The 82521-nt window shown below is 68.6% G+C and carries 51 protein-coding genes, 1 tRNA gene and 3 pseudogenes; 31 read left to right on the forward strand and 24 right to left on the reverse strand.

What is annotated here, in order from left to right:
• Nucleotides 1–592 precede the first annotated feature (592 nt).
• On the reverse strand, nucleotides 593–1339 hold the full coding sequence (locus tag ACLML9_RS01030) for an RluA family pseudouridine synthase (protein WP_411943671.1): 747 nt from the start codon (nucleotides 1337–1339) through the stop codon (nucleotides 593–595).
• 276 nt (nucleotides 1340–1615) lie between these two features.
• On the opposite strand from ACLML9_RS01030, the gene ACLML9_RS01035 reads away from it, so the two are divergent.
• From ACLML9_RS01035 to narI, 5 genes are all read left to right on the forward strand, one after another.
• On the forward strand, nucleotides 1616–2854 hold the full coding sequence (locus ACLML9_RS01035; protein ID WP_411943672.1) for an MFS transporter: 1239 nt from the start codon (nucleotides 1616–1618) through the stop codon (nucleotides 2852–2854).
• Between the two features lie 133 nt (nucleotides 2855–2987).
• A complete protein-coding gene (locus ACLML9_RS01040) occupies nucleotides 2988–6677 on the forward strand; it encodes a nitrate reductase subunit alpha (protein ID WP_411943673.1) in 3690 nt (1229 codons plus the stop codon).
• A complete protein-coding gene (narH, locus tag ACLML9_RS01045) occupies nucleotides 6677–8353 on the forward strand; it encodes a nitrate reductase subunit beta (RefSeq protein WP_411943674.1) in 1677 nt (558 codons plus the stop codon). Before ACLML9_RS01040 ends, narH begins: the two co-directional genes overlap by 1 nt.
• Nucleotides 8353–9042, forward strand: a complete 690-nt coding sequence (narJ, locus tag ACLML9_RS01050; protein WP_411943675.1) for a nitrate reductase molybdenum cofactor assembly chaperone — start codon at nucleotides 8353–8355, stop codon at nucleotides 9040–9042. Before narH ends, narJ begins: the two co-directional genes overlap by 1 nt.
• On the forward strand, nucleotides 9039–9803 hold the full coding sequence (narI, locus tag ACLML9_RS01055; RefSeq protein WP_411943676.1) for a respiratory nitrate reductase subunit gamma: 765 nt from the start codon (nucleotides 9039–9041) through the stop codon (nucleotides 9801–9803). Before narJ ends, narI begins: the two co-directional genes overlap by 4 nt.
• Before the next feature lie 282 nt (nucleotides 9804–10085).
• On the opposite strand, the gene ACLML9_RS01060 is transcribed toward narI, so the two are convergent.
• The gene (locus ACLML9_RS01060) at nucleotides 10086–11237 is read right to left on the reverse strand and encodes a helix-turn-helix domain-containing protein (protein ID WP_411943677.1); all 1152 of its coding nucleotides are present in this window, start codon (nucleotides 11235–11237) and stop codon (nucleotides 10086–10088) included.
• Nucleotides 11238–11419: 182 nt separating this feature from the next.
• On the opposite strand from ACLML9_RS01060, the gene ACLML9_RS01065 reads away from it, so the two are divergent.
• The 3 genes from ACLML9_RS01065 (at nucleotide 11420) to ACLML9_RS01075 (ending at nucleotide 14349) form a co-directional block, all read left to right on the forward strand.
• The gene (locus tag ACLML9_RS01065) at nucleotides 11420–11731 is read left to right on the forward strand and encodes a hypothetical protein (RefSeq protein WP_411943678.1); all 312 of its coding nucleotides are present in this window, start codon (nucleotides 11420–11422) and stop codon (nucleotides 11729–11731) included.
• A gap of 137 nt (nucleotides 11732–11868) precedes the next feature.
• On the forward strand, nucleotides 11869–13005 hold the full coding sequence (locus ACLML9_RS01070) for a Fic family protein (protein ID WP_411943679.1): 1137 nt from the start codon (nucleotides 11869–11871) through the stop codon (nucleotides 13003–13005).
• Nucleotides 13006–13182: 177 nt separating this feature from the next.
• Nucleotides 13183–14349, forward strand: a complete 1167-nt coding sequence (locus ACLML9_RS01075; protein ID WP_411943680.1) for a thiolase family protein — start codon at nucleotides 13183–13185, stop codon at nucleotides 14347–14349.
• 124 nt (nucleotides 14350–14473) lie between these two features.
• Here ACLML9_RS01075 and ACLML9_RS01080 read toward each other — a convergent pair whose 3' ends face one another.
• A complete protein-coding gene (locus ACLML9_RS01080; protein ID WP_411943681.1) occupies nucleotides 14474–15016 on the reverse strand; it encodes a C40 family peptidase in 543 nt (180 codons plus the stop codon).
• A 248-nt stretch (nucleotides 15017–15264) separates the two neighbouring features.
• Nucleotides 15265–15846, reverse strand: a complete 582-nt coding sequence (locus tag ACLML9_RS01085) for a helix-turn-helix domain-containing protein (RefSeq protein ID WP_411943682.1) — start codon at nucleotides 15844–15846, stop codon at nucleotides 15265–15267.
• 90 nt (nucleotides 15847–15936) lie between these two features.
• Between ACLML9_RS01085 and ACLML9_RS01090 the strand changes: the two genes are divergently transcribed.
• The 6 genes and pseudogenes from ACLML9_RS01090 (at nucleotide 15937) to ACLML9_RS01115 (ending at nucleotide 22559) form a co-directional block, all read left to right on the forward strand.
• Nucleotides 15937–16566, forward strand: coding sequence for a class I SAM-dependent methyltransferase (locus tag ACLML9_RS01090; protein WP_411943683.1), 630 nt, complete (start codon nucleotides 15937–15939; stop codon nucleotides 16564–16566).
• A gap of 185 nt (nucleotides 16567–16751) precedes the next feature.
• Nucleotides 16752–18812, forward strand: a pseudogene (locus ACLML9_RS01095) (CocE/NonD family hydrolase); the annotation flags it as partial.
• 554 nt (nucleotides 18813–19366) lie between these two features.
• On the forward strand, nucleotides 19367–20377 hold the full coding sequence (locus tag ACLML9_RS01100; protein WP_411943684.1) for an adenylate/guanylate cyclase domain-containing protein: 1011 nt from the start codon (nucleotides 19367–19369) through the stop codon (nucleotides 20375–20377).
• Between the two features lie 28 nt (nucleotides 20378–20405).
• Nucleotides 20406–20495, forward strand: a pseudogene (locus ACLML9_RS01105) (DUF1330 domain-containing protein); the annotation flags it as partial.
• Between the two features lie 149 nt (nucleotides 20496–20644).
• On the forward strand, nucleotides 20645–21538 hold the full coding sequence (locus ACLML9_RS01110; protein WP_411943685.1) for an aldose 1-epimerase family protein: 894 nt from the start codon (nucleotides 20645–20647) through the stop codon (nucleotides 21536–21538).
• Between the two features lie 157 nt (nucleotides 21539–21695).
• The gene (locus ACLML9_RS01115) at nucleotides 21696–22559 is read left to right on the forward strand and encodes an NmrA family NAD(P)-binding protein (protein ID WP_411943686.1); all 864 of its coding nucleotides are present in this window, start codon (nucleotides 21696–21698) and stop codon (nucleotides 22557–22559) included.
• A 280-nt stretch (nucleotides 22560–22839) separates the two neighbouring features.
• Here ACLML9_RS01115 and ACLML9_RS01120 read toward each other — a convergent pair whose 3' ends face one another.
• Nucleotides 22840–23040 carry an L-histidine N(alpha)-methyltransferase gene (locus ACLML9_RS01120; protein WP_411943687.1) on the reverse strand — a complete coding sequence of 67 codons (201 nt, stop codon included), beginning with the start codon at nucleotides 23038–23040 and terminating at the stop codon, nucleotides 22840–22842.
• A 373-nt stretch (nucleotides 23041–23413) separates the two neighbouring features.
• On the opposite strand from ACLML9_RS01120, the gene ACLML9_RS01125 reads away from it, so the two are divergent.
• Complete coding sequence (locus ACLML9_RS01125) at nucleotides 23414–23719, forward strand: hypothetical protein (protein ID WP_411943688.1); 306 nt, start codon at nucleotides 23414–23416, stop codon at nucleotides 23717–23719.
• Between the two features lie 466 nt (nucleotides 23720–24185).
• Here ACLML9_RS01125 and ACLML9_RS01130 read toward each other — a convergent pair.
• The 4 genes and pseudogenes from ACLML9_RS01130 to ACLML9_RS01145 all read right to left on the reverse strand — a co-directional run.
• Nucleotides 24186–24656, reverse strand: a pseudogene (locus ACLML9_RS01130) (ATP-binding cassette domain-containing protein); the annotation flags it as partial.
• Nucleotides 24657–24946: 290 nt separating this feature from the next.
• On the reverse strand, nucleotides 24947–25591 hold the full coding sequence (locus ACLML9_RS01135; RefSeq protein ID WP_411943689.1) for a hypothetical protein: 645 nt from the start codon (nucleotides 25589–25591) through the stop codon (nucleotides 24947–24949).
• 73 nt (nucleotides 25592–25664) lie between these two features.
• Nucleotides 25665–26879 carry a cytochrome P450 gene (locus ACLML9_RS01140; RefSeq protein ID WP_411943690.1) on the reverse strand — a complete coding sequence of 405 codons (1215 nt, stop codon included), beginning with the start codon at nucleotides 26877–26879 and terminating at the stop codon, nucleotides 25665–25667.
• Between the two features lie 104 nt (nucleotides 26880–26983).
• On the reverse strand, nucleotides 26984–27217 hold the full coding sequence (locus tag ACLML9_RS01145; RefSeq protein ID WP_411943691.1) for a ferredoxin: 234 nt from the start codon (nucleotides 27215–27217) through the stop codon (nucleotides 26984–26986).
• Nucleotides 27218–27432: 215 nt separating this feature from the next.
• Between ACLML9_RS01145 and ACLML9_RS01150 the strand changes: the two genes are divergently transcribed.
• Complete coding sequence (locus ACLML9_RS01150) at nucleotides 27433–30588, forward strand: BTAD domain-containing putative transcriptional regulator (protein ID WP_411943692.1); 3156 nt, start codon at nucleotides 27433–27435, stop codon at nucleotides 30586–30588.
• Here the strand turns inward: ACLML9_RS01150 and ACLML9_RS01155 are convergent.
• The 3 genes from ACLML9_RS01155 to ACLML9_RS01165 all read right to left on the reverse strand — a co-directional run bounded on the left by ACLML9_RS01155 (nucleotide 30572) and on the right by ACLML9_RS01165 (nucleotide 33353).
• Nucleotides 30572–31333, reverse strand: coding sequence for an ABC transporter permease (locus tag ACLML9_RS01155; protein WP_411943693.1), 762 nt, complete (start codon nucleotides 31331–31333; stop codon nucleotides 30572–30574). The two genes, ACLML9_RS01150 and ACLML9_RS01155, sit on opposite strands and share 17 nt — an antisense overlap.
• Nucleotides 31330–32274, reverse strand: coding sequence for an ATP-binding cassette domain-containing protein (locus tag ACLML9_RS01160; protein ID WP_411943694.1), 945 nt, complete (start codon nucleotides 32272–32274; stop codon nucleotides 31330–31332). The genes ACLML9_RS01155 and ACLML9_RS01160 overlap by 4 nt, the downstream gene beginning before the upstream one ends.
• Nucleotides 32275–32609: 335 nt before the next feature.
• Nucleotides 32610–33353 carry a DsbA family protein gene (locus tag ACLML9_RS01165; RefSeq protein WP_411943695.1) on the reverse strand — a complete coding sequence of 248 codons (744 nt, stop codon included), beginning with the start codon at nucleotides 33351–33353 and terminating at the stop codon, nucleotides 32610–32612.
• Nucleotides 33354–33493: 140 nt separating this feature from the next.
• Here ACLML9_RS01165 and ACLML9_RS01170 point away from each other — a divergent pair, with 140 nt between their 5' ends.
• Nucleotides 33494–34267 carry an SDR family oxidoreductase gene (locus ACLML9_RS01170; protein ID WP_411943696.1) on the forward strand — a complete coding sequence of 258 codons (774 nt, stop codon included), beginning with the start codon at nucleotides 33494–33496 and terminating at the stop codon, nucleotides 34265–34267.
• 263 nt (nucleotides 34268–34530) lie between these two features.
• Entirely contained in the window at nucleotides 34531–35106 is a 576-nt protein-coding gene (locus ACLML9_RS01175; protein ID WP_411943697.1) for a dihydrofolate reductase family protein, read from the forward strand.
• Here ACLML9_RS01175 and ACLML9_RS01180 read toward each other — a convergent pair.
• Nucleotides 35088–35423 carry a helix-turn-helix domain-containing protein gene (locus ACLML9_RS01180; protein WP_411943698.1) on the reverse strand — a complete coding sequence of 112 codons (336 nt, stop codon included), beginning with the start codon at nucleotides 35421–35423 and terminating at the stop codon, nucleotides 35088–35090. The two genes, ACLML9_RS01175 and ACLML9_RS01180, sit on opposite strands and share 19 nt — an antisense overlap.
• Nucleotides 35424–35434: 11 nt before the next feature.
• On the opposite strand from ACLML9_RS01180, the gene ACLML9_RS01185 reads away from it, so the two are divergent.
• Together ACLML9_RS01185 and ACLML9_RS01190 are read left to right on the forward strand one after the other, a co-directional pair.
• Nucleotides 35435–36211: a hypothetical protein gene (locus tag ACLML9_RS01185; protein ID WP_411943699.1), complete on the forward strand. Its 777-nt coding sequence runs from the start codon at nucleotides 35435–35437 to the stop codon at nucleotides 36209–36211.
• A 172-nt stretch (nucleotides 36212–36383) separates the two neighbouring features.
• Nucleotides 36384–37544 (forward strand): helix-turn-helix domain-containing protein, encoded by a 1161-nt coding sequence (locus tag ACLML9_RS01190; protein WP_411943700.1) that lies wholly within the window; start codon nucleotides 36384–36386, stop codon nucleotides 37542–37544.
• Between the two features lie 2028 nt (nucleotides 37545–39572).
• On the opposite strand, the gene ACLML9_RS01195 is transcribed toward ACLML9_RS01190, so the two are convergent.
• The 5 genes from ACLML9_RS01195 to ACLML9_RS01215 form a co-directional block, all read right to left on the reverse strand.
• Nucleotides 39573–40649: a ComEC/Rec2 family competence protein gene (locus tag ACLML9_RS01195; RefSeq protein ID WP_411943701.1), complete on the reverse strand. Its 1077-nt coding sequence runs from the start codon at nucleotides 40647–40649 to the stop codon at nucleotides 39573–39575.
• Nucleotides 40650–40651: 2 nt separating this feature from the next.
• A complete protein-coding gene (locus ACLML9_RS01200) occupies nucleotides 40652–41359 on the reverse strand; it encodes a hypothetical protein (protein WP_411943702.1) in 708 nt (235 codons plus the stop codon).
• 2 nt (nucleotides 41360–41361) lie between these two features.
• Nucleotides 41362–43569 carry an ATP-binding protein gene (locus tag ACLML9_RS01205; RefSeq protein ID WP_411943703.1) on the reverse strand — a complete coding sequence of 736 codons (2208 nt, stop codon included), beginning with the start codon at nucleotides 43567–43569 and terminating at the stop codon, nucleotides 41362–41364.
• 787 nt (nucleotides 43570–44356) lie between these two features.
• Nucleotides 44357–44429, reverse strand: a tRNA-Arg gene (locus ACLML9_RS01210).
• 78 nt (nucleotides 44430–44507) lie between these two features.
• A complete protein-coding gene (locus ACLML9_RS01215) occupies nucleotides 44508–45968 on the reverse strand; it encodes a flavin-containing monooxygenase (protein ID WP_411943704.1) in 1461 nt (486 codons plus the stop codon).
• A 574-nt stretch (nucleotides 45969–46542) separates the two neighbouring features.
• Between ACLML9_RS01215 and ACLML9_RS01220 the strand changes: the two genes are divergently transcribed.
• On the forward strand, nucleotides 46543–48180 hold the full coding sequence (locus ACLML9_RS01220) for a long-chain fatty acid--CoA ligase (RefSeq protein ID WP_411943705.1): 1638 nt from the start codon (nucleotides 46543–46545) through the stop codon (nucleotides 48178–48180).
• A 70-nt stretch (nucleotides 48181–48250) separates the two neighbouring features.
• Here the strand turns inward: ACLML9_RS01220 and ACLML9_RS01225 are convergent, their stop codons facing one another.
• Complete coding sequence (locus tag ACLML9_RS01225) at nucleotides 48251–48643, reverse strand: SCO5389 family protein (protein WP_039828431.1); 393 nt, start codon at nucleotides 48641–48643, stop codon at nucleotides 48251–48253.
• A gap of 515 nt (nucleotides 48644–49158) precedes the next feature.
• On the opposite strand from ACLML9_RS01225, the gene ACLML9_RS01230 reads away from it, so the two are divergent.
• The 5 genes from ACLML9_RS01230 to ACLML9_RS01250 all read left to right on the forward strand — a co-directional run bounded on the left by ACLML9_RS01230 (nucleotide 49159) and on the right by ACLML9_RS01250 (nucleotide 72632).
• A complete protein-coding gene (locus ACLML9_RS01230; RefSeq protein WP_411943706.1) occupies nucleotides 49159–49989 on the forward strand; it encodes a M23 family metallopeptidase in 831 nt (276 codons plus the stop codon).
• Nucleotides 49971–51047: a LuxR C-terminal-related transcriptional regulator gene (locus tag ACLML9_RS01235; RefSeq protein ID WP_411943707.1), complete on the forward strand. Its 1077-nt coding sequence runs from the start codon at nucleotides 49971–49973 to the stop codon at nucleotides 51045–51047. Before ACLML9_RS01230 ends, ACLML9_RS01235 begins: the two co-directional genes overlap by 19 nt.
• A gap of 254 nt (nucleotides 51048–51301) precedes the next feature.
• Nucleotides 51302–61591: an amino acid adenylation domain-containing protein gene (locus ACLML9_RS01240; RefSeq protein ID WP_411943708.1), complete on the forward strand. Its 10290-nt coding sequence runs from the start codon at nucleotides 51302–51304 to the stop codon at nucleotides 61589–61591.
• Between the two features lie 336 nt (nucleotides 61592–61927).
• Nucleotides 61928–71314: an AMP-binding protein gene (locus tag ACLML9_RS01245; protein WP_411943709.1), complete on the forward strand. Its 9387-nt coding sequence runs from the start codon at nucleotides 61928–61930 to the stop codon at nucleotides 71312–71314.
• A 328-nt stretch (nucleotides 71315–71642) separates the two neighbouring features.
• Complete coding sequence (locus ACLML9_RS01250; protein WP_030522711.1) at nucleotides 71643–72632, forward strand: alpha/beta hydrolase; 990 nt, start codon at nucleotides 71643–71645, stop codon at nucleotides 72630–72632.
• A 71-nt stretch (nucleotides 72633–72703) separates the two neighbouring features.
• Here ACLML9_RS01250 and ACLML9_RS01255 read toward each other — a convergent pair whose 3' ends face one another.
• Nucleotides 72704–73513 (reverse strand): enoyl-CoA hydratase-related protein, encoded by an 810-nt coding sequence (locus tag ACLML9_RS01255; RefSeq protein ID WP_411943710.1) that lies wholly within the window; start codon nucleotides 73511–73513, stop codon nucleotides 72704–72706.
• Nucleotides 73514–73647: 134 nt separating this feature from the next.
• Between ACLML9_RS01255 and ACLML9_RS01260 the strand changes: the two genes are divergently transcribed.
• Both ACLML9_RS01260 and ACLML9_RS01265 read left to right on the forward strand, forming a co-directional pair.
• Nucleotides 73648–74883 carry a TetR/AcrR family transcriptional regulator gene (locus ACLML9_RS01260; RefSeq protein ID WP_411943711.1) on the forward strand — a complete coding sequence of 412 codons (1236 nt, stop codon included), beginning with the start codon at nucleotides 73648–73650 and terminating at the stop codon, nucleotides 74881–74883.
• A 159-nt stretch (nucleotides 74884–75042) separates the two neighbouring features.
• Nucleotides 75043–75369: a hypothetical protein gene (locus ACLML9_RS01265; protein WP_411943712.1), complete on the forward strand. Its 327-nt coding sequence runs from the start codon at nucleotides 75043–75045 to the stop codon at nucleotides 75367–75369.
• A gap of 91 nt (nucleotides 75370–75460) precedes the next feature.
• On the opposite strand, the gene ACLML9_RS01270 is transcribed toward ACLML9_RS01265, so the two are convergent.
• Nucleotides 75461–76978: an aldehyde dehydrogenase family protein gene (locus ACLML9_RS01270; RefSeq protein ID WP_411943713.1), complete on the reverse strand. Its 1518-nt coding sequence runs from the start codon at nucleotides 76976–76978 to the stop codon at nucleotides 75461–75463.
• Nucleotides 76979–77244: 266 nt separating this feature from the next.
• Between ACLML9_RS01270 and ACLML9_RS01275 the strand changes: the two genes are divergently transcribed.
• Genes ACLML9_RS01275 through ACLML9_RS01285 form a run of 3 tightly spaced genes read left to right on the forward strand, consistent with a single transcriptional unit; the run spans nucleotide 77245 to nucleotide 80044 of the window.
• The gene (locus ACLML9_RS01275) at nucleotides 77245–78369 is read left to right on the forward strand and encodes an ATP-binding cassette domain-containing protein (protein WP_411943714.1); all 1125 of its coding nucleotides are present in this window, start codon (nucleotides 77245–77247) and stop codon (nucleotides 78367–78369) included.
• Nucleotides 78366–79175, forward strand: a complete 810-nt coding sequence (locus ACLML9_RS01280) for an ABC transporter permease (RefSeq protein WP_265802601.1) — start codon at nucleotides 78366–78368, stop codon at nucleotides 79173–79175. The genes ACLML9_RS01275 and ACLML9_RS01280 overlap by 4 nt, the downstream gene beginning before the upstream one ends.
• Nucleotides 79172–80044: an ABC transporter permease gene (locus ACLML9_RS01285; protein WP_411943715.1), complete on the forward strand. Its 873-nt coding sequence runs from the start codon at nucleotides 79172–79174 to the stop codon at nucleotides 80042–80044. The genes ACLML9_RS01280 and ACLML9_RS01285 overlap by 4 nt, the downstream gene beginning before the upstream one ends.
• A 10-nt stretch (nucleotides 80045–80054) precedes the next feature.
• On the opposite strand, the gene ACLML9_RS01290 is transcribed toward ACLML9_RS01285, so the two are convergent.
• From ACLML9_RS01290 to ACLML9_RS01300, 3 genes are all read right to left on the reverse strand, one after another.
• Nucleotides 80055–81257: a lycopene cyclase family protein gene (locus ACLML9_RS01290; RefSeq protein ID WP_411943716.1), complete on the reverse strand. Its 1203-nt coding sequence runs from the start codon at nucleotides 81255–81257 to the stop codon at nucleotides 80055–80057.
• A 9-nt stretch (nucleotides 81258–81266) separates the two neighbouring features.
• Nucleotides 81267–82130 carry a hypothetical protein gene (locus tag ACLML9_RS01295; RefSeq protein ID WP_411943717.1) on the reverse strand — a complete coding sequence of 288 codons (864 nt, stop codon included), beginning with the start codon at nucleotides 82128–82130 and terminating at the stop codon, nucleotides 81267–81269.
• A 195-nt stretch (nucleotides 82131–82325) separates the two neighbouring features.
• Nucleotides 82326–82521: DUF4442 domain-containing protein (locus ACLML9_RS01300; RefSeq protein WP_411943718.1), on the reverse strand; the 196-nt coding region annotated here is incomplete at its 5' end.

An 82521-nucleotide genomic window follows, 5' to 3' on the forward strand; every position in this document is an offset into this window, starting at 1 on the left:
CTTCGGCTCATGCGCTTTCGAGGCCGAAACGGCGAGACGGGCCTCAACCCTTTGAGGTGTCTCGTAAGACTCGACACCGCGTGGGGTCCCGGTTTCGACACCGCTGGGTGCCCCGGTCCGGCGCTGGGTTCGTCGACCGTGGGGTCCCGTCCGGTGCTGGGTCCTTCGACCAGCTTAGGGGAGTTGGCCAGTGCAAATGGTGCGGGTATGAGGGAGGACACCACGGGGTGGGGTGCTGCGGGATGTGGCCGGGACCGCTGCGAGTCGGGCACGGCCGGGAACGCCACGGTTCCGCCGAAGCAGGGCCGGAAAGGAAAAGTCCGCTCGCGAATCCGGGACCGGTGCAATTCAGGTGGACGGGAACACCTCGGGTGTCCGCCGCGGCAGCGCCGGAAAGGAAAAGTCCGCCCGCGAACCGGGCAGCGATCGCAGCCGGGTGTCGGGGACCACGGCCGAAACCCGGTCCGGGCGATCCGGCAACGGTGCTCGGTTCGTCAGGTGTGAGCACGGCGCCGAAAAACTCTTCGGCCTCGGCCGGCGACATGTCGAGGCGTGCCCGATGGCCCGGCGTCGGCCGCACACTATTCGGGGTTCACCGAGGCCCGGGCAGGGCGGGCGGCGGGCCGGGGAGTGGTGACCAGAAGTCGGCGCCGGGTGGGGCCTCCAGCTCCAGTCTGCCGTCGGGGCGCCAGTCGGCGGCCAGGCCGAGGCGCCAGGAGTGCAGATGGGCGCGCGGGATCGTGCCGGAGCGGTCGAACAGGGGATCGCCCAGGATGTGGTGGCCGATCCAGGCCAGGTGTACGCGTAGCTGGTGGCGGCGGCCGGTGATCGGACGCAGCGCTACGACGGTGTGTTCGGGGTGCCGGGCGAGGACGGTGAACTCGGTGGTCGAGGGGTAGTTCTTGGTGTTCAGCAGATCCGTGTCGGCGACGGACCAGCGGTCGCCGACGCGCCGGATCGTTTCGCGCGGGGCGGCGACCCGGACGCGGTTCTTGCGGCCCACGCCGAGCGGAAGATCGATGATCCCGGTGCCGGGGAGTTCGGCGGCACCGGCGTCGACGATCGCCAGGTAGACCTTTTCGGCGGTCTGCTTGTTGAACTGGCGGGTCAGTGGGCCGTGGGCGGACAATTCCCGGGCGAACAGGATGAGACCCGAGGTCACCTTGTCGATCCGGTGGACCGGGTACAGCTTCTCGCCGCGCGCCTCGGCGGCATCCACGATATCGATATCGTGGCGTTCTCCGGTGACCGATATCCCGGCCGGTTTGTTCAGGGCCAGGACCGCCTCGTCCTCGAGGAGCAGGCTGCGGGCGCGCAGCTCGGGCCAGTCGATATCCACCGGTCGAGCGTAGGAGCCGGATGCGGGCGGTGGTCGGGCAGGTTCCGGCGGGCCGGTGATATCAACGAAACTCCGGGAATCTCAGGTGAGCCGGGAGTCGGGCCCGTAGCGGGCACAATGGCGACAGTACGGCCGTGAGTCAGTGATATCGCGATAACGGCGGTTCGGGAGGGCCCGGCCTTCCCGGCCGCGTTCGATGACCGAATCGCCCGTCGAGCGGTTGGACCAGGTGTCCACCGGGCGCGAGAGCTAGCCGGACCGATCTCCCCAGGAGTGATGGTGGCCTCTTCGACCCCGCTGAATCCCGGCCGAGCGATGGCCGGCGACCGTACCGTGACCGGCGGGCGCAACCTGATGCTGATCCTGGCCACGGTGGGTTTCGCGCTCAATTTCTGGGCGTGGGCACTGCTGAGCCCGCTGGCGCCGCGGTTCCGCGACGACCTCGGGCTGGATTCCTTCCAGGAGTCGCTGGTGGTGGCCGTTCCGGTGATCGTGGGTTCGCTGGGCCGGATCCCGATCGGTGCGCTGGCCGACCGCTACGGCGGGCGCCTGATGTTCCCGGTGGTTTCGCTGATCACGGTGCTACCCGTGCTGTTCCTGGGCCTGGTCGGGCATTCCGCGTTGGCAGCCCTGCTGATCGGCGGTTTCTTCCTCGGTATCGGCGGCACGGTGTTCGCGGTCGGGGTGCCGTTCGTGAGCGCCTGGTTCCCGCCCGAGAAGCAGGGGCTGGCGATCGGTGTGTACGGGATGGGTATGGGCGGGACCGTGATCAGCGCTCTGACCACGGTCCGTCTGGTGGACGCGGGCAATACCGCCACACCGTTCCTGCTGTGCGCGCTCGCGCTGGTGATCTACGCGAGCGTCGCCTGGTATCTGCTGCGTGACGCACCCGGCCACACCCCGCCCACCGAATCCGTCACCGCCCGGCTGAACCAGACCGTGCGACTGCCCGCTACCTGGTCGGCTGCGGTGCTCTACGCCGTCTCCTTCGGCGGCTTCGTGGCCTTCTCCGTCTACCTGCCCTCTTATCTGCGCACCGCCTACGACCTGTCCCAGACCGACGCGGCCAACCGTATGGCCGGGTTCGTGCTGCTCGCGGTGGTCATGCGGCCGGTCGGCGGTTGGCTGGCGGATCGGTTCGACGCGCCGACGGTCCTCGCCGCCACGCTGTGTGCCGTCGTGATCGCCGCCTCGGTGCAGGCCACGACCCCGGGCCTGGCGCCGATCGGCACCCTCGCATTCCTGGTGCTCGCCGCCGCGCTCGGCGCCGGTAGCGGCGCCACCTTCGCGCTGGTCGCCCTGATCGCGCCCCCGGGCAAGGTCGGGGCGGTCACCGGTTTCGTGGGGGCCGCCGGTGGGCTGGGCGGCTTCGTGCCGCCGCTGGTGATGGGCGCCGTCTACGAGGCGACCGCCGACTACGGCCCGGGTCTGCTGGCACTGGCGGTGGTGGCCCTGGTCGCGTTGCTGTTCACGCTGATCGTGGTGCGCCACCAAGTGGAGCGGAATCACACATGAGTGGCGGTACCTCCGCCTTCCCTGTGGTCTCCGCCGACGTCTGTACCCGTTGCGAAGGAGTTTCCATGAGGCGGTACCTCCGCCGATGCTTCGCCTTCCACGGACCGTATGTACACACTTCCAGGGAGGTTTCATGACGCACCGCGGCTCGGGGCGAGCGGGGCTCGACGACGAACTGACCGATGCGCTGGTGGGTGCCCGGCGGTTCTTCACCCGTGCGCAGATCTCCCCGGACCGGCGTTCGATGTTCGAGGCGGGCGGACGGCAGGCGGACGAGTTCTATCGGGACCGCTGGAGTCACGACAAGGTGGTGCGTTCCACGCACGGCGTGAACTGCACCGGGTCGTGTTCCTGGAAGATCTATGTCAAGGACGGGATCATCACCTGGGAGACCCAGCAGACCGACTATCCGTCGGTGGGCCCCGACAAACCCGAATACGAGCCGCGCGGTTGTCCGCGTGGGGCCGCGTTCTCCTGGTACACGTACTCGCCGACCCGGGTGCGCTACCCGTATGTGCGGGCTGTGCTGCTGGAGATGTATCGCGCCGCGAAGGCCGCCACCGGAGATCCGGTGACCGCCTGGGAAACGATTGTCGAGGACCCGGATTCGGCGCGACGGTACAAATCCGCGCGCGGCAAAGGCGGGCTGGTGCGGGCCACGTGGGACGAGGCGACCGAGATGATCGCCGCCGCGCACGTGTACACCATCGCCCGGTACGGCCCGGACCGGATCGCGGGGTTCTCGCCGATTCCGGCCATGTCCATGGTGTCGCACGCCTCCGGGTCTCGATTCGTCTCGCTGGTGGGCGGGACGATGCTGTCCTTCTACGACTGGTACGCGGATCTGCCGGTGGCCTCGCCGCAGGTGTTCGGCGACCAGACCGATGTCCCGGAATCGGGGGACTGGTGGGACGCGGGCTATCTGATCATGTGGGGGTCGAATCTGCCGGTGACCCGGACGCCGGACGCGCACTGGATGGCCGAGGCCCGCTATCGCGGGCAGAAGGTGGTCGCGGTGTCCCCGGACTACGCCGACAATGTGAAGTTCGCCGACGAATGGCTGGCCCCGCATCCCGGTACCGACGGCGCGCTGGCCATGGCGATGGGGCAGGTGGTGCTGCGCGAGTTCTTCGTGGAACGCGAGGTGCCGTATTTCACGAGCTATGTGCGCCAGTTCACCGATCTGCCGTTTCTGGTCCGGCTGGAGGAGACCGACGGCGGCTACGCCCCGGGCAAGTTCCTGACCGCCGCCGACCTCGACGAGCACGCCGGGGTGGAGAATGCCGCGTTCAAAACGGTGGTGCTCGACGCGGACGGCCGCCCGGTGGTCCCGAACGGTTCGATCGGTCACCGCTACGGCGAAGCCGGGGTGGGGAACTGGAATCTCGATCTCGAGGGTGTGGTGCCCCGGCTGACACTGTTCGGCGAGACGGCGGTACCCGTGCTGCTGCCCCGGTTCGACACCGCGGCCGGTGACGACACGACGATCCGGCGGGGCGTACCGGTGCGGCGGGTGAACGGCCATCTGGTCACCACGGTGTTCGACCTGATGCTGGCCCAGTACGGGGTGTACCGGGACGGCCTGCCCGGGGCCTGGCCCGCCGACTACGACGATTTCTCCCACCCCTACACCCCGGCCTGGCAGGAAACGATCACCGGTGTCCCGGCCGCGGCGGTCCTGCGGATCGCGCGTGAGTTCGCGGCCAATGCCGAGGAGAGCCACGGCCGCTCGATGATCATCATGGGCGCCGGGACCAACCACTGGTTCCACTCCGACACGATCTACCGCGCATTCCTCACCCTGACCACCCTCACCGGATGCCAGGGCGTGAACGGCGGTGGCTGGGCGCACTATGTGGGTCAGGAGAAATGCCGGCCGGTCACCGGATGGACCCAGCTGGCCTCGGCCCTCGACTGGTCGCGACCGCCCCGGCAGATGATCCAGACCGCCTTCTGGTACCTGCATTCCGACCAGTTCCGTTACGACTGGTTCGGTGCCGACAAACTGTCGGTCAGCCCGGGCGCCGGACGGCTGGCGGGGATGAGCACCGCCGATGTGATCGCGCAATCCGCGCGGCTGGGCTGGATGCCGTCGTATCCGACCTTCGACCGCAACCCACTGGAACTGGCCGATTCCGCCGCGGCCGAGGGCGGCTCGGTGGCGGGATACGTGGTCTCCGAACTGCGTTCGGGACGGATGCGTTTCGCCTGCGAGGACCCCGACGTCCCGGAGAACTTTCCGCGAATACTGAGTGTGTGGCGGGCCAACCCGCTCGGTTCCTCGGCCAAGGGCAACGAGTACTTTCTCGAACATCTGCTGGGCACCGAATCGTCGTTGCGCGCCAAACCCACTCCGGCCGGCGCGCGACCGCGTGATGTGGTGTGGCGGCCGGACGCGCCGCGCGGCAAACTCGACCTGCTGCTGACCCTGGATTTCCGGATGACCAGCACCACCCTGTTCTCCGATATCGTGCTGCCCGCCGCGACCTGGTACGAGAAGCACGATCTCAACACCACCGATATGCATCCGTTCGTGCACTCGTTCAATCCCGCCATCGCACCGCCCTGGCAGACCCGCACCGATTGGGACGCCTTCCGGGCGATCGCCGAGAAGTTCAGCGAACTCGCCGGTCCGCGGCTCGGGGTCCGCAAGGATGTGGTGGCGGTGCCGCTGTTGCACGACACCCCGGACGAACTGGCCACCCCGCACGGCCGGGTCGCGGACTGGAAAACCGGCGATGTGGAACCGGTCCCCGGGGTCACCCTGCCGAAACTGGTGGTGGTCGAGCGTGATTACGGCGCGATCGCGGCGAAAATGAACGCGCTGGGACCGCTGGCCGAGAAACTCGGCGGCACCACCAAAGGGGTCACCTTCGATTTCGGGCCGGAGGTCGAGTATCTGCGGCACAAGAACGGCGTGATCCGCGGCGGACCGGCCGACGGGCGGCCGTCGTTGCAGCGCGATATCCAGGCGTGCGAGGCGATCCTGGCGCTGTCGGGTACCACCAACGGCCGCCTGGCCACCGCGGGTTTCCGCACTCTCGAACAGCGCACCGGAATGCGGCTGGCCGATCTGGCCGCCGAGCACGAGGGCAAACAGATCACCTTCGCCGATACCCAGGCCGCTCCGGTGCCGGTGATCACCTCACCGGAATGGTCGGGGTCGGAAACCGGGGGTCGCCGGTATTCGCCGTTCACCATCAATATCGAACGCCGCAAACCCTGGCATACACTCACCGGCCGCCAGCATTTCTATCTCGATCACGACTGGATGACCGAACTCGGTGAGGGACTGCCGGTATACCGGCCGCCGCTGAATATGGCCGCGCTGTTCGGCGAACCCGTGCTCGGTTCGACGGGGGAGTTGGGTGTCACCGTCCGCTATCTCACCCCGCACAGCAAATGGTCCATCCATTCCGAATACCAGGACAACATGTTCATGCTGAGCCTTTCGCGCGGCGGGCCCACCATCTGGATGGCGCCCGCGGACGCGGCGACCATCGGGGTGGCAGACAACGAATGGGTCGAGGCGGTCAACCGCAACGGTGTGGTGGTGGCCCGGGCGGTGGTCTCACACCGCATGCCCGCCGGGACCGTGTACATGTACCACGCGCAGGACCGGCTCATCGATGTGCCGATCAGCGAGACCTCCGGGCATCGCGGCGGTGTCGACAATTCGCTGACCCGGCTGCTGATCAAACCCAGCCATCTCATCGGCGGCTACGCCCAGCTCAGTTTCGCGTTCAACTATCTCGGACCCACCGGTAATCAACGCGACGAGGTGACCGTGATCCGTCGTCGCAGCCAGGAGGTGAGCTATTAATGCGGGTGATGGCGCAGATGGCGATGGTGATGAACCTCGACAAATGTATCGGCTGCCATACCTGTTCGGTCACCTGCAAACAGGCGTGGACGAACCGGTCGGGCGTGGAATACGTGTGGTTCAACAATGTGGAGACCCGACCGGGACAGGGTTATCCGCGCACCTACGAGGATCAGGATCGGTGGCGCGGCGGCTGGGAGCTGAACTACCGGGGCAGGCTACAACTCAAAGGCGGCGGCCGGCTACACAAATTGTTCACCATCTTCAGCAATCCCATCCTGCCCGCCCTGAGCGATTACTACGAACCCTGGACCTACGACTACGAGAATCTGACCACCGCGCCGGCCCAGCGGCACACTCCGGTCGCCCGGCCGAAATCGCTGATCACCGGACGGGATACGAAAATCGAATGGTCGGCGAACTGGGATGACGATCTCGGCGGCGCACCGGAATACGGCCACCGCGATCCGCTGCTGCGCAAACTTTCCGAACAGGTGCGTTTCGAATTCGAGCAGACCTTCATGTTCTATCTGCCGCGGATCTGCGAACACTGCCTGAATCCGTCCTGTGCCGCCTCGTGTCCCTCGGGCGCGATCTACAAACGCAGCGAGGACGGCATTGTCCTGGTGGACCAGGACCGGTGCCGGGGCTGGCGGATGTGCGTATCGGGCTGCCCGTACAAGAAGGTCTATTTCAACCACCGCACCGGGAAGGCCGAGAAGTGCACCTTCTGCTTCCCGCGGGTGGAGGTCGGATTGCCGACCGTCTGCGCCGAGACCTGCGTGGGCCGGCTGCGCTATATCGGGCTGGTTCTCTACGACGCCGACAAAGTGCTGGAGGCCGCGGCCACCCCGGACGAACACGGCCTTTACGAAGCGCAACGGGAGGTGTTCCTCGACCCCGCCGACCCCGAGGTGCGGCGCGAGGCCGAACGCGCGGGTATTCCGTGGGACTGGGTGGAGGCCGCCGACCGGTCGCCGATCTATGCGCTGATCAACACCTACAAGGTCGCGCTGCCCCTGCATCCGGAATACCGCACCATGCCCATGGTGTGGTACATTCCGCCGCTGTCGCCGGTGGTCGATATCGTGCGCGATACCGGCCACGACGCCGAGGATCACGGCAATCTCTTCGCCGCGATCGAGGCATTGCGAATTCCGGTGGACTATCTCGCGCAGTTGTTCACCGCGGGCGATCCCGGACCGGTGACCGCGATCCTGCGTCGGCTGGCCGCCATGCGCAGCTATATGCGCGATATCAATCTGGGCCGGGAACCACAGGAGCGTATCGCCGAGGCGGTCGGTATGTCGGGTGAACAAATCTACGATATGTTTCGCCTGCTGGCCCTGGCCAAATATGACGAGCGCTATGTGATCCCGCCCGCGCACACCGAATCGGCGCACGGGCTGGAAGAACTCGCCACCGAATGCAGCCTCGATTACGAGGGCGGTCCGGGAATGACCGATTCCGGCCCCTTCGGCGAGAATTCGGGCGGAGTCTCGCCCATCGCCGTGGAGAACTTCCGGATGCTGCGCAACCGGCAGACCGCGGACGCCGCGACCGGTGTCGGCGGCCGCGGCCGGGTGAATCTGCTCAACTGGGACGGCAAAGCCCCCGACGGCCTCTTCCCGCCGAACGGCGACGAGCCGGAATCCGACGAGCCGGGGGTGCGGTGATGAAAACGGCGAAGACGCTGGATCCGGTTACCCGGGCCGCCGCCTGGCAGGTGCAGTCGCTGCTGCTCGGCTATCCGGACGACTCCCTGCGCCGCAGGCTCGACCTGCTGAGCACCGTGACGGCGACCCTGCCCCCGCCGGTCGGCGCCCCGCTCACCCGCTTCCTCGGCCATGTCCGGACCCGTTCGGTTTTCGAACTCGCCGCCGACTATGTGGCGACCTTCGACCACCGCAAGCGGTTCAGCCCCTACCTCACCTACTTCGCCTACGGCGACACCCGCAAACGCGGCGTCGCTCTGTTGCGCTTCAAGCAGGCCTATCGCGAGGCCGGGCTGAAACTCTCCGAGGAGGAACTGCCCGACCACCTCTCCGTGGTGCTGGAATTCGCCGCGGCCGATAACGACGAGACCGGGTTGCGGCTGCTCACCGAATATCGAGCCGGTCTCGAGGTGATGCGCCGGGGCCTGCGGGACGCCGGTTCGCCCTGGGCCGACGTCCTCGAATCGATCACCGCCACCCTCCCCGCTCTCGCCGGTTCCGAACAGGACGCCGTCGCCCGGCTCATCGCCGCGGGCCCACCGGAGGAAGCCGTCGGTCTGGCGCCCTTCGCCCCGCCGCAGTACCTCCCCGATCCGGTTGTGCCACCGGCGCCCAGGAGCGCCTCCGGCGTCACCGAGGTGTGCCGATGAACCACACGCTCCTCGCTGCCCCCGGCGAAAACCTCACCGCGTTCGACATCCTGCTGTGGGTCGCCCTGCCCTACGCCTCCATCGCGATCTTCCTGGCGGGTCACTACTGGCGCTACCGCTACGACAAATTCGGCTGGACCACCCGTTCCTCCCAGCTGTACGAGAATCGACTACTGCGCCTGGGCAGTCCACTGTTCCACTACGGAATCCTGCTGGTGATCGTGGGCCATATCGTCGGCCTGCTGGTTCCCGAGGGTTGGACCGAGGCCGTCGGCGTCAGTGATTCGGTGTACCACATGGCCTCCGCCAGTCTCGGGATCGTGGCCGGTCTCGCCACCCTCGCCGGTGCGGCCATCCTGATATACCGCCGCCGCACCACCGGACCCGTCTTCTCCGTGACCACCCGCAATGACAAGGTCATGTACGTACTGCTGCTCGGCACGCTGCTGCTGGGCTTCGGCACCACGCTGGTCAACAATGCGAACAACCACCCGCACGACTACCGGGAGACGGTCTCCCCCTGGTTCCGCTCCATCCTCTCCTTCCGCCCTGATACCGACTTGATCCTGGCCGCACCCCTCGGTTTCCGGCTCCACGTGATCGCCGCCTGGTTACTGTTCGCATTCTGGCCGTTCACCCGGCTGGTCCATGTGTTCTCGATGCCGATCGGGTACCTGACCAGGCCCTACATCGTCTATCGCAGCCGGGACCGGGAGCTGGGGTCGCGGCCGGAGCGCCGGGGGTGGGAACGGATTCAGTAGGGCGTTCCGAGCCACCATGCCTGCGCCGGTTCGCGGCGGCGATCCCACCTTGGCGGATCGCGTCGACGAAATCCTTGCCGATGAGGCCACGGAATGACCGATTCCACATCACGCCGGCACAGTCGAAGAAACCGGGTGCTTCGCGGCGTCAGGGGACCAGTGCAATAGCCCAGAGTTGGTACGGGCGCCCGGATGGACCCGGTCGGTGTTGCGGCCGGGCTCGGCGCGAGCAGACATGATTCCTTCGGAATGACCGCGGCCGAGCTGGTCAATAGTCGTCCGTTACGCCCGATAGATATCGTGGAACGCTTCACGTACAACGGTCGCGTCCGGCGCGTTCCGGTCCGCGATCTCCGAGACGACTTCGTACACACGCCAGTAGTTCGACGGCACCAGGCGTCGGGATTCCACGGCCGCCAATGCGACGTGTGCCGCTTCGTCGGGCTTGTCGGCGGCGATCAGTGCGAGGCCGAGGTCCAGGTTCGCTGAAGCGATGCGGCGTGGTCTGGTGGTCGGGGCAGATGTGAGGTCGGCGAGAACATGCCGGGCGTACGGCTCTGCCGCCGGATCACCGAGCCACGCGAGCGTGGTGGCCACGTAAGCGTCCGACTTGGCCGGGTCGTACCGGAAATGATGTTCCGGCCTGTCGGGCGTGCTCAGTCCGGATACCAGCCGGGCGACCTTGCGTAGCGCAATGTAGGTGCCGCCACGGTCCCCGATCCGGGCCAGTGCGCGACCCTCCTGAGCCGTGGCTTGAATGAATGCGGAACTGTCCACCGGCGCCATGGATTGAGCGGCGCGGGACAGTTCGGCCGCCTCGGCGAACCTACCGTCCGTCAGTTGGTTCCAAGCGCGGGTCTCCAGACACCACGCGGCAATTTCCCGGTGTCCCGCTTCGTCTGCCAACTTCCACGCCAGGTGTCCCCGGGCAGCCGCGGCGGAGACTTCGCCGAGGTCGATATGACATGTGCTGGCCAGCAGAGACAACCAACCGACCGTGACCAGCAATCGGCGGTGCTGCGCCAGGGTTTTCCTGCTGTCCATAAGCCTTCCCGCGAAGCCGAGATGCCGACGGATACGGCAGAGAAGTTCGGCGGGTGGGGTTGTCGGGTAGGCCGCCGCCAGATCGTCCACGGCCAGTTCCAGATGTTCCAGGGTGTCGTCCCCGATATCCGATGCGGCGGCCCGCCGAACCCATTCCGCCGCTGCCTTTTCTCCATCAGCCGGTTCCACGAACAGCGCCGATCCGAACCCCACCGCGTCGGAATAGGCGGTGATGTGTTCGGGTCTGACTTGGCGCTGCCCGGTCTCCAGCATCCCCAGGAGCGCCTTGCTGTAGTGCGTACGCGCGGCCAGGGCGGCCAGGCTCAGCCCGGCGGCTGTACGTGCGGCACGCAGCTGTTCACCAGTGATGTTCTCCCCATCAGGGTGCATGAAATCCACGGTAGCTGGGCAGAGACCTCCGTTGTAGACGGTTGTGGACGGCAAGGTGCTTACGAATCGAAAAGGCTGCGCATAACGTCTTTTTCGGCCCCGCCGCCAGGTCGATCGCCGAAGGTTGCAAGGTCCCCGGCGGCGGGTGCATTCCACGTTTACACAAGGTCAGGGGAACCGTCATGCGGCGACATATAACGCCGATCGCGTTCGGATGGGTAGATGACGATGCGAGTGCTGCACCCGGATGGGACCGTGCGCAGGTCGAGCGACTCGCGCGGCGGCTCGGCTACTGCATCGTCTGGCCGGACGTCCAGTCGGCGCTGCCGGTGGCCGAACAAGCACGTAACACCGGTGCGGATGTGGTGATACTGCCTGCCCCGGTTCACCTCGATCCGTTGGAGCTGAATCGGGTCATGGACGTTGCCGACGTGGAGACGGTCCTGCCCCGGTTGTCCTTCGCGCGGTGGTCGCCGGTAAGGACGGGCCGGTGACCGGGCTCGGGTGGATGGTGGCGGTAGGTCTTCCGGTGGTGGTACTCGTATGGGCGGTGTATTGGCCAACTGACCGGGGATGAGCCAAGGGACGGAGTCACGTGTGCCTTTTCTCGGAGCCTATATCGGGCGCGCATATGTTGTTCCCGACCCCGGCACTGTCCGGCGCTGACGAGCGGCTGCTGTCCGAGATCGACCGGATGCGCGCCGAACTCCGGGATCATCTGCCGGAAGTCCCGGCGAAGCGGTTGGATCGATTGCGTGAATTCCTCACTGCCGACGCTGTGGCGGCATCGAATGCAATCGAGGGTTTCAAAGTAGCCACCATCGACGTCGAGGACCTGCTCGCCGGGGAACATGACGTCGATATCTCCGAGGAGAACCGCGCCGAGACGCTCGCCTATGAGCAGATGATGACCTACATCCAGACCCTGCACGATGTAGAGGATTTCGCCTACAGCAAGGGGATGCTCAACGCGCTGCACTGGATGCTGCAGGGGCATCGGCATTCTCCGCGTAAGCCGGCGGGGCAGTGGCGGCGGGGCCCGGTCTATGTGACCGATGCCCGCGACCCGAGCATCGCCGCGTACACCGCGCCGGAGGCCGATGCGGTGCCCGCGCTCATGGCGGAGTTGGTGGAGTGGCTCGAGACCGCGGACGGCACCCATCCGCTCGTTCGCGCCGCGATGGCCCACCTGCATCTGGTGTCCATACATCCCTGGGCCGACGGGAACGGCCGGATGTCGCGCTCGCTACAGACGCTGATGATCGCGCGGGAAGGGGTGCTCGCTCCGGAGTTCTCTTCGATCGAGGCATGGCTCGGGCGACCGGGCAACACGTGGGAGTACTACCAGGTGCTGGGACGCCGGGGTAGCGAGTACCTTCCCGACCAGGATGTGTCGGAGTGGATCCGGTTCAATCTGATCGCCTATCACCAGCAGGCGCAGACTGTGCATGCGCGTTTCGTCCGGTCCGGACGGGTATGGGAACGCTTGCTGGAGTTCGCCGCCGCCGAGTCGCTCGACGAGCGGCTCGTCACCGCGTTGCACGACGTCGCGATGGCAGGCCGAGTGCGCCGGAGCCGCTACGAACAGAGCGAGAGTTTGAGTGTTCAGCAGGCCCAGCGGGACCTGCGTGAACTGGTGCGCCGGCAGATCCTGGAACCGGTGGGACGGACTCGCGCCCGGTTCTATGTCGCCGGTGCTCGGTTCCCCGAGAAGGTTTCCGAGGTGGCGCATACGCCGACGACACTGCGGAACCCCTACCGCATGTAGTCGTTTCCTGCCGACCGCCGGCCCGTGGGTCCGAGCGCGAATTCGGGCGGCGGCGCGGAGCGGTGATCGGCTGTCGGGTGTGGGGCACCACTCTGGTCCAACCATGCGAATGCGTGTTAACTTAAATTCGAACGGTCATTCACTTGACCGGCCGGAACGAGCAATTCAGGAGGGACTATGCAGTCCGCCGTCATCGTTGATGTGGTTCGCACGCCGTCCGGGAAGGGTAAGGCCGGTGGCGGGTTGTCCGGGGTGCACCCGGCGACCCTGCTGGCCGGGGTGCTGAGCGAACTGCTGCAGCGCAACGACCTGGATCCGGCGCTGGTCGACGATGTGATCGGCGGCTGCGTGACCCAGAGCGGGGAGCAGGCCTTCAATATCTCCCGGACCGCTGTGCTGGCCGCCGGATTCCCCGAATCGGTACCGGCCACCACGGTGGACCGGCAGTGCGGGTCCAGTCAGCAGGCCGCGCATTTCGCCGCGCAGGGCGTGATCGCGGGTGCCTACGATATCGCCGTCGCCTGTGGTGTGGAGTCGATGAGCCGGGTGCCCATGTTCTCCAACGCGCAGGGCCGGGACGCCAATCGCGGCCCCATCGCGCACCGGTACCCGGAGGGCCTGGTGCAGCAGGGTGTGGCCGCCGAGATCCTGGCGGCGCGCTGGAAGTTCGACCGGGCCACCCTCGACGAATTCGCGGCCCGGTCGCATCGGCTGGCGGCCGAGACCGCCGCGGCCGGCGGGTTCGACCGGGAACTGGTCGCCGCCGGGGAGCTGACCGCGGACGAGACCATCCGGGCCGGGTCCACCCCCGAGAAGCTCGCGGGCCTGAAGCCGGCGTTCGCCGACGAGCAGTACACGCAGCGGTTCCCGGAGATCAACTGGTCCATCACCCCGGGCAACTCCTCGCCGCTCACCGACGGGGCGTCGGCCGCGCTCATCATGAGCGAGCAGGCGGCCACGAAGCTCGGGCTGCGGCCGCGGGCGCGTTTCCATTCCTTCGCGGTGGTGGGTGACGATCCGCTGCTCATGCTGACCGCGCCCGTGCCGGCCTCGAAGAAGGTGCTGGAGCGGGCTGGGCTGACGATCGACGATATCGACGCCTACGAGGTCAACGAGGCTTTCGCGCCGGTGCCGCTGGTCTGGCAGCACGAACTGAACGCCGACCCGGAGAAGCTGAACCCGCGCGGTGGGGCCATCGCGCTGGGGCACCCGCTGGGCGCATCGGGAGTGCGGATCCTGGCCACCATGGTCAACCATCTCGAGCAGACCGGCGGGCGGTACGCGCTGCAGACCATGTGCGAGGCGGGCGGTCTGGCGAACGCCACCATCATCGAACGTCTCTGATCACCGAATACGCCCTCTCGGGACTTCCCCGCCCCGAGGGGGCGTATTCCGTGGGGTGCGCCGTGGGCCCGAGGCTGTGGTTCGGGTTTGCCACCGGTCGATGGGGACCACGGTGCGGCTCGGGTCAGAAGCGGCGTGCTCCGACCACGGGCGAATACGACATCGGCGATATCTCCACGGTGGAGGTCGCGGCGTGGATCACCTGACCGTCTCCGGCGTACAGCGCCGAATGGCCACCACCGCTGTAGGAGATCACATCGCCGACCCGTAGCTGGTCGAGCGGTACCGGTGTACCGGCGGAGAGCTGGGACCAGCTGGTGCGCGGTACCTGCACTCCGGCCTGCTGGTACGCCCACTGCACCAGTCCTGAACAGTCGAAAACGTTGGGTCCGGTACCGCCGGATACATACGGTGCCCCGAGCTTGCTGCGCGCCGCCGCCACCGCGATATCGCCGACTGCCGGGGTGGGCGCCACCTGCGGGGTGAGTGCGCCGATACCGGGGATTTCGGCCGGCAGGGGTATCTGATCGGGAATTTCGAAGGTGCCGAAGCCGGGCAGGGTGACCGGCTGGGCCTGGGCGGGTGCTGTTGTTCCGAGGATGGCGCCGGCCGCGGCGGCGAATAGGGCCAATGCGGCACAGCGCTGACGTATCGGTACAGAATCCATAATTGCGGTCCTCCGTGCTCAGGTCGAGAGCCGGTGGGAGCGCCACGGTTTTCATCGCCGAATGCGCGAGGACAACATCACCGACTGCTCGAACAGCGTTGGAAATACACCACAGCTATATGTCGGTCCTGCAAACCCGAGGAGTCATATTTCGCGTCATCGCGCGCCGATCGGTAAACGACACGGGCAATACGGATCACGAAGAAATAACTATCTACATTTCCGCAGCGTAGCGGCCTTGTCCGAATTCACTCCGGGCGATATCTGGCCTTGATGTGGAACCGTTCGCCCTGCGGTCCGTAGATGCTCAGGTACTCCACCGGATGCTCGTCGGCGTTGCCGAACCAGTGCGGCAGATGGGTGTCGAATTCGGCCACTTCACCCGGGGTCAGGATCATGTCGCGGTCGCCGAGGATGAGCCGGAGTTTGCCGTTGAGCACGTAGAGCCAGTGGTAGCCCTCGTGGGTGTGCATTTCGGGTTCGGCGGCGGCGCGGCCGGACAGGATCTGCTTGTAGGCCTGCAGGCCGCCCGGCCGACGGGTCAGCGGGATGAAGGTCTGACCGTGCCGGGTCACCGGGCGGGTGTGGACCCGGGGGTCGCCGGTCTCCGGCGCGTCGACCAGTTCGTCCAGCGGCACCTGGTGGGCCTTGGCCAGCGGGAGCAGCAGTTCGAGGCTGGGTTTCCGCTGGCCGGATTCCAGGCGCGACAGGGTGCTCACCGGGATGCCGGTGACCTCGGACAGCGCCGCCAGCGTCGTACCGTTGCGGCGGCGCAGTTCGCGCAGCCGCGGGCCGATCGCATCAATGACCTCGTCGAACTCCCGATCCATACCTCTATTGCAGAACTGGCAAATAAATTTGTCAAGCCAGCTGTTTGCCCGGATGCTGGGGAACACACCGCACGAGACCAGGAGTAACGGATGGACCAGCAGTTCTGGGACGATATGTACGGCGAGAGCGCACAGCGGTTCAGCGGTTTGCCCAACGATGCGCTGGTCACGGAAGTGACCGGTATGGCACCCGGCCAGGCCCTCGATCTCGGCTGCGGTGAGGGGGCGGACGCCTACTGGCTGGCCGAACACGGCTGGCAGGTCACGGCGGTGGATATCTCGCAGGTCGCGCTGGACCGCGCGGCGGCCGGGCATCCGGAGATCTCGTGGCAGCGCGCCGATATCACCGCCACGCCGATGCCGGCCCGCTCCTTCGATCTGGTGTCGGCCCACTATTTCCCGATCGTGCACGAAACCGATCACGCCACCGTGCGCGCGCTGCTCGAGGTCGTGGCCCCCGGGGGAACCCTGCTGTTCGTCGCGCACGATCCCACCGAATTCCCGCCGCGCGACGAGCATTCGCACGAGGGCGGGCATGCGCACGCGGGGGACGGACCTTCGCCTCGATTCGACCCCTACGACTTCTATCAGCCGTCCGAGATCGTCGAACTCCTCGGCGACGGCTGGACCGTGGAGGTCGACGAGCGGCGCGACCGCAACCGGCCCGCCGCCGGACATCAGGTCAAGGACCTCGTTGTGCGGGCGCGGCGGGTGAACTGACACCGCGGCGCGGGCCGGCCGCCCGGATACCTGCCCACCTCGGGTTCCGGTGATCGGCCGGGTCCGCGCGTCGCAACCCCGTTCCATCAGAGCTGATTGCTATCGTCGGCTCCACCTGTGTGCGGAAACTATTGTCCGCGCCGACTGTGCGCGGAAGCCGGAACCACGAGGTGGAGGGTTTGTTCATGCGGCTGTACCGGGTTCACGGGCTCGCGGCCGCCGCGGCCGCCACCGTGGTAGTCGTCGTGACCGTGATCCTGGTGGTGGCAGCACAATCCACGCGCCACCCGGTGCACCGGGACACCTCCCCGGCGGTATCGCCCGCCGAACTCGCCCAGCAGTGGACCGACCTGCACGACGGTCCGCAGCCGTATCCCGAAACACAGATCGACAAAGACGTACTGATCACCATGAGCGACGGTGTGGTGCTGAAAGCCGATGTGTACCGGCCCGCGGCGGCCGGCGGTGCGGTGGAGACCCGCCCGCTGCCGACGATCGTCACCATGACGCCGTACTCGAAAATGATGTCGAGCATGATCGATTCGGCGATGGGCGATCCCGAAGTGCGCCGGTGGACCATGGACCTGGTGCGCCGGATCAACCTGACCGGCACCCCGATCAGCGGTTTCGAGGATCTGCTGCACGCACTGGACGGCGGCACCGTGGCGACCGTGCTCGGGCTCGACAGCCAACTCGTCCGCGCCGGTTACACGGTCGTCTCTGTGGATGTGCGCGGTACCGGGCAGTCGCAGGGGCTGTGGGACACCCTCGGTGAGCGCGAACAGCTCGACACCCGCGAGGTGATCGAATGGTCGGCGCGGCAGCCGTGGTCCAACGGGCGGGTCGCCATGAGCGGCGGTTCCTATGCCGGGATCAACCAGTTGCGTGCCGCGGAGAACGCCCCGGAACCGCTCCAGGCCATCTTCCCGGTCGAACCGGGTAGCGATCTCATGCGCGATGTGGTGGCACCGGGTGGTGGTGTGGGTGTGACCTTCCTGCCGCTGTGGCTCAACCAGGTGAACCAGGCGAAGCTCATGCCCGATGTGAAGGCCATGCTCAACGGCACCTTCGACTGGCAGTGGCTCAGCGACCGCATGGCCGATCCGGCGACGAACTACGATCTGCTCGCCCAGGCGCTGCTCACCCCGTCCCTGCGGGACATGCCGCCGGCCCTGGCCGACGCATTGGACGAGAACAGCGCCTTCCGCCAAGGGATCATGGGCCATCCGGAGAAGATCACCGTGCCGACCTTCGTCTACGGCGGCTGGCACGATATCTTCGCCAACAGCGCGACCACGCTCTACAACGACATCCCCCTGCCGCCGGGCCGCAAACAGCTCATCGTCGGCGACACCTACCACGCCAACCCCGGTGCCGGGACCGGACGGCCCGGGGCCCCGCCGCGCCTGGACGTGCTGCAACGCGCGTGGTTCGACCATTGGCTCAAGGACATCGACAACGGCATCACCGACTACGGTCCGGTGATCGTCTGGGAGCAGGGCGGGGACTGGGTCGTGCTCGACCGGTTCCCGCAGCCGGGTATGACGCACCGGCGGGTGTATCTGTCGGGGGCGGCGAGCGGAACGACCGGCGACTCTCTCCACGACGGCTCGCTCACCGGCCGGCCGGGCGCCCCCGAACGGCTCACCGTGTCCCCGGGCCTGACCAATTTCTGCTCGCGGGACATGGCGCAGGGTTCGGCGGGAATCGGCGCGGCACTGGATATGTGCGCCAAGGATTCCCGGATCGCCGAACGTAACGCGCTCACCTTCACCAGCGAGCCGATCGCCGAACGCACGATTCTGTCCGGCCCGATCAATGTGCACCTCAACACCGTGCACGACACCGCGGACGGCTACTGGAACGTGACGGTCAACGATGTGGCGCCCGACGGTACCTCGACCGTATTGAGCACCGGCCAGCTCACCGCGTCGCTGCGGGCGATCGACGAGTCCCGCAGTACCCGCTCGGCCAACGGTGATCTCACCGCGCCGCACAATCCGCTCACCCTCGACAGTGTGCAGAAAGTGGTGCCGGGGGAGCCGGTGACGCTCGATATCGCGGTCATCCCTATTCAGGCGGTACTGGCGCCCGGGCACCGGCTGCGGCTCGACGTGTTCGCCGGCAATTCGCCCAAGGCACTGGCGTTCCGGCCCATGCTGAACAACAGCGAGCTCGCACCGCAGCATCTGGAACTGGATCCGGCCGCGCCGAGTTTCGTCAACCTGCCCACCGACCGGCCGCTGTTCGTCCCGCCCGCCGAACCGGCCCAGGCCGCGCCGCGCTCGGTACCGGCTCCGACTTCACAGCCGGTACCGGCGCCGCAGCCCGCGCAGGCCCCTAATCCGCCCGTGGCACCGGCGACCGCGGCCACGGAGCCGAGCGCCCCGCAGCCCGTGCCGCAACCCGGCGCGCCGACCACGCAGCCTGCCCGGCCGACCCCGCGGCAGGCCGAGGCCCCCGCGCCCCAAGCGGTCCCGGCACCCCCGGTCCCGGCCGCGCCGCCGGTCCCCGTGACCCCTTCCACCGAGGTGCCGGTACCCACGCCCGACCCCACCGCACGCCCTGCCGAGGTCGCGCCCCGGGCGGCTCCCGCCGCGGTCCCGCACACCACGCAGCCGGTGGTACCGCACCCGGACTCGGTCCGGTCCGGCACGCCGGGACCGGCGCCTGCCCCCGCCCGGCCGTAACCCTGGTTCGGGCCGCCGTTATGCGGACCGCGACCCGAACATGACGCAGATCACCGGGCGATGCACCCGGACCGGCCGGTGGGCGGCCGCGGCGTCGTAAGGTTTCGCCCATGGTGTCGCAGGAGAGGGCCGAATTGGTGCGGTCGGCGGCCGAGGCGAGCCTGCTCGCCGGTCGCCGGCGCTACAACCGCAACGAGGTGGCCGAAAGAGCCGAGGTGACGCCGGAGCTCGCCCGGCGGCTGTGGGTCTCGCTCGGTTTCCCGGCCGGCGAGGACGACAGCGCGCGCGATTACACCGACGCCGATATCGCCGCGATCCAGCGGTTCCGGGAGGTGGGCACGCTGGCCGGAGCCGACACCCGGCAGCAGGCCGCGACGGCCCGCACCATCGGGCAGACCATGGCGCGGCTGGCCGAATGGCAGGTGGATCTGGTCCTGGCCGAGATCGATCGACGCGTCGCCGCGGCCGGAGCGGACGGGGATCGCGAACAGATCACCCGGACCGCCACCGCGGAAACGGTGGAACTGCTGGAGAGCCTGCTGTCCTATGCCTGGCGGCGCCACCTCGACGCGGCACTCTCGCGGAATCTGGAGGATACCGGTTCGCCCGCCGATTCGACCCGGGTGCTGGCCGTCGGGTTCGCGGATATGGTCGGCTACACCCGGCTGACCCGGCATCTGCATCCCGACGAACTGTCCACGCTGCTGGAGGCGTTCGAATCCACCACCAACGACGCCATCGCCGAGAACGGCGGCTGGGTCATCAAGAACGTCGGCGACGAAGTGATGTTCGCGGCCGAATCGCCGCTGGCCGCGGCCCGGATCGCGCTGGCCCTCCAGGAATCCACCATGACGGTGGGCACCACGCCGGAGCTGCGGATCGCGCTGGCCTACGGGCCGGTGCTGCAGCGTTTCGGTGACCTGTACGGCTCGGTGGTGAACATCGCCGCCCGGCTCACCGGTGTCGCGCGGCCGGGCACGATCCTGGTGGACGACGGGGCCGCGGCGGAATTGGACAACGAGCCCGAGTTGAGCATCAAGCAGCTGCGCAGTGTGCGCGTGCGAGGGTTCAACCGGCTGCGCCCGCACCTGCTCCGCCGTAACGGCCGGGCCGCATCCTGACCGACTCACGCGGGAAAAGGAGACCAGGATGGCCAAGGGCTACGTCATCGTGACCGAGCTGATCAAGGACCCGGCGGGGATGGCCGAATACGGGAAGGCGGCCGGTAAGGTGATGGCCGCCGGTGTGAACGGGCTGTAACCGCCCCGGGGGCTCGCGTGCGGCCGGGCGCGCGACCCGAGCCGCGCGTTCGGAGTCGCGGCCGGGCCGGGTATCCAGGCTGGCGAGGTGACCATCTCCGAGCGCAGACACCGACCGGCCGCTCGATCGTGCTGGAGCTCTCCGGCGTGCGCGCCGAGATCGGCACGGTGGCCGCCGTCCTGCGTGGGCTGACCGTCGGCGGTGTCGCGGTCACCGAATCGGTTCCGGCCGGGACGACGCCGCCGATGGGCGCCGGAATCGTCCTGGCGCCCTGGCCCAACCGGGTCCGCGACGGTATCTGGATTCTCGACGGACTACCCCAGCAACTCGATATCACCGAACCGGCGCGTTCGAACGCGATCCACGGGTTGCTGCGCAACACCGGCTATGAGGTGCGAGAACTGTCCGCCGCCGTCGTGACCCTGGGCGCGCTGATACCGCCCCAGCACGGCTGGCCGTTCCTGCTGGACACCTGGGTGCGCTACGAACTGCGCTCCGACGGGCTCGCCGTGACCCATGGCGTGGTGAACCACGGAGATCGGCCGGCGCCGTACGCCGTGGGCGCGCACCCGTACCTCCGGGTGGGTGAGACGCCGGTCGAGGACCTGGTGCTGACGGTTTCCGCCGCAACCTATTTCGAGGTCGACGCCCGCATGAATCCGGTGGCCGAACACCCGGTCGAGGGCACCCGCTACGACCTACGGGCCGGTGTGCCGCTGTCACAGCTGGACCTGGACACCCCGTTCGGCGGGGTGACACCCGCGGCGGCGGCCCGGCTCACCGCCCCCGACGGCGCGACGGTCGAACTCGTGCAGGACACCGGCTGGGAGTATCTGCAGGTTTTCACCCCGCGGGAGTTTCCGCGGCCGCGGGGTCGGGGACTCGCGGTCGCGCTGGAACCGATGACCGCCCCGCCGAACGCGCTGAACTCGGGTGACGGATTGCGTCACCTCGCACCCGGTGAACAGTGGGAGGGCGGATGGCGTATCCGGTACACGCCCGGGCCGGACCGGGATCGTTGAAGCGCGCGGTGCGTGCGGTCGGCGCCGGGGGCGCCGCATCCGCGCCGGCTGCCATGAGATCCCGAGCGGGATATCCGGTTACGCTGAAGCGCATGGCAGCTCGTGATCTTCGTATCGACGCGGGTGCCCGCGCCGCGGGCGTCGGGCGGGGAATGTGATGAGCTCGGCGATCGTGGTGACGGGCGCTACGGGTCCGGTCGGGCGGCAGGTCGTCGCGGGGCTGCGGGCCGGTGGAGCCGGAGTTCGCGCGGTCACCCGGCAACCGGACGCGTCGCCCGCCGCCGCGGGAGTCGAATTCGTCTCGGCGCGAACCCCCTTCGCCGACCTGCTGGACGGTGCGCGGGCCGCCCTGATCAATGTCAACGCGCTGGGTGCCGGTGAACCCACGGGCGACCCCGGGGCCCGGCTCGAGGAACTGATCGCCGCGGCCCGCGGGCGCGGGGTCGGCCATCTGGTGCTGTTGTCGTCCGCGTCCGCCGCGGATCCCGAGAGCCCGATCGGGGCCGGATACCGGCCGCTCGAGGATCGGCTCGGGCGGTTCGACGGCGCGGTCACGATTCTGCGGTCCGTGCTGTTCATGTCGAACACCGCGCATTGGTGGTCGGCGGGGATCCGGCAGGCCCAGGCCGTGTCCGCGCCGTATGCCGATGTGGCCGTCGCGCCCATCGACGAGCGTGATGTCGCGGCGGTGGTCACCGGCGCCCTGCTGAGCGGACCCGCCGCGGCCGCCGGAGAGTATCTCCTGACCGGTCCTGCGCTGCTCACCCCGCGCGAAATGGTCGCGACGATCGCCGATGTGCTGGGCATCGATATCGCGTTCGAGGACCTACCCCCGGAGACGGTGCGCGGCCGGCTGGTGGGCGCCGGGCTTCCGGCTCGGGCTGTGGACGGGCTGCTCCGGTCCTTCGAATACGCCCGGCTGGCACCGGTCGCGCCATCGCCCGCGGTGCAGCGGTTCACCGGGCGGCCGGCCGGCACCTATGCCCAGTGGGTCGCCGACCACCCCGCCTTGTTCCGCTGACCTGCCCGGACACGAGGACACTCAGCCGCGCGGGGCGATCTCGGTCACCGCCGCGCGCAATCGCTCCGAGCGCGGCGAATGCGCGGTCGCACCGCTGGGTACCGTCGTCGGCGCCGCCTACGGCTGGCGGGCGACCTTCGCCGCGATAGCCGCCGTCTGCTTCGCCGGCCTGCTTTTGGTGGCGCGCTGGGTCGCCGATGTGCCCGGCGCGCGGTCGCTGGTCCCGACCGAGCTGCGGAGGCATCTATCCGGTCGCCGCGGCGGTGACGGCGCGGTGGGCTCACCGGTCGGCCAGTACCAGCGCGAATCGTCCGGCGGGGTCGGTCCAGGCGTGACGCATGCGGAAACCTGCGGTGGCCAGTTCGGCGCGGAAGCCGGGCAGCCGGAACTGCGCCGAGATCTCGGTGCGCAACTGCTCTCCGGCGGCGAAATCGACCACGAGATCCGGCGCGCGCGGCCACGAGATCGTCGCCGCGTACACGCTGGCGTTCTTCGAGCGGTTCCTGTCCGGCGGCGACGCCGCGCTGCTGGATGGTCCGGCCCCGTGGCGTGAGGTCCGCATCGAACGCCGATGACCCATCGGCCGTGCCCGCCGGCGGTCGTGCGCCGCCGGATGACGTGGGCATCGGTACCCACGGTCGGGCTGTCCTCGATTTCCGCTTCGGCTACGGTGAATACGCGGAGACCAGGCCTCGCGGACCGTAGAATTCCCAGGGTGCGCAGGGCTTTCGAGGCGTGCACGGGAATCGGCGATGCGGCACCGCAGTTCACGGCCTAGACTCGTACCCAGAACTTCTCGTGGTTAAACCAGCCTTCCGGCTGGACCGGGCCCGCGGGCAGGTAGGAGAGCGTCAGTGGACCTCGAAGAAGCGCGCCGCTTCGCGGCGAGAGTGTGGGGCAGCGCGGATCTGACACGTACAGAGCGCTTGGCGGCCGTCAAAGCGGACGCGCATGCCCGCGGTAAGGAGCCGTTCGATCTGGCCCGGCTCGAAGCGCTGTGCGATACGAGTCATGAAGGTCGCATGGACCCGATGTCATGGCGGCAGCGCCGATTCGAACTGGTCTATTACAGTCATCCCGAGATGATGTGCATCGAGGATCTGGCCGCCTACGTCACGATGACCCAGGGTTTCAGTCCGGCGATCCGCCCGGCCGATTAGGTCCGGCCGCCGCCGGCGAACATTCACCCGCCACCCGGTCGGAGACCGCCCAGAAGTCGGCATAGCGACCGCCCCGGCGCAGCAGCTCCTCATGGGTTCCCTCCTCCACGATCCGCCCCTTGTCCAGGAACACGATCCGATCCGCCCGCCGGACCGTGTTCAGCCGATGGGCCACCATCACGACTGTCCGTCCCGCCACGAGCCGCTCGATACCCTCGTGCACGGCTGCCTCGTCCAGCCGGGCCGCCTCGGCCGCCGCCCGGACTTCGGCCGCGGTGCCGTGGGGCCGGCCGAGCCGGACGTTGTCCTCGATCGTGCCGTCGAAGAGGTGGACATCCTGGAAGACGATGGCGAACTGCGCCATGGCGACCGCGGCGTCGGCGAGGGTCTCCGGGCGATGGGCGATGACCAGAACCGTGCGCTCGCCGGACCGGGCCGCCGGCGCGGCGCGCACGGCCTGTTCAATTCGCGGGTCGGCGAAGGCGGTCGCCTCGTCGAGCACGAGGACCGGGGTTTCCGCCAGCAGCGTCCGGGCCAGCGCGATCCGCTGCGCCTCACCGCCGGACAACCCCGCTTCGGCACCGAGGATCGTCTCGTACCCGTGCGGCAGTTCGAGGATGCGATCGTGAATGTTCGCCCACTGCGCGGCGCGGACCACGGCGTCGAGGTCGGCGTGCGGCACCGCGAGGGCGATATTGTCCGCGACCGACGCGCGCAGCAGGCGGACATCCTGGAAGACGAAGGAGATCGCCCGATAGAGCTCCGCGGCGGCCAGCTCACGCAGGTCGACCCCGCCCAGCGTGATCGTGCCGTGGGTCGGGTCGAAGAAGCGCGGTAGCAGTTGGACCAGCGTGGATTTCCCGCTGCCCGACGGCCCGGCCAGCGCGGTGACCGTACCCGGTTCCAGCACCAGGTCGATACCGCGCACCACTTCCCGGCCGGGCTCGGGATCCGGTGTCCTCCGAGCGGACCGGCCTGCTCCGCGGTGGACGAACCTTGCCGCTGACGTCGTACATAGCTCTCCTGCTGTGCAGTCGGGGGCGGTGGTCGCCACCCGTCCGGTGATCCGGGAACGGGTCGTTTCCGGATACGGATGCCGGCATCGCCGCGGCGTGCGGGGATGTATTGGACGAATGTTCCGGCCGGGCGGGGCCGGATACCGCAACGCGGCGGGCCCTCCCTCCGGGAAGGCCCGCCTGTATTGCTCGTTGTGCACGTGCCGGATGTTCAGACGACGCTCGCGTGCCGGACGATGATGTCGCCGTAGGAATTGCGTGCGTACACCCGCACGATGTTCCCGCGGCCCTCGGCCGGGTCGACCGGTTCCATCCGGTTCCGCACCGTGCCGTGCCCGGCGCCCGCCTCCAGCCGGGCCGCGCTGCCCGGGGCGATACCCACTTCGAGTTCGCCCATGGAGGTCTCCAACCGCAGTTCCCCGCGTACTGCCTCGCCGATGCGGATATCGCCCTTGGCGGTTTTCGCGGTCACCGAATCGGTCAGGCGCTCGACGACGATATCGCCGGCGGCCACCTCCAGATCGCACCGGCCGAGTTCGCCGGTGCCCACCAGCCGGCCCACCGCGGTGGTGCCCTTCCACCGGGAGCCGGTGGGTACCTCGATGGTCACCACGATCGACGGATTGCCGCCGAACGGGGTGTAGGTCCGCCAATCCCGCGGTGTGATCACGCTCAGGGCGCCGGCCGTGAAATCGACCCGGGTCTGTTCGGCGGCGCGGATATCGCCCTTCTTGGACTCGTCGGCCGGCCGGACCGTGACCACGGTGTCGGTGCGGTCGGCGGCGGCGACCGTGACTTCGCCGGAGAGTACTTCGACGGTGACGGCGATCGGTTCCGGCGTCTCGAATGTGGGCATGGCAGCGCTCCTCTGTGTGCGAAAGAGATAGGGTCTGCCGATCGTGTGATCGGCGGGTGGTCTACCGGGCCGTTCAGGACCAGGTGACCGGCAGTTCGTGGACGCCGTAGATGTTCATATCGGTCCGCAACGGGACTTCCCCGGCCGGCACGGCGAGCCGCAGGGCGGGGAAGCGGCGCAACAGTCCGGCGAAACCGGCGCGCATCTCCACCCGGGCCAGTTGCTGGCCCAGGCACTGGTGCACGCCGTGCCCGAAGGACACGTGCCCGCGGGCCTTGCGGTGGATATCGAGGGTGTCCGGGTTGTCGAAACGCCGGGGATCGTGGTTGGCGGCCAGCAGTGAGACCACCACGGTCGATCCCGCGGGGATGGTCTCCCCGCCGAGTTCGAGATCCTCGGTGGCGTAGCGGTAGAAGATATCGGCGACCGACAGGTAGCGCATGAGTTCCTCGACCGCGTCCGGCATCAGGTCCGGGTCCGCGCGCAGCCCGGCCAGCTGCTCCGGGTTCTCCAGCAGCGCGAAGGTGCCCAGCGCCAGCATGTTCGCGGTGGTCTCGTGGCCGGCGAGCAGCAGCAGGAAGGAGATGCCGGTCAGTTCCTCGATGGAGAGGTCCTCGTCGCGGGCGAGGTCGGACAGGATGTCCTCGCCGGGCTCGGCGCGTTTGGCCGTGACCAGTTCGGCCAGGTAGCCCATCATCGCGCCGTAGGCACCCATCTTCTCCTCCAGTGGCTGGTCCCGGAGCAAGAACTTGGCGGAGTTGGTCTGGAAGGTCTCCCGGTCGGCGTAGGGGACGCCGAGCAGTTCGCAGATCACCAGCGAGGGCACCGGCAGCGCGAAGGCCCGCACCAGATCGACCGGCGGGGTCAGGTTCGCCATCTCGTCGAGCTGCCGCTCGACGACCTCGGCGATGTGCTCTTCGAGCTGTTTCATGCGCCGGACGGTGAAAGCGCCGATGAGCTTGCGCCGCAGCCGGGTGTGGTCCGGCGGGTCCATGGCGATGAACAGACCCGGGATCTGCGGGGACGGCTCGGTCTGGGCGGGCATATCGGGAGTCGCGTCCAGTGCGTGCACAATGCCGATGTCCAGGCGGGAGCTGAAGCGGGTATCGGCCAGGAGCGCGCGGACCTCCTCATATCCGGTGACCAGCCAGCCGGTGTGTCCGTCGGGGAAGAGCAGCGGGCTCACCGGGCGCGCCTCACGCAGCCGGGTGAACTCGCGCGGCGGGTCGAAGGGACCGGCATCGCGTTCGGTGGGGAGGCCGTGCGGGACGGAAGCGGTGTCGCTCATCGTATTTCCTGTCGTTTCGAGGTCCCGGGCGGTCGGGACACGGGGTGATCGGTGGTGCTTCGAGGCGGGCGGGGCTCGGGTGATTCGTGACCTCCCGTCTCCGGTCAGTCGCCGCTCCGGCGGTCCGGTTCCGGTGCGGGCGCTCGGCCGAGAAGGGCGATCGCCGCCGCGGGGCAGTTGTGGGCGGCCTCGCGGGCGGCCGGATGGTGCGCGGCCGCGGTCGCGGTGGTCAGAAGCAGCACCCGGCCGTCCGCCTCGTCCTGGTCGAACAACTCCGGAGCGAGCAGTGCGCACATACCGGCGCCGATGCAGCGTTCCCGGTCGACCACGAGTTCCATGGGTGCTCCCTCCCGCCGGGCGACCGGGCTGTCCGGGCCGCTGGTCGCTCTTGCCGATCTGGTCATGGGAGAACTGTCGCCGGGTCCGCTGATACCGGCCTGATATCGCACTGACACGGCCCCTGACACGGCCCCTGACGCGGTGTTCGTGCTGGTAGGAGGCGCGATATTCACTCGCGGAAAGGCCGCGCGGCCCGCTGCGGCAGAATGGTCCGGTGCAGATCGCGTTGCTTGGACCGCTCGACATCCGAGCAGACGACGGGGGATCTATCGAGGTACCGGGCGTCCGGCTACGGGCGCTGTTGATCGCCCTCGCACTGGAACCCGGTCGCGCGGTCCCGCGGTCCACACTGGTCGACTGGATCTGGGGCGAGCAGCCGCCTGCCGACGCCGCGAACGCCCTGCAGGCGCTGGTCTCCCGGCTGCGCCGCCTGCTGCCGGACGGATCACTCGAGGGGCAGGCGGGCGGATACCGGCTCACCGTGCGACCCGGCGCGGTCGACGCGGTGCGTTTCGAACAGCTCCTCGAAGCGGCCCGCGCCGGTGACGACGCGCAGCGGACCCGGCTGCTGCGTGAGGCCCTCGACCTGTGGCGCGGTGCGCCGATGCGGGATGTCGACGTGCGCGACAGCGAGGCCGTGGACGCGGTGATCACCCGGTTCGAGGGGCTGCGCCTGGCCGCCACCGAGGACCTGTACGAATCGGAGATCCGCCTCGGCCGGGCCGCGGAACAGGTGAGCGAGCTGACCGAGCTGGTGGCCCGGTACCCGGTGCGGGAGCGGCTGGTCGCCGCGCTGATGCGGGCGCTCGGTGCCGCGGGCCGTGGTTCCGAGGCGCTGGTGGTGTACCAGGACGCGCGGGAAGCGCTCGCCGACACGCTGGGCGTGGATCCCTCCCCGGAACTGTCCGCCCTGCACGTCGCGCTGTTGCGCGGCGAAGTAGGTGCGGAGAATGCCGAGCGCCGGACGAACCTGCGGGCCGAACTCACCGGATATATCGGCAAATATGCCGATATCGCCGCCGTGCGCGACCTCCTCGCGAATCATCGGCTCACCACTCTGACCGGGCCCGGAGGTTCGGGGAAGACCAGGCTGGCGCTGGAAACCGCGCAGACCCTGCTCGACGACCTACCCGACGGCGCCTGGCTGGTCGAACTGGCGTCCGTCGGCGCGAACGGGGATGTGGCGCAGTCGGCGATCGCCGCGCTCGGCCTGCGCGATGCCCTGCTCGGCGGAGCGCCGAACGCCGAACCGATCGAGCGCTTCGTGGCGGCGATCCGCGACCGCGAAACACTGGTGATCCTGGACAACTGCGAGCATGTCATCGACGCGGTGGCGGTGTTCGCCCACCGGGTTCTCGGGGAGTGCCGGCGGCTGCGCATCCTGGCCACCAGCCGGGAACCGCTCGGCATCACCGGCGAGGCGCTGTGGCAGGTCGAGCCGCTGGCGCTACCCGCCGAGCACGCGGACCCGGGCGAGATCGAAGCGTCCCCGGCGGTGCAACTGTTGCGGGACCGTGCCGGAGCAGTGCGCAAGGATCTCGCCGCCGACACCCGCGCGCTGGTGACCATGGCCCGCGTCTGCCGTGCGCTCGACGGGATACCGCTGGCGATCGAACTGGCCGCGGCCAGGCTGCGCACCATGTCCCTCGAACAGCTCGCCGACCGCCTCGACGACCGGTTCCGCCTGCTCACCGGTGGCAGCCGCACCGCGATCCCGCAGCACCGGACGCTGCGCGCGGTGGTCGACTGGAGCTGGGAGTTGCTCACCGACGCGGAACGGACGGTGTTGCGCAGACTCGCGGTATTCGCCGGCGGCGCGAGTCTGGCGGCGGCGGAACAGGTGTGCGCGGACCCCGGGGACGGCCGGAACGCGGGGGTCGAGCAGTGGGAGGTGCTCGAACTACTGACCGCGCTGACCGAGAAATCGCTGCTGCTCACCGCGGCCGAGTCCGAACCGCGCTATCGAATGCTCGATACGATCCGGCAGTACGCCCGCGACCGGCTGGAGGAGTCGGGGGAGGCGGACGCGGCGCGCCGCGCGCATCTCGCGTATTTCACCGGCCTCGCCGCCACCGCGGATCCGCACCTGCGCCGCGGCGAACAGCTGGAGTGGCTGGCAGCGCTGGGGGCCGAGCACGACAACATCGCGGTCGCGATGCGCGGCGCGCTCGCGGCCGGTGACGCCGCGGGGGCGCTGCGGCTCGCGGCGGCCGCCGGGTGGTACTGGTGGCTCGGCGGGTACAAGGCCGAGGGCCTGGAGTTCGTCTCCGCGGTCGCGGACATGCCCGCCGAGGTGGACGACGGGACCCGGGCCCTGGTGTACGCGCTGGTCGTGCATTTCCTGAGTTCCGGACGCAATGACGCGAATCAGCTGGGGGAATGGATCCGTAAGGCGTACGAGGTGAGCCGGAGTCTCCGCGCCGGCCATCCCGCCCTGGCGTTCATTTCCGCGCTGGAACGGATGCTGCACGGCCCGGAGGGGCTGCCCACCGCCTTCGAACCCCTGCTCACCGACGACGATCCCTGGGTGCGTGCCCTGGCCCGGCTGCAGATGGGCAAGATGCGGATCGTGCTCGGGCAGGACGGGCCGGAAGCCGACGAATATCTCGCGGGGGCGCTGACCGAGTTCCGCGCCCTGGGCGAGCGCTGGGGGATGTCGTTCGCGCTGACCGAACGGGCCAACCGATTCGCCACCCACGGCGAGTTCACCGCCGCCTGCGAGCTCTTCGAACAGGCGGTCGCGGTGGTGACCGAGATCGGCGCGACCGAGGACATCGTCGGCCTGCTGTCGCGGCAGGCCCAGTTGTACTGGCTCGCGGGTGATACCGAGGCGAGCGCGGCCGCGATGGCCGAGGCCCAGCGGTGCGCGGATCGGGTCGCCTGGCCGGCGGCATTGGCCGAACTGGCCCTGGCGAAAGCGGAGCTGGCCCGGTGGGGCGGCGATACCGAGCAGGCCTTCGAACAGACCCGCGTCGCCACAGCGATATTGGGCAGCGAAGCGGAGATGCCGCAACTCGCCGCCGCGATCCACACCCTGCTCGGCTACCTCGCCACCGACCTCGACGAGGCCCGGGCGCATCACGCCACGGCCTTCCGGGCCGCCACCGAGGCGGGGCACGCGGTGCTGGTCGCCCAGGTGATCGTCGGGATCGCGGATCTGGCGCTGCGCGCGGACCGCGATATCGAGGCCGCGCGGCTGCTCGCGGTGAGTACCGCGGTCCACGGCGTGCCCGATCGTTCGCAACCGGACGCGGCCCGGATCGAGCGGACGATACGAGATCGCCTCGGTGAAGCGGACTTCACCGAGGCGATGCGCGCGGGCGTGGAAGCGGACTGGCAGGAACTGGCCGCCGTCACGCTCGCTTGCTAAACGTGGTCCGGGACCACACGTATCCGAGGACGGCGAACCCGGCGCACCAGGCGAGTGCCGCGGCCGTGTAGCCGCCGGACGGGTTACCGGCCAGGAATCCGCGCAAGGATTCGATGATCGGCGTGAACGGCTGATACTGGGCGAACTGCCGGACCCCCTGACCCATCTTCTCGGCCGGCACGATCGCGGTGCTCACGAACGGCAGCATGATCAGCGGCACCACACCCATCCCGGCGGACTCCGGCGTCTTCGCCGCCATACCCAGCGCCACCGTGAGCCAGGACGCGGCGAACGAGGTGGCCGCCAGGACGCCGAGTGCGCCGAGCCAGTCGAGCCCGGTCGCCGGCGGCCGGAATCCCAGGGCGAACGCCACCGCGAGGATCGCCACGATGGCGACCGCGTTGGTCAGGATGGTGGCCACGACATGGCCGGTCAGTACGGCGCTGCGGGATACATCCATGACCTTGAACCGGTTGATGATGCCCTTCGACATATCCGAGCTCACCGCCACCGCGGTGCCCGACAGCCCGTAACTGATGGCCAGCAGCAGCATGCCCGGCGTCGCGTAGTCGATGTAGTCGCCGCCGACATCGAAGGCGCTGCCGAATACGTACACGAAGATCAACATCATCACGACCGGCATGAAGGCCGCGTTGAAGATGGTGACCGGATTCCGGGTGGAATGTTTGAAATTACGGCGCAGCATGATCGACGAATCGGTCAGCGGTGCGGTGATCGTGCTCATGGTGCGGTGACCTCCGTGGTCGCGTGGCCGGTGAGGGAAAGGAATACATCGTCGAGATCGGGAGTGTGGACGGAGACCTCGGCGGCCTCGAGCGCGGACTCGTCGAGCCGGTCGAGCACCTGCCGCAGTGATTTCGAGCCGCCGTCGCCCGGCACCCGCAGCGTCAGCGCTTCGTCGTCCCGGGTGGCGCCCGGCAGTACCCGCGCCGCCGCGTCCAGCTCGCTCACCTGGGCGAACCGCAGCCGGATATAACTGCCGGGGACCTGACGTTTGAGTTCGCCGGGTGTGCCCTCCGCGACGATCCGGCCCTGGTCGAGCACCGCGATCCGGTCGGCCAGCTGATCGGCTTCCTCCAGGTACTGGGTGGTGAGGAAGATCGTGACGCCCTGATCCGTCAGACCCCGCACGATCTCCCACATGGTCCGCCGGCTCCGCGGATCCAGCCCCGTGGTCGGCTCGTCCAGGAAAACGATCTCCGGCCTGGTGACCAGCGTCATCGCCAGATCCAGCTTCCGCCGCATACCCCCGGAATAGGTCGCCGCCCGTTTCCGCGCCGACTCCGTCAGATCGAACCGCTCCAGCAGTTCGGTCACCACCCGCTTCCGCTCGTCGCCGCGGAGCCGGTGGATATCCGCCATCAACTCCAGGTTCTCCGCCCCGGTCAGCAGATCGTCCACCGCCGCGAACTGACCGGTGACCCCGATCGCCGCCCGCACCGCCTTCGTCTCGGCCGCGATATCGTGCCCGGCGACCCGGGCGGTGCCACCGTCGGCCTTCAACAGGGTGGTCAGTACGTTCACCGTGGTTGTCTTGCCGGCGCCGTTGGGGCCGAGCAGGGAGAAGATCGTGCCGGCACCGATATTCAGATCGATGCCGTCGAGGACGGTTTTGTCCCCGTACGCCTTCCGCAGCCCCGAGGCCGCGATTGCCGAATCGTTCATGGGAAGTACTGTCGGCGGGGCGGCTGATACGGACCTGACGCGAAGCTGATACGAGCACTGACACCGTGTTCGGACGAGTCGGACGCAGCCCGGGCCGTCGTGGTGATCGCGGCAGTATTGCCCTCGGCCGACCGAGTGTCCCGAGCGTCTCCGTCACCGGGGCGTCGCCCGCGCAGGACCACCATGAAGACGCGTGGTATCCCGGCGACTCGGCCGGTGGGCGAAGGCCGATACGAAAAGGACTCGCGCGCGGCGTCCGGGCGGCTCAGCCGTCAGCGGCAACTGTCGGGGCACGGCACGTCGTCGGGATGCCGTGCCGGGGAAGGCGGCTCGTTTCAGCGCGCGGCCGTGATAACCGCGGCGAGGCCGTTCGGGCTCATGAGGGCGGCCGCGTCGGTGACCTGCTCGCCGTTCACGGTGACGGTCGGGGTGGAGTTCACCCCGCCGTTCAGCACCTCGTCGGTCTTCGCGCGCAGATAGGAGTCGTACCTGCGGTCGGTGATGCATTGAGCCACAGCGGGATCGGTGTAACCGGCCGACTCCGCGATATCTATCAACGCACTGTCGGGCAGGCCGGCACCGCCCTCGGCGGGCTGTTCGGTGAACATATCGGCGAGCCAGGCCTGGTAGTCGTCCACGCCGGAATTCGCGACACAGAACGCCGCATTGCCCGCGCGCGAGGAGTATTCGGTCGTGCTGGCACGGTCCAGGAACGTGATGACGCTGTATTCGACCGCCGCGGTGCCGTCACGCACGGCATCCTCGAGTACCTTGCCGTTGGCCTCCTCGAATGCCTTGCAGGCGGGACACTGCAGGTCCATGACGACGCGGACGGTCACCTTCGCGTCGGATCCGCCGACCCGGACCGCGCCGTCGGCCAGCACATTCGCGGGAACCGAGCCGCCGGTCGCCGCTATCGCGGTGCCGGGAATCTCCGCCGCCGCATTCCGGACCAGCAGCCCGATACCGATCGCGGCGGCGGCCACCAGCAACACCACGAAGGGAGCGAGTACGACCAGAAGCCGGCGGTTCGATCCCTGATTCTGCGGGGGCGGCCACCCGCCGGGGTAGGTGCTCAATTCGTGTGCTCCCGATCGCCGGACATTGCTCCGTCAGCCTAGTCGGCGGCGCCGGGGTCAGGTGAGATGCTTCGGTGGGGCGGCTCGGTTCCCGAGTGGAGCCGAGGCGAATCTGTCGGCCACCGATGACGGAGGTACTGATGACGAAACGGATACTGGTTACCGGTGGCACCGGTCGGCTCGGGCGCGTATTCGTGCCCCAGCTGCTTGCCGCGGGCCATGATGTGCGGGTCCTGACCCGTTCCGAACGCGCCCCGGAGGCCCATCGGTGGGCGGTCGGGGACCTGAGTACCGGCGCCGGGCTGGGCGATGCGCTCGCCGGTACCGAGGTGATCGTCCACTTGGCAACAACCAACGGTCGCGGCGATATCACCGCGACCCGGGCGCTGGTCGAGGCCGCACAGGCATCCGGCCACCCGCATCTGGTGTACCTGTCGATCGTCGGTATCGACAATCACGCCCTCGGCTATTACCGCGCGAAAGTCGAGTGCGAAACCCTGATCGAGCGCTCGGAACTGCCGTGGACCATCCTGCGGGCCACTCAATTCCACGACCTGATCGCCGAGATATGCGACGCCCAGCGGCTGTTGCCGTTCCTGGCGATGCCGTCGAAGGTGAGCTTCCAACCGGTCGATGTCACCGAGGTGGCGGGCCGCCTCGTCACGCTCGCGGCGGCCCCCGCGAGCCGGCGGGCACCAGACCTGGGTGGTCCGCAGATACGCGCCGCCACCGACCTGGCCCGGGTCTACCTGCGAGCCGCCGGACGCCGTAGACCGGTGCTGGCGGTTCCGTTGCCCGGTAAGGCGATGCGCGACTTCCGCGCCGGGCTCCAGCTCGCTCCGGACCACAAGGACGGACGGATCACCTTCGAAGAGTTCCTCGCCACGCGTGGCGAACGGGATCGGGGCCGCTGACGTCCGGGTGGGGTCCTCGCGGTTGTCCGGCCGACGGGACTGCTCCTGCTCGTCCTGCGGACGGCGTCGAGGTCCCGAGCGGGGAGCTGTGGTCAGGCCCGCGGTTTCCCCGGCACTACCAACGGCCAGAACACGACGCCCTACCGCATCCGGCAGTGCTTCACGTCCCGCAACGGTCGTGTCGGTTTCGTCCAAGACAACGGCGGCCGCTGTTCCTACGCTGTCCCCAGGCCGAATCCGAGGCCCATGATCAGGAGGAACTCATGACACGCGAACTCGTCTACACGGGCTTCATGTCGCTGGACGGCGTCGTGGACTCGCCGGGCGGCACGGTCGAAGGGCACCGCAGCGGCGGCTGGGTGATGGACACCGAGTTCGTGCCCGAGGCATTCGCGCTCAAAGGCGAAGAACTCGCCGATACGACCGCGCTGATGTTCGGCCGCCGCAGCTACGAGGCCTTCGCCTCGACCTGGCGCGATTCCGACGATCACGCCGCATACAAGGATCTGCCCAAATACGTCGTCTCGTCCGGCCTGCGTGAGGACACGCTGATCGACGGGTGGGGCCCGATCACGATCCTGCGCACGGCCGACGACGTCGCGAAGCTGAAGCAGACCGATGGCGGTGCGATCTACATCCACGGCAGCGCCGAACTGGCCCGGTCCTTGTCGGACGCCGATCTGATCGACCGGTACAACCTGCTGGTGTTCCCGGTTTTGCTGGGCGCGGGCAAGAGCCTGTTCAGCCGCGCCGACCGCGATAAGCAGGCCCTCCGGGTGCGGGACTCGGCCACCTACTCCAACGGCGTGACCAAGCTCGTCTACGACGTCGTGCGCTGACCGGGGTCGAGCGCGATCGCGCCGCCGTCTCCCGCGCGCAGCTGCTGCGCCGTCCGCCCGACATACCGGCGCAGTGCCCGGGCGAGATGGGGTTCGTCGTAGTACCCGAGCTTGTCGACGACATCGCCGGGCGTCTCACCCGAGGTCAGCAGCAGCGCGGCGGTACGGGCGCGCCCGATCTGCCGGACAGCGCCCTGGGTGAGCCCGGTCGCCGCCCGGAAACGCCGCTCGAGCGTCCGCTCGGTCACCTCCGGTGGCGACCCGCGCAGCGTCGCCGCGACCAGCGGATCGCGGACCACTGTCCCTTTTGCCTTCACTCATCAGGCAGTTGCACGGCGTAATCGAACTTTCCGGCGGGGAACAGGACACAGCAGAGGCGTACTCCCTGCTCTGCTCGGCATACGTGGCGGCAGAAGGCGCCTGTGTCCGTCTGGGCTATGCCGCCCTGACCGCCCTCGTTCTCGACCGCCTCGACCAAGCCGCCCAGCACACCGGCAACCCGGCATTCACCGTGCGCGCCCTGATGAAACGATCACGGCTGCTGATGTCGTACGACTCGACCGATGCCGCGATGGCACTCGTCGGACGTGGGCTCGAACTCGTTCCAAGCGGTGCGGAATCCGAGCGAGTGCTGCGCGGCTACAGCCACCTGCGCGGTGCGATCGTGGCGGCTCGCGGCCGTCGGCTCGACCTCGCGCGTGAGCACATCGAACAGGCGAGTGCCATCGCCGAACCGATGCGTCACGAGAGCCGTCTGTACACAACCGACTTCGGTCCGGGGAATGTGGCCGTGCACGCGTGTGCGATCGAACTCGAGGCAGGCGACCCGGGTAAGGCAGCTCACGACGGCGCCGCTCTCCGCCTGCCTTCGGATATGGCCGCGCCCCGAGCAGGGCACCACTGGCAGGACAATGCCCGGGCCTGGTTGATGGCCGGGAAACCGGACAAGGCGCTGGCAGCCCTGAACAAAGCCCGGGCAATAGCCCCGCAGCAGACGAGGCTGCACCCGGCGGTACGCGAGACGGTCCACGGCATAGCGACTGCCCAGCGTCGGCAGAGCGAGAGCCTTGTCGGGTTCGCTTCATGGCTGGGTGCTTCGCTCTGAAGCACGGTGCCGCGCTTATCTTCGGGCTGCGTTGTTCGGCGGATCACGCTCATTGCCGAAACGCTCTCGTGACCAGCACCTTCCGCGGCTGAAGGGACAGAGTAAGGACAGGACTTTCGGGCCGACTCTGAGCTCGGCGGACAGCTGCGTGATCCGTCCTTACACTCGAACTATGAGCGAGAACGTGGGCCGGCGGATCGCTGCGGAACGTAAGATCGCGGGTCTCAGCCAACAAACACTTGCCACCCGCTCGGCATACAGCCTCAGCATGATCAAAGCGGTGGAGCAAGGGCGAGAACCGGCGTCCGCCGGCTTCATCTCCGCAATCGCGCGCGCCCTGCGAGTGACACCGGAACATCTGACCGGTGCACCCTACGACGACGGCAAACCGCTGTCGGATGCGGTAAACGAACTATCAGTGCTGCTCGCCGAAGGGCGTTACGCGCGCAGTGTTGATCCAGGCCCGGTTGCACAACTCGAAGCGGACCTCACTGCGGCTCAGCAGTTCTATCGAAGCGACCGAACCCGTCAAGCGATCGAAGTACTACCCGGGATCGTCCGCCGGGCACACGGAGCGGTCAGAGATCTCACAGGTGACGCGCAGGCACATGCGTACACACTTCTTACTTCGGCGTATGTGCTGGCCGAGTGGTGCGTCCGGCGCACAGGTCATCTCTTGCTCGCACTACCCGCACTGGATCTGGCCGATACCTACGCACCGTTGGCGGACGACGCCCACTGGGCCGGGTTCTCTGTGCTGGCCCGGGCCCGGGTCCTCACGCACTACGCGGAATCGGTGGTTGCGGGACAGCTCATCGATACCGCGATCGCAGCGGCCGACGAAACCGCGGCAGGTCTCGTGATCGGGGGTTACTCGCATCTGGCGGCGGCCGTGAATGAAGCGCGGAAACTGAACTACACGAACGCGATGGGCCATGTCGACGCGGCAGCCGATATCGCGCGACGAACCGGTGAAACCGATTCGTATATGACCGCTTTCGGTCCGCTCAACGTTCGGATCCACCGGCACGCGATCGAACTGGAACCCGGCGACCCATATCGTGCCGCGCGGGAGGGCGCGCAGCTCACCGCCGCGCCCGGAGCTCCGCCGACCCGTCTGGGTCATCACTGGCAGGACAATGCCCGGGCCTGGTTGATGTCAGGAAAGCCGGACAAAGCACTGCTCGCACTCAACCGCGCCCGCGCCGCCGCCCCGCAGCAGACGCGCCTCCATCCCGCGGTCCGGGAAACCCTGCACGGCATCGCTGCGGCTCAGCGTCGGCAAAGTGAGAGCCTGGTCGGATTCTCATCCTGGTTGGCCGCTTCGTTCTGACCGACATTCCGATCGGACGGAGGGAGGTTGCCGAGGCGATCTGCTCGGGCCGTGCAGTCGAGGGCCGCCTACTCGGCATCGATGATCGGAATTGCTTTCTGCGTGTGCCGGACTTGTTACTACATACGCGCTGCGAACAGTGACAATTCGCAGCACATAGTAACCTCGGTACTTTGCCTATGACCTGCGAATTCTCGTGCCCTCGGCAGGGTACGTAAAATATGGGCAACCGCAAGGCGCTCGGTCATCATAGGTGGTTACATGATCTAAGAGTTGCAATGCACTCGTTGGCGGTCGCCCACCGTTCTCCATCTTCGCGGAGCCCGGTGGGGTACCGCGCAGATGGGAACGCAGATGATCTGGATTCGATCTGGTCAGGTCAGCGGGTTACCGAAGCCGCGGTCGTGCTGGGTTGACCGCGGTGCCACATTCGGTCGAGCGTGCTTCCCCTGCCGCGGGCAAAGTCCTGAAAGCGCTGTAACAACGATTCCGTAAAGCACCAGCCGACGAGGCTAGATAACCCTGGTCGCGGAGCGGCTCTCACAGAATCGTTTGATTGCCTAACTTCCATGGGATTTCACGGACCACCGATACCGTGAGGTGACGGCAGCGTATGCGTTCGTCGAGCCAATGTCCTACCTGGGGAGCGCCGAGCATCTCGATCAATTTTCTGCAGCTCACTACTCCACCGGAAAGCGGCGACGCGACGATCAGATGGTTATCGACTGCCACTGGGCGGTCACCCATCACCAGAACGCCTGCCCCGCGGCGACCTCCTTTTGCTCCCTGACCTGGTCGCGAGGTGCGGCGCACCACGACGAAGGGAGGCTTGACAAGCCGACCAGCAAAGTGGCGTTCCCGCGCTGGCAACCCAGTCTCGCCATAGCCGGGTAGTTCCCGAGCGGTGAGGTAGGGAGCAAGAGGCCCCTCATGGGAGTCTCGGTTGTCCACCACTGGGCCAACTCCCACCGTGAAGAGGTCGCCGATGGTTGTCTCTGCTGTGGCCGCGTCATTCTCTGGCCACAATCGTGTACCTGCCGGAGTCCTATAGCTGCGTCTTGTCGCACTGAGTAAGAACACATCCACGTCTGTGTAGGTATCAAACTGTCCATGACGTTGGACGGTCGATACATCGAGCCTTTTCGCCGTAAGATCGCGCCATGCGTGGTATCGGCTGCCGCTGCGCAATACATCGGGAAGTATAGCGAACAGCTTTCCCCCAGGCGCGAGAGCGCCGCTGGCGGCCGCGCTGAATATCGCTGCCATGGATGTCCGTCCGGTAGACCATTGGCACTGGCGCGGCGCAAGTGCCATTCCATATGGCGGATTGAGCAGGAGACTGCCGCTGAAGCCTCGCCCCGCGGCGGTGCGTTCGAGTTCGAGGAGCCCGTCTCCCTGGAGTATTCGTGGAAACGCGGTTTCCCACCGTCGATCTGGTATCGCCTCTGCCGTCCCAGCACGACGGTGGCGGTCAAGCACGGCGAGCACAAGTCGCATACGGGCGGCGGCAACAAAGGTCTCATGGAGGTCATTGCCCCGGATAAGGCGGTTCCAAAGCGCCAACGTTGCCAGCGGCGTCGGACCTAGTCGAAGGCGTTCACAGGCTGCCAGTAGGAGATCTCCGGCGCCGCAGGTGGGGTCCCAGATAACATCTGTTCTCGCAGATTCGGGGTGATTACGCAGTATCTGCTCGAAGGAATCCCGCACAGGTCCTGCTGTGAAAAACGCCCCAGACGCGCGACGAGATTGTCGAGGGACCTCACGGCGCAAAGTTGCTGCAGCTTGTCCGTTGAGAGCGTGCGTCACGTCGTCAGCGACTCGTTGCCACCGCCCTGCTGCGGCATCAGCAACTAGCAGACCGAGTTGGCGCGCATAAGCTTCATAACCCGAGACGATCAAATACTTCCCCTCTTACCTGATCCGTGGAAGGAACGCCTGGGATCAACTGTTCATGTGGCCTCCGATGCCATTCTGCAGCACGGACATCGATATGTAACGCTGTAGGCGCTGTACTTCGGGTCAGGTTCGCTACTGAACCTCAAGGTTGATCGACCGCCGTCGTGGAAGCGGGAGGGTCGCACGACACAGTGGTGTGGAGACTCCGGCGTCCACGAACTCACGGTGTCTTGCCAACGGGGGATCGAGGACAAGTCCCTGCGGTGTGCTGGTGATCATGACGCTACCCACACATGCCCTCCCAGACCTTCGACCGTCGGCTGGTAGCACAGCCAAGTGCCCTTCCGACACAAGATGGTCCTTGTCGTGGCAGTGTACGGACAACTGTGTACACGCGATGTGTGCCTTAGGTGCGGCTCGACGTACTCCCATGACGATTCCGTGGTTCGGGTTTGCCGGGCGCGGTCCACTCCTGATCGAGAAGATGACCAGTTCCGGCGCCACCAATTCGGTGAGGGTATTTGCGAACGTTTCGGGATCTGCGCTCCCGGGGAGCCCACCGTGATGAGGAAAAACCAGGACGGGCGCGGCGAGATCTCTTCCGTGACTACGGATATGGTCTAGTGCTTTGGCGTCCATATCGGCCGCAAGCAGGACCGCGGGTCTTTCGTCAAGGTGCACCCGGATGACGATTGATACCGTATTGGTATCCAATCTCCCGAAGTCTTCGGATTCCTTCGTAGGTCCGGTTCCAGCCATGAGGATGCTCGGATGGCACACTTCAAGCCGTGCTCGACCGCATCGGAGGGTCTGCGGAATCTCTGTGTGCAGCATCTGGTGCCCATCGCAGCCGCCACGCGAGACTCGGGTATGGACCGCGTGGAGCAGGCGGCGCCAGATCCTTGTGTTCTTCCTAGCGTCGGCATTGAACCATACAGTCCCGATTGTCCGAGCGTCATCGAGGAGCACCTTTGGGCCGCCGCCCGCGTGGTCCTGGTCGGAGTGCGAGATAACAAGGTGCTCGATGCGCTTCGCCTGAACCCGCTCTAGCTCTCGCAGTACGATGTCTCCGGGGGCGGCATCGATTACGGCGGACAGATCACCGTCGCGTACTACCGCGGAGTTGCCATGTCCAACGTCGAGGATCGTGGCCGACAAGATCGGCAGGCCAGATTCGGGCGAACCCGTAGCTGCGTTGTGGTCGTTCATGTTTACAGCCAGTCCTTGGGCAGTTCTGGAGCGAGGACGATGTTTCGATAGAAGAGGTGGGACGCCTCGTCTGCGTGACAGTTGACGTCAGCCTCAAGCCATTGGCCGGGCAGCTCATCCGCCAGGAGGCCAGTTGCATCTAGTATGGGTTGCAGCGGCATCCAGACAGATGAGTCGATCTTCCATCCCACAACCACCACTTTGGCCTGCGGCTCCTCGCCCTCGTTTCGCACTTCCAGAACCTCTATGGGAGTGGCGAATGCCCGCCGTTCCCTCGCAAGATTCCCCTCTAGCTCGTTGAGGGTGTATTCGAGAGCTTCGAAAACAGCGTTCCCGCCCGCATCACTCTTGTCGAGCACGGCCGGAATTCCCTCGCGATACCGGAGGATTGCGCCGTTCTGGTCAGTGTTCACATGACTGCTGATAAGAACTGCTGGAAGTGGCCGTTCAGGAAAGCGGTTGGCTTTGCAGACCAGTTCTGCTCCCGTGAAGCGGACTGGTGAGCGGCCGGCGAGGATGTGATCACATACGAGCGCGTCGTAGTGCTTAGCGAGCTGGGCGACGAAGACGTCCACATCTTGGGTTGGGTCAAAGCTACTGATCGTTACCGTCTGAAAGCCGGCATCCTGGAGCGGATGCGCGATACTGTCCGCGTCGGCTTCGTCGTCGTCGATGACAACGATCGAAGAGCCCTCGACCAGTGATTGCAAGCTCAAGCTGTCCCCCCGCTTTGACCGGAATCGTTCCCCGCGCCTCCGGCGGTGGCCACAGGTAGCCAGATCATGATACGGGCACCACCTAGCTCCCCATGCGCGCGTGCTTCCTGCGCCCCGCCGAGATCGGCCACGATATCCCTGACGATGGTGAGGCCGAGCCCAGTGCCGTTGTCTCGGGTTGTCTTTCCGGGCAGCCAGATGGCAGCGAGGTCGATCCCCACGATGCCCGGGCCAGAATCATCCACGGACATACATAGCAACTTGCCCGCAACTTCGTCCACCAATCGCGTACGGATGCGGATAACCCGGGTGGGACGCCGCGCGTCTGTGCGAGTGAAGGCGTGAGCTGCATTCACCAAGAGGTTGGACAGAATCGACTCAAGGTCCGCAATAGTGCTGCGAACCCGACCGCCCTCGCCAGCGAGGTCGAATTCGACTTGTATTCCGCGCTCGTCGAGATAGCGAGTGAATAGGTCAACCACAGCAGGGCACGCAACGTCTACATCAATGTCTCCCACTTCGCGTTTGCTCTTCTTAACCAGATTGAGCGGCAGACGTGCGAAGGTCTCAAGAGTCTGTGCACTGCTGGCTGATGAGTCCAGGAGCTTCTCGTAGTGTTTGCGAAACATCTCGTCGGAGATGTGTATCTTCATACGTCGACGCACGGTGTCGACATCTCTGACGATCCGTGACGACGGTTTCGCGGCCTCGTGTGCGAAGACTGCTGTGCTCGTGCCGACGGTCGCAAGTGACCTGTATAGCAACAGGTCTTCACGCAGTGCTTGGATTTCCTCACGTTGGGAATCGAAGACATCTGCTGCACCCGCAGCAAATGACTCCAAGACAGCGGGGTCGCGGGCCTCGATCAGAGCCGGTGCTTTAGGGTCACTCGGGGCGATTGCGTCAAGCAAGTTCTGAAACTTGGTTTCCGCCTCCTTTACTCGGTCTCGCGCTTTTCGGGCGGCACCAGCGCGTCGATGTTCTCTCTGTAGCAGCCGTTTCTCTGCAGCCCAATCAAGAGCTCGTTTTACAAACTCCTGAAGTTCGACGAATGGAGGAGCATCCACGAAACCGCTTCGGTCGGTCTTTGGCTGCAGAAGGTTGTCGGGATCCTTAACCTGGACGCGACCCAAGGACGTATTTGTAGAAGGGCGCAGCTCGGGACTGGCTGCTCGACGGACGTTGATTCCGAGCCAATCGTTTCCTACATCTCCATACGGCTGAACCCGCAGCTCGCGATGGTATAGATGGACCCCGCCTACCTCGCGTAGCCAAGTCTTGATAGTGGCGGTGGGCTGCTGAGCTAGCCGCACCTCCTTCGAGGCTGACGGGTTCAGGTTGAACATCCACATCTCGAATTTTGCCTCCGGAGTGTCAAATCTGAACGGCGCGCTCTTATCGTGGCCCCGGCCGTATCGGCGCATTCCAACTTGGCTATGTCCCTCAGAGAACAACTCTTCACCACGCCAGTTGAAAAGCGCTGCGGAGGCTTGCCCCTCGGAATCGAGTGTCGCTACAAGCCGGTACTCCGCCCACTCCAGCAGATCTGAGGTGATGAGTCTCGACAGGCTATCGAACTCTGTTGTGTCGCAAGCGACTTGGAAAGAACCTTGGTCTGCAAATGGACCAGTCAGCATCAAAAGCGAGCGTGCGAGACGTTCGGCGTCGCGCTCTGAGATGCCTTGGCGCAGCCCTAAGATATCGACGGTGGTTCCAACAGATCCGGTGGGCGATCGGGTCTCGATGGTGAGAGGGGTGTCCTCGACCGCTTCTGAAGTATCAACCTGTTTCCAGTCGATGGTCAGGATGTGTTCGGACTCTGGATTGGTCCTGCTCCTCGTGCGGATAGAAACCCGTGTTCCGAGCCGTAAGGCTGCGAGTCGACCGAGACCCTTCTCACCTACTCTCCGCCGCAGCGACCTTGTATGAGTCTCAGAGGATTTGCTGGACTTGCCGATCAGAAGAAACCCGTCGGCGAGCTGTTCCGCAGTCATGCCATCGCCGTCGTCCACCACGGACAAGGTGCCACCGGGCTGCTTAGCATTACTCAAGGTCAGGCGGCAGGTCTTGGCGTCAGCGTCGTAGGCGTTGCGTACCAGCTCCATAATTCCTAGGTCTGCGTACGGGACAAGCTCCTCGCCGAGCCTGGCAAGGATCTCTGGAGCGAAACGAAGGTGGTGCGCCATGTGTTCGAGTCCTCCCATAGGGCGCCCTGTTCGGAGTGTGCCAACCAAGTGGCGCGCTATCCGTCCTAGTAGTTCCGTGTCACCTGCCAATGGCGACGCCGCAGCGTGGGCTGACTGCCCAGGTGTCCTCCCCCGCGGCTTCCACACGCTCAGCATGAGGTTACCTTGGAGCTGTACCGATGAGGAAGCTTTGGTGGTGACCGCTCTTGCCTTGGTAGGGAAACGTGTTGGTGCGACTACCGGTACCGAACCGCCCTGGACCGGCGGGAGGCTCTGATGTGCCCCCGTGATTCGTGGAGTTGGGATACCGGACTTCAGGTAACGGGTGGACAGGTGGTTGTGCAGTATCTCGTATTCGATCGCTGTCCACATACCGAGGTCTGAGCGGCGCCGCTGGCGGTTGTGGTTCGCCAGCTCGATCCGGTTAACTGCCGGATCGGGTGGGGCCCGATCGGATTACCTGTGGAGGAGGCGGCGGATGCGGTGTGTGCCGGCCGTACGTTGTCTTTCGAGGTTCGGTACGTCGGTGGTGCGGAAGGCGAACGCATCGCTGCGGCGCAGGCGAAGGCGGTTTCCGCACTTTGAGGCGGCTACGGGATAGCGGCGATGTCGATCCGTGCTGAATCCAGCGCAGTGCCGACCCGGTTTCCTTGGTCTTGCGTTTGCTGGCGGTCCGTACCGGATATCCGTTTGACCTGCTCGTATTGGTCGAAATCGCAAATGAACGGTGAAAAGGTGCCCTGAGGGATTGAACCCGCGACCCTCAAAGACCGGTCTGACCTGCGGAAACGCAGTCGGATATTTGTGCCCTCGGCAGGATTCGAACCTGCGACACCCGCTTTAGGAGAGCGGTGCTCTATCCCCTGAGCTACGAGGGCCCGGGCCGTGGCCGGTGGGCAGAGTCTACCGGGTCACCCGCTTCGGGGCCGCATCGTGGGGAGCGGCCCCGGGTGGGGTCAGGCCGCGCGGCTGGTCTCGTAGTCGGCCGGGTCGAAGCGGCGGGTCTTCCAGCGGTAGAGGACCGTGGCGCCCGGCCAGTTGTTGGTGATGCGGCCCGAGGCGTTGCGGTACCAGCTGGAGCAGAAGTTCCAGGGGGTGTCCTTCAGGCGTTTCTGGAGCCAATCGTCCCAGCGCTGTTCGGTTTCCGGGCGGGCGGCGAGGCCGCGGCCGGGGTTGTCGCGCAGGTGTTCGACGGCTTGGCGGATGTAGCGGGCCTGCGCTTCCAGCATGTAGACGATGGAGCCCGAGCCGACGTTGGTGTTCGGGCCGTACATCATGAACAGGTTGGGGAATTTCGGTACCGAGACGCCGAGGTAGGCGCGGGCGCCTTCGGCGGCCCAGGTGTCGGCGAGTTTGCGGCCGGCCTCGCCGTAGATGTTCATGGGGGCGAGGAATTCGGTGCCTTTGAAGCCGGTGCCGTAGATGATGACGTCGACTTCGTGGTGGATCCCGTCGGCGGTGCGTACGCCGGTGGGGGTGATCTCGGTGATGGGGTTGGTCTCTACGGTGACGTTCGGCCGGCTCAGGGCGGGGAAGTAGTCGTTGGAGAAGAGGGCGCGTTTGCAGCCGGGGGCGTAGTCGGGGGTGAGTTTCTCGCGCAGGATCGGGTCGGGGACCTGGCGGGCGCGGTGGGCGTCGGCGACCTTCACCACGGGGGCCTGGATGCCCTGGAGGTCGGTGAGGGCCAGGGCCATGACCTCGAAGAACATCCACCAGCCGAAGCGTTCGGCCCAGCGGACCGGCGGCAGGTACTTGAACACGGCGTGGTGGCGGGGGGCGTAGGCGGCGTCGGCCTTGGGCAGGACCCAGGCGGCGGAACGCTGGAAGAGGGTGAGGTGTTCGCTGATCGGCTGGATACGGGGGATGTACTGGATGGCGCTGGCGCCGGTGCCGATACAGGCGACGCGTTTACCGGTGAGGTCGACGGAGTGGTCCCATTCGGCGGAGTGGAAGGCGGGGCCGGCGAAGGTGTCGATACTGGGGATGTTCGGCATGGCGGGGCGGGAGAGCTGGCCGACGGCGGAGATCAGGACGTCGGCGGTGAGCTGTTCGCCGTCGGTGGTGCGGATCTGCCACTTCGCGGCGGTCTCGTCGTATTCGGCGTCGCTGATCTCGGTGCCGAAGCGGATATGGCGTTCGAGATCGTATTTACCGACCACGCGGCGCAGATAGGCGTGGATATCGGCCTGCTCGGAGAAGCGGCGCGGCCAATCGGAGCGCGGTTCGAAGGACCAGGAGTACAGCGGGGACGGCACATCGCAGGCCGCGCCGGGGTAGGTGTTCTCGCGCCATACGCCGCCGAAGTCCTGGGCGCGTTCAAGGATGGCGAAATCTTTCACGCCGGAACGCAGGAGCTCCAGTCCCATACCGAGCCCACCGAACCCGGCCCCGATGATGATGATCGACGGCGATGTCATGGTCTCAGAGTAGGTCGGGAGACGGCGCCGTCGAAGAGAACGACGGTCAGTGAATCGAGATTTCCGGCCACGAAATCGGGTCCGCGGGGGCGATGCGCGTGCATATGTAAGCGAGCGCTCGCCAGGTCCGGCGTTATCGGCCCGGGAAGGTGAAACTGGTGGTCCACGGGCTTTCGAACTGCGAATATTCGTCCTATCAATGGGTCATGAACCGGGTGCGTGTCTCGTTTGGATGTCATTTCGTTATCTGACTTGGCAGCGGGCCGGAATCCCCGTTATCACAGTGGAGTGCTCGGCGGCGATGGCGCAGTGCCGGTGGCCCGCAGGGGGCGTCGCGGGCATTGCGTTCCATCCCGCCGTCCGGCGCCGATCGTCGGTTCGCCCCCATTGCCGCGCTGACCAGCGCGCCTGGTAAGTCCATCCGGTTTCCGCCTACCCCCACCATGCCCGGCTACTCCACGGTAGTGTTCGGCGGTGTGTGATGTGAGTCATGCCCGTTCCTGTGTCTCACAGGGGCGTGGTCCGGACTCACCGCGCGACCGTCCGCTGCCCAGATGAGTTAGGGGTTTTTCCGATGTTGAGCACCATGATGGACGACCAGCTGTCATTGGCCACGCTGCTGCGCTACGCGTCCACCTTCGTCGGCGATTCCACGGTGTCCACCTGGACCGGGGACGGGGTGCGCACCATGACCTACCGTGAGGTGGGGGCCGACTCGGCCCGGCTGGCCAACGCGCTCACCGATCTGGGTATCGGCGAGGGTGACCGGGTCGGCACCTTCATGTGGAACAACAACGAGCATTTCCTGGCCTATATCGCGATCCCGGCCATGGGAGCGGTACTGCACGCGCTGAACATCCGGCTCTCGGCGGAGCAGCTGATCTTCGTGGCGAACCATGCCGAGGACCAGGTGGTACTCGTCGACGCCAGTCTGGTGCCGCTGTTCGCCCAGTACCTGCCGCATCTGAAAACGGTCCGGCATGTGATCGTGGTGAACGGCGACGCCGCGTCGCTGGCCGCGCCCGAGGGCGTGACCGTGCACGATTACACCGAGCTGCTGGCGAAATACCCGGCCGAGTTCGACTTTCCGGTGCTGGACGAGCGCTCGCCGTCGTCGATGTGCTACACCTCCGGCACCACCGGTGACCCGAAGGGCGTCGTCTACTCCCATCGGTCCAACTGGCTGCACGCCATGCAGGCGACCACGCCCTCCTCGATGGGGACGCGCAACGACGACACCATGCTCGCGATCGTGCCGCTGTTCCATGCCAATGCCTGGGGGCTGCCCTACACGGCACTGCTGACCGGGGCGAATCTGCTGATGCCGGACCGGTTCCTCCAGCCGGCGCCGCTGCTGGAGATGATGGCCGCGGTGAAACCGACCTTCGCCGCGGCGGTGCCGACCATCTGGGGTGGGGTGCTGGCCGCGCTGGAGGCGCAGCCACAGGACATCACGCATCTGCGTTCGGTGGTGGTGGGTGGTGCGGCCGCGCCGCCGTCGATGATGAAGGCGTTCGAGCAGAAGCACGGGGTGCGGGTGATCCACGCCTGGGGGATGACCGAGACCTCGCCGCTGGGCAGTGTGGCGCAGCCGCCGCAGGGGGTTACCGAGGAGGAGGCCTGGGCCTACCGCGTCACTCAGGGGCGCTTCCCGGCCGGGGTGCGGGCCCGGCTGGTCGGTGACGACGGGAAAGCCGTGCCCAACGACGGCAATTCCCTGGGTGAGGTCGAGGTCCGCGGGCCGTGGATCACCGGCTCCTACTATTCGCCCGACGGGGTGGCGGTGGACCCCGGCAAGTTCGACGACGGGTGGCTGCGCACCGGCGATGTGGGCAAGATCAGCCCGGACGGTTACCTGACGCTGGTCGACCGGTCGAAGGATGTGATCAAGTCCGGCGGTGAGTGGATCTCCTCGGTGGACCTGGAGAACGCGGTGATGGGACATCCCGCGGTGGCCGAGGCGGCGGTGATCGGTATCCCCGACGAGAAGTGGGACGAGCGCCCGCTGGTGGCGATCGTGCCGGCCGAGGGTGCGTCGGTGGAACCGGCGGAACTGCGCGAATTCCTCGCGGATCGTTTCGCGAAATGGCAGCTGCCGGAGTACTGGACCTTCATCACGGAGGTGCCCAAGACCAGCGTCGGCAAGTTCGACAAGAAACGGCTGCGGGCCCAGCACGCGGACGGAGAGCTGATCGTCACGACCGTGCACTGAGGCTTCGTGGCCGGGGTTGCCGGCCGGATGCGCGGTCCCCGGCGCGAATTCGCGCCGGGGACCTGCCGGGTCAGCAGTTACGCAGTTCCGGGCTCTGGTTGAGCAACTGGTTGCGGGGGCTGATGAAGCGGCTGTAGGTCTCACCGCCGACCGCCGACAGCGGGAACGCCGCGACCCGGTGGCAGTTCTGGAACGCCAGTTTGACGCCGAAGTGCCGTTCCAGGCCGCCTCGGATGGCATCCGAGGCCAGGGCGCGCAGCAGCTGACCGCGCGCCGTCTCGTCCGGCGGGGCTACTTCGTTATCGGCGAATTCCGCCGTGCCGGAACCGAGTTCGCCGGCGACGCGACTGACGACCTCCCACGCGTAGGGCAGCGAGTTGCGGACACATTCGACGAATTCGGCGTCGGTGACATCACCGCGCTCGGCACGTTCCAGTAGAGCGGTGGGGACATCTAGGGACACGGCGACCTCCTGGGTCAACTGGTCTTGCAACTGAGGGTGCGGAAAACCGCGTGCAGATCTGCCGGGTCGAGTCTAATCGAAATTGGTTGTCAATAGCAGTGGATTGGTCGTTAAAGTCGTTCGCGGGACGCGGATTTGGCGGTAGCGGGTTCATTGCTGCGCTGATGGCCCGCTGCGTGGAGCGCGCGAGACGGCCGCTGTCGCGGGTCGGTGTGGGGTTTGCCGGGGGGTGACCGTGCCGCGCGGGGCCGGCATGAGAACCTCGCAAATATTACGAAAAAGACAGTGTTCACAACTGGGCGTGCGGACTGTATTACCTGCCTGAACTGGCCCTTTTCTGAAAAGGTTGCGATTCGGTCACGGGCCGGTAGAGTTACCGTCACAACGGATGCCGAAACGTTACGTTTACCCCGGCTCGAGTAGCTGGATCCGTGCACGGCGTTCCACCCTGATGACCGGATAGCGAGGACGGACCTTTGGCGCACCATCGATTAGGCCCCAGCTCCATCACCGTTATGAGCCTTGTCGGTGACGATGTGCAGGTCCGCCCCCGCCGCCACCGCGCCGCCGCCACCGCGGCCGAAAAAGTCCGCGCCGCAGCCGGAGCCGCTGTCGCGGCCGGCGCGCTGATCGGTACCGCTTCCCAGATCGCCCCCGCCATCGCCTACGCCACGCCGCTGCTGCCCGGCGGTGGCGACGACGAGGCCGTGAAGGCCGAACCGGTCACACCCGCCGCGGACGCGTCGCCCGCCTCCGCCGAGCGGATGGCGCAGGCCGCGCCGGTCGCCGATACACAGCCCGCGCCGGTCCAGGCCGCTCCGATCGCCGCACCCGCGCCGGTGGCCGCACCGTTCGGCCTGCAGAATCTGCCGCCCGAGGTCGCCGCCCCGCTGACCCAGGCCGAGCAGACCCTGAAGCAGTTGCATCAGCAGCTCGCCCCCGCCGCCGCGGTCCGGCCGGTCGCCGGCGTCGTCAGCTCCACCTACGGCAGCCGGTGGGGCGCCATGCACTACGGTATCGACTTCGCCGATACACTCGGCGCGCCGATCAAATCGGTTGCCTCCGGCACGGTGGTCGAGGCCGGTCCGGCTTCCGGATTCGGAATGTGGGTCCGGGTGCTACACGACGACGGCACCACCGGCGTCTACGGGCACGTCAACGAAATCTACGTCAGCGAAGGGCAGCGGGTGAACGCGGGTGATGTGATCGCCACCGTAGGCAACCGCGGGCAATCCACCGGCCCCCATCTGCATCTGGAGATCTGGGACCAAGGTGGTAACAAGATCGATCCGATGACCTGGATGGTGTCCAAGGGGGTGCCGCTGGAGTGGGGACCCTCGCACTGAGATCGACAGAATCGCTCGACCGCCCGATCCTCGCCACCCCCGCGGGGTTGCAGGCAGAACTGCGGACGTCCGGCGTGACCGAACTGGCCGATATCTTCGAACCCGACTCGATCCACGGTCGGGTGTACGCGGCGCTGGTACAGCGTCCGCGTTCAGGGCTCGCCGATATCGCCCGGCACACCGCGCTAACCGAGACCGTGGTCGAGAACGCGCTCGACGACCTGTGCGGGCTGCGTGCCGTGATCCGGATCACCGAGCCCGACGGCGCCCCGCGCTGGGACGCCCAAGCGCCGGAATCGCTGTCCGAAGCCGAGGCTCGGCGGCGGCGCCAGGAGATCAGCACCATGCACGCGGCCGCGGCCCGGCTCAGCGAGACCTTCCGTTCCGTCCGGCGCTCGCAGGGCTGGAACGGCGTGATCTCGCCGGTCTTCGAACGGGCCGAACTGCTCGCCGATTTCGAGTCGCTGCACGCCAACGCCGACAGCTCGGTGAAAATGGTCGAGCGTAGCCCGCATATCAGCGACCCCGAACGCGACAGCCGGATCGCCGAACTCAAACAGACCCGGATGGCCGAGGGCGTGCGGTACCGGATCCTCTACCAGGACACGATCTACCAGGACGCGGACCGGCTACGGCACACCCTGGCCACCAATGCGCGTGGCGCGCAGGCCCGTACCCTGCCCGATCCGCCGTTCAAGTTGATCATCGCCGACGACGAACGCGCCAGCCTGGTGCTACACACCGACGAACGCCGCCCCGACCCCATGGCGCTGCGGATCAACGGGTCACCACTGCTGGATATGTTGGTCCGCAGTTTCGATGTGCTGTGGACGCTGTCCGCGCCGATCTCGGTGCAGCCGGAAGCCGACGAACTCGACGAACGCGACCGCGCCATCCTCACCATGATGGGGATGGGGGCGACCGACGATACGATCGCCCGCCGGCTCGGTATGTCGCGGCGCACCGTGGTCCGGCGCACCGCCCGGCTGTTGGAGCGGCTCGGCGCCAGCACCCGTTTCCAGGCCGGCGTACAGGCGATCCGGCGCGGCTGGTTGTGAACCCGTGCAGCGGCCGGGGATGGGCGGCGACGTCCGGGCCTGTGTTTCCGGTGTAGCGACGGAACCCGAACGGCGGAAACCTCCCGGCGGGGCGTGACGTCCCGCCGGTGGTGGCTCGTTCCCCGGGCGGCGACCCGGGGCGCTCCCGAATATGATGGCCACACCGCGCCGGCCCCGGTCCATATGCCCTACCACCCCCGCAGGGTATGTAGGGGGCCGGGACCTGGCTCGATGCGAGAGGTGAACGCACCCGAATGCACACTGCCCGCCGTCCTTTTCTCGGTAGTCGACGGCGTCGTTCGGGAAGCCCGCTGTTCGCCCAGCTGCTGACCGCCGCCGTCGAATCCGCCGCCACCGAGGTGGCGATCCGCTTCAACCCGACGGGCGACCCCGCCCACCAACGCGAGATCACCTACCAGGAGCTGGACGAAGGGTCCTCACGACTGGCCCGGGAACTGATCGAACGCGGAATCGGACCGGGCGACACGGTGGCGATCGGGCTCGCGCGCAGCCCCGAATCGGTCCTCGCGATATGGGCGATCGCGAAAACCGGCGCCGCCCATGTGCCGATCGATCCGGATCTACCCGGCGACCGGATCGACCGGCTGGCCGCCGATTCGGGAGCTGTTCTCGGTCTGACGACTTCACGCTATCGATCCGCGCTCGGCCGGTCCCTGTACTGGATGGAACTGGACGATCCGGTGCAGGCCGAACGGATCAGACGACGGGCGCGGCATCCGATCTCCTATGCCGACCGGGTCCGGATGCTCGACGCGCGCCATCCCGCCTATATCGCCTACACCTCCGCTCCTGGCGGGGAACACACCGGTGTGGTGGTCCCGCACAGCGGACTGGCCCCGGTGGTCGCGGCGGCCACCGACCACTACGGCATCACCAGCGATTCCCGGGTGGCCCACATGTGCTCCCCGGACGTCGACGTCTCGGTGCTGGAACTACTGCTGACCTTCAGCTCCGGCGCCACGCTGGTGCTCGTCCCTGCGGGAACGTCCGACGGCCGGCACCTCACCGATCTGCTGGCGCGGGAACAGGTGACCCATGTGCTCACCACCCCGGCGGCACTGGCCTCCGTGGACCCGGCGGGGCTCACCGGCCTGCACGTGGTCGCCGCCATCGGTGGCGCATGCGACTTCGAGCCGATCGGCCGCTGGGCGCACGAGCGGAACTTCTTCACCGGCTACGGTCGCACCGAAGCCGGTGTCATCGCGACCGGACCCGGTACGACGGCGCCGGGGGCACCGATCACGGTCGGCGCCGCCCTGAACGGGACCGGTGTCTTCGTTCTCGACGCCCGGTTGCGGCCGGTACCCACCGGTGTGGTGGGTGAGCTCTACCTTTCCGGGCCGGCGCTGGCGCACGGGTACCTCGGGCGGCGCGGACTCACCGCGCAGCATTTCGTCGCCGCGCCCTTCGGCGCCGAACTCGGCCGGCCCGGCGCCCGGATGTACCGCACCGGCGATCTGGTGCGGCGGATCGTCACGCCGCGCGGCGAAGAGCTCGAATATCTGGGCCGCGGCGGTTCCCGGGCGGAGGGACGCGGGGCCGGGCGGGGTGAGGTTCCGCAGACTCCGAGCGGTGAGTTCGACCGGGGTGCGTTGCCGCAACGTTCGCGCGGATTCGCGGGGGGAACGGTCTCGCCGAATCCGGCGGAGCCCGAAGCGCTGCCCGCGGGTATCCGCGAGCCGGCGCCGACTCCCCTCCACGAGGCCGGTCACGGTGGTCCGCGTGAAGGCAGGCGCGCGGCCGGGCCGGTGGGGGGCTCTCCGGCTTCGGGTCGCGAGGACGAGCGCAGAGTGCTGCCGGAACGCGGGCGCGGGATCGGGCACGAAGAGTCTTCGGCGGGCGAGTTCGGTCGGGCTGTACTGCCGGGATCTCCGCGTGGGCTCGGGAGCGGCGCGGTGCCGACGGCTTCGGCCGACGACTTCGAACATGTCGCGCTGCCGGTGCGTTCGCGTGAGCTCGGAGGAGCGGCGCTGCCGGGATCTTCGCGCGGGCGCGAGGGCGATGGAGTGCCGGTGGGTTCGGCCGACGGGATCGAACGGGTTGCGCTGCCGCAACGTTCGCGTGGGCTGAGGGGCGAGGTGCCGCCGACTTCGGGCCGTGAGTTCGATCGGGACGCGCTGCCGGGGTCCTCGCGTGAGCGCGAGGGCGGTGAGGTGCCGGTGGCTTCGGGCCGTGAGTTCGATCGGGACGCGCTGCCGGGGCCTTCGCGTGGGCGCGAGGGCGGTGAGGTGCCGGTGGGTTCGGCCGACGGGATCGAACGGGTTGCGCTGCCGCAACGTTCGCGTGGGCAGGGGGGAGAGGCGCCGCCGGTTCCGGGCGGTGAGGTCGGTCGAGGTGCGCTGCCGAGATCCTCGCGTGGGCGCGAGGGTGGTGCGGTGCCGGCGGGTTCCGCCGACGGGATCGAACATGGTGCGCTGCCCCGACGTTCGCGTGGACCCGGGGCGGGGATGCCGCCGGTTCCGGGCCGTGAGGTCGGTCGAGGCGTGCTACCGGGATCTTCGCCTGAGCTCGGGCACGGTGCGGTACCGGTGGGTTCTGCCGATGACTTCGACCGTGCCGCGCTGCCGCAACGTTCGCGTGGGCTCGGGGGAGAGGTGCTGCCGGGATCTGCGGCTGCGCGCGGGGGTGGTGCGGTGCCGCCGGAGCGGTCCGGTGAGTTCGTGCCCGGAACACTACCTCGAAACGGGAGGTCGGGGCGCGGAGAAGTGCCGCAGCAGCGGGACACTGCGCTCGATCGGAGTGCGTTGCCGCAGCGTTCGCGTGGGTTCGCGGGGGAAGCGGTCCCGCCTGCTGTGACGAACGCGGCGGTTCGCGATGCGCGGCCCGAATCCGGGCGCGTGGGTGGGCCGGGGGAGAGCCTGTCGCCTTCGGCCCGACCGTTCGAACGCGGGGGGCCGGCGGAGAACTGGCGCAGCGTCCGAGGGGACGCGGTTTCGCCGGGTCCGGCGGGACCGCCCGACCACCTGACCCGGCGTGGGTATGCGCGTGGGTTCGGGCAGCAGGAGACTCCGCCGATCCCGGCCGACGGTATCGGTGCGGTACCGCCGACCCCGATCCTGGCCGAGCACCTGGCGGGGGGTGTGCATTCCGGTTTCGCGCAGACCGCGGTGCTGGCGTTGCCGGAGGGGATCGATCGGGCCTGGACGGCGGCGGTCCTCGGTGCCGTGGTGGAGCGGCACGATATGTTGCGGGCGCGGCTGGCGGCCGAGGACGGGCAGTACCGGTGGGAGGTTCCCGACAGTGGGCCGGTCGGGGAGAGCTGGCTGCTCGCCGAGGTCGAGGTGCCCGCGGGGTCCCGTCCGGCCGAGGCCGCCGGTTCGGCGATGGAAACGACTGTGGCGCGCCTGGATCCGCTCGGTGGCCGGATGGTCGCCGCGACCCGGCTGTGCCGTGCGGGTGCTCGCGACGCGTTGCTGCTCGCCGTGCACCACTACGTGGTCGACAGTGTGTCCTGGCAGATCCTCCTGGCGGATCTGGCTCGGGCCTGGGTGCAGGTGGCCGGTCGGCGGCGTCCCGAACTGCCCCCGGTCACCACGTCGTTCCGGCGCTGGGCGCAGGCGGCGGCCGAACCCGTCGCGCCACCGGACCGCGACACCGCACTCGCCGAGTGGCGGAAGGTGCTGGCCACCCCGGACCCGCTGCTCGGGGTGCGGGCGATCGACCCCACCATCGATACCCACGCGTCGGTGTACCGGTTCGCGGTGGAGGTACCGGCGGATATCGCCGAGGTGGTGCTGACCGAGGTACCGGTGCTGTACCGGACGAATTCCGACAGTCCGCTGCTGGCCGCGCTCGCCCTGGCGGTGCGGAACTGGCGGTCGCGGCGCGGGGTGGACTGCGCGACCACCCGGGTCCGGTTGTTCGGCGACGGACGCTCGGAATCGCTGCTGCCCGGGGCGGATCTCACCCGTACCATCGGCTGGTTCGATACGGCATATCCGGTGGCCCTGGACCTCGGCGATATCGACCCCCGGGCCGCACTGGCCGCGGGCCCGGTGACCGCCGCGCTACTGCGTTCGGTGAAGGAACAGCTGGTGGCCCTCCCGCGGCCGCTCGGTTTCGGGTTGCTGCGCCGGTCGGACCCCGGTGAATTCGACGGGCCCGTGGCACAGATCGGTTTCGCCTGTACGGGCCGGTTCGCGGTGCCCGGTGACGACGAGACGGCCTGGCGGCCTCTCGGTGAACTCGGCGGGTTCGCGACCGCGTTCGACCGGGAAATGCCGGCGGAGACGGTGATCGATATCGAAGCCGTCGTCGGCGGCGACGGCCGGATCACGGCCTCGTTCGCCTATGCCGCCGATATCGTCGACGAGCCGGCGGTCCGGGAGCTGGCCGACGAATGGCTGGCCGCGGTCAATGCCATCGCCCGGCATATCGCCGACCCGGCGGCCGGCGGCCTGACTCCCTCGGATCTGCCGCTGGTCCGCGTCGGGCAGGCGGAGCTCGATACCTGGCGCGCGGAGCACCCGGGCCTGATCGATGTGCTGCCGCTCGCGCCGCTGGGCGCGGGGTTGTTCTTCCATTCCCAGTTCACGGTGGGTGGTCCCGACGACTATGTGATGTTGTTCGCCGTCGAACTCGGGGGCGTCATAGATCTGGACCGGTTGCACCGGGCCGCGCAGGGGCTCGTCGACCGGCATCCGGTACTGCGCACCGCGTTCGTGACGACCGCCGACGGGTCTCCGGTGCAGTTGGTGACCGAGGCCGTCACGGTGCCGTGGCTGGTGTCCGGCGATGTCGGCGACTACGAGATCCCGGAACTGCTGGAGAGCGAACGGCTCACCCGGTTCGCGCTGGATACCGCGCCGCTGCTGCGGTGCACGGTGTATCGCACGGTATCCGGCCGCACCCATCTCGTGCTGGCCGCGCACCAGCTGCTCTTCGACGGCCGGTCGGCGCAGATCCTGCTCGCGGATCTGCTGACCCTCTACGCCCGCCACGGTGACCCGGCGGCGCTGCCGCGGCCCCCGGCCTATCGCGACTATCTGGGTTGGCTGGCGCGGCAGGACATCGCGGCCGGCCGGGCCCGCTGGGCGGAGGTACTGCGGGGTGCCCGGCCGACCGAACTCGCTCCGGTGCTCGCACCGCCCACTCGACCGGAAACCGGGATCGGGAAGGTCGATCTCGCGCTCGGCGATGTCGAGACAGCCGCCATGGCGGCGTACGCGGCCGCGGCCGGGGTGACGGTCGAGACCGTGGTGCAGGCGCTGTGGGCGCTGTTGCTGGCGGGTCTGACCGGCCGCCGGGACATCGTGTTCGGTGTCGTGGTCGCCGGGCGGCCGTCCGGGCTGAGCGGCGTCGGCGAGATGGCCGGTCTGTTCGCCAACACCGTCCCGATGCGGGTGCGTTTCGAACCCGGGTGGACCGTGCGGGATCTGCTGGCCCGCATCCGAACCGAACAGCATGCCCTGCGCGACCATCACCATCTGAGCGCCGCAGATACGGCGCCGGGAGCGGCGGGCCTCTTCGACACCCTGCTGGCCTACGACCCACACCCGGTCGGCGCGGCACGCCCGGCCATTGCCGGTGGCCTCGACGGGCTCGAGGTGCTGGAGCTGACCTCCCGTGCCCTCACCCACTACCCGGTGACGCTGATGGCGGAGTCGGCGGACCGGCTGCTGCTGCGCCTGTGGTACCGCCGGGAACTCATCGACGAATCCGCGGCCGGCGCCCTCTCCGTATTACTGCACGCGCTCGTGGGCCAACTGCTGGCGGTGCCCGCGGAACTCGGCTCGACTCCGGCCGCGGATTGGTGGCGGCCCCCCGGCACGCTCGTCGGCCGCGCCGAGCTGCCCGCCGATCGACCGCGCCCGGCCGCCCCGTCCGGACGCTGCGGTCAGGTGACGCGGGAGCTGAATATCGAACTGCTCGATTCGCTGAACGATATCGCGACGCAGCAGGAGACGACCGCGTTCACCGTGATACAGGCGGCGCTGGCCATTCTGCTGGCCCGGCTGTCGGGGCACCGGGATATCGCGGTCGGCGCGTTCAGCACCCAGCACGCCGCGGCCGGACTGTCGGTACTGCATACCGATCTGGATCCGGCGCTGCGCTTCGACGAACTACTCGGCACCGCCCGCATCGCCGGTGGTGCGCTCTTCGAGACCGGGGGCCGCGGCACGGAACGACTGGGACAACTGATCGACACGGTGCGCACCGCCGCCGGGCAGCCGCCCTTCCGGGTACTGCTGGCCACCACGGACGCGCCCGCCCGCCTGCCGGACATGCTCGACCTGCGGGTGGACCTGCTGGATACCGGCGCCGAGGCGCGGCTCACCTTCACCTACACCAGCGACCTGTTCGACGCGCCCACGCTCGGCGACCACGCGGACCGGCTGCTGCGGATCCTGTACGCCGTGGCCGCCGATCCGCACCGGATCGTGGGCGATATCGATCTGCTCGCCCCCGGCGAACGCGATCTGGTGCTGCGGGAGTGGAACAGTGGCGGGGTCCGGGTGCCGGCGGTGACGCTGGTCGACCTCATCGAGGCCCAGGCCCGCCTGCGGCCGCGGTCTCCGGCCGTGCGGTCCGGCGGGGCCGTGCTGAGTTTCGAGGAACTGCTGAGCCGGTCGTATCAGGTGGCACGCGCCCTGATCGCCGCCGGGGCGGCCCCGGAAACCCTGGTGGCCGTGGCGGTGCCGCGGACCGAGGAGTTGCCGGTCGCGCTGCTCGGTGTGCTGCTGTCCGGTGCCGGTTACCTGCCGATCGACACCACCTTCCCACGGCAGCGACTGGACTTCGTGCTCGCCGAGGCCCGCCCGGTCGCCGTCCTCACCACCGCCGCCGAACGTGACGCCGTCCCGGCCGTGGCCGCGCCGGTGATCCTGCTCGCCGACACCGTGAACCGTTCCACCGAGCCGGTCACCGACGCCGAGCGCCGGGCCCCGCTACGCCCGGACAACCTGGCCTATGTCGTCCACACCTCCGGTTCCACCGGTGTGCCCCGGGCGGTGGCCGTGGCGCACCGCAACGTGGTGGAACTCTTCGCCAATACCCAGCTGCTGTTCGAATTCGACGACGCCGATGTGTGGACCCTGTTCCATTCGGTCGCCTTCGATTTCTCGGTATGGGAACTGTGGTGCGCACTGGCCAGCGGCGGATCGGTGGTGGTGGTCGACCGGTCGGCCGCCCGGTCGCCCGAACAGTTCCGGGAACTGCTCATCCGCGAACGGGTGACCGTGCTCAACCAGACACCGTCGGCGTTCTATCGACTCGCGGAGGCCGACCGGCTCGCGCACGGCGACGGCGCCGGCGCACTCGCCCTGCGCTATGTGGTGTTCGGCGGCGAGGCGCTGGATCTGCGCCGGCTGCGGAGCTGGTACGAACGGCACGGCGGCCCCGAGACGGACGGGCCCTGGCTGGTGAACATGTACGGCCTCACCGAGACCACCGTGCACGCCTCCTTCCTGGCTCTCGACGAAAAGCTGGTGGACAACCCGGCCGGCGTGATCGGCCGGGCGCTGCCCGGTCTGGACGCATTCGTGCTGGACGAGCGCCTGCACCCGGCGCCGGTCGGTGTACCGGGCGAGATCTATGTGTCGGGGCGGCAGCTGACCCGCGGCTATCCGGACAGTCCGGGCGTCACCGCCACCCGATTCGTCGCCGACCCGTTCGGTGCGCCGGGGTCACGGATGTATCGCAGTGGTGATATCGGCCGCTGGGCCGCTTTCGGTGGCCGCGCCGATCTGGAATATGCCGGTCGCGGGGATGCGCAGGTGCAGTTGCGGGGGTTCCGGATCGAACTCGGCGAGGTCGAGTCGGCCCTGCTGCGCTGCCCGGGGGTGGGCCGGGCGGTCGCGCTGGTGCGTACCGACGAGGTGGCCGGGGACCGGCTGCTCGGTTATGCGGTGCCCGCCGCGGAGCAGGAGGTCGTCCTCGATCCGGCGCTTTTGCGCGAGCAGGTGGCCGAGTTCTTGCCCGAATACATGGTTCCCGAGGCCCTGGTCGTCGTCGAGGAGCTGCCGCTGACCCCGCACGGGAAACTCGACCGGGCGGCGCTACCGGTTCCGGCGGTGGCCGGCCGGGCGCCCTACACCGCCCCGGCGGGCCGGGTGGAAACGGTGGTGGCGGGTGTGTTCGCCGATCTGCTCGACGTCGAACGCGTCGGCGCCGCGGACGATTTCTTCGCTCTCGGGGGTAATTCGCTGACCGCCATCCGGGCGGTGGCCCGGATCAACGAGGCGCTGTCGGCCGAGCTCGTGGTACGCGTGCTGTTCGAGGCGCCGACGGTGGCCGCGCTGGCCGCGCGGGTGGTTCCCGGAGTCGTCCCGCAGGTGGAGCGACCGGCACTGGCGCGGGTCGATCGACCCGAACGAATCCCGTTGTCTCCGCGGCAATATCGGCTGTGGCCGGGCGACCGGCTCGTCCCGGATTCGGCGGTCCACAATATTCCGCTCGCCATCGGACTCGACGGCGCGCTCGATACGTCCGCGCTGCGCTACGCCCTGTCCGATGTCCTGGAACGGCACGAGGTGCTGCGCACCCGCTATCCCGGTGGTCCGGACGGACTGCCGTACCAGGAGATCCTGCCGGTGGCGCAGGCGCTGCGCGGCGGCCTGGAGTCGGAGACCACCGAGGACGCGCTCGGCCGGATCGGCGAACTACTCGCGGGCGGCTTCGATGTCACCACGCAGGTCCCGGTGCGCGGGCTACTGCTCACCACCGGCCCCGACCGGCATGTGCTGGCGCTGGTCGTGCACCGTATCGCCGCCGACCCGGCCTCGCTCGCACCGCTGGCGCGTGACCTGATGACCGCCTACCTGGCCCGCGTCGGCGGGGAATCGCCGCGCTGGTCGCCGCTGCCGGTGCAGTACGCCGACTACGCGAGCTGGCAGCGCGCGGTGCTCGGGGCGGATGCCGACGAGAACTCGGTCGCGGCAGCGCAATCGGCCTACTGGCGCGACCGGCTGCGCGGCGCGACCGGGGAACCGGAACTGCCGCTGGACCGGCCGCGTCCGGCGATGCCCTCGATGCGGGGCGGCACCGCGGGGTTCGCGGTGCCCGCCGAAGTCCACGAGGGACTGAACCGGCTCGCCCGTGACCGCGGCGCCACGCTGTTCATGGTGTTGCACGCCGCGGTGAGCGTGCTGCTGCACCAGCTGACCGGCGCGGAAGACATCGTGGTGGGCACCCCGGTCGCCGGCCGGGGCGAGCGGGCGCTCGACGAACTCGTCGGTAGGTTCGCCAATACCCTCGCGTTGCGCACGCGCGTCGACGCCACCCGGCCCTTCGCCGAACTGCTCGACGAGACACGGGAAACCGGCCTGGCGGCGTTCGACAATGCCGATATCCCGTTCGAACAGGTCGTGCAGGTCGTGTCTCCGGAGCGGGCCACCGCGCGCAATCCACTGTTCTCCGTACTACTGACAGTGGGGAACGACGAGCAGGTCGCGCTGAAACTGCCGGCCCTGTCCGTGTGGTCGCTGGATTGCCGAGAGCTCACCGCCACCTTCGATCTGCGGATAGATATCGATCCCGGCCACGACGCCGACGGTGGGCCCGGTGAGCTGCACACCGTACTGACCTATCCCACGGACCTCTTCGACGAGGAGACGGTGCGGTCGTTCGGCCGCCGGCTGCGGCGGACGCTCACCGCGGTCGCCGCCGATCCGCTGGTGCCGGTGGGCGATATCGACTACTCGGAGGCGCCCGAGCGCCCCCGCGCACTCCCGCCCGCCGAGCAGTTGGCACCGGCCGCGACCGCGGGAACCGCGCTCGCCCAGACCCTGGGCGCCTCGGTGGAGGACGATCCGGAAGGTCCCGCGGTGGTGTGTGGAGAGGCGGCGGTGAGCTATCGCGAGCTCGACGCCCGGTCCTCGCGACTGGCGCGGGTGCTGATCGCGCGCGGATGCGGTCCGGGCACCGGCGTGGTGAGTGCGCTGGAACGCGGGGTGGACGCGGTGGTGGCGACCTGGGCGGTACTGAAGGCGGGCGCCACGCTCGTGCCCGCCGATGCCCTGGAGGTCGCGGCGGCCGCGGAGCTGGCGGTCGCGGCCGGACTGGCCGTGGGCCGGGCCCCGGCCGCGCCCCACCTCGAATGGCTGCTGCTCGACGATCCGGCGCTCGCCGCGGAGATCGCCGCCGAATCGCCGCGGCCGGTCACCTACGCGCACCGGGCGCAGCCACTGCGCGGCAGCGATCTGGTCGTGGTGGACGGTACCGGCCGGCAGGTGAGTTACGACCAGCTGGCCGCCGCGGTGACCCGGGTGCGCACCGTCACCGGCCTCACCTACGAGGCCAGGACCTACCGCGCCGGCCGCGGCGACAGTCCGGCGGCGGTACTGGAGACCGTGGCCGCCGGTGCCGCGGGCGCCTCGGTGGTGCTGCTCCCGGCAGAGCCGCCGGACGCGACCCCGGCGGGTGAGTGGATCACGCATCTGTGGTCCGACAGCGCCGGTCTGGCGGTACTCGACCCCGGCGCACTGGAGGATCTGACCACGCTAATCCTCGACGAGCAGGACGAGCCGGGCGCGGCCTGGTCCGGTGTCGGCACGGTGCTGGGCCTGCCCACGCTACTGGGCTGACAGCGGGGCAGGGGCGACTTATCGCAGGCCGCGGACTGTTTCGGCGCGGCCGGGTCCGGCCGCGCCGCCATGGCCGGGCCGGCGGCCGGGTTCCGCGGGGTGTGGCTGTGCGCGGCCCCGACCGGTAACCTGCCGGGTGCCATACCGGGTACCGGCGCATTGTGGCAGGCTGCTGTCCAAGCTGCGGCACGGTAGGGCGCGGCGGTGAAGTGCGATAGGCAGGCGAGGCGGACAGATGGATGCGGTAGTCGGTCAGCGGTGTGACCACCTCCGGAGGGCGAAAACGGTATGACGCGGCCAGTCCGGACCCGGCCCCACCGAACCCGGCGGCCCCGCGTGACCACCCTTCCGCAGCTGATCGCGACCGCTGTCGAGACCAATCCCGACGGTGCGGCGCTCGTCCTCGCCGACGGCACCGGTCCGCTGGAGCAGGTCAGCTACGCCGATCTGGACGCCTGGTCGAGCCGGTTGGCGCGGTCGCTCATGGCGCGCGGTATCGGTCCGGAGGATCTGGTGGCCGTGGCCATCCCGCGTTCCCTGGACGCGGTGCTGGCGGTCTGGGCGGTGGCCAAGACGGGTGCGGGGTTCGTGCCGATCGATCCCGCCTATCCGCCGAACTGGATCGCGCATCTGCTGGTCGATATCGGTGCCGTCTACGGTCTGGCGGTCTCCTGGGTTCGCAACGAACTTCCCGACGAGATCGAATGGTTGCAGGTCGACACTGTCGGCGCCGCCCGTGCGCTGGAGCAGTTCTCGTCCGAGCCGGTCACCTACGCCGACCGGATCCGCCCGCTGCGGGCCGAGCATCCCGCCTATGTCAGCTACGTCAGCGACGGCGAGGCCTCGCCGGACGGTGTGGTGGTCACCCAGGCCGGTCTGTCCGGTCTGTGCTCCGAACAGCAGGGCCGCTTCCGGGTCGAACCCGAGGACCGCACGCTGAACTTCGCGCCGCTTCCCTCGGATTCGGCCGTCCTGGAACTGCTGCTCGCGCTCGGCGGCGCCGCGACCATGGTGGTCGTCTCCCCGCTGGTGTCCACGGCGGACGAACTGACCGAACTGCTGCGTCGCACCGGTGTCACCCATGCCTACCTGACGCCCGAAGCCCTGGAGGTGATGGATCCGGCGGGGCTCGACGAACTGGGCGTGGTGGTCGCCGGGCGCCGGCCGTGCCCGCCCGAAGTGGTGGCGCGCTGGGCGATTCCCGTCGCCGGCGGGGCGACCCGGGTGCTGTACCAGGGTTACGGGCCGGCCGAGGCCACGATCATGACCGGCATCAGCACCGCGCTGACCCCCGGTGGGCCGCCCACCGTGGGCGCCCCGATCCGCGGTGTGACGGCCCATATCCTGGACGGACAGCTCGCGCAGGTGTCCGACGGCGGGGTGGGCGAGTTGTATCTCGGCGGTCCGCAACTGGCCCGCGGCTATCACCGCCGGCCCGGGCGGACCGCGCAACTGCTGGTCGCCGACCCGTACGCCGACGACGGTTCCCGGCTCTTCCGCACCGGTGATCTGGTGCGCCGCACCGGCGACGGCGAGATGGAATATATCGGCCGGGTCGAACTGCCGGCATTCCAACCGGCGCTCTCGGACGTCACGGCGAGTGACCCGGATATACCGCCGCTTGCCGTCGTCGAGGCCGACGCGGAGCCGGAGGCTGCGCTCCCCGAATCGCCGCCCGACTTCGAGCAGAGCCTGCCGATCCGGGAAACCGCGGCTTCGCCCGGGCAGCCCGGCCTTCCGCACGCCGAACCCGAGCAGAACACCTCCGCCGGATACGGCTACGGCCCGGCCCGTCAGGAACCCGACGCACCCGAGCCGGCTCCCGCGCGCGGGCTGCCGGGGGAAGACAGCAGACTCGCCTCCGAGCGGCGTGATATGGAACTGCCCGGGCGCGGCTACCTGGAAATGCCCGACCGCTCACATCCGCTGGGCGCGCGCGGCGCCCGGGCCGCGGGGCCTGCGCGCACCGGAACCGAGGCGAACGACCCGGCGGACCCGGAAGCCGACAGCCTGCCGATCGGCGGCGGCCGGCAACTGCCGGCGCCGAGCGATGCGCAGCCCGCCCGCGGGTGTTCGTTCCGGGCGGCCGGTGACGCGCTGGCGTTCTACGAGAACATGCCGGAGAGCGCGGCCGCGCCGGGTAACCGGGGACCGAGCCCGGCGATGCTACCCGCCACCCGACCGGAGTCCGGGGCCTCGGATTTCCCGTTCGGCGCCCGGGACAGCAATGCCCCGAGCCCGCTGTGGCCCGACTCCGCCGGCGCCGCATTGCATGCGGAGGAACCTCCGGCCCCGCAACCGGTAGCGGCATCGGACGACCATCCGGCCGCGGCGCAACGGCCGGAATCCATTCCCCTCTCGCCGGGGCAGCTGCGCCTGTGGGAGCGCAACCGGTTCACTCCCGAAGAAGGCGCCGACACCTTCACCGCCGCGATGACCCTGACCGGCACCCTGGACGCGACGGCCATGCAGGCCGCCGTCGCCGATGTGGTCGACCGGCACGAAACGCTGCGCACCGTCTACCCGGAGGTCGGCGGCACACCGCATCAGGTGGTGCTGCCCCGGGAACGGGCGGTACCGGAGGTGGTCGCCGAACCGGTCACGCCCGCCGAACTGCCCGAATGGCTGCGGGCATTGTCGCGGACCGATTTCGATGTCGCCGATCCCGAGCAGGTGCCGGTGCGGTTCGCGCTGGCCGAGATCGGCCCGCGGGAGCATGTGGTCGCGGTGGTCGTCCACCGCATCCTCGCCGACGAGGTGTCGGCCGGTCTGCTGCTGCGGGACCTGTTGCGAGCGTTCCTGGGCCGGCGCAACCGGTCGCGGCCGCTGTGGCAGCCGCTGCCGGTGCAGTATCTGGACTATTTCCTGAACCGCCAGGCCGTACTCGGCGACAGCACCGATCCGGGATCGCTCGCCGCGGCGCGGCTGGCGTTCTGGCGCGAATACCTGGCGGGGTTGCCGCCGCGGCTGGAAATTCCGGCCGTCACCGGCAGCTCCGGCGTCACGGGCTACGGCGTGCACGGTTTCGAGATCGGTACCCGCACCCATCGCCGGATCGCCGATATCGCCCGCCGGGGTGAGGTCTCCGAGTTCATCGTGGTGCGGGCGGCGTTCGCGGTGTTGCTGGCCCGCTCGGCCGCCGTCACCGATATCGTGCTCGGCAGCTCGGTGCGTGGACACGACGAACGCGAACTCGACGACGCGATCGGTCCCTACGCCAACACCGTCGTCCTGCGCACCCGCATCGATCCGGCGGAGTCCTTCCTCGACCTGGTCGTGCGGGTCGCCGAATCCGATCGCGCGGCCTTCGCCCACGCGGACCTGCCCTTCGAGATACTGGACGCCGCGATCGGCATCGGTGCGCCGCTGTTCGATATGGCGATCTCGTTACGGCACAACGATGTTCCGCGACTGGAGATGCCGAGCCTGTCGACCGAGCCGATCGAGATCGCGAACTCGTCCGCCGAGTGCGGGTTGCGGCTGGTGATCGACCCGCACCGCGCGCCCGACGGTTCACCGGACGGGATCGCGGCCGCGTTGCATTACGCCGCCGACCGGTACGACACGGCCATCGTCACCGAATTCGCGCGCCGGTTGCAGCGCGTACTCACCGTCGCCGGGGGTGATCCGGACGGTCCGGTCGGTGAAATCGACCTGCTGTCCCGGGCCGATCTCGATCGGTTGCTGGTGGTCTGGAACGACACCCGGTACCCGGTCGCGCCGGATCTGCTGCTCGACGGTTATCGCCGCACCGTCGCCACCCGCCCCGATACCGTGGCGGTGGCCGACGCGGAAGCCGAACTGACCTATCAGGAATTCGACGCCCGGGTGAACCGGCTGGCGCGGCGGCTGATCGAGGCCGGAGTCGGCACCGAGACACCGGTGGGCGTAGCGCTGCGGAACTCCACCGAGCTGCTGGTCGCGATCTACGCGGTGCTGACCGCCGGTGGCGTCTGCCTGCCGCTGGACCCCGACGATCCGGCCGGCTGGAACGCTCGGGTCATCGATATCGCCGGACCGGCCTGTGTGCTGGTGGCCCCGGCCGACGAAGCGCGGCTGGCGGCGGCGGTGGAAACGACCACGCGGCCGCGGCCACCGATCCTGGTGACCGGTACCGAAGATCTCGCCCGCCATTCCGCCGAGCCGGTGCGCCCGGAGGAACTGATCCGGCAGATACGCCCGGGTAACGCGGCGTACCTGCTGTGCGCCTCGGTGGCACCGGACGGACCGGAGCTGACGGTGCTCTCGCACAGCGCGATCAACAACCAGGTCACGTTGATGCTCGCCCAGTACCCGATGGGTTTCACCGACGTCTACCTCCAGCAGAATCCGCCCACCCGCGACACCTCGCTCTGGGGTACTTTCCTGCCGCTGCGCGCCGGCGCGGAACTGGCCCTGGTCCCGGCCGGGGCGCAGGACCCGGAGCGGATCGCCGCGACGATCGCCGCGCGGGCGGTGACGGTCACCGATTTCGGGCCCGACGAACTCGCCGCCTTCGCCGAGCACGCCGATCCGGGACCGGTGCGCAGCCTGCGCGAGGTATTCGTGACCGGCGGTCCGCTGGCGCCGGAAACGGCCGGGGCGGTGCGGGAACGCTGCGGTGCCCGGGCCCAGAACCTGTACGGGACCGCCGAAACCGCGGTGTCGGCGACCTCCTGGCCGGCTGCGGGGTCCGCGGATCGGTCGGTGCCGATCGGACTGCCGCAGTGGAACACCCGGGTGTACGTGCTGGATTCGCGGCTGCGGCCGGTTCCGCCCGGGGTCCCCGGTGAGCTGTACCTGGCCGGTGACCAGCTCGCTCGCGGATACCTCGGCCGTCACGGCGTCACCGCGGACCGGTTCGTCGCCAACCCCTTCGGTTACGGGCAGCGCATGTACCGGACCGGTGACATGGTGCGATGGCGCGACGCCACCGCCACCACCCCGCAGCGACTCGACTACTTGGGCCGTACCGATGACCAGTTCGGTTTCCGCGGCCACCGGATCCGTCCCGCCGCGGTCGCGGCCGCGCTGCGCGCCCTGCCCGGTATCGCCGCCGCCGCGGTACTCACCCGCGGCACCGGTCCGGCCGTATCGTCGGCCGCGCGTCCCGGCGCCCGCCTGGTCGCCTATATCGTTCCCGAGACGGCCGGCCCCGAACCCGACCTCGCCGGAATCCGCGCCGCGCTCGCGCAGACCCTGCCCGTGGCCCTGGTGCCGTCGGCGTTCGCGGCCGTCGAGCAGATCCCGGCGACCGGCACCGGCGAACCCGATCGGACCGGGCTACCGGACCCCGACGAGATCGCGCCGCTGCCACCCGATCCGGGCCCATGGGCCACGGACGCGCGCCGCGAACCCACCGGCGTGCGCGATATCGCGGAGACCGCACCGGCGGAACCGCAACCGCGGGCGGCCGAACCCGCCTCGACCGATGCCGCCGCCGCTACACCGGTCGCGTTCACCGGCGCCGCGCCGGAGACCACCGGTGAACTGCCCGCGACTCCCACCGCCGCCCGGCTGCTGGACAATCCCGTCCCCGGGGTCGAGGTCCGGTCGGTGGTGCTCGATTTACCGGCCGACCGGCCGCTGAGCACGACCGAGACCGCGGTGCGGTCACTGATGGCCCGGCATCCGATGCTGTCGGCCCGGCTCGACACCGGCAACCGGCCGGCCGTCCTGCGGATTCCACCGCGCGAGCAGCGCGGCGAACGCCAGTACTGGTGGCTCGGGCCGGAATCCGGTGAGAACACCCTGGCCACCGACGATGTGGTGCAGGCGGCGGCCGACGCGCTCGACCCCGTGACCGGTCGCAATATCCATTTCGTCGTCACCGGCACCGAACCGGATCGGCGGCTCGTGGTGGTGGCCAACGGACTGGCCGTCGACGACCGCTCGTGGCGGATCATCATCGACGAGCTGATCGCCGGCTGGGACGGCGCCGAACCCGCCGCGGCCGCACCCGAAACCAAACTGCCGCAGCTGGTGCACGCCCTGGACGCGCGCGCCCGCTCGATCGAACTACTGGACGAGTCCGGATGGTGGCGGCGCAACCTGGCCGGCGCGCAGATCGCGGCCCCGCTCGGGACCGCCGATCTCCGGGTCCGCCGCCGGGTCTCGCTGGCCATCACCGCCGAGGGCACCGCCGCGGTGACCGCCGCGGCCGGCGCCTACGGGGCCACCGTGCCCGAGGTACTGCTGACCGCCGTCGCCGTCGCCCTGCACACCGGTGCACAGGGCAAAGTCGCCCGCGCGATCGGGTCCCTGGTGCGCTGTGACGCCGACGCCCGGTCGTTCGCGAACGGAACCGGCGACCTCGTCGGCGGTTTCGCCACGGAATTCCCGCTGTCGGTCCGGATCGTCGATATCGATACCACCGAGGCACTGGTCGGTGGGCCCGCCGCGGGAAGCGCGCTGGTCCAGATCCGCGACCTGTACCGGTCGGTACCCGACGGCGGCGCGGGCTACGCGCTTCTGCGTCACCTGAACCCGGAGACCACCGCCGAATTCGCCGCCGCCGAATCCGGCCGGCTCACGCTGCGCTACCGGGATCTGCGCCCGGCCCGGGTCCACACCGACGGCCCGCACGACGAAGTGCCGCTGGCGCTGACCGTCGACGCCACCGACGACGGCCTGCTGTGCAGGTTCGACTACGCGACCGACGTTTTCGCCGGCGAAGATGTGAAAACCTTCGCCGAGCACTGGGTCCGCGCGCTCGGCGGCCTCGCCGAACACGGGTTGCGCCCGGATGCCGGGCACACCGAATCCGCTCCCGAACCCGAACCCGCGCCTTTGCCGGAGCCCGTGTCCCGGCCGCAGTCCGTGTCCGGGCCGCAGTCCCGGCCCGAGCCGCAGTCCCGGCCCGAGCCGCAGCTCGCGGCCGAGCCGGAGTCCAGGTCTATGTCCGAACCCGTACCGGACGCGGAGGTCACCTCACTGCTGCGCCCGGTCACCGACATACCGGGTGCCGCGGCGCTCGAGCCGGGCCGCGGCGCGCTACCGCGGCGTCACGCGCAACCCGCGGCCGCCGCCGATCCTCTTCCGGATACGGCCGGTGGACCCGCCCAGGGCGGGTTGCCGCGTCGCCGGACTCCGGGCACCGAGACACCCGGGACGGCCGCACCGGGTATGGACGCCGATGAGGCCGGAGCCGGGCTCCCGCAACGCCGACCGGTCAGCGGAGCCGGCGCGCCCGCCGAACCGGAGCCGTCCGCGTCTCCGCAGCGCGACACCACGCCCCCGTGGGAACCCGAAACCGTTGCGAGCCGGAGTGATTCGGCCGCGACGGCATCACCGGCCGCATTGCCGCAGCGTCGTTCGCGGCCGGATGCGGATTCTGCTGCGACGGTGGATCCGGTTTCGTTGCCGCAGCGTCGTTCGCGGCCGGATGCGGATTCTGCTGCGACGGTGGATCCGGTTTCGTTGCCGCAGCGTCGTTCGCGGCCGGATGCGGATTCTGCTGCGACGGTGGATCCGGTTTCGTTGCCGCAGCGTCCATCGCGACCCGATACGGACTTCGCGGCGGTGGCGGACCCAGGCCCGGCCTCGCTGCCGCAACGCGGCTCGGGACCGTCGCATTCGGCCCCCGGTGCCGCGAGTCCGGAACCGGCCGCACGTTCCGGGGTCCTGCCGCAGCGCCGGTCCCGGCACGACGATGGTCCTGCCGGTGAGCCGGTATCGGAGCAGGCTCCCGACCCCTCGGCGGCGCCGCAGGGCGGGCCGCGGTACGGCGGCGGAGCTGTCGCCGAGCCGGTGGAAGCCGACGAGCCCCCGCCGCCCGCGCTGCCTCGCCGCCGGTCCGCATCCGCGGGCCAACCGGAACGTTCCGGCACAGAGATGGATTCGCCCGAAGCCGCCGCGGCTCCGGGGTTGCCTCAGCGCCGCCCGCGGCATGACAGCGGCTCGCTCGCGGAACCGGAACCGGCCGGGGCGTCCGAGCCGGAACGGGCCGGGGCATCCGAGCCGGCAGCGGTGTCGTTGCCGCAGCGCCGGCCTCGGCGCGGCGCGCAGCCCGACGACGATCCGGTGGTCGGCCCTTCCGAGTCCGTGTCCACCGAGAGCGGGCCCGTGCCGGATCCGCTGCCGGTGCGCAGCCCGGCCGCCGAGACGCGACCCGCGCCCGCCGGCGCCGAGCCCGAATCGGTGAGTGCGCCGGCGCTGCCGCAGCGTGGAGCCCGCTCCGCGGTGGAATCGGACGGGCCGGTCGCCGGAACCGCGGCCGACCCCGGCCCGGCCGCGCTGCCGCGGCGCGAGCCGCGCGGTGAGGTCGAATCGGCGCCGGTCGAGCTCCCGCCGGCCCTGCCGCGGCGCCGGCCGCAACCCCTCCGGGACGAGACGGCGTCGTCGGAGCCCCGCGACTGGACTCTGAAGCCTTCGAAGCCCGCGGCCCCCGCGGCCACACCCGGGCCCGAGCTCACCGCAGACCCCGAGCTCACCGCAGACCCCGAGCTCACCGCCGATCCGGAGCCCACCACCTTCCTGCGGCCGATCCCCGATGTGGAGACGACCGCCTACATGTCTCCGATCGTCGATCTGGCCGCGCGTGACGACCAGAGCACCCTGCTGTCGCTGTTCGACGAACAGGTGAGGCGGACTCCCACGGTCCCGGCCGTGCGGCAGGGCGCGCGGGTGCTCAGTTACAGCGAACTGGACCGCAAGTCCCGGGCGCTGGCCGTGGAACTGATCCGTTTCGGCGTCGGCGACCGGACCCTGGTCGCCGTGGCCATGCGACCGGGTATCGACCTGGTGGTCGCGGTCTGCGCGGTACTGCGCGCAGGCGGCGGATACGTGCCGGTCGATCCCGGCCGCCCGGCCGCGGAAGTCGACGAGTTGCTGGCCACGGCGGCTCCGATCTGCGTGCTGAGCACCTCGGACGAGGGTCTCACCACCGGCACCGGTATCTCGGTGGTCGCCATCGACCTGCTGTATCTGGACCTGCCCGCCGACCCGGCCGCCTTCCCGCCCGTCGCCGCCGACGACCTCGCCGATATCCGGTTCGTCCCCGGCGGCACGGCCGGTGTCACGAGCACGCACCGGCAGTTGGTCGAGCGACTGCGGCGGGCGCAGCGCAGCCATCCCTACGATTCGTCCGATCTGGTGCTGCACGCGGCGCCGACTGTGACCGATATCACTTTGTGGGAGTTGTTCCGGCCGCTGCACCACGGTGCCCAGATCCTGATGCCCGACCATCCGGGCCGGGCCGCCGACCTGTCCCGTTCGATCGCCGCCCACCGGGTGACGATCGTGCACGTGGTCCCGTCCCTGCTGGACCGGTTCCTCGATTCGGTGACCGACGGCGGTGGCCGCGCCGCGCATCCGAGCCTGCGCCGGGTCGTCGTGGACGGCGCGGCCCTCCCGCCCGGCGGTGTCGAACGGTTCACCACGCTGTTGCCCGGCGCGGAACTGGTGATCTGGTACGGCCACAACGAGACGGGTGTGATCACCGTGGGGTCGGTCGGCGGGCGGCCGGTCACCAACGACCGGGTGTATCTGCTGGACGAGCAGTTGCGTCCGGTACCGCCGGGCACCGTCGGCGAGATGTACATCGGGGGTCCGCAGCTGGCCCGGGGTTACTACGGCGCCGCCGCGGAGACGGCCTCGCGGTTCGTCGCCACCGGCGGTGGTGGACGGCTGTACCGGACGGGGGACCTGGTCCGCCGCCGGGACGGTGTGCTGGAATATCTCGGGCGTGTCGAACGCGTCGGCGGGTCGCTCATAAGTGGCTCCCGGCGGGGCGGGCATGATTGAAACCACTCCGCGGTGTCCCGAATTTCCGAGCCGACCGGGCGCCGTCACCGAATCTCCGATCCGGTCGACCGGAACAAGATTTTCGGGCAACGCTACGGTAACGATATGTCCGCAAAGTACGACTACAGGACAGAACTCTCGGGGTGTACGAATCATGCCCCGTTACTGTGAGTCGTTCGGGTCCTGGAGCCGGTTGTTGCGGTGGGGAAAGAGCCCGGATGAAAATTCGAGACGAAGCGAAGGTGTGAAATTGATACGTCGACTCACCCGGCGTGGCGGTAGACGCGCCGCGGCAATGGTCGCGGCCACGGCAGTTCTTACCGGTGTGATGACCGGTCTCGGTGGGAGCACCGCCGGTGCGGATCCGATCATCGAGTCCAAGACACTGCTCGCCGACCCCACCGCGCCCGACGGGTCACGCATCGTCAAGGCCGAGTACAAGGACGACCGCAATCTGCGGCTCTACGTGAACTCGGTGGCCATGGACAAGGACATTGTCGTCGACGTCCAGCGCCCGGCCGACGCCTCGGTGCCCCGGCCCACCCTCTACCTGCTCAACGGCGCGGGTGGCGGCGAGGACTCGGCGTCCTGGCAGGCCCAGACCAACACCCTCGAATTCCTGTCCGACAAGAACGTCAATGTGATCCAGCCCATCGGCGGCTCCTGGACCTACTACACCGACTGGATCAAAGACGATCCGGCGCTGGGCCGCAACAAGTGGAAGACCTTCTTCACCGAAGAGCTCCCGCCGCTGATCGACGGCGCACTGGGCACCAACGGCGTGAACGGCCTCGCCGGTCTGTCCACCTCGGGCACCACCGTGCTGGCCCTGCCGATCGCCAAGCCCGGTCTCTACAAGGCGGCCGCCGCCTACAGCGGTTGCGCCCAGACCAGCGACCCGGTCGGTTCGGAGTTCGTGAAGCTCACCGTGAACACGTGGGGCGGCGGCAACACCGACAACATGTGGGGTCCGCAGGGCTCGCCGGAATGGGCCGCGAACGATCCGTACGTGCACGCCGAAGGGCTGCGCGGGCTCGAACTCTACGTCTCCACCGGTAACGGTCTGCCCGGCCGCTGGGACACCCTGAACGGCCCGCACACCCTGCCCGGCTCCTACGGGCTGGCCAACCAGATCCTGGTCGGCGGCGTCATCGAGGCGGGCACCAACTTCTGCACCCACAACCTGAAGACGCGGCTGGATTCCCTCGGTATCCCGGCCACCTTCAACTTCCGTGACTCGGGTACCCACTCCTGGGGTTACTGGGAGGACGAGTTCAAGGTGTCCTGGCCGGTCCTGGCCCGCGGCCTGGGCATCTAGCCCGCTCCACGGTCACGAAAACACCCGCCCTGCCACCGGCAGGGCGGGTGTTTTCGTCGGCGGGGTCGCGCCTACTCCGCGAAGACCGCTTGGCGTTTGCCCAGCATGGCGCCGGCGCCCTCGAAGAAGTCGGGGGATCGCAGCAGTTCCACCTGGCCGGCCTTCTCGTCGGCCAGAGCCGAGTCCAGAGCGCCGAGGGTGGCGCGGTTGAGCGCCTTCTTGGTGAGTTCGAGGGCCCGCCGCGGGCCGTGGGAAATCTTCTCGGCGGCGGCCTCGACGGCGGCATCCAGTTCCTCGGTGGTGGCCAGGACTTCGGTGAGCAGGCCTTCGGCGCGGGCGGCGGGGGCGGACAGGCGTTCGCCGAGCAGTGCCATCCGCGCGGCCAGCGGACGGCCGGCGGCCGCGGCCACCAGCGCCGCGGCGCCACCGTCGGGCATCAGGCCGATATTGATGAACGCCAGCAGCAGGTAGGAGTCGGCTTCGGCGTAGACCAGGTCGGCGGCCAGCGCGATACCGACCCCGACCCCGGCGGTCGCGCCCCGGAGGCGGACGATAACCGGTACCGGTAGGTCGACGACGGCGCGGACGAGCCGGTTGGCGGCGTCCATCACCTGGTCGGGGGTGATGCCGCGGGCGCCTTCTTCGGCGCTGGCGGCCAGGTCGGCGCCGGTGCAGAAGTCGCCGCCGTCGCCGGTGAGCACGACCACCCGCACGGCTTTGTCCTCCGCGGCGGCGAGGAAGGTGTCGCCCAGGGCGACCAGCGAGTCGTAGTCGAGCGCGTTCTTGCGCTTGGGCTTGGTGAGGGTGACCCGCAGTACCCGGCCGTCCTGCACGGCGGAGAAACCCGCCGGCTGCGTGGTGGGGGAATCTGTGTTGACCATGCGCGCTCCATCGGGTGCCGTCCGGTGCCGACCGGGTGGCGAATAGCGGTTAACGTTGCGAATTGTGGTTAACTTAGGTTGACTTGTCGGGCGCTGTCAACACCGGCGGCGCCGCCGAGGCGAACGGAGAATACATGGTCGCGGATAGCAGCCGGGTGGACCCGGTGCGCGTGCGTCCGGTCGACCGTGGCAACGGCCAGGGCGGGCGACGCCGGCCCAAGGACCGCAAGGTGCAGATCATGCGCGCCGCGGCCCGGGCCTTCAGCGAACGTGGCTACTACCCGGTGGGTGTGGACGAGATCGCGGCCGAGGTCGGGATCTCCGGTCCCGCACTGTACCGCCATTTCGCCAATAAATACGCCCTGCTGGTCGCCGCCGCGGAGGAAGGCGCCCGGCAACTGCTCGAGGCCGCCCGGGCCGCGGACGAGCCGGAAGCGAAGCCGGACGAACGTCTCGACGCCCTCATCCGGGCGGTCGCCGAGCACACCATCGAGATCCGGCGCGAGGCCGGTCTGTACCGGTGGGAGGGCCGCTATCTGGAGCAGCCCGACCGTGCCCGCATCCGCACTCTCTACAACGAGATCAACAACACGCTGGCCGCGCCGATCGCGCAGCTCCGCCCGGACGCCCCACCGGAGGACATCGCCCTGCTGGCCGCCGCCGTGCTCAGCGTGATCGGCAGTATCTCGGCCCATCGGACCGCTCTGTCCAGCGCCAAACTGCTGCCGCTGCTGCACGATATGGCCTGGTCGATCGTGCGTACCGAACTCCCGCCCGCACCCGGGCCCGGCGAACCCGACAACATCCCGCGCGGTCTGCCGGTGACCTCCAAACGGGAGCAGTTGCTCACCGAGGCGATCCGGATCTTCGGCCGCCGCGGCTACCACGAGGCCAGTATCGAGGAGATCGGCGCGGCGGTCGGTATCAACGCCTCCAGCGTCTACCGATACTTCAGCAGTAAATCCGATCTGCTGGCGGCGGCCTTCCACCGCACCGGCGACCGGCTGGCCTTCGCCATCACCGAGGCGCTCGCCGAGGCGAGCGGCCGCGCCGACGCGGTGGACAAGATCGCCGACCGCTACGTCCGGCTCAGTTTCGCCATGCCGGAGATCATGCCGGTGTACTACGCGGAATTCCCGAACCTGCCCCCGGCCGAACAGCACAAACTGCGGGCCATCCAGCGGCAGAACGTGCAGGAATGGGCGAATCTGCTCGACAGTGATCCGATCGAGGCGCGCTTCCGGGTGCATTCGGCGATCGGCCAGGTCATCGATGTGGGCCGGTTGATCCGTTTCGATTCCCGGCCTCAGCACATGGCCCGGGTGCATGCCCTCATGATGGCGGCCACGCTCGGTTCTCCGACGGTCTGATCGGCGTCGCGCGCCCGGGTGGGACGAAGCGCGGCGTGGTGAGCTCGGCGCCGGTTCATCGCCTCGAAGTCGCGGGCTCGGCTCGGCCGAGGACGAGATGCAGGAGAAGGGCTCGGGTACCTCGATCGGCTGCGGCGGCTGGGCGCGAGCGAACGCGCCGTGCGGATGGAGCGCGATATCTGGATCCTGCTGCATTCGGTGGCGCCGGCGCAGGCGGCGGACTGGGTCGCCGACAAGCTCGACGCGCTGCACGATCCCGAGTTCGGCGCCCTGTATCTCGAGCATGATGCCGCGTTCGACTTGTCACCCGCCGACCCGCGGCTGCCGGACCTGGCGAGGCGTACCGTGCGCTGGCTGGCCGGCGGGCCGGAACAGCGAGCCGGGCCGTACGATCCCCGCCCTGGATACGGAGCTGCTCCGGCTGGTGACCGGGTCGGTCGGCAGCACCTCGCCCGCGTGGGATCGGCTCGCCGCTCTGGGGCGTGAATCGGCCGGGTGAAGGCGGCCTACCGCGGTGCGGCGACGGAGCCGGACGGCCCGTCCGCGGGGCCGCCGGACACGGCCCGGAAGTCGTCGGTCAGCCGTGGCGGAACCGGAATACCGTGCGCGCCACCCGCAGTCGCCGCCCATTGCGGTGGAAGCTGGACAGGCCCAGCAGTTCTCCGTACCGGTTGCGGGCGATGGACAGGGTGCGGCTGAATTCGCGGAGCCCGTGTACGCCGTGGCTGTGCCCCTGCCCGTATTCGCCGATCCCGCCGAAGGGCAGCGCCGGGATACTGGCGTAGGTGGTGGCGGTATTGACCGTGACCACCCCGACCCGCAGGCGTTCGGCGTAGACCTCGACCTCGGCGATATCGCGGGTGAATACCGAGACCGCGATACCGCGGCCGGCATCGTTGATCCGGTCCACGGCGTCGTCGAGATCGCGCACCTTGTTCACGATGAGGACCGGGCCGATGCCCTCCTCGGTGATGGCGACACTCTCCTCCGGTACATCGGCCAGCACGATGGGCTCAACGTAGGGTTCACGGATGGAATCCAGGCCGCCGACCACCGCGCGTCCGCCGCGCGCCAAGGCGTCGCGGACCTGTTTGCGCACCACCTCGGTCTGCGATTCCAGGATCATCGGTCCATAGGACGACCGCCGGTCCGCGCCGGGCTTCAGGGCGCGGGCCCGTGTGACCACCAGCTCGAGGAACTGGTCGTAGACCGAGGCCGCGACATAGGCCCGCTGGACGCCGGTCGCGTTCTGGCCCGCATTGGCCATGGCCCCGAACACCGCGGCGTCGGCGGCGTCGTCGAGTTTCGCGTCGACGTGCACGATCATCGCGCCCTTGCCGGAGTTCTCGACCACCACCGGGGTCATGGTCTGGGCGCACAGCGAGATCACTTCGCGGCCTTCGGCTTCCGGCCCCGCGTACGCGATCTTGTCGACCCCGGCGCGGCACAGCGCGGCCGCGGTCGAATCGTCGCCGGTGACCGCCGCCAGCACGGGCCTGTCGGGGGCGATCTCGCGCCACGTCTCGGCCAGCCACAGCCCGGTGCCGCTGGTCACCGCGTGCGGTTTGAAAACCACCGCGTTGCCCGCGGCCATGGCGTAGGCGATCGAGCCCATCGGTGTGAAAACCGGGTTCTGCCAGGGGCCGAGGACGCCGACCACACCCAGCGGCAGATAGCCGACCGACGCCCGCTGATTGCGGGTGAGCCAGTTGGAGGCCAGCGGTTTCCGGCTCAGCGCGCGACCGGCATTGCGCGCCGCCCAGTCCAGGTTCTCCACGGCGAGCATGACTTCGATCGCCGCGTCGGCCTCGGGTTTGCCGGTTTCGTCGCGCAGGATCTCCACCAGTTGCGCGGCCCGGCGCGCGATAACCCGTTTCCACTCCAGCAGGAGTCGTTTGCGAGTTCCGAAACCCGCTGTCGACCACCAGTCCTCGACCGTGCGCGCGGCATGGACCGCGCGTTCGAGTTCGCTGGGGCCGGCAACGGCATAACTGCCCACCACCTCGCCGGTGCGGGGGTCGTGGGATGTGAGCACGCTCGGTCGGCCGGGTCCTCCCGAACGCGTCGCCACCTCGGGCTGCGCGGTATCGGCCATGGCACTCAGATTATGGTGGTGGCGTAGCGCCGACAAGGTACGAGCACTGCCCATGAACTGTCCCTGCACCGCCGACCAGGGTGGATGACCGGCCGCGACGTCGCTGTGAGCAAAGGCACATTTGGTTTGACCCGGCATGGGGTAAAGGCGGTGCTCCGGCGCCTATTCCTCGGCCGGTAACATCGCGCCCGGCGCCAGGGATCATCCAGGGGGATACCGGTGCGCCGGTCACCCCGCCCGCCGATCAGGCCGATAGTGGAGAGTTGATGCCGATTTCGAACGAAGCCGTGACAGCCGCCGGCGAGAATGCCCCACCGCTTCGATCGGTGCATTCCCGCACCCCCGGCGCCGGGACATCGGAGTACGGGAACGGCCGTGCCGCGCCGGCGCTCGCTCCTCGCCCCCACGGCGCCGGGCCCGTCTGGGCGGACGCCGTCCGCGTCGAGGGCCTCACCAAATCCTTCGGTGAAGTGCAGGCATTGCGCGGGGTGAGCTTCGCGGCCGCCCGCGGCACGGTGCTCGGCGTCCTGGGGCCCAACGGCGCGGGCAAGACCACCACCGTGAAGGTCCTGTCCACCCTGCTGCGTCCCGATTCCGGGAGCGCGGTGGTGGCCGGTCACGATATCCGCAAGGATCCGGCCGGGGTGCGCCGCTCGATCATGATGACCGGCCAGTACGCCGCCCTCGACGAGAACCTGTCGGGCCGGGAGAACCTGGAACTGTTCGGCCGGCTGATGGGCCTGCGCAAATCGGCGGCGCGTAAGCGCGCCGACGCGTTGCTCGAAGAATTCGACCTGGTCGCTTCCGGCCGCCGCCCGGTCCGCCAGTATTCCGGTGGGATGCGGCGGCGGGTCGATATCGCCTGCGGTCTGGTGGTCCGGCCCGAAGTGGTGTTCCTCGACGAACCGACCACCGGTCTCGACCCGCGCAGCCGGCAAGGTGTCTGGGATCTGGTGAGCGCGCTGAAAGAGCAGGGCATCACCGTGCTGCTCACCACCCAGTACCTGGAAGAAGCCGACGTTCTGTCGGACAACATCATCGTGATCGACAAGGGCACGGTGATCGCGGAGGGCACCGCCGACGAACTCAAGGAGAAGACCGGCGGCAGCTACTGCGAGGTCGTCCCGCTGGACCCGACCCAGCTGGCCCGGGCCGCCGCCGCGCTGGGGGACCTGGTTCCGCCGGCCGTCGCCGCCGAACTCGCCGGAGCCGAACGCCTCTCCATCCCGGCGCCCGACGGTGCCGCGACGCTGGCCGAGGCGCTGCGCCGGTTGGATGCCGCCGGCATCACCCTGGCCGATATCGGGCTGCGCCGCCCCTCCCTCGACGATGTGTTCCTCTCCATCACCGGGCACTCGGGCGGTACCGGCCGGCCGGGTGATCCCGCGTGAGCGCTCCCGCGGTATCCCGCCGCGACCTGTTCGGTGATCTCCCACAGCCGCGGGTGTCCGTGTTCGCGCAGTGGCGGGCATTGACCGGACGCGTCGTCTGGACCATGGTCACCAAAGGCGAAATGATCGCCGCGATCGTGATGCCGCTGGTCTTCACCCTCGGTTTCTATCTCCCGCTGCGCTTTGTGATGCAGTTCCAGGGCATCGACTACGCGCAGTTCGTCATGCCGATCGTGGTGCTGCAGACCATGGCGTTCACCATGATGTCCAATGCGCAGCTGGCCGCCGTCGAGGCGCTCACCGGGTTCAGCACCCGATTGCAGACCATGCCGATCGGCATGCTGGTACCGCTGGGCTCGCGGATCGCGGCGGGGCTGTTCCGCTCGGTCGTATCGTTGGCCGCGGCCCTGATCTACGGCCACCTCATCGGTTTCGAGTTCACCGCCGGCTGGGGTCAGACCGTCGGCTTCTGTGCTTTCGCGCTCGCCGTCGGCACCGTGCTGGCGGTCGGCGCGGACGGGTTGGGCAGCCTGACCAAGAGCCCTGCCTCGCTGAGCCAGGCGCTCACCTTGCCGACGCTGATCTTCGGCATGATGTCGTGCGGTTTCGTGCCCGAGACCGGTTTCCCCGAATGGGTGCGGCCGTTCGTACGTAATCAGCCGATCACCCAGTTCGCCTACGCACTGCGCGATATGGCGGGTGACGGGGTGACCTGGGAGGTATTGCGAGTGGGAGTGTTCTGGCTGGTCGGTGCGGCGGCGGTATTCACCCCGTTCGCGGTCTGGGCGAGTGTGAGGCGGTCATGAGCGTTATCGAACGACCCACCGCGACCGGAACCGAAGAGTTGCCGGTCCATATCGCCGCGCTCGAACTGCCCCGGGTCGAGCCGCGGTCCGAGCGATCGCTGGTGGTCTGGGCGGTACACAGTTCCATCCAGTGCAAACGGCTGCTGACGGCCTGGCTCCGCGATCCGGCCACCACCATCCAGACGATCGTGTACCCGGCACTGACCCTGGTGATGTTCTGGATCGTGCTCGATGATTCCATCTCCGGTTTCACCGGGAAGCCCGCCATCTACGGCACCGTCCCGATGATCACCCTTGTCGCGGCGATGACGGGCGCGGTGGTCAGCGCGCTGGGCTTCAAGGTCGAGAAGGCCACCGGGCTGCTGGGCCGGTTCTGGACCATGCCGATCCATCGCGCGGCGAGCCTGACCGGCCGGTTGTTCGCCGAGGTGATCCGGATCTCGCTCACCACGGTCATCATCATCGCCGTCGGTTTCGCCCTCGGATTCCGCTTCGACCAGGGGCCGTGGGCCGCACTCGGACTCATGGGGATCCCGATCCTGTTCGGGCTCGCCTTCGCCGTCTTCATCACCGCGCTCGCGGCCTCCACCGAAGGCCCGCTGCTGGTCCAGCTGGTCGCGATCTTCATGAACCTGCTGCTGTTCTTCAATTCCGGTTTCGTCCCGGTGTTCGCCTACCCGAGCTGGCTGCGGTCGACGGTGGAGAATCAGCCGATGAGCTGCGCCATCGAAGCGATGAAGGGGCTGTCCTTCGGCGGTCCGGTCGCCGAACCGCTCGTCGACACCCTGCTGTGGGTGGTCGGCGCCATCCTGGTGTTCGGCTATCCCGCCGTCCGCGGCTACCGAAAATCCGCCGAGCGCAGCGGCTGATCGCGGCCGGCTACTTCCGGGACTCGGACGACCGTGTCTCGGAAGTGGCCGGTGCGAACGGGTAGCCGGCCCAGCGGTCGCGGTGGGTCCAGCCGACCAGGTCGTAGCGCCAGCGGAACGGCCAGGTGTGCGAGACGGTATTGAACAGGACCGCGCCCAGCGCCGCGTAATCGTCGTGGGCCGAGAGCAGGGCACGCTGTCCCCGCGGCGAGGCGGAGAAAAAGGAATCGAACATGGCGATCGACTGCTCGGTGGTCAACCGGCCCAATCCCCACAGACCGCGCATCCGCATCCAGTAGGTGAGCCGGGCCTGCCACGGCCACAGCGCGGCGATCGGGTCCTCGCCGGCCAGAATCGCGGTGACCGCGGTATCGGCCAGCGCGAACGAATCGGCGACGCTGTAGCCGGTGCAGGGGTGCATCATCCCGCCGCGCGACCCGTAGGGCACCACCTTTCCCACCCCGTTCTTCGGCGGCGGGGTGTCCAGCGGATAGTGCGCGGCCTCGGTCGGCTCCGCGCCGGTCAGTTCGATACCGTGCGCCGCCAGCCGCGCGAGAGTGCGCTTGCGCAGTTCGTGCTGCGGCATCCCGCCCCGTAGGCCGAGGCTGGTCTCCTCGAAGATCACGGTGCCGTCCCCGAGGGGCACCGAATACAGGAACGACGGCGGTTCGTCGGGTCCGGCACCGTTCTCCGGCCGCCAGTCCAGCAGCAGGCCCTCACCCTCCCCGACCATCGGCGCCGCGGTCTCGGCGTTCACGAAGATCCCGTGCGCGCTGGCCGCGCGCCGGTCGCCCAGCGGCGGCATCCCGCGCGAATCCACCACCACCGCCGCGCGGATCACCGTGCCGTCGGCCAGCTCGACCTCGCGTGCGTCCACCCGCACCGCCCGCCCCGCGTACACCTGGGCGTCATCGAGTGAGAGCGCGTCGCGCAGCAGCGGCTTGGACAGCACACAATAGGGTCGCTCGATCTTGATCTCGGAGGTCGTCCAGACCACCGGTGCCGGAATCCGGCTCGCGATCACACTGTGCGGCAACCAGTCCGGGAGCTCGTCGATCCAGCAGGAGAAAGTCGGCGGCCACAGGCGATCCGGGCGGGGATCGACGGCGGCGACCCGAAGACCGGCCACGACGGCCCGGTTGGCCAGCGCCCGCCCGGATGGGCCCAGCCCGACCACACAGATATCGAACTCACGGACCACGCTGTCTGCCATGTACTGCATTCAACGGGGTGAGGGCAGGGGAGGGCAATCAGCACCGGGCCGGACCCGACGGATCCGGTCTTCGGGATTGTCGAGGAACAGATCGCTGTGGTCGATAGCGAAGTCACCATTGGGCAGCATCCGACCCTCGCCGTAGTAGCGGCCGATCACCGTGTCCGGCAGATAGGAGCGTAATCCGCGGGGGGACATGTCGGCCGGATAGTCGACCCGGCGACCCCATCCCGGCGGGGCCTCATCGCTGCCGAACAGGATCCAATGATCGACAGGTACGGGATCGCCCGGATGGGGCGCACGACCGGTGTGGGAGTCCAGGGCGGGCGCGACGAACAGGTCGGGCTCGGCGGGCTTGTACCACAACATCAGTGGCTTGGCCTGCTCGGCTTCCGCATTGTCGAAGCAGCACAACGCAATGGTGTGGTCCGGGAAGTGTTCGGCGTAGAAGGTGAACAGGTCGGAGCGAATTGCAGGCCTCCTGCGTCGAGGAACGCGATCGAGGACCTCGGGGATCCGCTGCGGGGAGGCCGCGAGCAGCACCGTGTACACATCGTGCTCGAAAACGGAGACCTCCGGGCCGGAATCCATCCAGATGACGTCATCGTCCTCCGGAGCGTTCGCTGCGGGTGGATTCACGGCATCCACCATTTGTTGCAGGACGTCTCCGTGATGCCGGACCGAAATAAAGTTGTCCGGCGTCATGGTCTCAGCGGCGGGCAGGTGCAGGAGCATGGCGTTGGGGCCGCCGGCGAGGTCGGCGACGGTGTTCTGGTATCCGAGAACATGGATCACCCCATGATAGGGATGATCGACTCTTCCGACATAGACGATGGTGCCGCTGAATGTTGCTCTATCGATGGAGACGCACACGACTGCCACCTTATGGAGAGGCGGCCTCTGGGGCAGCCGACTTCGTGGAGGGGTCTGCAACGCTGTCGGTATTTCCGCCGCGGTGCTGTGGTGTCTCTGGGGTCCCCTGTTGCGCTCGCCGACGGCGGTGAGTCGTTGGTTTCCCTCGGTTCCGCCATGGGTGGTCCACCTCCGCCCTGCCGGGCGCGCGTATCGCTAGGTATTCGGGGTGACCCAGGTGGTGATGTCGGCGTGGACCACTTCCTTGCCGGTTCTGTCGTAGATCGATACCGGGATCGTCAGGTCCCGGCCCTCGGTGATCGCGGCGAAGTCGGGGACCTCCGTGAGTTCCGCGACCGCCCGTAGGCCCGTGGTGGCTTTGGTCAGGTACTGGACCTGCATCGCTTTGGGG

This window comes from Nocardia sp. NPDC002869, assembly GCF_046764065.1.
In the GTDB taxonomy this organism is placed as follows: Bacteria; Actinomycetota; Actinomycetes; order Mycobacteriales; family Mycobacteriaceae; genus Nocardia; species Nocardia rhamnosiphila.

Coding starts and splice junctions, on each gene's coding strand:
- ACLML9_RS01060 (WP_411943677.1), bottom strand. CDS start 11,237: ATGCACCCTGATGGGGAGAACATCACTGGTGAACAGCTGCGTGCCGCA.
- ACLML9_RS01285 (WP_411943715.1), top strand. CDS start 79,172: ATGAGCGTTATCGAACGACCCACCGCGACCGGAACCGAAGAGTTGCCG.
- ACLML9_RS01080 (WP_411943681.1), bottom strand. CDS start 15,016: ATGGATTCTGTACCGATACGTCAGCGCTGTGCCGCATTGGCCCTATTC.
- ACLML9_RS01155 (WP_411943693.1), bottom strand. CDS start 31,333: ATGAGCACGATCACCGCACCGCTGACCGATTCGTCGATCATGCTGCGC.
- ACLML9_RS01160 (WP_411943694.1), bottom strand. CDS start 32,274: ATGAACGATTCGGCAATCGCGGCCTCGGGGCTGCGGAAGGCGTACGGG.
- ACLML9_RS01195 (WP_411943701.1), bottom strand. CDS start 40,649: ATGAACGACCACAACGCAGCTACGGGTTCGCCCGAATCTGGCCTGCCG.
- ACLML9_RS01255 (WP_411943710.1), bottom strand. CDS start 73,513: ATGGTCAACACAGATTCCCCCACCACGCAGCCGGCGGGTTTCTCCGCC.
- ACLML9_RS01135 (WP_411943689.1), bottom strand. CDS start 25,591: ATGCCCACATTCGAGACGCCGGAACCGATCGCCGTCACCGTCGAAGTA.
- ACLML9_RS01190 (WP_411943700.1), top strand. CDS start 36,384: ATGAGCGAGAACGTGGGCCGGCGGATCGCTGCGGAACGTAAGATCGCG.
- ACLML9_RS01230 (WP_411943706.1), top strand. CDS start 49,159: ATGAGCCTTGTCGGTGACGATGTGCAGGTCCGCCCCCGCCGCCACCGC.
- ACLML9_RS01075 (WP_411943680.1), top strand. CDS start 13,183: ATGCAGTCCGCCGTCATCGTTGATGTGGTTCGCACGCCGTCCGGGAAG.
- ACLML9_RS01170 (WP_411943696.1), top strand. CDS start 33,494: ATGACGAAACGGATACTGGTTACCGGTGGCACCGGTCGGCTCGGGCGC.
- narH (WP_411943674.1), top strand. CDS start 6,677: ATGCGGGTGATGGCGCAGATGGCGATGGTGATGAACCTCGACAAATGT.
- ACLML9_RS01205 (WP_411943703.1), bottom strand. CDS start 43,569: ATGGGAGGACTCGAACACATGGCGCACCACCTTCGTTTCGCTCCAGAG.
- ACLML9_RS01100 (WP_411943684.1), top strand. CDS start 19,367: ATGGTGTCGCAGGAGAGGGCCGAATTGGTGCGGTCGGCGGCCGAGGCG.
- ACLML9_RS01220 (WP_411943705.1), top strand. CDS start 46,543: ATGTTGAGCACCATGATGGACGACCAGCTGTCATTGGCCACGCTGCTG.
- ACLML9_RS01040 (WP_411943673.1), top strand. CDS start 2,988: ATGACGCACCGCGGCTCGGGGCGAGCGGGGCTCGACGACGAACTGACC.
- ACLML9_RS01270 (WP_411943713.1), bottom strand. CDS start 76,978: ATGGCCGATACCGCGCAGCCCGAGGTGGCGACGCGTTCGGGAGGACCC.
- ACLML9_RS01250 (WP_030522711.1), top strand. CDS start 71,643: ATGACCGGTCTCGGTGGGAGCACCGCCGGTGCGGATCCGATCATCGAG.
- ACLML9_RS01070 (WP_411943679.1), top strand. CDS start 11,869: ATGTTGTTCCCGACCCCGGCACTGTCCGGCGCTGACGAGCGGCTGCTG.
- ACLML9_RS01090 (WP_411943683.1), top strand. CDS start 15,937: ATGGACCAGCAGTTCTGGGACGATATGTACGGCGAGAGCGCACAGCGG.
- ACLML9_RS01290 (WP_411943716.1), bottom strand. CDS start 81,257: ATGGCAGACAGCGTGGTCCGTGAGTTCGATATCTGTGTGGTCGGGCTG.
- ACLML9_RS01215 (WP_411943704.1), bottom strand. CDS start 45,968: ATGACATCGCCGTCGATCATCATCATCGGGGCCGGGTTCGGTGGGCTC.
- ACLML9_RS01115 (WP_411943686.1), top strand. CDS start 21,696: ATGAGCTCGGCGATCGTGGTGACGGGCGCTACGGGTCCGGTCGGGCGG.
- ACLML9_RS01240 (WP_411943708.1), top strand. CDS start 51,302: ATGCACACTGCCCGCCGTCCTTTTCTCGGTAGTCGACGGCGTCGTTCG.
- ACLML9_RS01260 (WP_411943711.1), top strand. CDS start 73,648: ATGGTCGCGGATAGCAGCCGGGTGGACCCGGTGCGCGTGCGTCCGGTC.
- narJ (WP_411943675.1), top strand. CDS start 8,353: ATGAAAACGGCGAAGACGCTGGATCCGGTTACCCGGGCCGCCGCCTGG.
- ACLML9_RS01140 (WP_411943690.1), bottom strand. CDS start 26,879: ATGAGCGACACCGCTTCCGTCCCGCACGGCCTCCCCACCGAACGCGAT.
- ACLML9_RS01035 (WP_411943672.1), top strand. CDS start 1,616: ATGGTGGCCTCTTCGACCCCGCTGAATCCCGGCCGAGCGATGGCCGGC.
- narI (WP_411943676.1), top strand. CDS start 9,039: ATGAACCACACGCTCCTCGCTGCCCCCGGCGAAAACCTCACCGCGTTC.
- ACLML9_RS01275 (WP_411943714.1), top strand. CDS start 77,245: ATGCCGATTTCGAACGAAGCCGTGACAGCCGCCGGCGAGAATGCCCCA.
- ACLML9_RS01085 (WP_411943682.1), bottom strand. CDS start 15,846: ATGGATCGGGAGTTCGACGAGGTCATTGATGCGATCGGCCCGCGGCTG.
- ACLML9_RS01145 (WP_411943691.1), bottom strand. CDS start 27,217: ATGGAACTCGTGGTCGACCGGGAACGCTGCATCGGCGCCGGTATGTGC.
- ACLML9_RS01175 (WP_411943697.1), top strand. CDS start 34,531: ATGACACGCGAACTCGTCTACACGGGCTTCATGTCGCTGGACGGCGTC.
- ACLML9_RS01065 (WP_411943678.1), top strand. CDS start 11,420: ATGCGGCGACATATAACGCCGATCGCGTTCGGATGGGTAGATGACGAT.